Genomic DNA, 87108 nt, shown 5'->3' on the forward strand with positions numbered 1-87108 from the left:
TGCCTGTCACGCAGGGGGTCGCGGGTTCGAGTCCCGTCCGTTCCGCCACTTATTAGAAAATTAAGCCTGCTTCATTGCGGGCTTAATAATAAGCGTAATTTAGGGGCGTAGCTCAGTTGGTAGAGCACCGGTCTCCAAAACCGGGTGTCGCGAGTTCGAGTCTCTCCGCCCCTGCCATATAATAATCCTTTGCTTCGGCAAAGGATTTTTTTTGTCTTTAATTCAGCGGATTTTCATCCGCCATCCTTCATCTAAACGTCCGACATTCTCTACTCAAGCACGGCAATTTTTAGGATCTCGCGTATTTGTGCCTGCTTATCGCTGTTCTGCAACCAAATGGCATACAGCGGACGTGAAAGCGTCGCACTGTCAGTAACGGTATGCAATCCACCCTTCATATTCGCCCAACTCATCGGCAACCAGCTACAACCCTCGAGAGGGGCAAGCTGTTGGCGCGCAAGTTCAGCTGAACTGGTTGTCAGGAGTGGAATGTCATCTGATGCAATGATCCCGGCTTCATGCTGCTGGAAATCTGGACCCCATTCCAGGCGCAGATAGTTCAGATTGGCTTTCACCTGGGAAGGTGCCGCGCAATAAAGTGCTAATGTGAAATGCCCCAAAAGCTGGCTACTGAATTCATCCATTTTTGGTGATTCGGTGGTGATCAATAGATCCAGCTGCCGCTCGTGCAGTTGCTTTACCAGCGATTGTCGCTGAGCAATGCGCGCTTCAAACTGCAGTGTGTTGTGCGCAGGATAGAGACGTCCCAGCCAAGCATTAAGCATGCATTCCCACAGCGAGGCGCTGGCACCAATCGAAAACTCGTTGTGTCGGGAAGTATTCGCCACCTCTTTACGGGCTGATTGCCAGGTACTCATCAGCGTTTCGGCATAGGGTAAGAGCTTCTCACCGGCCGCCGTGAGGCGGATATTATTGCGATGGCGAGTGAATAAATTCACGCCAAGCTGGTTCTCTAGCTGACGAATACGAAAGCTGACGGCCGACTGCGTCAGGTACAGAGCTTCTGCCGCACGCCCGAAGTGACGTGTTCGACTCACTTCAAGGAAAGTTTTTAGCAATTCCGTATCCACAACCTTCTCCACAAAATTATTTGTCGTGTTGATTTAAATGTTTTGTTTGACGCTCTGTCAAGCGTAACTAATACTCCGCGCCATAAATAGCTCAGCCAAAGAATTAGGAGCGTGTAGGATGGCGGAAAGCTTTACGACGACTAATCGTTTTTTCGACAATAAAAATTATCCGCGCGGGTTCTCTCGTCATGGTGATTTCACCATCAAAGAAGCCCAATTGCTGGAGCGCCACGGTTATGCGTTTAATGAGCTTGAACTGGGTAACCGCGAGCCGGTAACGGAAGATGAAAAGCAATTTGTAGCCGTATGCCGCGGTGAGCGTGAGCCGGCGACAGAGATTGAACGCGTATGGATTAAATACATGGCGCGCATCAAACGGCCAAAACGCTTCCACACGCTGTCCGGCGGTAAACCGCAGGCAGAAGGTGCAGAAGACTACACCGAAAGCGACGATTAATAAGAAAGGGGCGAAAGCCCCTTTTTTACGCCATCATTTTTTGTAGATGGATAAGCAATCGTTCGATTGCCCGATATCCCAATGCTTCCTGCAAATGCTCCCGTGCTATCTGTTCTGCTCCGGCAAGATCGGCGATGGTTCGTGACACCTTAATCAGACGCTGCCACGCACGAATCGACAATCCCAAATGGGCGAGCGCCTGTTCCAGCCAGGCCGCGTCTTCAGGCAGTAACTCACACCACCGTTTCATCTCATTGCTATCAAGAAGGGCGTTGAGCTTTCCCTGACGTGAGAGTTGCTGTTGCTGGGCGGCGATCACTCTGCTTTTCACCTTCTCGCTACTTTCACTTTTTTCAGGTGTCTGGCTGAACAGACCCAGCGGTGGGAGCGGGATCTCGAGTGACAAATCGAAGCGATCCAAAAACGGTCCAGACAGTCGCGCCAGATAACGCAGGATTTGCTCAGGCGAGCTGCGGTTATGGTTACCCTGATAGTGTCCGGTAGGGCTTGGATTCATGGCAGCAATGAGTTGAAAGCGAGCCGGGTAGGTGATTTTTGCTCGAGTACGCGAGATGTGAATCTTTCCTGACTCAATCGGCTCGCGAAGCGCATCAAGGACTCGGCGCTCAAACTCGGGTAATTCATCCAGAAATAAAATGCCGTTATGGGCCAGGGAGATCTCGCCCGGTACAGGTATTGTTCCACCGCCAACCATTGCTGTCAGTGATGCACTATGATGAGGCGAGCGGAATGGGCGCTTACGCCATTGTTTATGTACATGCCCTGCACTGACCAGGCTCAGAATTGCCGCACTCTCCAGGGCCTCCTGATTGCTCAGAGAGGGGAGGATGCTGGGTAAACGGCTGGCCAGCATCGTTTTTCCTGTTCCAGGAGGCCCGACTAATAGCAGGTTATGGCCGCCGGCGGCGGTTATCTCCAGTACACGCTTCCCCTGCGGCTGCCCGATGACATCGCTAATATCGGTTGTGGCAGCACTCATGGTATCCGCCTCGGCGACGGGATGTTGTAAGTCGGTACGCCCCTCAAGAAAAGCACATACTTCCTGTAAATGGCTGGCAATAAAACAGTCTGTTCCGCCAATCAGGCCCACCTCTGGGGCATTCTCTGCGGCCAATATTATCTGTCGGCCTGTGCTGATGGCCTCCATCGCACCTGAAATAGCACCGGTAACCCCGCGTAACGCACCGGTAAGCGCAAGTTCACCGATGAACTCATATTGATTTAGCCTTGTACTGTTGAGCTGCTCTGACGCTGCCAGAAGCGCAATCGCGATAGGCAAATCATATCGCCCCCCTTCTTTTGGCAAATCGGCGGGGGCCAGGTTGATTGTTATCTTCTTTGCCGGAAATTCGTAACCGCTATTGATGACCGCACTTCTGACCCGATCGCGCGCTTCTTTTACTGCCGTTTCCGGTAAGCCCACCATGGTTAACCCTGGCAGTCCATTGCTGATATGGACTTCCACCGTGATGAGGGGAGCGTTCACCCCTAATGCGGCGCGTGTGTAAATAATCGACAATGACATAAAGCCTCCGTGTGAAAGCAGTATGTCGCGCTCGGTGATGACCGCAATGAATGAATCGAAATTTTACGTGCATGATTCCCGATATTCCTCGCTATTTCATTACCATTACATGTATTTGGAAGCATGATCGATAAATATGCCATCTTGTTATGCTACCTATGTCGGGTGAAGAATTTTCATCTCAACTATTTCTCATAAAAAACAATACTTTTTGCGAATATCGTTAGCCAGATCTGAAAAGCTTATATAAAAAAATCTTGTCTTCTCTTCAGTGTCTGTGGTAACTCTTTAGGTATTCCTTCGAACAAGAAGCCAAAAGAATACAAAATGACAACCCTTCTACGAGTGATTAGCCTGGTCGTGATTAGCGTGGTGGTGATTATTATCCCACCGTGCGGGGCTGCACTTGGACGAGGAAAGGCTTAAGAATCAAGCCTTAACGAACTAAGACCCCCGCACCGAAAGGTCCGGGGGTTTTTTTATGACTGTAAAAAACCAAACAGGAACAGGGCATGATAATCAGCATAAAATTCTGTTTCTCACAAAATGTGACGGGGAAGTAACTATGAATGGGGCTCAGTGGGTGGTACATGCGTTGCGGGCACAGGGGGTCGAAACCGTTTTCGGCTATCCGGGTGGCGCAATTATGCCGATCTACGATGCGTTGTATGACGGTGGCGTGGAACACCTGCTGTGTCGCCATGAGCAGGGCGCTGCGATGGCCGCCATTGGTTACGCCCGCGCGACCGGTAAAACGGGTGTGTGCATGGCCACTTCAGGCCCGGGTGCAACCAACCTGATCACTGGTCTTGCCGATGCGCTGCTCGATTCAGTGCCGGTGGTGGCTATCACCGGTCAGGTTGCTTTACCGTTCATCGGCACTGATGCGTTTCAGGAAGTGGATGTCATCGGTTTATCACTGGCCTGCACCAAACACAGTTTCCTGGTGCAGTCGCTGGAAGAGCTGCCGCGGGTAATGGCAGAAGCGTTCCAGGTGGCTAACTCAGGTCGTCCAGGCCCAGTTCTGGTTGATATCCCAAAAGATATTCAGCTTGCCAGCGCCGCACTCGAACCCCATTTCTCCACCATTGAAGATGAAAATGCCTTCCCGCTTGAAGAGGTTGAACAGGCCCGCCAGATGATAGCCCAGGCCAGTAAGCCGATGCTGTACGTTGGCGGCGGCGTAGGAATGGCGCAGGCCGTACCCGCTCTTCGCGAATTCATCGCTGTGACGCAGATGCCTGTGAGCTGTACGCTAAAAGGTCTGGGCACGGTCGATGCCGATTATCCGTATTATCTGGCGATGTTGGGTATGCATGGCACGAAAGCCGCAAACCTGGCGGTCCAGCAGTGTGATTTGCTGATTGCCGTCGGCGCACGTTTTGACGACCGCGTGACTGGCAAGCTGAACACTTTCGCCCCGCACGCAAAGGTTATCCACATGGATATCGACCCGGCTGAGCTGAACAAGCTGCGTCAGGTACACATAGGTTTGCAGGGCGATTTAAATGCGCTGCTGCCAGCGTTACAGCAACCATTGGATATCGATGCATGGCGGGCGCATACGGCTGAATTGCGGGCTGAACACGCCTGGCGCTATGATCATCCTGGCGAAGCGATTTATGCCCCACTGTTACTCAAGCAGTTGTCTGACCGCAAACCGGCAGACAGCGTAATCACCACTGACGTCGGCCAACACCAGATGTGGTCGGCGCAGCATATGACGTACACCCGTCCGGAAAACTTCATCACCTCTAGCGGCTTGGGAACCATGGGCTTCGGCCTGCCCGCCGCGGTCGGTGCGCAAGTCGCGCGACCGAATGATACGGTGATCTGCGTCTCCGGCGACGGGTCGTTCATGATGAACGTGCAGGAACTCGGCACCGTGAAGCGCAAGCAGCTGCCGTTGAAGATTGTGCTTCTCGATAACCAGCGTCTGGGTATGGTTCGCCAGTGGCAGCAGCTCTTTTTCCAGGAGCGTTACAGCGAAACCACCCTGACTGATAACCCCGATTTCCTGACGTTGGCCAGCGCTTTTGGTATTCCCGGCCAGCACATTACCCGTAAAGACCAGGTTGAAGCGGCACTCGACGCGATGCTTAACAGCAAAGGGCCGTACCTGCTTCATGTCTCAATCGACGAGCTCGAGAACGTCTGGCCGCTGGTACCCCCGGGTGCCAGTAATGCAGAAATGCTGGAGAAATTATCATGAATCAACATCAGGTTGCCGTTGAGGCTCGCTTCAACCCAGAAACGTTAGAGCGTGTTTTGCGTGTGGTACGTCATCGTGGCTTTCAAATTTGTGCCATGAATATGGAAACCGCCACTGATGCGCAAAACATAAATATTGAATTGACCGTTGCCAGCCTTCGCCCAGTCGAATTACTGTTTAGCCAGTTAAGTAAACTGGTTGACGTCGCCCGCGTCGAGATCCAGCAACGAACAACAACATCACAACAAATCCGCGCCTGAGCGCAAAAGGAAGAACAATGACGACGAAAAAAGCTGATTACATCTGGTTTAATGGTGAGATGACGCCATGGGGTGAGGCGAAGGTGCACGTGATGTCCCACGCCCTGCACTACGGGACCTCCGTTTTCGAAGGCATCCGTTGCTATGACTCACATATTGGCCCGGTGGTGTTCCGTCATCGTGAACACATGCAGCGTCTGCATGATTCAGCCAAAATTTATCGTTTTCCGGTTTCTCAAAGCGTTGATGAACTGATGGAAGCCTGCCGCGAGGTTATCCGTAAGAATAACCTGACCAGTGCCTATATTCGTCCGCTGGTGTTCGTGGGCGATGTGGGCATGGGGGTGAACCCGCCAGCCGGTTACACCACTGACGTTATCATTGCCGCTTTCCCTTGGGGTGCATACTTGGGCGCTGAAGCACTGGATCAGGGGATCGACGCAATGGTTTCTTCCTGGAATCGCGTGGCACCGAACACCATTCCAACCGCGGCTAAAGCGGGCGGAAACTACCTTTCTTCCTTATTGGTTGGCAGTGAAGCGCGTCGTCATGGGTATCAGGAAGGGATTGCGCTGGACGTCAATGGCTATATCTCTGAAGGGGCAGGTGAAAACCTGTTTGAAGTAAAGGACGGCATTCTGTTTACCCCGCCGTTCACTTCTTCCGCGCTGCCAGGCATCACTCGCGATGCCATCATCAAGCTGGCGAAAGATCTGGATATCGAAGTTCGCGAGCAGGTGTTGTCCCGCGAATCGCTGTATCTTGCCGACGAAGTGTTCATGTCCGGCACCGCAGCAGAAATCACGCCGGTACGCAGCGTTGATGGCATTCAGGTTGGCGCAGGTCGTTGCGGTCCGGTGACCAAGCGTATTCAGCAAGCATTTTTTGGCCTCTTTACCGGTGAAACCGAAGATAAATGGGGTTGGTTGGATCAGGTTCATTCAAAATAAAGCAATGGGACGGCACGCACCGTCCCATTTTACAGATAGACGGGAGTAAACAGAGCATGCCTAAGTACCGTTCCGCCACAACCACCCATGGCCGTAACATGGCGGGTGCCCGCGCGCTGTGGCGCGCCACCGGAATGACCGATGCCGATTTCGGCAAACCGATTATTGCCGTCGTGAACTCGTTTACCCAGTTCGTGCCGGGCCACGTACACCTGCGCGACCTCGGTAAATTGGTTGCCGAGCAAATTGAAGCCTCCGGCGGCGTCGCCAAAGAGTTCAACACCATCGCCGTCGATGATGGTATCGCCATGGGGCACGGAGGCATGCTTTATTCGCTGCCGTCGCGCGAGCTTATCGCTGACTCCGTTGAGTACATGGTTAACGCCCACTGCGCCGATGCGATGGTGTGTATCTCCAACTGTGACAAAATCACCCCGGGGATGCTGATGGCGTCCCTGCGTCTCAACATTCCGGTGATTTTCGTTTCTGGTGGCCCAATGGAAGCCGGGAAAACGAAACTGTCTGACCAGATAATCAAACTCGACCTGGTCGATGCGATGATCCAGGGCGCAGACCCGAAAGTCTCCGATGAGCAGAGCGATCAGATTGAACGCTCCGCGTGCCCGACCTGTGGCTCCTGTTCTGGAATGTTCACCGCCAACTCGATGAACTGCCTGACCGAAGCGCTGGGTCTGTCGCAGCCAGGTAATGGTTCGCTGCTGGCGACTCACGCCGATCGTAAAGAGCTGTTCCTCAACGCCGGGAAGCGCATTGTCGAGCTGACCAAACGTTATTACGAACAGGATGACGCCACTGCGCTGCCGCGCAATATCGCCAGCAAAGCGGCGTTCGAAAATGCGATGACCCTCGATATCGCAATGGGCGGTTCCACCAACACCGTACTGCACCTGCTGGCTGCCGCGCAGGAAGCAGAAATCGATTTCACCATGAGTGATATCGACCAGCTGTCCCGCAAAGTGCCGCAGCTGTGTAAGGTCGCGCCGAGTACGCAGAAATACCACATGGAAGACGTGCACCGTGCGGGTGGCGTGCTGGGTATCCTGGGTGAGCTGGACCGCGCTGGCCTGTTAAACCGTGACGTGAAAAACGTGCTCGGGCTGTCATTGCCACAAACGCTTGATCAGTACGATGTCATGCTGACCAAAGATGAGGCGGTGAAAAGCATGTTCCGCGCGGGCCCGGCGGGTATCCGCACCACCCAGGCGTTCTCGCAGAATTGCCGCTGGGATACGCTGGATGACGATCGTGCCGAAGGCTGTATTCGTTCGCTGGAAAATGCCTACAGTCAGGACGGTGGTCTGGCCGTGCTGTACGGTAACTTCGCGGAAAACGGCTGCATTGTGAAAACGGCCGGCGTGGACGACAGCATTCTGAAATTTACCGGCCCGGCAAAAGTGTACGAGAGCCAGGACGATGCGGTGGAAGCGATCCTCGGCGGCAAAGTGGTCGCCGGTGACGTGGTTGTTATCCGCTACGAAGGGCCAAAAGGCGGGCCGGGTATGCAGGAAATGCTGTACCCAACCACCTTCCTGAAATCGATGGGCCTTGGTAAAGCCTGTGCGCTGGTCACCGACGGGCGCTTCTCCGGCGGCACCTCTGGCCTGTCCATCGGCCACGTTTCACCGGAAGCGGCGAGCGGCGGCAACATCGCGCTGATTGAAGATGGCGACCTGATTGCAATCGACATTCCGAATCGCGGTATTCAGCTGCAGGTGAGCGATCAGGCGCTGGCGGCGCGCCGTGAAGCCCAGGAAGCGCGTGGTGCACAGGCCTGGACCCCGCGTAATCGCGAGCGTCAGGTGTCGTTTGCTCTGCGCGCCTATGCAAGCCTGGCGACCAGTGCGGATAAAGGCGCAGTGCGCGATAAATCCAAACTTGGGGGCTAATGATGGCCGAATCCCAGCCACTCTCCACCGCCCCTGAGGGGGCGGAATATCTCAGGGCGGTACTTCGTGCGCCGGTTTATGAAGCCGTGCAGGTCACACCGCTGCAGAAAATGGAAAAACTCTCATCACGTCTCGACAACGTGGTGCTAGTGAAGCGCGAAGATCGCCAGCCGGTTCACAGCTTCAAGCTGCGCGGCGCGTACGCAATGATGGCGAGCCTGACCGAAGAACAGAAAGCTAATGGCGTGATCACTGCCTCGGCAGGTAATCATGCGCAGGGCGTGGCGTTTTCTTCTGCGCGATTAGGCATCAAAGCGCTGATTGTAATGCCGGTCGCGACGGCGGATATCAAAGTTGATGCGGTGCGGGGTTTTGGCGGTGAAGTGCTGCTCCACGGCGCGAATTTTGATGAAGCCAAAGCCAAAGCAATTGAGCTGTCTCAGCAGCAAGGTTTTACCTGGGTGCCACCGTTCGATCACCCGATGGTCATTGCCGGGCAGGGCACGCTGGCGCTGGAGCTGTTACAACAGGACGCGCATCTCGACAGGGTCTTTGTCCCGGTTGGCGGTGGCGGTCTGGCGGCTGGCGTGGCGGTGCTGATCAAGCAGTTGATGCCGCAAATTAAGGTCATTGCGGTCGAAGCCGAAGATTCTGCTTGCCTGAAAGCGGCGCTGGACGCCGGGCATCCGGTCGATTTACCCCGCGTCGGGCTGTTTGCCGAAGGTGTAGCGGTGAAGCGAATTGGCGATGAAACCTTCCGCCTGTGTCAGGAATATCTCGACGATATTGTCACCGTTGACAGTGATGCGATTTGTGCGGCGATGAAAGACTTGTTCGAAGACGTGCGTGCGGTGGCGGAGCCTTCCGGCGCGTTGGCGCTGGCGGGGATGAAAAAATACATCGCCCAGCACAATATTCGCGGCGAACGTCTGGCGCATGTGCTTTCCGGGGCGAACGTGAATTTCCACGGTTTGCGTTATGTTTCAGAACGCTGTGAACTGGGCGAGCAACGCGAAGCGCTGTTGGCGGTGACTATCCCGGAAGAAAAGGGCAGCTTCCTGAAGTTTTGTCAGCTGCTGGGCGGCCGTTCGGTCACCGAGTTTAACTACCGGTTTGCCGATGCCAAAGATGCCTGCATTTTCGTTGGCGTGCGCTTAAGCCGTGGGCTGGAAGAGCGTCATGAGATCCTCAACCTGCTGCATGATGGCGGCTACAGCGTCGTTGACCTGTCTGACGATGAAATGGCGAAGCTGCACGTCCGCTACATGGTTGGCGGACGTCCGTCAAAGCCATTGCAGGAGCGCCTGTACAGCTTTGAGTTCCCGGAATCACCCGGTGCGCTGCTGAAGTTTCTCTACACCCTTGGCACCCACTGGAACATTTCGCTGTTCCATTACCGTAGCCACGGCACCGACTACGGTCGTGTGCTGGCAGCCTTTGAGCTGGGCGAGCATGAGCCGGATTTCGAAACCCGACTCAACGAGCTGGGCTACGAGTGTCACGACGAAACGCAGAACCCGGCGTTCAGGTTCTTTCTGGCTGGTTAATTACCGGGTAGAAGTTTCCAGAACGCTTCAATAAGCGGCTCATGCAGCCGCTTTTTTTGTGCGCAAACACCCAGCTCAAACGGCGTTTTCTCATCGCTACGTTCAAGGATCATCACGCGGTTGCGTACCGGCTCGGGGCTATTTTCCAGCACGATTTCCGGCAGTAGCGCCACGCCGCAGCCCAGTGCAACCATGGAGACCATCGCCTCGTGTCCGCCGACGGTGGCGTAAATCGACGGATTGCTGATTTTATGGCGGCGAAACCACAGCTCAATGCGGCGGCGGACCGGGCCCTGATCGGCCATGATAAAGGGGACCGTTGACCAGTCGGGCTTCTCCTGCGACACCTGGGTACGCACCGGGCACGGCAGCGCCGGGGCAATCAGCACTACCGCCAGATTCTCCAGCATGGAGAAGGCGACGGCGGCAGGCAGCGTTTCCGGTTTACCTGCAATCGCCAGATCGGCTTCGCCGGTGGCCACTTTTTCCATCGCATCGGCGGCATCGCCGGTGGTGAGTTTAATTTCCACCGATGGATGTTCGGCGCGGAAGCGATCGAGGATCGGCGGCAGATGGCTGTAGGCGGCAGTCACCGAGCAGAAAATATGGAGTTCACCGGAAAGTGACGGACCCTGCTGATCGAGCGTGTGGCGCAACTGCTGATACTGCAACAGCGTCTGCTGGGCAAAAACGCGCAGTTCTTCACCCGATTCGGTGAGCGTCACGGTGCGGTTATCGCGCACAAACAGCGGTTGGCCGAGATCTTCTTCCAGACGCTGGATCTGTCGGGAAAGGGTGGACGGACTGACGTGCATCGCCCGCGCGCTGCGGCCAAAATGTCGGCTTTCCGCCAGATGCAAGAAGGTTTTCAGATCGCGTAAATCCACGGGTCACACTCCACGATTTTACATTGCATAAATTGCAACGTGACGTTGTGAATATATCAATTTCCGCAATAAATTTCCTGATGTAATGTGGTTCTATTCTCGCAAGACAGCAAACGCGAACCGAACAATAAGACAGTACAACATCACGAGGAATCACCATGGCTAATTACTTTAATACACTGAATCTGCGCCAGCAGCTGGCACAGCTGGGTAAATGCCGCTTCATGGCGCGTGACGAATTTGCCGATGGCGCGAGCTACCTTCAGGGTAAAAAAGTGGTCATCGTCGGCTGTGGCGCGCAGGGTCTGAACCAGGGCCTGAACATGCGTGATTCCGGTCTGGATATTTCTTACGCCCTGCGTAAAGAAGCGATTGCTGAAAAGCGCGCCTCCTGGCGTAAAGCGACCGAAAACGGTTTTAAAGTGGGGACTTACGAAGAGCTGATCCCACAGGCGGATCTGGTGGTAAACCTGACGCCAGACAAACAGCACTCTGATGTTGTCCGTTCCGTGCAGCCGTTGATGAAAGACGGTGCCGCGCTGGGTTACTCTCACGGTTTCAACATCGTTGAAGTCGGCGAGCAGATCCGGAAAGACATCACCGTTGTGATGGTGGCACCGAAGTGCCCGGGTACCGAAGTGCGTGAAGAATATAAACGTGGTTTTGGTGTGCCGACGCTGATCGCCGTTCACCCGGAAAACGATCCAAAAGGCGAAGGCATGGCGATTGCTAAAGCCTGGGCTGCGGCAACCGGTGGTCACCGTGCGGGCGTGCTGGAATCCTCTTTCGTCGCGGAAGTGAAATCTGACCTGATGGGTGAGCAGACTATCCTGTGCGGTATGTTGCAGGCCGGTTCTCTGCTGTGCTTCGATAAGCTGGTGGCGGAAGGGACTGACCCAACGTATGCAGAAAAACTGATTCAGTTCGGGTGGGAAACCATTACCGAAGCGCTGAAGCAGGGCGGCATCACCCTGATGATGGATCGCCTGTCCAACCCGGCGAAAGTCCGTGCTTATGCGCTCTCAGAGCAGCTGAAAGAGATCATGGCTCCGCTGTTCCAGAAACACATGGACGATATCATCTCCGGTGAATTCTCTTCCGGCATGATGGCTGACTGGGCCAACGACGATAAAAACCTGCTGACCTGGCGTGAAGAGACCGGCAAAACCGCTTTCGAAAACGCGGCGCAGTATGACGGCAAAATCAGCGAGCAGGAGTACTTCGATAAAGGTGTGCTGATGATTGCGATGGTGAAAGCGGGCGTTGAGCTGGCCTTCGAAACCATGGTGGATTCCGGCATCATCGAAGAATCGGCATACTACGAATCACTGCACGAGCTGCCGCTGATCGCGAATACTATCGCGCGTAAGCGTCTGTATGAAATGAACGTGGTTATCTCTGATACCGCTGAATATGGCAACTACCTGTTCTCTTATGCCTGCGTACCGCTGCTGAAAGAGTTCATGACCACCCTGCAAACCGGCGACCTCGGTAAAGCCATTGCGGAAGGTGCAGTCGATAATGCCCAGCTGCGCGATGTGAACGAAGCGATTCGTAACCACGAAATCGAGAAAGTCGGGAAGAAACTGCGTGGGTACATGACGGATATGAAACGTATCGCTGTCGCGGGGTAAAACAGTGTCGGGGGGCGCTTTGCTTACCCGACCTACTTACTCGTAAGCCCGGCCAGCGCTTAGCGCCGCCGGGTTTTTTACTTAGTTACGGTACAGCACTTTAATGATGTGGTAACCGAACTGGGTGTGCAGCGGGCCGGTTGGCTCCAGCACCGGGCAGGAGAATACGACTTTATCGAACGCCGGAACCATTTGACCCTGTTTGAATTCGCCTAAGTGACCGCCTTTTTTACCTGACGGGCAAGTGGAGTGTTTCTTCGCCAGCTTCTCGAAATCGCCGCCGTTTTTGATTTGCTCTAAAAGATCCAGAGCCAGTTTCTCTTCTTTTACAAGAATATGCAGAGCTGCTGCTGTTTTTGCCATGATCGTGCCTTGAGTGGTGTGGTTCAGGCTCGCTATACTACCACGCTCTATTTCTGCCCTCCCGTTTTTCATTGAGTGACCCTATGCGTTTAAACCCCGGACAACAACAAGCCGTCGAATTTGTCACCGGACCCTGCCTGGTGCTGGCGGGGGCGGGATCCGGCAAAACACGCGTGATCACCAACAAAATCGCGCATTTGATTCACCAGTGTGGCTATCAGGCTCGCCATATCGCGGCGGTGACCTTTACCAACAAAGCGGCGCGCGAAATGAAAGAGCGTGTGGCGCAGACAATGGGCCGTAAAGAAGCGCGTGGGCTGATGATTTCGACCTTCCATACGCTCGGGCTGGAAATCATCAAGCGTGAGTTTGCCGCGCTGGGTATGAAATCGAACTTCTCGCTGTTCGACGATACCGATCAGGTTGGGCTATTGAAGGACCTGACGGAAGGATTGATCGACGATGATAAAGTGGTGCTTCAGCAGCTGATCTCGACGATCTCCAACTGGAAAAACGATCTGATGACGCCCTCACAGGCGGCGGCACAGGCTAAAGGCGAGCGCGATCGCATTTTTGCGCATTGCTATGGGCTGTACGATGCGCACATGAAAGCCTGTAACGTGCTGGACTTTGACGATCTGATCCTGCTGCCAACCCTGTTGCTGCAACGCAATGAAGAAGTACGCGAGCGCTGGCAGAACAAGATTCGTTATCTGCTGGTGGATGAATATCAGGATACTAACACCAGCCAGTATGAACTGGTGAAGCTGCTGGTAGGCAACCGCGCGCGCTTTACCGTGGTGGGTGATGATGACCAGTCGATTTACTCGTGGCGTGGAGCGCGTCCGCAAAACCTGGTCCTGTTAAGCCAGGACTTCCCGGCGTTGCAGGTTATCAAGCTCGAACAAAACTACCGTTCATCCGGTCGCATTCTGAAAGCCGCTAACATTCTGATCGCCAACAACCCGCACGTTTTTGAGAAGAAGCTGTTTTCCGAGTTAGGCTACGGCACAGAACTCAAAGTCCTGAGCGCCAATCACGAAGAACACGAGGCCGAACGCGTGGCGGGGGAGTTGATCGCCCATCACTTCATCAATAAAACGGCCTACAAAGACTACGCGATCCTCTATCGCGGCAACCATCAGTCGCGCGTATTTGAAAAGCTGCTGATGCAAAACCGTATTCCGTACCGTATTTCCGGCGGAACATCGTTTTTCTCGCGGCCTGAAATCAAGGACCTGCTCGCCTATCTGCGCGTACTGACCAACCCGGATGACGACAGTGCCTTCCTGCGTATCGTGAATACCCCCAAACGCGAAATTGGCCCTGCGACCCTGCAGAAGCTGGGCGAATGGGCGACCACACGTAATAAAAGCATGTTTGCAGCCAGCTTCGACATGGGCCTGACACAGACCCTGACCGGGCGCGGCTATGAATCGTTGACCCGGTTCACCCACTGGTTAGGGGAAGTTCAGCGCCTGGCCGAACGTGAACCGGTGGCTGCGGTGCGGGACCTTATCCACGGCATCGACTATGAGTCCTGGCTGTTTGAAACCTCGCCGAGTCCGAAAGCCGCTGAAATGCGGATGAAAAACGTCAACACCCTGTTTGGCTGGATGACGGAAATGCTCGAAGGCTCCGACCTTGACGAGCCGATGACCCTCACGCAGGTGGTGACCCGCTTTACGCTGCGCGACATGATGGAGCGCGGCGAAAGCGACGAAGAGCTTGATCAGGTTCAGCTCATGACCCTACACGCGTCAAAAGGTCTGGAGTTCCCGTATGTGTATCTGGTGGGCATGGAAGAGGGGTTACTCCCACATCAGAGCAGTATTGATGAAGATAACGTCGATGAGGAACGCCGTCTGGCCTACGTGGGGATCACCCGCGCGCAGAAGGAGCTGACCTTTACGCTGTGCAAAGAGCGCCGTCAGTATGGCGAACTGGTGCGCCCGGAGCCGAGCCGTTTTCTGTTGGAATTACCGCAGGATGATATCGTCTGGGAGCAGGAGCGTAAGGTGGTATCGCCGGAGGAGCGGATGCATAAAGGGCAGGCTAACGTGGCCAACATCAAAGCGATGCTGGCAAAAGCGAAGGCTAAGTAATTATTCGACCGTCAACGGCCAGTGGACGTAGCTCTGCCACTGGCTTTCCTGCAGAACCAGTTCCGCACCCAGCGCATGTGTCGCCAGCCAGCCTGAGGGCAACTTCAGCGTCAATGCTTCACCTTCTACACTGAGCGATATTTCCGGCAGCAGATCGTCCCGACGGCGGCCTGCAAACAGGATAGCCAGACGCAGCAGACGGCAAAGCCTGTCGGCGACGCGCGGCGGCACAGCATTTTGCTGATGGAGCGAAGGCAGGTCGACCGGGTTGGTTTGGTTTAAAACCAGCGTTGCCAGCAGTTTTTTCTGAGCGGGCGTGAAGCCCGGCAAGTCGAGATTACGCACCAGATAGGCAGCGTGCAGCGGCGCTTGCTTAAAGTCCACGCTCAGACCGATTTCATGCAAATAGCAGGCACTTAACAGCAAATCGCGGCTGAGGGGTTCGATTTCCCAGCTTTTATCACACTGATCGACAAAATGTGACGCTAATTGCGCCACGCGCTCCGCCTGTTCGGTATCGACCATAAAGCGGCGTTGAATATTGCGCAGCGTACGGTTGCGGATATCCTGGTCTACGGCCAGATGCAGCATGCCATAGACGAGGCCTTCACGCAGCGCACCGCCAGCCAACGTCATGCACTTGATGTCCAGCTCGCTGAAAATCGCCAGTAAAATGGCGAGTCCGCTCGGAAACACTAGCGCACGTTCGAGCGTCAGACCTTCAATCTCCAGCTCTTCAAGACGCCCACACTGAATGGCGCGCTGTTTAAGCTGTTGCAGTTTGGCGAGGGTGATGCGCTCGTCCATGCCCTGCGCCATCATGATTTCCTGTAGCGCCTGCACGGTGCCGGACGCCCCGACGCACACCTTCCAGCCGTGTTGACGCAGTTCGTCGGCAACCGGACGCAGAACGTCGCGGGCGGCCTGTTCAGCAGCATCAAAATGGGCTTGTTCGAGATTTCTGTCGGTAAAGAAACGTTCGAGCCAGGTGACACAGCCCATCGACAGGCTGAATAACGAGGTGGTTTGTGCTCCGGTACCGGTGACCAGCTCGGTACTGGCCCCGCCGATATCGACCACCAGACGGCGGTCATCGCCTCCGGTGGTATGCGCCACGCCCTGATATATCAGACGCGCTTCTTCCTCACCGCTAATTACCTGCACCGGGCAACCGAGGATTTCCTGCGCTTTGGCAAGAAATGCATCGGCATTAATAGCCAGACGCAATGTGGCGGTGGCCACGACACGGATTTGCGCGTGAGGAATGTCCTGCAAACGCTCGGCAAACAGACGCAGGCATTGCCAGCCTCGCTCCATCGCCTCCGGCGACAGCGTGTTATCGCTGCTTAATCCGGCGGCCAACCTGACCTTGCGCTTAATGCGCGTCAGGGTCTGAATGCTCCCTGCCACTTCACGTACAACCAGCATATGAAAACTATTGGAACCGAGATCAATTGCCGCATAAAGCGAAGTAGCAGAGCTGAGCATAGGGTGTTTAACCTGAACGTCGACGATTACGCGGGGCACCACCACCGGAACGGCGTGGGCCGTTGCCAGGACGAGGACGCGTCAGGCGCAGAGCCTTCGGCAGATCGTTCATCAGCGCATCCGGATTGTACTTACTCTGCGGAATCGAGTGACCGATATAGGTTTCGATAGCCGGCAGATTCAGGGCGTACTCTTCACAGGCGAGGCTAATAGAGTGGCCGCTGAGGCCAGCACGACCGGTACGACCGATTCGGTGAACGTAATCTTCGCAATCATCCGGCAGATCGTAGTTAAAGACGTGTGTCACGGCCGGAATGTGCAGGCCGCGGGCGGCAACATCGGTTGCAACCAGAATATCGAGATCGCCACGGGTGAACTCTTCGAGAATACGCAGACGTTTTTTCTGCGCGACGTCGCCCGTCAGCAGGCCGACACGATGACCGTCCGCAGCCAGATGGCCCCAGATGTCTTCGCAGCGATGCTTGGTATTAGCGAAAATGATGGCGCGATCTGGCCATTCTTCTTCGATCAGGGTTTGCAGCAGACGCATTTTCTCGTCGTTAGACGGATAGAAAAGTTCTTCTTTAATGCGGTGTCCGGTTTTCTGCTCCGGCTCAACTTCCACGTACTCGGCGTTATTCATTTGCTCGAACGCCAGTTCACGTACGCGATAGGACAGGGTGGCAGAGAACAGCATGTTCAGGCGTTGATTCGTCTGTGGCATGCGGCGGAACAGCCAGCGGATATCTTTAATAAAGCCCAAATCGTACATGCGATCGGCTTCATCCAGCACCACCACCTGAATCGCGCCCAGATTGATATGGTTCTGTTTTGCATAATCAATGAGACGACCGGTGGTGCCGATCAGAATGTCGACGCCGCTTTCCAGCACTTTCAGCTGTTTGTCGTAACCGTCGCCGCCATAAGCGAGACCCAGCTTCAGGCCGGTGGCATTTGCCAGCGGTTCTGCATCAGCATGGATTTGAACAGCCAGTTCGCGCGTAGGGGCCATGATCAGCGCACGCGGTTGGTTAACCTGGCGGTTCTCTGCAGCAGGGTGAGAGAGAAGATAATGGAACGTTGACGTCAGGAACGCCATCGTTTTGCCGGTTCCGGTTTGCGCCTGCCCTGCAACATCACGTCCTGCCAGTGTCAGCGGGAGAGCGAGTGCCTGAATGGGCGTGCAATTGTGAAACCCTTTCTTTTCAAGGGCTTCAATCACCTGAGGGTGCAGGGCGAAGTCGGAAAACTTCTGTTCTGTTAAATGTGTTTTGCTCATAGTGTGGTAGAATATCAGCTTACTATTGCATTAAGAAAGCGTATCCGGTGAAATAACGTCAACCTTTTAGTTGGCTAAAGCAACATCAACATGACGTTGATTGTTGATAAATGCGACACCAACACACCAGGCTTATTCCTGTGGAGTTATATATGAGCGATAAAATTATTCACCTGACTGACGATAGTTTTGACACGGACGTACTCAAAGCTGACGGGATTACCCTCGTTGATTTCTGGGCAGAGTGGTGTGGTCCGTGCAAAATGATTGCCCCGATTCTGGATGAAATCGCTGAAGAGTTCGACGGTAAGCTGACCGTTGCAAAACTGAACATTGACCAGAACCCGGGCACTGCGCCGAAATACGGCATCCGTGGTATCCCAACTCTGCTGCTGTTCAAAAACGGTGAAGTCGCCGCGACCAAAGTGGGCGCGCTGTCTAAAGGTCAGCTGAAAGAATTCATCGAAGCAAACCTCGCCTGATCCTGCTCTGGGTTGATGTGGCGTCCGCTGTTCCGAAAATGTCGGGACCGCTGGACGCCCGCCCCGAGTCGTGCTAAGTTAACGTTGACTTCGTTTTAAACATACCTTATGTAGTTTGAATCTGATTTAGCCAACACTTCCCGTACCACTACATTTACGCGTGAAGTTGAAAGATTCCAGGCTCATCACTTTTTCCGTCTCGTCGTTTCAGTTCTGCGTTCTTTCCTTTGACCAGGCAGCGTACAGACATGAGTTGATGGCCGTAAACAGGCACGGATGACCCTGCCATACCATTCACACATACGTTCGAGATTTACCCCTCACACCACTATGAATCTTACCGAATTAAAGAATACGCCGGTTTCTGAGCTGATCACTCTCGGCGAAAATATGGGGCTGGAAAACCTGGCCCGTATGCGCAAACAGGACATCATTTTTGCCATCCTGAAGCAGCACGCGAAGAGTGGCGAAGATATCTTTGGCGACGGTGTGCTGGAGATTCTGCAGGATGGATTTGGTTTCCTCCGCTCCGCAGACAGCTCCTACCTCGCCGGCCCTGATGACATCTACGTTTCCCCCAGCCAAATCCGCCGTTTCAACCTTCGTACAGGTGACACCATTTCCGGTAAGATTCGTCCTCCAAAAGAGGGTGAGCGTTACTTTGCTCTGTTAAAAGTTAACGAAGTTAACTATGACAAGCCGGAAAATGCGCGCAACAAGATTCTGTTCGAAAACTTGACGCCGCTTCATGCGAACTCTCGTCTGCGTATGGAACGTGGTAATGGCTCAACCGAGGACTTAACCGCTCGCGTACTGGATCTGGCTTCGCCAATTGGTCGTGGTCAGCGTGGTCTGATTGTTGCTCCGCCGAAAGCGGGTAAAACCATGCTGTTGCAGAACATCGCTCAGAGCATCGCTTACAACCATCCGGATTGTGTGCTGATGGTTCTGCTGATCGATGAGCGTCCTGAAGAAGTGACCGAAATGCAGCGTCTGGTGAAGGGTGAAGTTATCGCTTCCACCTTTGACGAGCCAGCTTCTCGCCACGTTCAGGTTGCTGAAATGGTTATCGAGAAAGCCAAGCGTCTGGTTGAGCACAAGAAAGACGTTATCATTCTGCTCGACTCCATCACCCGTCTGGCACGTGCCTACAACACCGTCGTACCGGCTTCCGGTAAAGTTCTGACCGGTGGTGTGGATGCGAACGCCCTGCATCGTCCGAAGCGTTTCTTCGGTGCAGCACGTAACGTGGAAGAGGGCGGTAGCCTGACCATCATTGCAACCGCGTTGGTTGATACCGGTTCTAAAATGGATGAAGTTATCTACGAAGAATTTAAAGGTACCGGCAACATGGAACTGCATCTGGCGCGTAAAATCGCTGAAAAACGTGTGTTCCCGGCTATCGACTACAACCGTTCCGGTACCCGTAAAGAAGAGCTGCTCACTACGCAAGAAGAGCTGCAGAAAATGTGGATCCTGCGCAAAATCATCCATCCAATGGGTGAAATTGACGCGATGGAGTTCCTCATTAATAAGCTGGCAATGACCAAAACTAACGACGATTTCTTCGATATGATGAAGCGTTCGTAAGACTTTTCATGCCTGAAACGCCACGCAGCCGCGTGGCGTTTTTGTTTTTGACGCATACTAGTGTGAAATAACTTAAACAGTAATTTATTGTGATTTCGTGGTTAGCTGTCACTTTCTGGTCAAAATACCAACAAAATCCTTAAAACTCAGTCGTATTCCACTTCAGGACAGCGGCTAACGTGAGTATACTTTCGCTAATAATTTTTCCAGAGAGCACCAATTGTGAATTTACTGACCGCCAGTACTGACCTGATCAGTATTTTTTTATTCACAACCCTGTTCCTCTTTTTCGCACGTAAAGTAGCGAAGCAAGTGGGTCTGGTGGATAAACCTAACTTCCGTAAACGCCATCAGGGATTGATCCCACTGGTTGGTGGTATTTCTGTCTACGCGGGAATTTGTTTTACATTCGCAATTGCTAACGCATATATCCCCCATGCCATGCTTTACTTGGCCTGTGCCGGGGTGTTGGTGTTCGTCGGGGCGCTCGACGACCGATTTGATATCAGTGTCAAATTCCGCGCTACCGTACAAGCACTCATTGGCATCGTGATGATGGTTGTCGGAGGCCTCTATCTGAGAAGCCTTGGCTATATTTTTGGCTCATGGGAACTGGTATTAGGTCCGTTCGGTTACTTCCTGACCCTGTTTGCGGTCTGGGCGGCGATCAACGCCTTTAACATGGTTGATGGCATCGATGGCCTTCTTGGTGGACTTTCCAGCGTTTCGTTCGCCGCGATGGGCATGATTCTATGGTTTGATGGCCAGACAAGCCTGGCCCTGTGGTGCTTTGCGATGATTGCGGCGATTGTGCCCTATATCATGCTTAATTTAGGTATCCTGGGTCGCCGCTATAAAGTGTTTATGGGCGACGCAGGTAGTACGCTCATCGGTTTTACCGTCATCTGGATCCTGCTGGAAACCACGCAAGGGAAAACCCACCCGATTAGTCCCGTCACGGCGCTGTGGATCATTGCCATTCCATTGATGGACATGGTGGCGATTATGTACCGCCGTCTGCGTAAAGGAATGAGTCCTTTCTCGCCCGATCGCCAGCATATTCATCATCTGATTATGCGAGCGGGTTTTACCTCTCGTCAGGCATTTGTCTTGATTACCCTGGCCGCCGCGCTGTTGGCTGGCATTGGTGTGCTGGGCGAATACACACATGTGATTCCTGAGTGGGGTATGTTGCTCCTGTTCCTGGTCGCTTTCTTCTTATATGGCTACTGTATTAAACGCGCGTGGAAAGTGGCTCGTTTTATCAAGCGCGTGAAAAGAAGAATGCGTCGCAAAAGCACCGCAGGTCCAGTCTAACTCAATAATTTGGAAGAAAGATGACACCACAATTACCGGAAGCGCACGCAGTGAACGCTGAAAATGAACTGGATATTCGCGGTCTGTTTTGTACGTTATGGGCGGGAAAACGCTGGATTGTCGGTATCGCCTTTCTGTTTGCACTGATTGTCCTTGTTTACACCTTTTTTGCCCGGCAGGAGTGGAGTGCGACGGCTATTACCGACCGCCCCACCGTCAACATGCTGGGTGGCTACTATTCCCAGCAGCAGTTTTTGCGCAACCTCGATATCAAAGCGAATCTGGCCAGTGCCGACCAGCCTTCCGTCATGGATGAGTCGTATAAAGAATTCATCATGCAGCTGGCATCCTGGGATACGCGCCGGGAATTCTGGCAGCAAACGGACTATTACAAGCAGCGTAAATCCGGTAACGCTCGGGCGGATGCTGCGTTACTGGACGATCTGATTAACGATATCCAGTTCACGCCGGGCGACGCACTGAAGAGCCTCAACGACAGCATCAAGCTGGTCGCTGAGACGGCACCTGATGCCAACAACCTCCTGCGCCAGTACGTGGCTTTCGCCAGCCAACGTGCTGCAGGTCATCTGAATGATGAGCTGAAAGGCGCGTGGGCGGCACGCTCAATTCAGATGAAAGCGCAGGTGAAACGTCAGGAAGAGGTCGCTAAGACAATTTTTGACCGCAACATCCACAGCGTTCAACAAGCATTGAAAGTGGCGCAGCAGCACAATATTTCCCGTAGCGAAACGGACATCCCGGCTGAACAATTGCCTGACTCCGAACTGTTCCTGCTCGGTCGCCCGATGCTGCAGGCACGGTTGGAAAACCTGCAGTCCGTCGGGCCTGATTTCGATCTGGATTACGACCAGAATCGCGCCATGTTAACGACGCTCAACGTCGGCCCTAGCCTTGACACGCATTTTCAGACCTATCGTTATTTGCGTACGCCTGAAGAACCGGTAAAACGCGACAGTCCGCGTCGCGTATTTTTAATGGTGATGTGGGGTATTGTCGGGGCGCTGATTGGCGCGGGTGTGGCGCTGGTACGCCGTCGCCCACGGTAAAAAAGTTTTAGTGGCGAGAGGAACTGAGCTTTCTCCACCCATTTAAAGAGAAACGATGTGAAAGTACTCACTGTATTTGGCACACGACCAGAGGCCATCAAAATGGCCCCGCTGGTTCATGCATTGGCAAAGGACCCTCATTTTGAGGCAAAAGTATGCGTAACGGCACAGCATCGGGAGATGCTGGATCAAGTGCTGAAACTGTTTTCCATCGTGCCTGATTATGATCTTAACGTGATGAGTCCGGGTCAGGGGCTGACCGAAATTACCTGCCGCATTTTGCAGGGTTTAAAGCCCGTGCTGGAATCCTTTAAGCCAGATGTGGTGCTGGTACACGGCGACACCACCACCACGATGGCGGCCAGCCTCGCCGCGTTTTACCAACGTATTCCAGTGGGACACGTTGAAGCGGGCTTACGCACGGGGGATCTCTATTCCCCGTGGCCGGAAGAGGCAAATCGCACCATGACGGGTCATCTGGCGATGTACCATTTCGCCCCGACGGAGAACTCACGCCAGAATCTGCTGCGCGAGAATATCGCCGATAGCGGCATAGTCGTCACCGGAAATACCGTGATTGATGCGCTCTTGTGGGTGCGCGATCGCGTGTTGGCTGATGAAACTCTGCGCGCTGACTTAGCCGGGCGATACTCTTTTTTAGCCGACGATAAAAAACTGATTCTGGTCACCGGTCATCGCCGCGAAAGCTTTGGTCAGGGATTCGAGCAGATTTGTCACGCGCTAGCGGACGTCGCGGCTGCCAATCCGGAGGTGCAGGTGGTTTACCCGGTGCATCTCAACCCGAATGTCAGCGAGCCGGTCAACCGTATCCTCGGTCACATCGACAACATTTTCCTGATTGAGCCGCAGGAGTATCTGCCTTTCGTCTGGCTCATGAACCGTGCCTGGCTGATCCTCACCGACTCCGGCGGCATTCAGGAAGAAGCGCCATCGCTTGGCAAACCAGTACTGGTCATGCGTGAGACTACCGAACGCCCGGAAGCCGTGGATGCGGGAACCGTTCGTCTGGTCGGGACCGATCGTCAGCATATTGTGAATGAAGTCACGCGGTTATTGCGTGATGAGCAGGAATATCAGGCCATGAGCCGCGCACATAATCCATATGGCGACGGTCAGGCTTGCAGCAGAATATTGTCAGCCCTTAAAAATAATCAGGTAACGCTATGAGTTTTTCGACCATCTCTGTGATTGGCCTTGGCTACATCGGACTGCCGACGGCAGCAGCATTTGCCTCCCGTCAGAAACAGGTGGTGGGTGTGGATATCAATCAACATGCGGTAGACACAATCAACCGCGGTGAAATCCACATCGTTGAACCCGATCTCGGTGAGGTGGTTAAAACCGCAGTAACAGGCGGTTACCTTACAGCCAGCACGACCCCCGTCGAAGCGGATGCTTACCTGATAGCCGTCCCGACGCCGTTCAAAGGCGATCATGAGCCCGACATGGTGTTTGTGGAAGCCGCCGCCCAATCCATTGCGCCGGTGCTGAAGAAAGGCGCTTTGGTTATCCTCGAATCCACTTCTCCGGTAGGGGCGACGGAACAGATGGCACAATGGCTGGCCGACCTGCGTCAGGATTTGAGCTTCCCGCAGCAGGCCGGTGAGCACGCCGATGTGAATATCGCTTACTGCCCGGAGCGCGTGCTGCCGGGACAGGTGATGGTCGAGCTTATCAAAAACGATCGGGTGATCGGCGGCATGACGCCGGTGTGCTCCGCGCGCGCCAGTGAGCTTTACAACATTTTCCTCGAAGGCGAATGCGTGATAACCAACGCCCGCACCGCAGAAATGTGCAAACTGACAGAAAACAGCTTCCGGGACGTTAACATCGCCTTCGCTAACGAGCTGTCGCTGATTTGTGCCGATCAGGGGATCAACGTCTGGGAATTGATTCGTCTCGCCAATCGTCATCCGCGGGTAAACATTCTCCAGCCAGGCCCCGGTGTTGGCGGACACTGTATTGCCGTCGACCCGTGGTTTATCGTGGCGCAAAACCCGCAGCAGGCCCGCTTGATTCGTACCGCCCGTGAGGTCAATGACCATAAACCACATTGGGTGATGAATCAGGTGAAAGCGATGGTGGCTGACTGTCTGGCCACTAACGGCAAGCGTGCCAGCGAGATTAAAATTGCCTGTTTCGGTCTGGCATTCAAACCGAACATTGACGATCTGCGTGAAAGCCCGGCAATGGAAATCGCTGAACTGATTGCCGACTGGCACAGCGGAACCACGCTGGTGGTTGAACCGAACGTGCATCAATTACCGCAAAAGCTCGCCGGGAAAGCCACGCTTGCAACGCTGACCGATGCGCTGGTCGAGGCGGATGTACTGGTGATGCTGGTCGATCATAAAGAATTTAAAGCGATCGCCGGCGACAGCATTCAACAGGTGTTCGTGGTCGACACCAAAGGAGTCTGGCGTTGAACAAAATCCTGGTGACCGGCGGGGCAGGTTTTATCGGATCTGCCGTAGTGCGACATATCATCAGCGAAACTGCCGACAGCGTGGTGGTGGTCGATAAGCTGACCTACGCCGGTAATCTGTCCTCCCTGACGGCGGTCGCGCAGAGCGACCGCTTTGCCTTTGAACAGGTGGATATTTGCGACAGGCAAGCGCTGGATGCAGTGTTCGCCCGGCATCAGCCCAATCGGGTGATGCATCTGGCCGCTGAAAGCCATGTCGATCGTTCGATTGACGGGCCAGCCGCCTTTATCGAAACCAATATTGTCGGAACTTACACGCTGCTGGAAGCCGCGCGGAGCTGGTGGAATACGCTGACCCCTGAGAAAAAAGCGGCATTTCGTTTCCACCATATCTCAACGGATGAAGTGTATGGCGACCTGCACGGTAGCGATGATTTCTTTACGGAAACGACGCCGTATGCACCCAGCAGTCCGTATTCAGCCTCGAAAGCGGGCAGTGATCATCTGGTGCGCGCCTGGCTGCGAACCTATGGCTTACCGACGCTGGTGACCAATTGTTCGAATAACTACGGGCCGTATCATTTCCCGGAAAAGTTGATCCCCCTGGCCATCTTAAATGCGCTGGCAGGGAAACCGTTGCCCGTGTATGGCAATGGTTTGCAGGTACGCGACTGGCTGTATGTTGAAGATCACGCCCGCGCGCTGTATCGCGTGCTCACTACCGGCATTGTGGGTGAAACTTACAATATCGGCGGTCATAATGAACGTAAGAACATTGACGTCGTTCGTACCGTCTGTGCGCTGCTGGAAGAGTTGGTGCCGCAAAAACCTGAGGGCGTGGCGCAGTATCAGGATTTAATCACCTTTGTGACTGACAGACCCGGGCACGACGTGCGCTATGCAATTGATGCGGCAAAAATCGAGCGTGAGCTGGGTTGGACACCGGAAGAGACCTTTGAAACCGGTATGCGCAAAACCGTGCAGTGGTATCTCGCCAATCCGTCATGGTGGCAACAGGTTCTGGATGGCAGCTATCAGGGCCAGCGTCTCGGCCTGCAGGGCTAACCCTCCCGGGAGGAAATATGAAAGGCATTATTCTGGCCGGCGGGTCCGGCACGCGATTGCATCCGATCACCCGAGGTGTCTCGAAACAGCTGCTGCCCATCTATGACAAGCCGATGATCTACTATCCGCTGTCGGTGCTCATGCTGGCAGGGATCCGCGAAATTCTAATCATCACGACCCCTGAAGATAAAAGCTACTTTCAGCGCCTGCTGGGCGATGGGTCAGAGTTTGGCATTATGCTGCACTATGCCGAACAGCCGAGCCCGGACGGGCTGGCACAGGCATTTATCATCGGTGAAACCTTCCTCGCCGGAGAGCCCTCTTGTCTGGTGCTGGGCGACAACATCTTCTTTGGCCAAGGCTTCAGCCCGAAACTGCGCAGCGTGGCTTCTCGTACTGAAGGTGCCACCGTATTCGGTTATCAGGTAATGGATCCTGAACGCTTTGGCGTGGTGGAATTTGACGATGATTTCCGCGCCTTATCGCTGGAAGAAAAACCAAAAGAGCCTAAATCCAACTGGGCGGTGACCGGCCTCTATTTCTATGACCATAAAGTGGTGGAATACGCTAAACGCGTTAAGCCATCAGAACGCGGTGAACTGGAAATAACCTCCATCAATCAGATGTACCTGGATGACGGCAACCTGACCGTGGAGTTGCTCGGGCGTGGTTTTGCGTGGCTGGATACCGGCACGCATGACAGCCTGATTGAGGCCAGCACCTTTGTGCAAACGGTCGAAAAGCGTCAGGGATTCAAAATTGCCTGCCTCGAAGAGATTGCCTGGCGTAACGGCTGGCTGGATGACGAAGGCGTCAAACGTGCCGCGAGCCAGTTAGCAAAAACGGGCTATGGCCAATATCTGCTGGAGTTGCTTCGTGCCCGTCCGCGCCAATATTGAACCCCTGAGCTGGGAAACACAGTTCTTTGGTATCAACAGCGCCATCCTGCGTATTAGCGACGATGCGCTGGAACTGGCTGCCGATGATCTGGCGAACTGGGCGCGGCTGCAGGCAAAAATTCCCGCCCAGCGTACGGATTGGCTCGATGCGCTGCAACAGTTAGGTTTTCAATTGGTGGAAGGTGAAGTCGATTTCCGGATACCGGTCTGCGCCTGCGCCAATCCGCAGGTAGACATTGCCGCAGAAGGTGATATTCCCCGTTTGCGCGAACTTGCCGCACAGGCGTTTGCCCAAAGTCGTTTTCGTGCGCCATGGTATGCCGATGACGCCAGCGGACGTTTCTACGCGCAGTGGATTGAAAATGCAGTTCGCGGCACTTTCGATCATCAATGCCTGATTTTCCGTGATGTTAAGGCGGACATCCGCGCATTTGTTTCGCTACGTCAGCTTAACGCCAGTGAGGCTCGCATTGGCTTGCTGGCCGGGCGCGGGGCGGGCGAGCTCCTCATGCAGGCCGCATTACGCTGGGCGCATGACCGCCAACTGACCACGCTGCGGGTCGCGACCCAGATGGGCAACACTGCGGCACTCAAACGTTACATTCAAAGCGGTGCCGTTCCTGAAAGCACCGCCTACTGGCTCTACAGGTGACACGATGATTCCTTTTAATGCTCCGCCGGTTGTCGGTACTGAACTTGATTACATGCAGTCTGCCATGGGCAGCGGCAAGCTGTGCGGCGACGGTGGTTTTACCCGTCGCTGTCAGCAGTGGATGGAACAGCGCTTCGGCAGCGCCAAAGTCCTGTTAACCCCTTCCTGTACCGCGTCGCTGGAAATGGCGGCCTTGCTGCTGGATATCCAGCCCGGTGACGAAGTGATTATGCCGAGCTACACCTTCGTCTCCACCGCCAACGCTTTCGTACTGCGCGGCGCGAAGATCATCTTTGTCGATATCCGCCGCGACACCATGAATATTGATGAAACGCTGATTGAAGCGGCGATCACCGACAAAACCCGCGCCATCGTGCCGGTGCATTACGCAGGCGTAGCCTGTGAAATGGACACCATTATGGCGATTGCGAAAAAGCATGACCTGTTTGTGGTAGAGGATGCCGCGCAGGGTGTGATGTCGACCTACAAGGGCCGCGCGTTGGGCACCATTGGGCACATTGGCTGCTTCAGTTTCCATGAAACTAAAAACTACACCGCGGGTGGCGAAGGCGGCGCGACGCTAATCAATGATCCAACATTGGTCGAGCGTGCAGAAGTCATTCGTGAGAAAGGTACCAACCGCAGCCAGTTCTTCCGTGGTCAGGTGGATAAATACACCTGGCGCGATATTGGCTCGAGCTACCTGATGGCCGATTTACAAGCTGCCTATCTGTGGGCACAGCTGGAAGCGGCCGACCGCATCAACCAGCAGCGGTTGAGTCTGTGGCAAACCTATCATGATGCGCTGAAGCCGCTGGCGGATGCGGGACGAATTGAGCTGCCGACGATCCCGGCTGACTGCGTTCACAATGCGCATATGTTTTATATCAAGCTGCGTGACGAAGCCGATCGCGGCAAGCTGATTGCCTGGCTTAAAGAAGCCGAAATCCTGGCGGTGTTCCATTACATCCCGTTACACTCTTCCCCAGCCGGTGAAGCGTTCGGTGAATTCCGGGGTGAAGACCGCTTTACCACTCAAGAAAGTGAGCGTTTGCTCCGTCTGCCGCTGTTCTACAATCTGGCGGTGGTCAATCAGCGGACGGTAATTAACTCCCTGCTAAGTTATTTCGCCTGATATGTCACTGGCAAAAGCCTCTGTCTGGACAGCAGCCAGCACGCTGGTAAAAATTGGTGCGGGTCTGCTGGTGGTCAAATTGTTGGCGGTAACCTACGGCCCGTCTGGCGTGGGTCAGGCGGGTAACTTTCGCCAGCTCGTCACCGTGCTTGGCGTTCTGGCGGGCGCGGGGATCTTCAACGGCGTCACCAAATTCGTGGCGCAATATCATGATGACCCCGACCCTCTGCGAAAAGTCGTGGGTACCTCATCAGCGATGGTACTCGGCTTCTCCACGCTGCTGGCCGTCGTTTTTGTTCTGGCGGCGGCACCGATAAGCCAGGGGTTGTTCGGGCATACCCACTATCAAGGCTTAGTGCAGCTGGTGGCGCTGGTGCAAATGGGTATCGCCTGGGGCAATCTGCTGCTGGCGCTGTTGAAAGGGTTTCGTGATGCCGCCGGAAACGCACTGGCTCTCATTGCCGGTAGCCTGATTGGCGTCGCGGCGTATTTTCTGAGCTGGCATCTCGGCGGTTATGAAGGCGCACTGCTTGGGCTGGCGCTGGTGCCCGCCCTGGTGGTGATCCCGGCGGGCATCATGCTGGCAAAGCGCAGGGCGATTCCGTTTTCGTACCTTAAACCGCGCTGGGATGCCTTCTACGCCGGGCAGTTAGGCAAGTTCACGCTGATGGCGCTGATTACATCGGTGACGCTTCCGGTAGCCTATGTGATGATGCGAAATCTGCTGGCGGCGCATTACAGTTGGGATGAAGTGGGGATCTGGCAGGGTGTCAGCAGTATTTCGGATGCCTATTTGCAGTTCATCACCGCCTCGTTTAGCGTCTACTTATTGCCAACCTTATCGCGGCTGACGGCGAAATCAGACATTACCCGCGAGATTGGCAAAGCGTTAAAGTTCGTGCTTCCGGCGGTGGCGGTGGCCAGTCTGACCGTCTGGTTGCTACGCGATTTTGCCATCTGGCTGCTGTTTTCTGCGAAGTTTACCGCGATGCGAGACCTCTTCGCCTGGCAACTGGTCGGCGATGTATTAAAAGTGGGCGCTTATGTTTACGGTTATCTGGTGATCGCCAAAGCTTCACTGCGGTTTTATATTCTGACGGAAATCAGCCAGTTCACGCTGCTGACGGCTTTCTCACAGTGGCTGATCCCGGCGCACGGCGCGCTGGGCGCGGCTCAGGCCTATATGGCGACCTACATTGTTTATTTTGCGCTGTGTAGCAGCGTATTTTTAATTTGGCGTAAACGGGCATGACTGTACTGATACACGTACTGGGATCGGACATCCCGCACCATAACCAGACCGTCCTGCGATTCTTCAGCGAAGAACTGGCGGCGGGGAGCGAACACGCTCGCGAATTTATGGTGGTGGGCAATGAAAGCGAGTTGCAGGCCGCAGGCCCCAATCTCTCGCTGCGCTTCTATTCCAGCAAAAAAGCGCTGGCGACGGCCGTTATTGAGACAGCGAAAGCGAATCGCGCGCAGCGTTTCTTCTTTCACGGGCAGTTCAATACCGGCCTCTGGCTGGCGTTGCTCTCCGGCGGCATCAAACCCGCCCAGTTCAACTGGCATATCTGGGGCGCGGATCTGTATGAGGTTTCCCGCGGCCTGAAATTCCGGCTGTTCTATCCACTGCGTCGTATGGCGCAGGGCCGGGTGGGGTGCGTTTTCGCTACCCGGGGCGATTTGAATACCCTGGCGAAAGTGCATCCGCGGGTACAAGGAGAACTGTTGTACTTCCCAACTCGCATGGACCCCTCGCTGAACACCCCGGAAAACCCGTCGCGTGAAACCTCGACGCTGACCCTTCTGGTGGGTAACTCCGGCGATCGCAGTAATGACCATATTGCCGCGCTGAAGGCCGTTCATCAGCAGTTTGGTGATACCGTTAACGTCGTGCTGCCGATGGGCTATCCGGCCAATAACGACGCGTACATTGCTGAAGTCCGTGCGGTAGGCGAAGCGTTATTCAGTGCGGAACATCTGCAAATTCTGAGCGAAAAACTTGAGTTTAACGACTACCTGGCGCTGCTTCGTCGCTGCGACCTGGGCTATTTTCTGTTTCCTCGTCAGCAGGGGATTGGCACGCTATGCCTGCTGATTCAGGCGGGCATTCCGTGCGTACTGAACCGCGAAAATCCGTTCTGGCAGGATATGGCCGAGCAGCATATTCCGGTTCTGTTCACCACTGATACGCTTGACGTTGCAGTGGTGCGTGAAGCGCAGCGCCAACTGGCAAGTGTGGATAAAACACGGATAGCGTTTTTCCGTCCAAACTATATGCAACCGTGGCACCGCGCGCTGCAAATTGCAGCAGGAGAGGCGCAATGAGCCTGATGCAGTTTACCGGCCTGCTTGTGGTGTGGCTGTTTTCTTCGCTGTTTATCGCCACGCTGACGTACTTTGAGTTTCGGCGTGTGCGCTTTAACTTCAATGTCTTCTTCTCGCTGCTGTTTTTGTTGACGTTTTTCTTCGGCTTCCCGCTGTCAATGACGCTGGTATTTCGCTTTGACGTGGGCATCGCCCCGCCTGAAATTCTCTTGCAGGCGCTGCTGTCGGCGGTTTGTTTCTACGCTATCTATTACGTCAGCTATAAAACACGTTTGCGCGCCGCCCGGGCATCGTCGGCACGTCGACCGTTGTTTACCATGAACCGGGTGGAAACCCATCTGATGTGGCTATTGCTGGCGTTAATTGCGCTGTTGAGTGTCGGCACCTTCTTCATGCACAACGGGTTCCTGCTGTTTAAGCTGCATTCGTACAGCCAGATATTCTCTAGTGAAGTCTCCGGCGTGGCGCTCAAGCGTTTCTTCTATTTCTTCATTCCGGCGATGTTGGTGGTCTATTTCCTGCGTCAGGACAGCAAAGCGTGGCTGTTCTTCCTCATCAGCACCGTGGCGTTTGGTCTCCTGACCTATGTCATCGTGGGCGGCACACGTGCCAACATCATCATCGCGTTCGCAATTTTCCTGTTCATCGGCATCATTCGCGGCTGGATTTCGCTGTGGATGCTGGCGGCGGCAGGCGTGCTGGGGATTGTCGGCATGTTCTGGCTGGCACTGAAGCGCTACGGAATGAACGTCAGCGGCGATGAAGCGTTTTATACCTTCCTGTATCTGACGCGCGATACCTTCTCGCCGTGGGAAAACCTCGCGCTGCTGCTGCAAAATTACGACAAAATTGATTTCCAGGGGCTGGCCCCCATCGTGCGCGATTTCTACGTGTTTATCCCAAGCTGGTTGTGGCCAGATCGGCCGGGCATCGTGCTGAACACCGCTAACTATTTCACCTGGGAAGTGCTAAACAATCACTCGGGACTGGCGATTTCGCCAACGCTGATTGGTTCGCTACTGGTGATGGGCGGGGCGTGGTTTATTCCACTCGGTGCGGTGGTGGTCGGGCTGATTATTAAATGGTTTGACTGGCTCTATGAGCTAGGCAACCGTGAAACGAACCGCTATAAAGCGGCTGTCCTGCACAGTTTTTGTTTCGGCGCTATCTTCAACATGATTGTACTGGCCCGCGAGGGGCTCGATTCGTTTGTCTCCCGCGTGGTCTTTTTCCTGGTGATTTTCGGGTTGTGCCTGTTGGTTGCCAAATTGCTTTACTGGCTGTTGGACAGCGCCGGGCTTATCAATAAGCGCGTCAGGTCGCTGCCACAACCTCTGGTTTGAGAAATGAAACAGATGACGGATTCAACAGCAGCCCCGCTTTATAGCGTGCGCGGTCTGCAGCTTATCGGCTGGCGCGACATGCAGCACGCGCTGGATTACCTGTACGCCGATGGGCAGATGCGGCAGGGCACGCTGGTGGCGATTAACGCCGAGAAAGTGCTCACTGCGGAAGATAACGCCGAGGTACGCACGTTGATTGATGCGGCTGAGTTTAAGTATGCCGACGGCATCAGCGTGGTACGATCGATTCGCAAGAAATACCCGACGGCTAACGTTTCGCGCGTGGCGGGGGCGGACCTGTGGGAAGCCTTGATGGCTCGGGCAGGCGCGGAAGGTACGCCGGTGTTTCTGGTCGGCGGTAAGCCTGAGGTGTTAGCGCAAACACAGGCCAGGCTGCACGAACGCTGGAACGTGAATATCGTGGGCAGTCAGGACGGCTATTTCAAGGCTGAGGAACGGCAGGCGCTGTTCGAACGCATCCATGCTAGCGGGGCGAAAATTGTCACCGTGGCGATGGGCTCGCCAAAACAGGAAATCTTCATGCGCGACTGCCGTCAGGTGCATCCTGACGCCCTGTTCATGGGCGTGGGCGGTACCTATGACGTCTTCACCGGTCATGTTAAGCGTGCGCCAAAGCTGTGGCAAAAATTGGGGCTGGAATGGCTCTATCGTCTGCTGTCGCAGCCGAGTCGTCTCACCCGTCAACTGCGCCTGCTGCGCTATCTCGGCTGGCATTACACCGGTAATCTCTGAAACCCGCCTCTGCAAAGAAAGTATTGCCCAGGAATTGTGCAATACTTTCGCATAACTAATACTTTGTTTGCCATTTCACCCAATTTATTTAACCATTCGCCCCTTCAAAATTCCGCTCATAACAATAACCGGCATCGACCGGAACGTTGCAAACACATAGAGGATCTATGGCTGAGAAACAACCGGCGCTTCAGCGAGGGCTAGAAGCACGACACATCGAATTGATCGCCCTCGGCGGCACCATTGGGGTTGGCCTGTTTATGGGCTCGGCGAGTACCCTGAAATGGGCCGGGCCGTCAGTGTTGCTGGCGTACATCATCGCCGGCCTGTTCGTGTTCTTCATCATGCGTTCGATGGGAGAAATGCTGTTCCTCGAACCGGTGACCGGCTCGTTTGCGGTGTATGCCCATCGCTACATGAGCCCATTCTTTGGCTATCTCACCGCCTGGTCTTACTGGTTTATGTGGATAGCGGTGGGGATTTCCGAAATAACCGCCATCGGGGTCTACACGCAGTTCTGGTTCCCGGATATGGCGCAATGGATACCCGCGCTTATCGCCGTTGGGTTGGTCGGGCTGGCGAACCTGGCGGCGGTGCGCCTGTATGGCGAGCTGGAATTCTGGTTCGCGATGATTAAGGTCACTACCATTATCGTGATGATTGTCGTCGGGGTGGGGGTCATCTTCTTTGGCTTCGGCAACGGCGGTCAGGCGATCGGCTTTGGCAACCTGACCGAACATGGCGGGTTCTTTGCCGGGGGCTGGAAGGGCTTCCTGACGGCGCTGTGTATCGTGGTGGCGTCCTATCAGGGCGTGGAGCTTATTGGCATCACCGCCGGTGAGGCGAAAAATCCGCAGGTCACGCTGCGTAGCGCGGTGGGCAAAGTCCTGTGGCGGATCCTGATTTTCTACGTAGGGGCGATTTTTGTCATCGTCACTATCTTCCCGTGGAATGAAATTGGCAGCAACGGCAGCCCGTTCGTGCTCACCTTTGCCAAAATCGGCATCACTGCTGCGGCCGGTATCATCAACTTCGTGGTGCTGACGGCGGCGCTGTCTGGCTGTAACAGCGGGATGTACAGCTGTGGACGGATGCTGTACGCGCTGGCGAAAAATCGTCAGTTGCCGTCGGCGATCGCCAAAGTGTCGCGCAACGGTGTACCGGTGGTGGGCGTGGCGGTGTCGATTGCCGTGCTGTTGGTGGGCTCTTGTCTGAACTACCTTATCCCTAATCCGCAGCGGGTGTTTGTGTATGTTTACAGCGCCAGCGTGTTGCCAGGCATGGTCCCGTGGTTTGTTATCCTGATAAGCCAGCTGCGTTTTCGCGAGGCGCATAAGCAGGCGATGGTTAAGCATCCCTTCCGCTCGGTGCTGTTCCCGTGGACCAACTATTTGACGATGGCGTTCCTGGTTTGTGTATTAATCGGGATGGGCTTCAACGAAGACACGCGGATGTCGCTGTTTGTCGGCATCATCTTCCTGGCGGTAGTGACGTTGTTGTACAAGGTCTTACGTCTCGGAAGAGGGGTTGAAGCGTCTAATTCGCAGGAATAATCGTCAAAACGTGCAAAGCATAACCAAACGGAAAATTAATTTAAAAAGGGACTAGACAGCCCTGCGTGAAGCCCGTATTATCCGACCCCGCAACGGCGCTAAGCGCCCGTAGCTCAGCTGGATAGAGCGCTGCCCTCCGGAGGCAGAGGTCTCAGGTTCGAATCCTGTCGGGCGCACCATTAAACCCGGTGCTGGAGCTGCGGTGGTCTGTGATAACACAGGGCCGCGTGAAAGAATATCAGTGGTGGCTATAGCTCAGTTGGTAGAGCCCTGGATTGTGATTCCAGTTGTCGTGGGTTCGAATCCCATTAGCCACCCCATTAATTTTGAGTTAAGTGGCAATGCGAAGGTGGCGGAATTGGTAGACGCGCTAGCTTCAGGTGTTAGTGTTCGTAAGGACGTGGGGGTTCAAGTCCCCCCCCTCGCACCACAACTTAAAGTTAAAAAGAATTGAACTAAAAATTCAAAAAGCAGTACATCGGCGAGTAGCGCAGCTTGGTAGCGCAACTGGTTTGGGACCAGTGGGTCGGAGGTTCGAATCCTCTCTCGCCGACCAATTTTGAACCCCGCTTCGGCGGGGTTTTTTCTATTCTGAATTCGGCAAAATCTACTGCCAAAATAATTACCCCCACCTCTTTCATTCTCAATGGCAAATATGTCTCCAGATGGCGACATTTAATTTCATGATTTCACGCTAAATCCTGTTTATACATTCCTGCGTCTCCATTCAGCGACATCTCATTAATTCCTAAAACGCCAACTCCCTGATATTCAGGGGTGCAAGTGTAGCCAAACGTGTGTAATAATATGTCTGTAGATGCTCATTCCATCTCTTATGTTCGCCTTTATACCCTAGGGTATGGCCTCATAAACCCAGGAATGACGCAGAGCCGTTTACGGTGCTTATCGTCCACCGACAGATGTCGCTTCGGCCTCATCAAACACCATGGACATAACGTTGAGTGAAGCACCCATTGTTGTCAATCAGACCTGTTTTAACGCCTGCCCTGTTTTTCAGAGCAGGCGTTTTTTTATGGGTTTAATTCCGGTAGCGGAATAAGACAATGCCGACCAGTAATAATGCGAAAAATGAAACGCACCACAATGTGTGAGCCGCACTTAATTGCCCAATGAGCATGACGGTTACAGACGTTGTGAGCGTTGCACTGAGCGTTTGCCACCGCCACGCTTTCGCACTGGCGCTGGAAACATCATCTTCAGTGAACTGATGCAGTACGCTGAACGTCCCTAAAGCAAACACCACGTTTGACGCCAAATGGGCAATGAAAATTGCCGCCAGCACTGCGGTGAAAGCCGTCATGATGGGCATCAGGATGTAGGCCAACAGAAATAACCCCAAACAGCCCAGCAACAGATGATTTCGCTGCACATAATCCGGCATCCTCTGGCTATTGAGCAGCATTGGCCCGCAAAGTTGTCCCAGACTACGGCTAAACAACAGCGGTAACGCCAGCCCGGCAGTATTCTCTGGCTGCATCTGCTGCGCCAGCGCGGGTAACAGTGCCATGGCTGGCGCACCGACTGCCGCCAACGAAGGTAATAAGAGCAGGCTTCGCTTCTGCTGGGTGCTGAGATTTCGCCAGCGCAGCGGCGTTCCGGCAAGGAAGACTTTCTCTTCGGCGCGGATAGCAATGCGCTGTAAGGCCAGCCACAGCAGCCCGCAAGCCGCCATAAAACTCACGGCATCAATCAACAGTAACGCCTCCGGGCTGACGCGTTCAAATAACAGCACGCCAAGCCCGGTACCGAGTAAGACCTGTGAGGCAAAAATCATGTTTTCCATCGCGGTGGCCGCCGGAAGCTCATCTTCGCGTAATCCACGCTTAAACGTCAGTGCCAGCGCGGGCCAGGAAATGCCTCCCAGCAGAGATTCTACGGACTGCACTGTCAGCAACAGTGGCAGGCTATGAAGCCGCAATCCTATTAGGGGCAAGGCCAGCGCCAACAGGCCAAGCAGTTCGCAAAGGATGAGTACGCGCAGGGGAGGGTATATGCGACACAGTTTTTCGCCGAGCAGGCTGCCAATAAAACCGGGCACCGTGGCCAGCAGCCAGGCGAGGGTTAATGTCGTCGGCGTAGCGTGCCAGCGTAACAGCTGACCAAACACTACCACCTGCGTCAGACCATTACCTAGCGACGAGAGAATAAAAGCGAATGCCAACAGGCGAAGCCAGACGTGGCCTCGCAGTGCGCGTAGCAGCGCAAACAGCAGAGAATTCATGTGAGACGATCTCCAGCAATACGTTATCCACGCCAAAAAGCGCGTATGTGAAAAACGGTGAATGCTGAAAAATCGTTACATTGGGAAGCTCGCGAAAGGATTCAGAATCAGAAAGGTAGCATGGGCATGAAGAAAAAAGAAAGGGGCCAAAAGGCCCCTTTGCTCACATATTTCTACTCAGGAAGGTGGGTTGTTCTGAAGCGTCAGTAACAGCCCGTCACGGCGCATGGTGGCCGCTTCTTCCGGCTGATGCAGCCTGTCGAGTGCATCGGCCAGCCAGGCGTAGTCGAACGCGTCAGGACGCTGTTTCAGCGCCGCCCGGAAGGCAATGGTGGCCTCCTGCCATTCGCCGTGCTTCATCAGCGACTGACCCAGCGTACTCCACAACAGCGGACGGTCGCCCACGCTCTTGATCTGCTGGCGCAACACTTTTTCCAACTGTTCCGGATTGGTGGTTTTCAGACGCGGAACCGGGAGCAGCAGACGGTCGTCGTATTGGCGTTTCAGGCCATCGATAATGATCTGCTGGGCCATGTCATGATCGTCACACTCGATGAGGTGATCGGCCATGGCCACCTGCAGCGGCACGCGCTGACGGGTTTTACGACTCTGATTTTTCCACCACTCGCGCAGACCATCGCTGCCCTGATCGGCACGCGCCTGTTCCATCAGACCAATCCATGCCTGCTGTTCCAGAGCATCACGGTGGGCTTCATCGCCGACGTTGGCTTTCGCCATCGACGGAATGATATCGAGCAGTGAACTCCAGGCCCCGGTACGGATATAAGCTTGTTCAGCCAGACGCAGCACTTCAGGATGACGTGGTGCGATTTCCAGCAGTCTGTCTACGCCATGGCGGGCCGCGTGGTCTTCATGACGCGCGAGCTGGATACGTACCCGGGTGATTTCCACCGGGATCAGATCGTTGCCGGCGCTTTCCGCGGCACGTTCCAGATGCTGATTCGCGCGCATTTCGTCCCCGCGCTGCTGCGCTGCTTCCGCCGCGAGCAGATAATTCACCACTGGCTGTTCAGCGTGATCGGCATTTTTCGCCATCAGCTTCTCAACCTGCTGGTAGTCGCCTTCCGCCAGTTTCAGCAGCGCCTGTTCGGTCTGCTTGCGGGCGCGACGGCGTTTGCGGCCAACAAACCAGCCCCGGGTATGGGCCCCGGTGCGGAAGATACGGCGCAGCAGCCATTCGATGGCGAACAACACCACCATCGTCAGGATCATAATGATCACCAGACCGGTGACGCTGGTTTCGATGTTGTAGGTGTCAGTCTGGATCAGGACGTAGCCTTGATGACCCGCGATGATCGGCCCAACCACGATCCCGGCGATCAGCAATGCAAAGAGCAATAATACTTTAAGCATGATTATTCTCCCTGCGGTGCGGCGGTGGCGGGTGCAGCATCAGCCTGCGGCGTCGCGCTCGGCGCAACCGACGGCTGTGCCAGCAGATTCCGCACGCGGGTCTGCATTAGTTTTTCCAGAATAGGCTGGCTTTGCAGCGTTTCCGGCACGTCCATATTGATGTTCTGCTGACTCAGTGAATCCAGTTCATCCAGGAAGGCTTTGGTGGTGGCGTCGTCGGTATCGTAGTAAGCCCGTACCCAAGTGGACACGTTATCCAGTGCCTGTTTATAGGTTTGTTCCTGATGGCGAGGCACGGCCTGCGCAGCAACCAGCAGACGGGAGCGGATATTCTCCCGCAGATAGACGTCCTGATTCGGCGCTAACAGCGGAACCGCCGTTTCGTCACGGCGACGAATGGTAATAAAGCTGTCCATAAAACTCTGCCAGCTCTTTTGCAGATTGACGCGCCATTCGCCGAGGGAGCTTGAAAGCTCGCTACTGTCTTCGTCCATCGGGGAATCGTCGTCGGTATTGTCGGCCAGACGCAGGTTATCAATCTGATTCGACAGCTGATTCACCTTCAAAATAATTCCGTCGTAATCGACCTGGGTTACGGCAGACAGGCTGGCGATATCGTCAGTAATGGCCCGACGTGCGGTGATCAGGCTTGGGTCATTCATGTCTGCCAGGCTTGCATCGGCGCTTTTCAGCAGTGCCGCTGCGCTGGTGGCGTCCTGATCGCTCCACAGCTTACGACCCGCCAGTTTGACGAGGAAATCAGCCTGCGCCAGTTGCCAAGTTTTGGCATCGCTCCCGGAAATGGTGGCCACTTTCTGCTGCAGTTCATCGAGCTGCTTGTGTAGCGCGTCCTGCTGCTGTTTCGCGGCAGTCAGCTGCTCGGCCTGCTGCTTAATCACGCCTTCCAGTTCGGTTTTCTGCGATTCCTGCGCTTTTTGCAGGGCGGTCACTTGATTCACCAGCGCATCGCTGGCGGAGGTCTGATTCGCACCTTGCTGTTTCACCAGGCTGTACAGGCCAATGCCTGCGGCCAGGGCGATGGCAATCGCCACCACGCTGAGCGCCAAAGGGGCTTTGTTGCTGCTCTTTTTCTTCTCAGCGTTTTTCGTTTCAGCATTCTCCGGCTGTGGCGTCACTTCCACGGCCTCCCTGGTCTCTTCAACCACGGCGGAGTTCTCTTTTTGTTCCGTCATTATGGCTTCCAATGTTGAGAGTTATTGTAAAGCACGCAGCAGCGCGTCGTTGTCGGCGCTATCGGCCACCCTGATATTCTGCCAGCCCAGTTCCCGGGCCTGTTCTGCCAGGCGCTCACTCACCACAAGCACCTCGCAGTGTAACAACCAACGTTCGCGATACCATTGCGGGATCAGCGACCAAAGCTGTTTTAACATTTCGCCGCTGGTGATGACCAGTCGAGTCACGCCGCGCGATTCCCAGCGCAGGGCTTCTTCTGCACCGTCATAGTGGCGATTAGTGCGTTGATAACATTCGCAAAAAGTCACGCTGGCACCGCGTTCCTGCAAGGTTGCGCCGAGCAGTTCTCGCCCGCCGTTGCCGCGTAAAATCAGCGCTTTCTTGCCAGCAACGTTTTGTAATTCAGGTAATTGTAGCAACACTTCGCTGATTTCCCGATCGAGCGGATAACGAACGTCAATACTGCTGACTTTATGCAGAGCCAGGCCGGTGGTGCGCCCGATGGCAAAATAGCGCGGCGCGGATGGCCACGGTTGCCCGTGTTGTTGCAGCTGCGCATGGGCAAATTCCACGGCATGTTGCGAAAGCGCGAACAGGAGGCTGCCTTCGGCCAACGCGGCCAGATACGCCGGAAGCTGGGCGAGTTCACGGCCGGGAGTAAATTCGATTAACGGAAAGCTCCAGGCCTCTCGCCCCAGCGCGCGCAGGCGGCTGACAAGTTCTTCCCCTTGGGGAGACGGGCGAGTGACCAGAATGCTCATTCAGGGGCTTCTCCGTGATAAACGTCCGCGAGGATCTCGCGTGCGCCGTTATTGAGTAACTCTTCAGCCAGTGAAATGCCGAGTTTTTCGGCGTCTTCCGCAGGTCCACGACGCTCCCCGCGTACCAACTGGCTGCCGTCAGGCGCGCCAACCAGCGCGCGGAGCCAGATTTCGCCATTGCTCAATTCAGCATAGCTGCCAATCGGCACCTGACAGCCGCCTTCGAGGCGGGTATTCATCGCGCGTTCGGCGCAGACGCGAACGGCGGTGTCCGTATGATTCAGCGGTGCGAGCAGTGCGCGGGTGTGTTGGTCGTCAAGACGACATTCAATGCCCACGGCACCCTGACCCACGGCGGGCAGAGATTGCTCTGGCGACAGGGCCTGACGGATGCGGTTTTCCAGTCCGAGGCGTTTGAGCCCGGCGACCGCCAAAATAATCGCATCATAATCGCCGTTATCGAGCTTACTTAAACGCGTGCCGACGTTGCCGCGCAGCGAGCGAATCACCAGGTCCGGACGCTCGGCGGCCAGCTGACACTGGCGGCGTAAACTTGAGGTGCCAACCACGCTGCCGACGGGCAAGGCATCGAGGGATGCAAACCGATTTGAGACAAACGCATCGCGCGGATCGTCGCGTTCGCAGATGGTCGTCAGGCCAAGCCCTGGCGGAAATTCCACCGGGACATCTTTCATCGAATGCACGGCGATATCCGCCCGCCCTTCAAGCAGTGCCAGTTCCAGTTCTTTGACAAACAGCCCTTTACCGCCCACTTTTGCCAGCGGCGTATCGAGGATCACATCGCCACGTGTGACCATTGGCACCAGTTCAACCTGGAGCCCGGGATGGCTCGCGATCAGCCTGTCTTTCACATAATATGCCTGCCAGAGTGCGAGAGGACTTTGGCGTGTGGCAATTCTTAAAACTTTGTCTAACATGCTTGTTACCGTCGTTATCGTCCGCCAGCCATCCTAACATTGTTGCTATAAGGATGTTAGTTTTCGAGTTTTTCTGAAAATGCGCAAAAGAGACCAACAGGGCGTGTTGAAGAATTTACAGCGGTTAATTGGTGCTAAACTTATCTGTAGCGCATCTTTCTTTACGGTCAAACGGCAAGGTGTTAAATTGATCACGTTTTAAACCGTTTGTTAGCCCGCACCACACACCATCCTGGCGACAGACGGTAGCGGTTCTTGTTGAATTCTAAAAACCTTCGTATCCCGTGCAGTTCACCGCTTTAGCGATACGCCAGGTTTTAACATCAGGCGATATGTCTTGTACCTCTATATTGAGACACTGAAACAGAGACTGGATGCCATAAATCAATTGCGCGTGGATCGCGCGCTTGCTGCCATGGGGCCCGCTTTCCAGCAGGTCTACAGTCTTCTGCCGACATTGCTGCATTATCATCATCCGCTGATGCCTGGTTACCTCGAGGGTAACGTCCCCAAAGGCATTTGCCTCTACACGCCTGATGAAACCCAACGTCACTACCTTGATGAGCTTGAACTGCATCGCGGCATGCCGCCGCAGGACACCGCCAAAGGCGAACTGCCGATCACCGGCGTGTACTCAATGGGTAGCACCTCTTCTGTCGGTCAAAGTTGTTCTTCGGATCTCGATATCTGGGTCTGTCATCAGGCCTGGCTTGATAACGGCGAACGACAGCTGCTGCAACGAAAATGTAGCCTGCTGGAAAGCTGGGCCGCCTCACTCGGGGTGGAAGTCAGCTTCTTCCTGATCGACGAAAACCGCTTCCGCCATAACGAAAGCGGCAGCCTGGGCGGCGAAGACTGCGGTTCGACGCAGCATATTTTGCTGCTCGACGAATTTTATCGCACCGCCGTGCGCCTCGCGGGGAAACGTATTCTGTGGAATATGGTGCCGTGCGAAGAAGAAGAGCATTACGACGATTACGTCATGAAGCTCTACGCGCAGGGCGTGCTGACCCCGAACGAATGGATGGATCTCGGCGGATTGAGCACGCTCTCCGCAGAAGAATACTTCGGTGCCAGCCTGTGGCAGCTGTATAAAAGCATTGATTCGCCGTACAAAGCGGTGCTGAAAACGCTGCTGCTTGAAGCCTATTCCTGGGAATATCCGAACAGCCGCCTGCTGGCGAAAGACATTAAACAGCGCCTGCATGATGGCGAGATTGTGTCGTTCGGGCTTGACCCTTACTGCATGATGCTCGAACGCGTCACCACCTATCTGCTGGCCATTGATGACACCACCCGTCTGGATCTGGTGCGTCGATGTTTCTACCTCAAAGTCTGCGAAAAACTGAGCCGCGAACGTGCGTGCGTCGGCTGGCGTCGTGAAGTGATCGGCCAGTTAGTGAAAGAGTGGGGCTGGAGCGAAGAGCGTCTGGCGATGCTGGATAACCGCGCCAACTGGAAGATTGACGAAGTACGCGATGCGCACAATGAACTGCTCGACGCGATGATGCAGAGCTACCGCAATCTGATTCGTTTCGCGCGCCGGAACAACCTCAGCGTTTCCGCCAGCCCGCAGGACATTGGTGTCCTGACCCGAAAACTGTATGCCGCGTTTGAAGCCCTGCCGGGCAAAGTCACGCTGGTTAACCCGCAAATTTCGCCGGACCTTTCTGAGCCAAATCTGACCTTTATTCATGTGCCGCCGGGCCGTGCCAACCGTACAGGCTGGTATCTCTACAACCGCGCCCCGAACATGGAATCGATCGTCAGTCATCAACCGCTCGAATATAACCGTTATCTTAATAAGCTGGTGGCCTGGGCCTGGTTTAACGGCCTGCTAACCTCACGCACCCGCCTGTTTATTAAGGGCAACGGCATTGCCGACCTGGCAAAACTGCAGGAAATGGTCGCTGACGTCTCGCACCACTTCCCCCTGCGCCTGCCCGCACCGACGCCAAAAGCGTTGTACAGCCCCTGCGAAATTCGCCATCTGGCGATTATCGTCAACCTCGAATACGACCCGACGACGGCGTTCCGTAATCAGGTGGTGCATTTTGATTTCCGTAAGCTCGACGTTTTCAGCTTTGGCGAAGAGCAGAACTGCCTGGTAGGCAGCGTTGACCTGCTGTATCGCAACTCGTGGAATGAGGTACGAACTCTGCACTTTAACGGCGAGCAGGCGATGATCGAAGCGCTGAAAACCATTCTCGGTAAAATGCACCAGGATGCGGCTCCGCCAGACAGCGTCGACGTATTCTGCTACAGCCAGCATTTGCGTGGTCTTATCCGCACCCGCGTGCAGCAGCTGGTTTCAGAGTGTATTGAACTGCGTCTTTCCAGTACGCGTCAGGAAACGGGGCGTTTCAAAGCGCTGCGTGTGGCGGGGCAAACCTGGGGACTGTTCTTCGAGCGGCTGAACGTTTCCGTACAGAAGCTGGAAAACGCCATCGAGTTCTATGGCGCGATTTCGCATAACAAACTGCATGGTTTGTCGGTGAAAGTGGAAACCAACCATGTGCAGCTTCCGCCGGTGGTTGATGGTTTCGCCAGCGAAGGGATTATTCAGTTCTTCTTTGAAGACAGCAGCGAAGACAACGGCTTTAACATCTACATTCTGGATGAAAGCAACCGGGCAGAGGTGTATCACCACTGCGAAGGCAGCAAAGAAGAACTGGTGCGCGATGTCAGCCGGTTCTACTCGTCATCGCACGATCGCTTCACCTATGGCTCAAGCTTCATCAACTTCAACCTGCCGCAGTTCTACCAGATTGTGAAAGTCGACAATCGCGCTCAGGTTATCCCGTTCCGCACGCAGGCCATTGCGGCCGTCGCATCCGCTAATCAGGATGAAACGACCCCGCTACTGCAGCAGTACTTTTCTTAACGGAAGCTAACCGCTTCGCCCGCCTGCTGTGTGGCGGCCTGTTCCAGTAAATCCCAGAACGTTTCGCCGCTGCGATCGCAGACCCATTCCGTGCCTTTCAGGTCGAAATGATAGCCGCCTTGTTTGGTCGCCAGCCACACCTGGTGTAAAGGCTCCTGGCGGTTAATGATGATTTTGCTGCCGTTCTCGAAACTCAGCGTCAGTACGCCGCCGTTTATCTCGCAATCAATATCGCCGTCGCCATCCCAGTCATCAATGCTCTCTTCGATGGTCATCCACAACTGGTCTGCAAGGCGATGAAATTCACTGTCGTTCATTGTTCTTTTCCATTATCAGGTGATGGGCGCAGTATAACGCGAAACAATTCCGGTTGCAGTCAGGCGCTAAACGCTTGCTTTTACGTCTTCTCCTGCGATGATAGAAAGCAGAAAGCATCAACCACAGGCACTATAAGAATGAAGAACCTCTTTCGACCACTGGTCCTTTTGGCTGCGTTAATGACCCTGGCAGGTTGTGGCCTGAAGGGGCCGCTCTATTTCCCACCTGCAGATAAAACCGCTGCACCCCCGACGAAACCGGTCAATCCAGGTACTCAGAGTACCGAACCGACTCGTAACGATCGTGGCGATAACGGTGGCCCGACCCAGGTTAACTACTAATACGACGTCGTTGTTTCTGCGTGGATGGAGTAAATGATGCAGTTCTCTAAAATGCACGGCCTTGGCAACGATTTCATGGTCGTCGATGCGGTAACGCAGAATGTGTTCTTTTCTCCCGAGCTGATCCGCCGCCTGGCCGACAGGCATCTTGGCGTAGGATTCGATCAGCTGCTGGTGGTTGAACCGCCGTACGATCCCGATCTCGATTTTCACTACCGCATCTTTAACGCTGACGGCAGCGAAGTGTCGCAGTGTGGTAACGGCGCACGCTGCTTTGCGCGGTTTGTGCGCCTGAAAGGCCTGACCAATAAACGTGACATCCACGTCAGCACCGCCAACGGTCGTATGGTATTAACCGTAACGGACGACGACCTGGTGCGGGTGAACATGGGCGAGCCGAATTTCGATCCGTCGCAGGTGCCGTTTCGCGCTAACAAAGCGGAAAAGACCTATATTATGCGTGCGGCCGAGCAGACAGTATTGTGTGGCGTCGTCTCGATGGGCAACCCGCACTGCGTGGTACAAGTCGACAGTGTGGATACCGCCCCGGTGGAAACATTAGGCCCTGTTCTGGAAAACCATGAACGTTTTCCGGAGCGTGCCAATATCGGTTTTATGCAGGTGGTAAAGCACGACCACATCCGTTTACGCGTCTATGAACGCGGTGCGGGTGAAACCCAGGCCTGCGGCAGCGGCGCGTGTGCGGCGGTCGCCGTCGGCATTCAGCAAGGGTTGCTGGGCGAAGAGGTACGCGTGGAATTACCAGGCGGGCGTCTTGATATCGCCTGGAAAGGACCGGGTCAACCGTTGTTTATGACTGGCCCGGCGGCACATGTCTACGACGGATTTATTCATCTATGAAATCAATCGGGGAAGAACAGCAGGCAGAACTGAGCGCGCTCGACGATCGCGCGGTGGTGGATTACCTGCTGCAACATCCTGAATTCTTTATTCGCAATGCCTCTGCGGTGGAAGGGATGCGTGTCCCGCATCCGGTTCGCGGCACGGTGTCGCTGGTCGAATGGCATATGGCGCGCGCCAGAAATCACATCAACGCGCTGGAAGAGAATATGACGCTGCTGGTGGAGCAAGCCTCGGCCAACGAAAGCCTGTTCTATCGTCTGCTGCATCTGCAAACGCGGCTGGCGGCGGCGGAAAGCCTCGATGATATGCTCAACCGTTTCCATCGCTGGGCGCGCGATCTGGGGCTGGCAGGCGCTACTGTGCGTCTGTTTGCCGATCGCTGGCGCATTGGTGCGCCGTCTAAATTCACCCAATTGGCGCTGTCGCGGCAGGCGTTTGAATCGATCCGCATTCAGCGTCTGGGTCATGAACGGCATTTTCTGGGCTCGCTCAATGGGCCGGAACTGCTGGTGATGATGCCGGATGCCAAAGCGATTGGCTCGGTGGCGATGTCGATGCTGGGCAGCGATGGCGATCTCGGCGTAGTGCTGTTCAGTAGCCGCGATCCGCAGCACTATCAGGCCGGTCAGGGAACGCACCTTTTGCAGGAAATTTCCCTGCTGCTGCCGGGCTTGCTGGAGCGTTGGGTCGAGCGCGTATGACTCCGTCGCCGCTATCCGCCTCTACCGAACGCTTCTTGCGCTATCTCGGCGTTGAACGCCAGCTCAGCCCGATTACCGTGCTCAACTATCAGCGTCAGCTGGAAGCCATCATGGTGTTAGCCGACGAAAGCGGCGTCAAAAGCTGGCAACAATGTGACGCTGCGGTGGTGCGTAATTTCGCGGTGCGTAGCCGCCGGAAAGGGCTCGGTCCGGCCAGCCTCGCGCTGAGACTGTCGGCGTTACGCAGCTTTTTCGACTGGATGGTGAGTCAGGGTGAACTTCTCGCCAATCCGGCGAAAGCCGTTTCGGCCCCGAAAGCCCCGCGTCATTTACCGAAAAACATCGACGTCGATGACGTCAACCGACTGCTGGATATCGACCTGAACGATCCGCTGGCGGTGCGCGACCGGGCGATGCTGGAAGTGATGTACGGCGCAGGCCTGCGTCTGTCAGAACTGGTCGGCCTCAATATCAAACATCTGGATTTAGAGTCCGGCGAAGTGTGGGTGATGGGTAAGGGCAGCAAAGAACGCCGTCTGCCGATCGGTCGCAACGCCGTGCAGTGGATTGAACACTGGCTGGATTTACGTGGGCTATTTGGCAGCGAGGAAGAAGCGCTGTTTCTGTCGAAGCTCGGCAAGCGTATCTCGGCCCGCAACGTGCAAAAGCGGTTCGCCGAATGGGGCATCAAGCAGGGGCTGAACAGCCATGTGAATCCGCACAAGCTGCGCCACTCGTTCGCCACTCACATGCTCGAATCGAGCGGTGATTTGCGCGGGGTGCAGGAACTGTTGGGCCACGCTAATCTCACCACCACTCAGATCTATACCCATCTTGATTTTCAACACCTTGCCTCGGTGTACGACAAGGCGCACCCACGCGCCAAACGGGGGAAATAATGCGTTTTTACCGTCCACTGGGCCAGATAGCGGCCCTGACCTTCGACCTGGATGACACCCTTTACGACAACCGGCAGGTGATTCGCCGCACGGAAAAAGAGTCGCTGGCGTTTGTCCGCAATTACCATCCGGCGTTACAGGCGCTGGAAAGCCGTGATTTTCAGCAGTTGCGCCAGTCGCTGCGCCAGGCCGATCCGGAAATTTATCACGATGTGACCGAATGGCGTCGGCGGGCGGTCGAGCAGGCGATGCTCAACGCCGGGCTATCGGCAAGAGAGGCCACCGTCGGTGCCAATGCGGCGATGGTGAATTTCGCCCAATGGCGCAGTGCGATTGAGGTGCCGCAGGAAACCCACGACACCCTCGCGCGTCTGGCAGAAAAATGGCCGCTGGTGGCGATAACCAACGGCAATGCCCAGCCGGAACTGTTTGGTCTGAACGACTATTTTAAGTTCGTGCTGCGCGCGGGCCCCGATGGGCGTTCAAAGCCGTTTAGCGACATGTACCATCTGGCAGCGGAACGCCTCGACGTGCCGCTGGAGCAGATCCTGCACGTCGGCGACGACCTGACGACCGACGTCGCAGGCGCTATCCGCTGCGGGATGCAGGCCTGCTGGATAAACCTGCTCGAGGGCGATTTAATGCAAATTGCCGACAGCCGCCTGTTACCTCACATCGAAATTTCGCGGTTGGCATCGCTCACTACGCTGATATAATCACCGTAACTCTGTATAAAATTCCAGGGTTTTGGCGGGTGCGCGATGCTTATCCGCCCTACGATCGTGTAGGCCCGGCAAGCGAAGCGCCACCGGGCGTTTCGACGTTTTCTCAATTTCTATCCGGCGGTGCCAATGGACGTTTCTTACCTGCTCGACAGCCTCAATGACAAACAGCGTGAAGCCGTGGCGGCATCGCGTACCAACATGCTGGTGCTGGCGGGAGCGGGAAGCGGTAAGACGCGTGTGCTGGTGCACCGTATCGCGTGGCTGATTAGCGTGGAACACTGCTCGCCCTATTCCATCATGGCGGTGACATTTACCAACAAAGCGGCGGCGGAAATGCGCCACCGTATCGGCCAACTGATGGGCACCACCCAGGGCGGAATGTGGGTCGGTACTTTCCACGGGCTGGCACACCGTTTGCTGCGTGCCCACCATCTGGACGCCAATCTGCCGCAGGATTTCCAAATCCTCGACAGCGAAGATCAGCTGCGTCTGCTCAAGCGCTTGATCAAGGCGATGAACCTCGACGACAAGCAATGGCCGGCGCGGCAGGCAATGTGGTACATCAACGGCCAGAAAGATGAAGGGATACGCCCGCATCATATTCAAAGCTACGGCAACCCGGTGGAGCAGACCTGGCAGAAGGTGTATCAGGCCTATCAGGAAGCCTGCGACCGCGCGGGGCTGGTGGATTTCGCCGAGCTGCTGCTGCGTGCCCACGAGCTATGGCTCAACAAGCCGCACATTCTCCAGCACTATCGCGAGCGTTTTACCAATATCCTGGTCGACGAATTCCAGGATACCAACAACATTCAGTACGCGTGGATCCGTCTGCTGGCGGGCGACAGCGGCAAGGTGATGATCGTTGGCGATGATGACCAGTCGATTTACGGCTGGCGCGGGGCGCAGGTGGAAAACATCCAGCGCTTCCTGAACGATTTCCCCGGAGCCGAAACCATCCGTCTGGAGCAGAACTACCGCTCGACGAACAATATCCTGAGCGCCGCCAACGCCCTGATTGAAAACAACAACGGGCGACTGGGTAAAAAGCTGTGGACCGACGGGGTCGACGGCGAACCGATCTCCCTGTACTGCGCTTTCAACGAGCTGGACGAAGCGCGCTTTGTGGTTAACCGGATCAAAACCTGGCAGGACAACGGCGGGCAGCTTGAGCAGTGCGCCATTCTCTATCGCAGCAACGCCCAGTCGCGTGTGCTGGAAGAGGCGTTGTTGCAGGTCAGTATGCCGTACCGTATTTATGGCGGGATGCGCTTCTTCGAACGTCAGGAAATTAAAGACGCGCTCTCCTATCTGCGCCTGATTGCCAACCGCAACGACGATGCGGCGTTTGAACGCGTGGTGAACACCCCGACGCGTGGCATTGGTGACCGTACCCTCGACGTGGTGCGCCAGGCTTCCCGCGACCGTCAACTGACGCTGTGGCAAGCCTGCCGTGAACTGCTGAAAGACAAAGCGCTGGCCGGGCGCGCTGCCAGCGCCTTACAACGCTTTATGGAACTCATCGACGCCCTGGCGCAGGAAACGGCGGACATGCCGCTGCACGTCCAGACCGACCGGGTCATTAAAGATTCCGGTCTGTTCATGATGTATGAGCAGGAGAAAGGCGAGAAGGGCCAGACGCGTATCGAAAACTTAGAGGAACTGGTGACGGCGACGCGCCAGTTCAGCTACAACGACGAAGAAGAAGATTTAATGCCGCTGCAGGCATTCCTCTCCCATGCTGCGCTGGAAGCAGGTGAAGGGCAGGCGGATACCTGGCAGGATGCAGTCCAGCTGATGACCCTGCACTCGGCGAAAGGCCTGGAGTTTCCGCAGGTGTTTATCGTCGGCATGGAAGAGGGCATGTTCCCGAGCCAGATGTCGCTCGATGAGGGCGGTCGACTGGAAGAAGAACGTCGACTGGCCTACGTCGGCGTCACCCGCGCGATGCAAAAGCTGACCCTGACCTACGCCGAAACGCGCCGTTTGTACGGCAAAGAAGTCTATCATCGTCCGTCCCGCTTCGTCGGTGAGCTGCCGGAAGCCTGCGTGGAAGAAGTGCGTCTGCGCGCCACCGTGAGCCGCCCGGTCAGCCATCAACGGATGGGCACGCCAATGGCGGAGAACGACACCGGCTATAAGCTCGGCCAGCGCGTGCGTCACCCGAAATTTGGTGAAGGGACCATCGTTAATCTGGAAGGCAGCGGTGAACACAGCCGGTTGCAGGTGGCATTCCAGGGGCAAGGGATCAAATGGCTGGTGGCCGCCTATGCACGCCTCGAAAACGTGTAACATTAAGAAATACATCATATTTTCTTAACGTTCTGCTAGTCTTATAGGCCAGAGAGGGTGAAAAGCTCTCTGGCGCTTCGCTGTTTGTTGACGCTTCATTTAGGCTGGCGTAACATGCGCGCACGAATACGCTAAGAGGACTGATACCTTGGACACACCCAGTAGATGCTGGCTCAACTTCCTGCAATCCAGGAACAACTCCTAAGGCTATCACCCGACGCTGATGGCCTTAGAGGTTGTCAGCGACATGCGCTATTCCCGTCGCTCTGAGTCAGGCTTAATGGTCTGAAACCCCCGATGTTTCTGTGTGCCCACCGTACTGTCCGATAATTTTTTGCATTGGGAGTCCCGGTCATGCTGAGCGCATTTCAACTAGAAAACAATCGCTTAACGCGACTCGAGTCTGATGATATCAAGCATCTGGCCAGTTCAGTCTGGGTAGATTTGGTTGAGCCAGACGATGAAGAACGTCACCGCGTACAGACAGAACTGGGCCAGAACCTGGCCACACGACCAGAACTGGAAGACATCGAGGCGTCAGCCCGTTTCTTCGAAGACGAAGACGGCCTGCACATCCACTCCTTCTTCTTCTTCGAAGATGCCGACGATCACGCGGGGAACTCCACCGTAGCGTTCACCATCCGCGAAGGGCGTTTGTTCACCCTGCGCGAGCGCGAACTGCCTGCGTTCCGCCTGTATCGTATGCGTGCCCGTAACCAGGAGCTGGTCGACGGCAACGCGTTTGAGCTGTTGCTCGATCTGTTCGAAACCAAAATCGAACAGCTGGCGGATGAAATTGAAAACATCTACAGCGATCTGGAAAAGCTGAGCCGCGTGATCATGGAAGGTCATCAGGGCGACGAATATGACGAAGCGCTGTCAACCCTGGCGGAACTGGAAGATATCGGCTGGAAGGTCCGTTTGTGTCTGATGGATACCCAGCGCGCGCTGAACTTCCTGGTGCGCAAGGCACGGTTGCCCGCAGTTCAGCTTGAGCAAGCGCGGGAGATCCTCCGAGATATCGAATCCCTGCTGCCGCACAACGAATCCCTGTTCCAGAAGGTAAACTTCCTGATGCAGGCGGCGATGGGCTTTATCAACATCGAGCAGAACCGCATTATCAAGATCTTCTCGGTGGTATCGGTGGTGTTCCTGCCGCCGACGTTGGTGGCCTCGAGCTATGGGATGAACTTTGAGTTCATGCCTGAGCTGCACTGGAGCTTCGGTTATCCGGGGGCGATTATCTTCATGATCCTCGCCGGGCTCGCGCCGTACCTCTACTTCAAGCGTAAGAACTGGCTTTAAGTATCACGTCATAATCACGGCGGCTGGCCGGACTGAAGCCGCCGATCAGCAACGGCTCTGCAATCTCTGCCTCATGGGCAATCTCCGTTAATGCTTCGCGCAATGCGTTCAGCGTCTGCGCCGAGATGTGGCGCGAGGCGATCAGCGGCAGGCCCGGCGTTAACGCCGTTTCACCTATCACGGTGAGGCCCGTTAGCGCCTGCGGTTCATAACGCGCCAACAGCGCCAGGCTTACGCAGTCGATGGCGGCAATATCCGCCGCGCCGCGTTGCAACGCCCTCAGCGACTGGCGATGGCTGCCGGTCCACACAATCGAACGGAAAAAGGCATCGTCGTGTCTGACGCTATTGCGCAGGGCGTGATAGCCCGACTGCGAATCTTTCGAATTGCAGGCCGCGACCTGCCCACGAAAATCGCGCACTGTTTTGCCCGCCTCGACCTGACGGACGACCAGCTGGCTGCGATAGTTGATGCCTTCGCAGCCTGGCGCGGTGTAGTGGAAACAGCCCACCACCTGCACCTCGGGCAGTAGCGTCACCAGCGGGTAGCCGCAGGTCTGGCTCAGCAGCAAATCGTCACGTTGCCAGTGCGCGAGCAGATCCGTTGGGCGCTGAAACCGGGCGTCAGGAAAACGACGCTGTATCGCCGCCGCCAGCGCATCAGTGCCCGCCGGATGAACGTCATACATCGGAAACGCGAAATTAACGGCCATGCTGTGAGTCCTCTGAACGTCCTGGATGCACGGTCACATCCACCGGACGAAAACGGTAGTTGCGCCACCATTCCCGATAACCTTTCACCACAAACCCTTGATTGCGCTGGGCGTATCGCTCTTTATCCCGCAGCCAGACTTTGCGCAGGCCGTACCACGGCACGCCCGGCAGGTCGTGATGTACCGAATGATAGTTCAGATTGAGGAACAGCAGCCGCCACGGCAGTGAGGTTTCGGTGATGGCGGAGCGAGCCAGCGGATCGTCGGCGGCCCGATGTTCAAGGAATGAACGGATTTTGGTGATCGCCAGCGCCGGATAACTCACCGCCAGCAGATACCACACTGGGGAAAAGGCATTGTGCTGTAGCCAGGCGAACACCAGCCCTAGCAGGATGAAATGCACCAGCCACATCGCCATCGCTCGAGGTTCTCTGCGGCGAAACGACGTCACCATCCCCTCAAGCACGCCAGCAATATCCAGCGCCGGGGCTAACAGCAGGCGACCCATAAACGTATTTCGCAGATGAATGGCCCGCTGCTGCCAGGCGCTAAACCGCTGCCAGCGCTCGGCGGAAAAGTAGTAGGTTTCAGGATCTTCTCCGGGCATGGTCAGGAGCTGATTGCGGTGATGCGCCAGATGCGAATCACGGTACAGGCCGTAGGGATACCACACCGCCAGCGGCAGCAGGCCGAATAGCTGATTAACCCGTGGCCAGCGCGTCGGGTGTCCATGAATAAGCTCGTGCTGGAGCGATAAATACCAGGTGGTGAACAGGATCAGCAGCGCCGTTGAGGCGAAAAGCCCCAGCTCAGCGTTGAACGCCAGGGTGGCAAACCAGCCGCCGTAGAGAGTGAACATCAACAGCCAGGTGGGGAGTTCACTGCGCCATAGCCAGCTTCTGGCGAGCAGGCGCACCGCGCTGCGCTGCTCATCGTGCAGCCAGGCAGAACGTCGGGCGGGATCAGGTATCAACATCCGGCTTTCACATCTCAAGGGGTTATCCGCTGAAGATGTGAGAAGCCGGTTGAAATAACAAAGAATTTAACTGGATGAGCTTTGCCGCTTTCCGGCAAAGCTTGAGGTGTCAGCGTTTTGGCGTACGACGCAGGGTGTACAGCGCATCGAAAACAAATACTGCCAGCGCCACCCAAATAAAGGCGAAGGTGACCATTTTGTCCGCGCCCGGTGTTTCACCATAAAACGCGACGGCGAGGATAAACATCAGTGTCGGGCCAATGTACTGGAAGAAGCCCAGGGTCGACAGACGCAGTTTGGTCGCTGCCCCGGTGAAGCACAGCAGCGGAATAGTGGTGACTACGCCAGCGGCCATCAGCAGCAGGTTCAGCGACCACGGGTTTTGCCCCATATGGCTGGTGGCGCTGTCGGCAATGCCGAACAGATAAATCGCCGCCACGGGCAGCAGCCACAGGGTTTCAACCAACATCCCGGTCTGCGCATCGACGGCAATTTTCTTGCGCACCAGGCCATAGAACGCAAAGCTGAACGCCAGTCCAAGGGCGATAATCGGCAGTGATCCAAAGGTCCAGAGTTGCACCAGCACGCCACAGGCTGCGAGGAATACCGCTACCCACTGCATTCTGCGGAATCGCTCGCCGAGGAAGAGCATCCCCAGCACGATATTCACCAGTGGGTTAATAAAGTAGCCGAGGCTCGCTTCCAGCATGTGCTGGTTATTCACCGCCCAGATAAACAGCAGCCAGTTGCCGCCAATCAGCACCGCCGACAACGCCAGCAGGAAAATCTTCTTCGGCGTCTGACACAGTCGCTTGATACCGTCCCACTGACGGCTGACGGTAATCAGCGCCACCATAAAGAAGAACGACCAGATGATGCGGTGAGTCAGAATTTCATCGGCGGGAACGTAGTGGATAACCTTGAAGTACGCCGGTGCCACACCCCAAATAAAATAAGCGGCAAGAGCGAGAAACACGCCTTGCCGCGTTTGTTTAGCATCCATGGGAAAATCCGTTACTGATAAGTAAAGGGATGTTACCCGATTTTACCGTTTCAACCCACCATATAAGTGGCGGTTGCACTGGCGATATATACCTGCTCTTCGTTGTGCAATTCCACACGCGCCACTGCGACTTTATTGCCTGCGCGTAGCAGGCTGCTGGTGGCGGTGAAGCGGTTACCACGTCCCGGCCGCAGGTAGTCTACGCGCAAATCAATGGTGCCCATCCGCGATAAACGCTGGCGTAATTCATCTTCGTTAATGGTGTCGTGCCGGGTAAGGGTGCTGCCGACGCACACCAGGCCTGCGGCAACGTCCAGCGCCGAGGCGATCACCCCGCCGTGAAGAATACTTTGCGCCCAGTTGCCGACCATCATCGGCTGGTTGTTAAAACTCAGTTGGGCAAAGGATTTTTCGTAACGTTCCAGTTCCAGACCCAGCGCGCGGTTAAACGGCATGTGATACACAAAGATATCGCCAACCAGCTTTAGCGCGGCTTCGGCGGTCAATTCTGCTGACATAGCACCTGTTCCATTGGTTAATGAATTGTTGATTTTATGCCTATGATTTGTTGATTTCTACTTTCGGAAACGATAACCGCGCAAGAAGTGGATAAGTATGTAAAATGACCTCCGATTCAGAATTTAAAAATAAATTTCTTCAGGAGAATTTCGCAATGCGAACCAGGCTGGGTTGGTTACTGGCAGTAGCAGGGCTGCCGCTTTCCGTATTCGCGCAGGAAGCGACGATTAAAGATGTCCATGATACGCCTGCCGTGCGTGGCAGCATCATTGCTAACATGCTGCAGGAACACGACAATCCGTTCACGCTTTACCCGTATGAGAGCAATTACGTTATTTACACCGCCACCAGTGACATGAACAAAGAAGCCATTAAGAGCTATAACTGGTCGGATAATGCGCGTAAGGATGAGGTGAAATTCCAGCTGAGTTTAGCCTTCCCGCTGTGGCGTGGCATTTTGGGCAATAACTCGGTGCTGGGTGCGTCGTATACCCAGAAATCCTGGTGGCAGCTATCAAACACCGAAGAGTCGGCCCCGTTCCGCGAAACCAACTACGAGCCACAGGTATTCCTCGGCTTTGCCACCGATTATGAGTTTGCGGGCTGGACGCTGCGCGACGTCGAGCTTGGCTATAACCATGACTCCAACGGTCGTTCCGACCCGACATCCCGCAGCTGGAACCGTCTTTACACCCGCCTGATGGCGCAAAACGGCAACTGGCTGGTGGAAGTGAAGCCGTGGTATGTGATTGGTTCCACGGACGATAACCCGGACATCACCAAATATATGGGTTACTACCAGCTCAAAATTGGCTACCAGCTGGGTGAGGCGATTCTGAGCGCCAAAGGCCAGTATAACTGGAATACCGGTTATGGCGGCGCGGAACTCGGCCTGAGCTATCCGGTCACCAGACACGTGCGCCTCTACACCCAGGTGTACAGCGGTTACGGCGAGTCGCTGATCGATTACAACTTCAACCAGACGCGTGTCGGTGTCGGCGTAATGCTCAACGATCTGTTTTAAACGTTGCACTCTTGCTCTCAGGCGCTGAAAATAGCGCCTGTTTTTATTTCAGAATCGGGGTGAGTGTGGCGCAGGCGGAAGTGATAAATCAGGTGTCGCTGGCAAGGCAGGTTTTACAGGAAACCTTTGGCTACCAGCAGTTCCGCCCGGGTCAGGAAACCATTATCGACACCGTGCTCGAAGGGCGCGACTGTTTGGTAGTGATGCCGACCGGCGGCGGAAAATCCCTGTGTTATCAGGTTCCCGCGCTGGTACTCGAGGGCCTGACGGTCGTGGTCTCACCGCTGATTTCACTGATGAAAGACCAGGTTGATCAGCTGCTCGCCAACGGCGTGGCGGCGGGTTGTCTGAACTCTGCCCAGAGCCGGGAACAGCAGCAGGAAGTATTAGCGGGCTGCCGGAGCGGCACCCTCCGCCTGCTGTATATCGCGCCCGAACGGTTGATGATGGATAACTTCATCGATCAAATCAGCCAGTGGCCGCTGTCGATGGTGGCGGTGGATGAAGCACACTGTATTTCCCAGTGGGGACACGACTTCCGCCCGGAATATGCCGCGCTTGGACAACTGCGCCAGCGGCTGCCTACCGTCCCGTTTATTGCCCTGACGGCCACCGCCGATGACACCACCCGCAGCGACATTGTGCGTCTGCTGGGCCTCAACGATCCGTTTATCCAGATAAGCAGCTTTGACCGGCCTAACATCCGCTACATGCTGATGGAAAAGTTCAAGCCGCTCGATCAACTGATGCGCTATGTGCAGGATCAGCGCGGCAAGTCCGGCATTATTTACTGCAACAGCCGCGCCAAAGTGGAAGACACCGCCGCGCGTCTGCAAAGCAAAGGGATCAGCGCCGGGGCCTATCACGCCGGGCTGGAAAATAGCGTCCGGGCCGACGTGCAAGAGCGCTTCCAGCGCGACGACCTGCAAATTGTGGTCGCTACTGTGGCCTTCGGGATGGGTATCAACAAGCCGAACGTGCGCTTCGTGGTGCATTTCGACATTCCGCGCAATATCGAATCCTACTATCAGGAAACCGGCCGCGCCGGGCGCGATGGCCTGCCTGCGGAAGCGATGCTGTTTTACGATCCGGCCGACATGGCGTGGCTGCGCAAATGCCTGGAAGAGAAGCCCGCCGGGCAGTTGCAGGACATCGAGCGTCATAAACTCAACGCGATGAACGCCTTTGCCGAAGCGCAAACCTGCCGCCGTCTGGTGCTGCTGAATTACTTTGGCGAAGGACGTCAGGAGCCGTGCGGTAACTGCGACGTGTGCCTTGACCCGCCGAAACAGTACGACGGCCTACAGGATGCGCAGATTGCGCTGTCGGCCATTGGCCGGGTGAATCAGCGTTTCGGGATGGGCTATGTGGTGGAGGTGATCCGCGGGGCTAACAACCAGCGGATCCGCGAGCTGGGCCACGATAAGCTCAAGGTATACGGCATGGGCCGCGATAAAACCCACGAACACTGGGTGAGCGTGATCCGTCAGCTGATTCACCTCGGGCTGGTGACGCAGAATATCGCCCAACATTCGGCGTTGCAGATGACCGATCCGGCGCGTCCGGTGCTGCGTGGCGAAGTGCCGTTGCAGCTCGCGGTGCCGCGCGTACTGGCGCTTAAACCGCGCGTGGCGCAGAAATCCTACGGCGGTAACTACGACCGCAAGCTGTTTGCCAAACTGCGCAAGCTGCGTAAAGTCATCGCCGATGAAGAAAATATCCCGCCTTACGTGGTGTTTAACGATGCCACGTTGATTGAAATGGCCGAACAGATGCCGCTCACCCCAGGTGACATGTTGGGCGTAAACGGCGTCGGCACTCGCAAGCTGGAGCGGTTTGGCCGTGAGTTCATGGCACTGATCCGCAGCCATGTTGACGGCGAAGATGAGTAGTAGCCAGTCCTGCCCGAACGTGGCAGGATAGTGGTTCCCCGACTGATAATCCCGCGAGTGACTTTCTTATGTTGATGCTCTTTCTGACCGTCGCGCTCCTGCATATCGTTGCCCTGGTGACGCCCGGCCCCGACTTCTTTTTCGTATCGCAAACTGCCGTTAGCCGTTCCCGCAAAGAAGCCATGATGGGCGTGTTGGGGATCACCGGTGGCGTCATGGTGTGGTCTGGGGTGGCGTTACTCGGTCTGAATCTGATCCTCGAAAAAATGGCATGGCTGCACAGCGTCATTATGGTCGGCGGCGGGTTGTATCTGTGCTGGATGGGCTATCAAATGCTGCGTGGCGCGTTGAAAAAGGATGCACCAACGGAGGAGCTTCCGGCCGTTGAGCTGGCACACGGTGGCCGTAGTTTCCTGAAAGGTCTGCTCACCAACCTGTCGAACCCGAAAGCCATTATATACTTCGGCAGCGTGTTTTCGCTGTTCGTCGGGGATAGCGTCGGCAGCGCCGAGCGCTGGGGATTATTTGTGATGATCGCCGTGGAAACCTTCGCCTGGTTTACCGTAGTGGCGAGCCTGTTTGCTCTCCCGACCATGCGCCGGGGCTACCAGCGCATGGCGAAATGGATCGATGGCGTGGCGGGCACCCTGTTTGCCGGATTCGGCATCCACCTGATCATCTCCCGTTAATCATGCATGACGCGCTGACGCAAGCAGCGCGCCAACCAGCATAAACAGCGAGCCAAAAATCTTATTCAGGGCCTTCATCTGTCGAGGCCCTTTGATCCAGCCCGCAATCCTCGTCGCCAGCGTCGCATAGCCAATCATCACAATGATATCCACCACGATGGTGGTCACGCCGAGCACCGCATACTGCATCACCTGCGGCTGATGCGGCACGATAAACTGCGGAAACAGTGCCGCGAGGAAAACGATGCTCTTCGGATTGGTCAGGTTGACGAACACCGCGCGTTTGAACAGATGTCCGCGCGTCTGGGTTTTCGCTACCGCGTTCAGGTCGATAGCCCCTGCGGCGCGCCATTGCTGAATGCCAAGCCAGATAAGATACGCTGCACCTGCCCATTTCAGGACTTCAAACGCCAGCAACGAGCGGGAAAACAGCGTTCCTAACCCCACACCCACCAGCACGATATGGATCCCCAGCCCGGTTTGCAGCCCGGCAATCGACGCCGCCGCCCCGCGATAGCCGTGGTTAATGGCGGTGGTCATGGTGTTGATGGCCCCGGAACCGGGGGAGAGGCTGAGAATAATGGACGTCAGCAGATACGCGAACCACCACTCAAAGGTCATGAGAAACTCCCTGCTAGCTTATTTTTATGCCACAATATCCTATTGCGCGGGCATTGTAAGGCGTGCATTTCAAAATACTGTCTTCCGCGGATAGCAGGAGTGAAAAGCCGATGTTTCGGCAGAAAATGGACTGGGAAACAAGAGAAAACGCGTTTGCCGCATTCACGTTAGGGCCGTTAAGTAATTTCTGGCGACAGCGCGAAGAAGCAGAATTCAGAGGCGTGGATAATGTTCCGGTACGCTTTGTCCGCTTTCGCGCCAAAAAACACGATCGGGTGATTGTGGTCTGTCCGGGTCGCATTGAAAGCTACGTGAAGTACGCGGAGCTGGCGTATGACCTGTTCTACAGCGGTTTCGACGTGTTAATTATCGATCACCGTGGCCAGGGCTTCTCCGGGCGGATGCTCGACGATAGCCATCGTGGGCACGTGGACAACTTCAGTGATTACGTCGATGACCTGACCGCCTTCTGGCAGCAGGAAGTCGCCCCGGGCCCGTGGCGCAAACGCTACATTCTCGGCCACTCGATGGGCGGGGCTATCGCCACGCTGTTTTTACAGCATCATCCGAATCAATGCGATGCGATGGCGCTTTGTGCGCCAATGTTCGGTATCATCATGCGGCTGCCCGACTGGATGGTGCGGCACATTCTCGATTTCGCTGAGGGCCATCAGCGGATCAGAGAAAGTTACGCCATGGGCACCGGGCGCTGGCACGCGCTGCCGTTCAGTCTCAATATCCTGACCCACAGCCGGGAACGCTATCGGCGAAACCTGGGCTTTTATGCCGACAATCCCTATATTCGCGTCGGGGGGCCAACCTATCATTGGGTGCGGGAAGGGGTGTTGGCCGGGGAACAGATTCTGGCAGGCGTGGCGAATGATGACACCCCGACGCTGCTGATTCAGGCCGAAGAAGAACGGGTCGTGGATAACCGTATGCACGACCGGTATTGTGAACGCCGCGCTGCGGCGGGCAAGCCTTGTGAAGGCGGCCGTCCGCTGGTTATTCAGGGCGCTTTCCATGAGATCCTTTTCGAAAAGGACGATATGCGCTCAGTCGCGCTCCATAACATCGTCGCGTTTTTTAACCGACATGATTAATCCGGCACCATGCCGAACTTACCAGAGGTTTAATCCGTTTATGTACCAGGTTGTTGCGTCTGATTTAGATGGTACGCTGCTCAATCCCGACCATCGTCTCTCCCCCTACACCAAAGAAACGCTGACCCTGCTGACCGGGAAAGGGGTGAACTTCGTGTTTGCCACGGGTCGCCACCATATCGACGTGGGGCAAATCCGCGATGGTCTGGGCATCAAGGCCTTCATGATCACCTCCAACGGCGCGCGGGTGCACGACACCGACGGCAACCTGGTGTTTGCGCATAACCTCGATACCGATATTGCATCTGACCTGTTCGGCGTGATGCATAACAACGCCGATATCGTCACCAACGTTTATCGCAACGACGAGTGGTTCATGAACCGCCATCGCCCGGAAGAGATGCGTTTCTTCAAGGAAGCGATTTTCAACTATGCGCTGTATGAGCCGGGTCTGCTTGAGCCGGAAGGCGTCAGCAAAGTGTTCTTCACCTCTCCAGACCACGAAGCACTGCTGCCGTTAGAACAGGCGATCAACGCGCGTTGGGGCGACAGGGTAAACGTGAGTTTCTCGACCCTGACCTGTCTGGAAGTGATGGCGGGCGGCGTGTCGAAAGGCCATGCCCTGGAAGCGGTCGCGAAGATGATGGGTTACGGCCTGGCAGACTGCATCGCCTTTGGCGACGGCATGAACGACGCCGAAATGCTCTCTATGGCGGGCAAAGGCTGCATTATGGAAAACGCGCATCAGCGCCTGAAAGATTTGCATCCTGAACTGGAAGTGATCGGCAGCAACACTGACGACGCCGTTCCGCACTATCTGCGCCGACTTTACCTCAATCAGCCATAACGCAGCGCGCATCACACCAGTCAATAAAAGCCCTGCTTGGCAGGGCTTTACTGTATAACCACCCCTGTGCGTATTTCACCCCATGTGAGGCCAGCCACGCGGCCTGCGCCTGCGTTTCCACCCCTTCCGCCAGCGGCTCCAGCGACAGTGATTGTGCCAGGGTGATAATCTGCGGCAGCAGACTTTTGCCCGGCAGCGGGTCGATCAGCGTTTTATCAATTTTGAGCATATCGAAGGTCAGCGCCTGAAGATAATTCAGGTTGGCGTAGCCGGTGCCAAAATCGTCCAGATAAATGGCGTGTCCTGCCTGGCGATAGCGTTCAACCATCGGGGCGATGGCCTGAGGATCGATCCGGCTGCTCTCGGTCATTTCGAGGCTGATTTGCTGCGGGCGAACACCAGCATGGCGGCACAGCTGCGCCAGATGAGTCAGTAAAACCTCGGACTGAAAATCGTCAGGTTCGACGTTAATCGACACGTACTGTCCGGGGTGTTGGCACAGCCAGGCACCGAGATCGTGAAAAACCTGCTCGACCACCCACATCGTCATGCTGCTCAATAGCTGGGTTTCGCGGGCGAAGGGGATAAAACTGTCTGGCGAGAGCAGCTTGCCATCCGGCTGAGGCCAGCGGATCAGCGCTTCGGCTCCGGCCACCGTCCCGTTTGCCAGCCACACGATCGGCTGATACCACATTTCCAGCTGCCGGGTGTGAATCGCGTGCTTCAGCCGCGCCCGGGAGGCGTTCAACTGGTGAAGAAAAGCGGGAATAAACGTATCGTCGGTCACAGGATCCATCCTGAAAAAATACCTGATGGGGATGCGAATCAGTATTCCCGTATTCAGATTATTTAACTATCAGTAATGGCCTAAATAGCGGTCGGAAAACGCTGGCGCACAATGCGACTGTTCTTTATTTGTCCAGTTGTCAACCCAATACTCCGCTACAATGCCCGCAACCTTTCCTGAGAGAGTTTCATCGTGGCGTTATTGATTATCACCACCGTTCTGTGGGCGTTTTCCTTTAGCCTGATCGGCGAATACCTGGCCGGAAGCGTCGACAGCTATTTTTCCGTGCTAATGCGCGTGGGCCTCGCGGCGTTGGTTTTCCTGCCGTTCCTGCGGGCGCGGGCGCAGTCTGTGAAAGTTCCGCTGATGTACATGCTGGTGGGCGCGATGCAGCTGGGCATCATGTATCTGCTGGCGTTTCGGGCGTATCTGTACCTGACGGTCTCCGAATTCCTGCTGTTCACGGTGCTGACGCCGCTGTATATCACCCTGATTTATGACCTGATGAGTCAGCGTCGGCTGCGCTGGGGATATCTACTGAGCGCAATGCTGGCGGTGGTGGGCGCGGCGATCATTCGTTACGACCACGTCAGCCCGCACTTCTGGACTGGGCTGCTGCTGGTGCAGCTGTCCAATATCAGCTTTGCGCTCGGTATGGTGGGGTATAAGCGCTTAATGGAAATCCACCCGATGCCGCAGCATAACGCCTTCGCATGGTTTTATATGGGGGCGTTTGTGGTCGCGGTGGTGGCGTGGTTCCTGCTCGGTAATCCGAATAAGCTGCCGACAACGACGTTGCAGTGGGGCATTTTGGTGTGGCTGGGCGTGGTGGCCTCGGGCCTGGGCTACTTCATGTGGAACTACGGTGCCACCCAGGTGGATGCCGGTACGCTGGGGATCATGAATAACATGCATGTGCCCGCCGGGCTGCTGGTGAACCTGGCTATCTGGCAACAGCAGCCGCACTGGCCGAGCTTTATTATAGGTGCGTTGGTGATTGTGGCTTCGCTATGGGTCCATCGCCATTGGGTCGCTCCGCGCTCCGCACAAACGGTAGATGATCGCAGGCGTGATTCCGCGCTGAACGAATAAACGCTTCCGTCACCGGCTGACGTTGCTCGCCATCGCGCACCGCGGCGTACAGTCGGCTCCACAGGCCATCCCCCAGGGTTTTGGTGACCACCAGACCCTGGCGTTCAAAACTCTCCACCACCCAATGCGGAAGGGCGGCAATGCCCATCTTCGCCGCCACCATCTGAATCAACAGCAGGGTATTATCCACGCTTTTCAGCGACGGGCTGACGCCTGCCGGTTGCAGGAAATGCCGCCAGATATCCAGCCGTTGGCGCTGCACCGGGTAAATCAGCAACGATTCGCTGGCGATATCTTCCGGCGTAATGCGCGCTTTCGCCGCCAGCGGATGCTCCGGGGCCATCACCAGACGCACTTCATAATCGAACATCGGCGAATAGTGCAGACCGCTGCGCGGCAGAATGTCGGAGGTCAGGACGATGTCCAGCTCGTCCTGCTGTAACGCGGGCTGGGGGTCAAAAGTCACGCCGGATTTAAAGTCCATCTCCACCTGCGGCCAGCCCGCGCGGAAATTCTCCAGCGCCGGGGTCAGCCACTGAATACAGCTATGGCATTCGATAGCGATGCGAAGCCGGGTTTGCTGCGGCTCGTTGCAGGCCTGCAATGCGCGGCTAATCTGCGGCAGCACCTGGCTTGCCAGCTGTAAGAGGATTTCGCCCTGCGGGGTAAAGCGCAGCGGCTGGCTCTTGCGCACAAACAGACGGAAGCCAAGACGCTGCTCCAGATCGCTGAACTGGTGAGAAAGCGCAGACTGCGTCTGGTGCAGCATTGCCGCTGCCGCTGCGAGCGACCCGCTGTTCCGCAACGCCTGCAGCGTTTTCAGGTGTTTAATCTCGATCATGAAAGTCCTTCACTTCGGCATGAATATTTTGCGCTTGAGGATTATACAGTACCCGTCAATTATGGATGTGTAAACATCCAGACGTCCAAATTCGTCGTCTTTCAGGCCATAGCGGCGTTGGCTGCCCTCGCACAACCCAGTCACTTACTTGAGTAAGCTCCTGGGGATGAGCTCACTTGCCGCCTTGCTCTGACCTGAAATCCATAGAATTAATAAAAGAGGATCGGCCATGACAATCAAGAACCACACCCTTGGATTCCCTCGCGTTGGTCTACGCCGCGAACTGAAAAAAGCACAAGAGAGTTACTGGGCGGGCAACAGCAGCCGTGAAGACCTGCTGGCGACCGGTCGTGAACTGCGCGCTCGCCACTGGCAGCAGCAGCAGGACGCTGGCGTGGATCTCCTGCCGGTGGGCGATTTCGCCTGGTACGACCATGTTCTGACCACCAGCCTGCTGCTGGGCAACGTGCCGGCTCGTCATCAGAACAAAGACGGCTCAGTCGATATCGACACGCTGTTCCGCATTGGTCGTGGCCGTGCGCCAACCGGCGAACCGGCGGCAGCGGCAGAAATGACCAAATGGTTTAACACCAACTATCACTATATGGTGCCGGAATTCACCCAAGGTCAGGAATTCAAACTGACCTGGACCCAGTTGTTGGATGAGGTCGATGAAGCGCTGGCCCTGGGCCACAACGTGAAACCTGTCCTGCTCGGGCCGGTAACTTATCTGTGGCTGGGTAAAGTGAAAGGTGAGCAGTTTGACCGCCTCAGCTTGCTGAACGACATTCTGCCGGTGTACCAGCAGGTGCTGGCAGAGCTGGCAAAACGTGGCGTCGAGTGGGTACAAATCGACGAACCCATTCTGGTCCTCGAGCTGCCGCGCCCGTGGCGCGACGCTTTCCAGCCTGCCTATGAGGCGCTGCAAGGCCAGGTTAAGCTGCTGCTGACCACCTATTTCGAAGGCGTTACCCCGAACCTCGACATCATCACCGCGCTGCCGGTACAGGGTCTGCACGTCGATCTGGTACACGGTAAAGATGAGGTGGCGGAACTGCACCAGCGTCTGCCTGCCGACTGGCTGCTGTCTGCGGGTCTGATCAATGGTCGTAACGTCTGGCGTGCCGATCTGACCGAGAAATATGCGCAGATCAAAGAGATCGTCGGCAAACGTGCGCTGTGGGTGGCCTCTTCCTGCTCCCTGCTGCACAGTCCGATCGACCTGAGCGTGGAAACACGCCTCGATGCGGAAGTGAAAAGCTGGTTCGCCTTTGCCCTGCAAAAATGCCAGGAGCTGGCGCTACTGCGTGATGCTCTGAACAGCGGTGACACCGCGGCCATCACCGAATGGAGTGCGCCAATTCAGGCCCGTCGTCACTCTTCCCGCGTCCATAATGCGGCCGTCGAAAAACGTCTGGCGGCGATTACCGCCCAGGACAGCCAGCGTAACCGCCCGTATGCCGAACGTGCTGAAGCCCAGCGCGCACGCTTCAACCTGCCTGCCTGGCCGACCACCACCATCGGTTCCTTCCCGCAGACCACCGAGATCCGCGGCCTGCGCCTCGACTTCAAAAAAGGCGCGCTGGATGCGACCCACTACCGCACCGGCATCGCGGAACATATCAAACAGGCGATCGTTGAGCAGGAACGCCTGGGCCTGGACGTGCTGGTCCACGGTGAAGCTGAGCGTAACGACATGGTGGAATATTTCGGTGAGCATCTGGATGGGTTCGTCTTCACCCAGAACGGCTGGGTGCAGAGCTACGGTTCCCGCTGCGTGAAGCCGCCAGTGGTGATTGGTGACATTAGCCGCCCGGAAGCGATCACCGTGGAGTGGGCGAAGTATGCCCAGTCGCTGACCGACAAACCGGTGAAAGGGATGCTGACTGGCCCGGTGACCATTCTTTGCTGGTCATTCCCGCGTGAAGACGTGACCCGTGAAACCATCGCCAAGCAGATTGCGCTGGCGCTGCGTGACGAAGTGGCGGACCTGGAAGCGGCGGGCATTGGCATCATCCAGATTGATGAACCGGCGCTGCGTGAAGGTCTGCCGTTGCGTAGACGCGACTGGGAAGCCTATCTGGCGTGGGGCGTGGAAGCCTTCCGCATTAACGCCGCAGTGGCGAAAGACGAAACGCAGATCCACACCCACATGTGTTACTGCGAGTTCAACGACATCATGGATTCTATTGCCGCGCTGGATGCAGACGTGATCACCATCGAGACCTCACGTTCCGACATGGAGCTGCTGGAGTCGTTTGAGGAGTTCGAATACCCGAACGAAATCGGCCCGGGCGTGTATGACATTCACTCCCCGAACGTGCCAAGCGTGGAATGGATTGAAGCCCTGCTGCAAAAAGCCGCCCAGCGTATTCCGGCTGAGCGTCTGTGGGTCAACCCGGACTGCGGCCTGAAAACCCGCGGCTGGCCGGAAACCCGTGCTGCACTCGCGAATATGGTGAAAGCGGCGCAGAACCTGCGTCAGGCGTAAGGTAACAATGCCGGGCAAAGGCCCGGCATTCGCTAAATCTGCTGTAGTTTGAAACTGACGCCACAGGCATGGGCGTAACGGAGCAGGGTCTCGTAGGTCATCCGGGTGGCATTATTTTCCATTTGCGACACGGTAGGCGGTTTGATGCCCATTCTTTCTGCCACTTGTGCCGAAGTTAAACCCGCCTCAATTCGCCAGCTCTTTAATGTCTGCTGCAACCGCTCAAGCTCTTCTTCGGCATCCCAAGCTTCACGATAGGCGGGGTCCTTCATCGCCTCTTCGTGTACCTGAGACAGGGTTTTATATTTCATTCAGCATTTCCTCCAGTCTGCGGATCGCCAATTCAGTCTCGCCCGGTGGTGTTTTAGGCGTTTTTTTAATGAAGATCCGCAATACAAAAATTCGTTTTTGTGACTGATAAACCCATAGTCCGCGCGCAATATCACAGCCCTCGGTTCGAAATTCAAAGAGGCCGCCGCCTAAAGGTTTCGTATCAGGCTCCCTCAGCAGTAACGGATTTGCTTCGAGTTTCGCAAGGAGCTTAATGACTTTGGCTTTCATCTATACGGGTAAAGCGATCAGTTCCGTTTCGGCTTTATCATGAAAATAGAGAGTGAACATGGTTGCCTTCCCTAGGCGAATATTAGCCTATAGCCTAATTTTTGCAATGCTAATTTTGTGACTTCAAAAGCAGAACCGCAATGATAAGCATGGGGTTAGAGTCGGTTTATTTTGAAAGCTGAAACGTGCTCGCAAAACGGAAAGCAACTCGGCTGCAACGCGATAAACCGCTCTCTTTATAACCCGGGTATTCGTAAGGTGATGGTGTTGCGGTCAATCCCGCAACCGGGCGTAGGAACCTGTATAAATCATAAGTGGGCACAGATTTTTCTGTGTTATGTCAGCGTACATCTCAGTAAACTCTCTGGTGGCGTTGGCGGGGCAACCGAAAGGTTGGCCGGTTTCACTTGTGTCCGGTATTCCTACCCCCGTCAGCGTCACCACCTGTGAGCGTAGGAACTCCAGCGGTGACTCCTTAAAAAACACAAGGAATTGCCAAATGACTACAGCATCAAGCCAAACCCTCTCTGAAGACGATCTACAAGAAATCCAGGAAGCACTTGATATTCCCCTGTCGGGGTCTGCTGACCTTTTTACCGCTGCGGACTTTTGCGGCACCCTGGTCAGCGTAATGGTGGAGTGTGGGGACAAATACTACCGACTGGCGCTATGCGGGCGCTTATCACACGCGCTGACAGTACTGCGTCAGCGTTGCGTGGACGCCATGCCAGACTGGGTGGTCAGCCAACTGACGGTGGAAACGGTCCCGTTATCCACCTTGCCGGAGAGCTGGCAGGACACCGATCTGCTGCTGGATTATGCCCAGGCATTAACCCTGACATTAAGTGGCGGCACGCTTCTGGCGAAAAACGGTCAGGATCTGGCGGGTTTACTGCACGATGTGGTGTATTTTCTGGTGGATGAACTCAAATCCCCGCGGTTCGAAAAAGCCTAAATAGTGAGTTTTTGCCCGGCAGTTGCCGGGCAATCAAGGCTCTGTTTAGCCTTTCTTCCCGCCGTACTGCGCAAACCACGCCAGCATTCTTTGCCAGCCGTCTTTGGCCGACTCTTCGTGGTAGCTCGGACGATAGTCGGCGTTAAACGCGTGTCCGGCTTCCGGGTAAACAACAATATCTGCTTTGGCGTTTGCCGCCCGCAGCGCCTGACGCATGGTCTCCACGCTCTCCAGCGTAATGCCCGTATCCTGGCCGCCGTACAGGCCGAGCACTGGCGCGGTCAAATCGATCGCGATATCAACCGGATGCTTCGGTGAATTCAGCGATTTTTCACCCACCAGTTTGCCGTACCACGCCACCGCCGCTTTCAGCTGTGGATTATGCGCCGCGTACAGCCACGCTATGCGGCCGCCCCAGCAAAAACCGGTGATCAGCAGGCGATTGGCGTCGCCGCCGTTGCGCGAGGCCCAACTGGCAACGTGGTCGAGATCTGCCAGCACCTGAGCATCAGGCACTTTCGACACCAGGCCGCTGAACAGCGTCGGGATGTCAGCATAGTCATTCGGATCGCCCTGACGGAAATAGAGCTCCGGCGCAATTGCCAGATAGCCTTCACCCGCCAGACGACGGCAGACGTCGCAGATGTGCTCGTGCACGCCGAAAATTTCCTGCACCACAATCACCACCGGCAACGGGCCGTCGGTATTTTTTGGCCGGGCATGAAACGCAGGCATGTTTTCACCCTGCGACGGGATTGACGTTTCCCCAGAAACGATCGCGTCTTCCGGGGTCACGATAAGGGTTGAGGCGTGAGGTGCTGCAGCCGGTGCAAAGCCGGGTTGTTTATCTGTCATGGTCTTCTCCGTACCCATCGATTTAGCGCAGTGATAAATATAGTCCGCAGGTTAACAATTCACAGTGCCAGAAAACGGCTATCTTATGTGCAGTGGTTATCATTACCGCTTGTTAATGTGATGTGAATCACTTTTTATAAGAAAACTAATGCAAACATTTTCACTCATAGTGATGATTGTCACGAAAATGTGTCCAAAGCTTCGGTAGAGTACGTTTTTGCTTCTGCTGACAACTCGACCCAGAGAGGAGTTTTTATATGTCTAAGTCTGATGTTTTTCATCTCGGCCTCACCAAGAACGATTTACAAGGGGCAACGCTCGCTATCGTCCCGGGCGATCCGGAGCGTGTGGAAAAGATCGCCGCGCTGATGGACAAGCCGGTTAAGCTGGCATCGCATCGTGAATTCACCTCCTGGCGTGCAGAGCTGGACGGTAAAGCGGTTATCGTGTGTTCCACCGGTATCGGCGGTCCGTCCACCTCGATTGCAGTAGAAGAGCTGGCCCAGCTGGGCATCCGTACTTTCCTGCGCGTGGGCACCACCGGTGCTATCCAGCCGAACATTAACGTCGGCGACGTGCTGGTCACCACCGCCTCCGTACGTCTGGACGGTGCCAGCCTGCATTTCGCCCCGATGGAATACCCGGCGGTCGCTGATTTCGCCTGTACCACCGCGTTGGTTGAAGCGGCAAAATCCGTCGGCGCGACCACTCACATCGGTGTGACCGCGTCTTCCGACACCTTCTACCCAGGCCAGGAACGTTACGACACCTTCTCCGGTCGCGTGGTGAACCGCTACAAAGGCTCGATGGAAGAGTGGCAGTCGATGGGCGTGATGAACTATGAAATGGAATCCGCCACCCTGCTGACCATGTGTTCCAGCCAGGGCCTGCGCGCGGGCATGGTTGCGGGCGTTATCGTTAACCGCACTCAGCAAGAAATTCCGAACGCGGAAACCATGAAGAAAACCGAAAGCCACGCGGTGAAAATCGTGGTCGAAGCGGCACGTCGCCTGCTGTAATTCCTCTGCTTTATGAAAAGGCCGACGTGTTCGGCCTTTTCTTTTTTGCGTGCATCCTCGCAGGAAAACCCTTTTAAACTGGACATTTATACAGCACAATTCACAATTCTACGTTGTGTCGGTATTGTGCCGATAAGTTGTTGAGCAGGGGGAGCCGTGGATATTTCAATCATCATCAGCGCAGTGGCTGCACTGATTGTCGGGGCCGCATTTGGCTGGCTGGCAAGCAAATCACATGCCGACCGGCTTCGGGCTGATTTCATCGAAGAGCGGCACGATCTCGATATTGAACTGGCGGCGGCGAAACAACAGCTGGCGCAAAATGCCCACTGGCGCGATGAATGCGAACTGCTGAATAACGAACTGCGTAACCTGCGGGAGATTAACACCTCGCTGGAAGCCGATCTGCGTGAAGTAACTACCCGCCTCGAATCGACCCAATTGCACGCCGAAGACAAAATTCGCCAGATGGTGAACAGCGAACAACGCCTGAGCGAGCAGTTTGAAAACCTCGCCAATCGTATTTTTGAGCACAGTAATCGCCGGGTTGATGAACAGAATCGCCAGAGCCTACACGGATTGCTCTCGCCGCTGCGCGAACAGCTCGACGGCTTCCGTCGCCAGGTGCAGGACAGCTTCGGCAAAGAGGCGCAGGAACGTCACACCCTGGCTCATGAAATTCGTAATCTTCAGCAGCTTAATGCGCAAATGGCCCAGGAAGCGGTCAACCTGACCAAAGCGCTGAAGGGCGATAACAAAACCCAGGGCAACTGGGGGGAAGTGGTCCTGACGCGCGTTCTGGAGGCATCTGGCCTGCGGGAAGGCCACGAATACCAGACTCAGGTCAGTATCGAAACCGATACCCGTGCCCGAATGCAGCCTGATGTGATCGTGCGTTTGCCGCAGGGCAAAGACGTGGTGATCGACGCCAAAATGACGCTTATCGCCTACGAGCGATTCTTTAATGCAGAAGAAGATTACGTGCGTGAAGCCGCGCTGCAGGAACATATCGCCTCGGTACGCAACCATATTCGTCTGCTGGGCCGTAAAGATTATCAGCAGCTACCGGGCCTGCGCTCGCTGGACTATGTGCTGATGTTTATCCCGGTGGAGCCTGCGTTCCTGTTGGCGATTGATCGACAGCCAGACCTGATTACCGAAGCGCTCCGAAACAACATCATGCTGGTCAGCCCAACCACGCTGCTGGTGGCGCTGCGCACCATTGCGAACCTTTGGCGCTATGAGCATCAGAGCCGTAATGCCCAGCAGATTGCCGATCGCGCCAGCCGCCTGTACGACAAAATGCGGCTGTTTGTCGATGATATGTCGGCGATCGGGCAGGGGTTGGATAAAGCTCAGGATAACTATCGTCAGGCCATGAAAAAACTCGCCTCCGGGCGCGGAAACCTGCTGGCGCAGGCAGAATCCTTCCGGGGGTTAGGCGTTGAAGTGAAACGTGAAATTAATCCTGACTTGGCCGAACAGGCGACGGCGCAGGAAGAGGCGTTTGACCCCGACAACAGCGCATTCAATGACGATGCGGCACGCTTGTCGGCCTCTGATGAACCGTCTGAAACTGAGGCGCATCGCGTTTCCCGGCACGGTTGAAACGTAGGGGAAATGCGCCCAATCTGTTACACTCCAGGTACATTTTCTTGATAGGCAGACATTGAGATGGTTGAGGATTCACAAGAAACGACGCACTTTGGCTTCCAGACAGTAGCCAAATCGCAGAAAGAGGACATGGTGGCGCATGTATTCCATTCTGTTGCCGCTAAGTATGATGTTATGAACGACCTGATGTCGTTCGGGATCCATCGCTTGTGGAAGCGCTTTACCATTGACTGCAGCGGCGTCCGCCGTGGGCAAAAAGTGCTGGATTTAGCAGGCGGTACTGGCGACCTGACGGCGAAATTCTCTCGTCTGGTGGGCGAAACCGGTAGCGTCGTGCTGGCTGATATCAACGAATCGATGCTCAAAATGGGCCGCGAAAAGCTGCGCAATATCGGCGTGATTGGCAATGTGGAATACGTGCAGGCCAACGCGGAAGCGCTGCCGTTCCCGGACAACACGTTTGACTGCATCACCATTTCCTTTGGCCTGCGTAACGTTACCGACAAAGAAAAAGCGCTGCGTTCTATGTATCGCGTGCTGAAACCGGGCGGACGTTTGCTGGTGCTGGAGTTCTCCAAACCCATCCTCGATCCATTAAGCAAAGCCTATGACGCCTACTCATTCCATGTGCTGCCGCGTGTGGGGGAATTAGTGGCGAAAGACGGCGAAAGCTATCGCTATCTGGCGGAATCCATCCGTATGCATCCCGATCAGGACACCCTGAAAGCGATGATGCAGGATGCCGGTTTCGACAATGTGGATTACTACAACCTGACGGCCGGTATCGTCGCGTTGCACCGCGGGTATAAGTTCTGACAGGAGTTTGCCATGCCTTTTCAACCTATGGTCACTGCGGGCATTGAAGGTGTGCTTAACACCTTTTTGTGGCGCGAACGTGCGCTCAAACCTGCCCGTCAGCGTCTGCTGGGCAAGGTGCTGCGCGTTGAGCTAAAAGAGTTCACGGCCCCGTTGGTGCTGGTTTTCAGCGAGCAGCAGATTGATGTCCTGAGCGCGTGGGAAGGCGAGGCGGATTGCACCGTCAGTACCCGCATCGGCGTGTTGCCGCAGCTTCGTAACCGCCAGCAGTTGACGTCCCTGATCCGTTCGGGTGACCTCGAAGTGCAGGGCTGCCTTCAGGTGGTGCAAAATTTTGTCGCGCTGGCGGATCTGGCGGAGTTCGATCCTGCCGAACTGCTGGCCCCCTATACCGGCGATATCGTTGCTGAAGGCGTGAGTAAAGTGCTGCGCGGCGGGGCGAACTTCCTGCAGCGCGGTGTGCAACGTCAGCAGCGCTATGTGGCAGAAGTCATTACCGAAGAGTGGCGCATGGCACCGGGTTCGCTGGAAGTGGCCTGGTTTGCCGAAGAGAGCGCTGCCGTTGTGCGCGCCGTTGAAGCCTTAACCAAACGGCTGGAAAAACTGGAGGGGAAATGACGCCAGGAGAAATTCGGCGCCTGTATTTTATCATCCGCACCTTTTTGAGTTACGGGCTTGATGAGCTCATTCCCAAAATGCGTATCACGCTGCCGCTTCGACTCTGGCGGCGGATGTTGTTCTGGATGCCCAACCGCCACAAAGATTTACCGTTAGGCGATCGCCTGCGCCTTGCCTTGCAGGAACTCGGCCCGGTCTGGATCAAATTTGGCCAGATGCTATCAACCCGCCGTGACCTTTTCCCCCCTCAAATCGCCGATCAGCTGGCCATGCTGCAAGACCGCGTTGCCCCTTTTGACGGTAAGCTCGCGAAGCGTCAAATCGAAAAATCGATGGGTGATATTCCCGTTGAGAGCTGGTTCGATGAGTTTGACATTCAGCCGCTGGCCTCGGCGTCTATTGCTCAGGTGCACACCGCCCGTCTGAAAGAGAATGGCAAAGAGGTGGTCATCAAGGTGATTCGCCCGGATATCCTGCCGGTCATTAAAGCAGACATGAAGCTGATTTACCGTCTTGCGCGCTGGGTGCCCCGGTTGCTGCCCGACGGTCGCCGTCTGCGTCCGCAGGAAGTGGTAAAAGAGTATGAGAAAACGCTGCTTGATGAGCTGAATTTGCTGCGTGAAGCGGCCAACGCCATTCAGCTGCGCCGCAACTTTGAAGACAGCCCGATGCTCTATGTGCCGGAAGTCTATTCTGACTATTGTCGCGAAGACATGCTGGTAATGGAGCGTATTTACGGCATTCCGGTGTCGGATGTGGAGACCCTGGAAAAACAGAATACCAACATGAAACTGCTGGCCGAGCGCGGCGTGCAGGTGTTCTTCACGCAGGTGTTCCGCGACAGCTTCTTCCATGCAGATATGCATCCGGGCAATATCTTCGTCAGCTACGAGCATCCGGAGGATCCGCAGTATATCGGCATCGACTGTGGCATTGTGGGCTCGCTGAACAAGGAAGATAAGCGCTATTTGGCGGAAAACTTTATCGCTTTCTTTAACCGCGATTACCGCAAAGTGGCTGAACTGCATGTGGATTCCGGCTGGGTGCCGCCCGATACCAACGTGGAAGAGTTTGAATTTGCTATCCGCACAGTCTGCGAGCCCATCTTCGAGAAGCCGCTGGCAGAAATCTCGTTTGGTCACGTGCTGTTGAATCTGTTTAACACCGCGCGCCGCTTTAATATGGAAGTGCAGCCGCAACTGGTTTTACTTCAGAAAACATTACTTTACGTTGAGGGGGTAGGCCGCCAGCTCTATCCTCAGTTAGACTTATGGAAGACAGCGAAACCTTTCCTCGAGTCATGGCTCAAAGATCAGGTAGGCATTCCGGCGCTGATTCGGGCGTTTAAAGAAAAAGCGCCGTTCTGGATCGAAAAAATGCCGGAAATGCCGGAACTCATTTATGACAGTTTGCGCCAGGGCAAAAGTCTTCAGCGAAGCATTGATAAAATCGCTCGCGAGATGGGAACCAACCATGTCCGACAAGGGCAATCCCGCTACCTGTTTGGCGTGGGTGCCGTGTTGATGTTGAGTGGAACCTTGCTATTGATAACCCGCCCAGATTTGGGGCTGCACCCGGTAGGTTTGATGGGGGCAGGGGTTGTTGCCTGGTTGATTGGCTGGTTTAAAGGCCGCTGATTTTTGCATCATTCAGACGAAGGCGTGTAATCTACACGTCAGTGGATCCATTATCATCTGACACAGAGGAACATGTATGGGTGGTATCAGTATTTGGCAGTTGTTGATTATCGTCGTTATCGTGGTTCTGCTTTTTGGGACGAAAAAGCTGAGCTCACTGGGATCTGACCTGGGCGCGTCTATCAAGGGCTTTAAAAAAGCCATGGGTGATGAAGACGACAAACAGGAAAAGAAAGAGCCTTCCGCTGATGACGCTGATTTCCCTGCGAAATCGCTGTCTGAAAAGCCGGGTGATTCCAGCAAAGACGATGCAAAACGCCACGATAAAGAGCAGGTGTAATTCGTGTTCGACATTGGTTTCAGTGAACTGATCCTGGTTTTCGTTATTGGCCTGATTGTCCTCGGGCCAAAACGGCTGCCGGTGGCAGTGAAAACGGTGGCTGGCTGGGTGCGGGCGATCCGCTCGCTGGCGACCACCGTACAAAACGAACTGGCACAGGAGCTGAAACTCCAGGAGTTTCAGGACAGCCTGAAGAAGGTGGAAAAGGCGAGTCTCGGCAACCTTTCGCCGGAGCTGAAGGAGTCGATGGACGAGCTGCGTGAAGCGGCGGAATCCATGAAACGCTCCTATACCCAGGCCGATCCTGAGCGCGCCAGCGATGAAGCCAACACCATCCATAACCCGGTGGTGAAGGGCAGTGAAGCGCAGCGCGAGGGCGTGACGCCGGTGACGCCTGAGCATCACGCCAGTGCGGAAGCCCAGGCACCCGACGTGACGGAAGAACCCGTTGAGCACGTCCCGGAAACCGACGTTTCTACAGCGAAAGTTACCGCGCCAGCTGCCGCACCGGCTTCCTCCCCTTCCCCTGCAAACAGCGATAAACCGTAATCATGGGCGTAGAAGAGACTCAACCGCTGATCTCGCATTTGATTGAGCTGCGTAAGCGCCTTATCAACTGCATTATCGCGGTATTCGCAATTTTTCTGGCGTTGGTGTATTTCGCCAATGACATCTATCAGCTGGTGTCCGCGCCACTGATCAACCAGATGCCCGTCGGGGCAACGATGATCGCCACCGATGTGGCATCGCCGTTCTTCACGCCGATCAAGCTGACCTTTATGGTCTCGGTGATCCTCTCGGCACCGGTAATTCTCTACCAGGTCTGGGCGTTCATTGCCCCGGCGCTGTATAAACATGAGCGTCGGCTGGTGGTGCCACTGCTGGTATCCAGTACGTTGCTGTTCTATATCGGCATGGCTTTTGCGTACTTCGTGGTGTTCCCGTTAGCGTTTGGCTTCCTGACCCATACCGCGCCGATTGGCGTGCAGGTGTCGACGGATATCCGCAGTTATCTCGATTTCGTGATGGCGCTGTTTATGGCCTTCGGCGTGTCGTTTGAAGTACCGGTCGCCATCGTGCTGTTGTGCTGGGTAGGTGTGACAACGCCAGATGACCTGCGTAAGAAACGCCCGTACGTTCTGGTGGGGGCGTTCGTTGTCGGGATGCTATTAACCCCGCCGGATGTGTTCTCGCAAACGCTGCTCGCCATTCCAATGTATTGCCTGTTTGAAGTCGGGGTGTTCTTCGCCCGATTCTATACCGGCAAACGGTTGTCGCGAGATGAAGACGCCGCAGCGGAAGAAGAAGCCGCCGGGAAAGAAGAATAATTAGCCGTTGAAAAGAATAAACAGCCGCCCGAAAGGGCGGTTGTCGTATGGGAGGCAGCATGTTTGATATTGGCGTTAATCTGACCAGTTCTCAGTTTTCCCGCGATCGTGATGAGGTCGTGGAACGCGCGTTTGCTACTGGCCTGAAAGGAATGCTGATAACCGGCACCAATCCGGAAGAGAGCGACGCGGCGCAGCAGCTGACGCAGCGCTATAAAAACTGTTGGTCCACGGCGGGGGTCCATCCTCATGACAGCAGCCGGTGGACACCGGAAGTGGCTGACACACTCCGTCGTCTGGCGCAGATGCCTGGCGTGGTCGCGGTGGGTGAATGTGGGCTCGACTTTAACCGCAATTTCTCGACCCCGCAGGAACAGGAAATCGCCTTTAGCGCACAACTGGCATTGGCCGCTGAATTGAAGATGCCCGTTTTCCTGCACTGTCGCGAGGCGCATGATCGCTTTATCACGCTGTTAACGCCGTGGCTCGATAAGCTGCCGGGTGCCGTATTGCATTGTTTCACCGGCACGCGGGAAGAACTTCAGGCGTGCCTGGCGCATGGGCTGTATATCGGCATTACCGGTTGGGTGTGCGATGAGCGTCGCGGGCTGGAATTGCGCGACTTGCTGCCGTTTATTCCGGCGGAGCGCCTGCTGATCGAGACCGATGCGCCGTGGCTGCTGCCGCGCGATTTGTCACCCAAACCGTCTTCGCGGCGCAATGAACCGGCCCATCTGTCTCACATTCTGCAACGCATTGCGCACTGGCGTGGCGATGACGCACAGGCGCTGTCAGACATGACCGACAGGAATGTGAAAAAGGTGTTTGGGATAGATTTTTGACGTCAGACTTTGCGGAAATCGGTGTTTTTCACGCTCTGTAAAACCTGCTTGTTCAACAAATTCAGCAGCAGCATGGAACGTGCTTCGCCATCGGGTTCGGTGAATATGGCCTGTAACCCTTCGAACGCTCCTTCGGTGATCACCACGTCATCGCCGGCATAGGGCGTGTCCGGATCGGTTATGCCTTCCGGGGTGTGGATAGAGAGCTGGTGAATCACGTCGGACGGCACCATCGCGGGCTGCATGCCAAAGCGGACGAAATGGCTGACGCCGCGAGTGGCGTTGATGGTCGTGGTGTGAATGACCTCCGGGTCAAACTCCACGAACAGATAGTTGGGGAACAGCGGTTCATCCACGGTCGTGCGCTTGCCGCGGATGATTTTTTCCAGCGCAATAGTGGGCATCAGGCAATTCACTGCCTGGCGTTCAAGATGTTCCTGGGCACGCTGAAGTTGCCCACGTTTGCAGTACAGTAAATACCAGGCTTGCATAATGACTCTTTCTCTTAATTCTGATGAAAGCATAACAAAAGCCAGGCGTGATAGCGAAAGGCTTTGTGCCCGGGCAGGGCATCTCTCCTTCACCCTAATTTAACAAAATTACAGCATCCCGCGTCTGAAGGCCGTATAATGAGGCGCTTACGAAGAGGCCATGACTGACCCCATGAAATACCATGATTTGCGCGACTTTCTGACACAACTGGAACAACAGGGCGAGCTGAAACGCATCTCTCTGCCAGTCGACCCCCATCTGGAAATCACCGAGATTGCCGATCGTACCCTGCGTGCGGGTGGCCCTGCGCTGCTGTTTGAAAATCCTAAAGGATTCGACATGCCGGTGTTGTGCAACCTGTTCGGCACGCCGAAGCGCGTGGCTATGGGGATGGGACAGGAAGACGTCAGCGCACTGCGTGACGTGGGGAAACTACTGGCGTTCCTGAAAGAGCCAGAGCCGCCAAAAGGGTTCCGCGATCTGTTCGATAAGCTGCCACAGTTCAAACAAGTGCTGAACATGCCGACCAAACGTCTGCGTGGTGCGCCGTGTCAGCAAAAAGTCACCCAGGGTGATGACGTTGATTTGCACCGTATTCCGATCATGACCTGCTGGCCGGAAGATGCCGCCCCGCTGATCACCTGGGGTTTGACGGTGACGCGCGGGCCACATAAAGAACGGCAGAATCTTGGTATTTATCGTCAGCAGCTGATCGGCAAAAACAAGCTGATTATGCGTTGGCTGTCGCATCGCGGCGGTGCGCTGGATTTCCAGGAGTGGTGTGCGGCGCATCCAGGCGAACGTTTCCCGGTCTCCGTGGCGCTGGGCGCTGATCCGGCCACCATTCTTGCGGCGGTGACACCGGTGCCCGACACCCTTTCGGAATATGCGTTTGCCGGGCTGTTGCGCGGCACCAAAACCGAAGTGGTTAAATGCCTGTCGAACGACCTCGAAGTGCCCGCCAGCGCGGAAATCGTGCTTGAGGGGTATATCGAAGCAGGTGAGATGGCACCGGAAGGGCCGTACGGCGATCACACCGGTTACTACAATGAAGTGGACAGCTTCCCGGTCTTTACCGTCACCCATGTGACCCAGCGTGAAGACGCGATTTACCATTCCACTTATACTGGCCGTCCGCCTGATGAACCGGCGGTGCTGGGCGTGGCGCTGAACGAAGTGTTTGTGCCTATTTTGCAAAAGCAGTTCCCGGAAATTGTCGATTTTTATCTGCCGCCGGAAGGGTGTTCCTATCGCCTCGCCGTGGTGACGATGAAAAAGCAGTACGCCGGTCATGCCAAGCGGGTAATGATGGGCGTATGGTCTTTTCTGCGCCAGTTTATGTACACCAAATTTGTGATTGTCTGTGATGACGACGTGAACGCTCGTGACTGGAACGACGTTATCTGGGCGATTACCACGCGTATGGATCCCGCCCGTGATACGGTGCTGGTCGAAAATACGCCGATAGATTATCTGGACTTCGCCTCGCCGGTTTCCGGTTTAGGTTCGAAAATGGGGCTGGATGCCACGAATAAATGGCCTGGCGAAACCCAACGTGAGTGGGGACGTCCAATCAAGAAAGATCCCGACGTGACGGCGCGAATTGACGCCATTTGGGATGAGCTGGCTATCTTTAATGACGAGAATAGACCCGACAGAGGGAGCGCATGACAACCTTAAGCTGTAAAGTCACTTCGGTAGATGCCATTACCGACACGGTATACCGCGTTCGTTTAGAACCGGAAGCGGCCTTTTCCTTCCGCGCGGGCCAGTATCTGATGGTGGTAATGGACGAACGTGATAAGCGTCCGTTCTCTATGGCGTCCACGCCTGCCGAGCAGAACATTATTGAGCTGCATATCGGCGCGTCAGAGCTGAATCTGTACGCGATGGCGGTGATGGACCGGATTCTCAAAGAGCGTGAGGTTGTGGTTGATATCCCCCACGGCGAGGCATGGCTGCGCGACGATAACGAGCGCCCGCTGGTGCTGATTGCCGGTGGTACAGGCTTCTCGTATGTGCGTTCTATTCTGCTCACCGCGCTGGCGCAGAACCCAAATCGTGATATCGCGATTTACTGGGGCGGGCGTGAAGAGAAGCATCTGTACGATTTATCAGAGCTGGAAGCGCTGTCGGTGAACCATCCGAATCTGCGCGTTGAGCCTGTAGTTGAGCAGCCGGAAGAGGGCTGGCGTGGCCGCTCTGGCACCGTGTTAACGGCAGTATTGCAGGATTACGGCACGCTGGCGGAGCACGACATCTATATTGCTGGACGTTTTGAAATGGCGAAAATTGCCCGGGACCTGTTCTGCAACGAGCGGAATGCCCGTGAAGACCGCCTGTTCGGCGATGCGTTTTCGTTCATTTAAGCAGAAGATTTGCTCGGCGGCACTGCGTTTGCACGGGCCGGCAGGCCGCGCAGCGCTATACCAATAAAAAACCCGCCCCTGACAGGCGGGAAAAACGGCAACTAAATTCTCCCCGTCATCATTCACGTTGCCTCTTTGTTGGCTGCCTTCGGTCACCCCGGTCACATAGTGATCTATGCTCCCGGGGATTCGCTCAGTTGCCGCCGCGATGCAGCGCGAATTATTTAGGGGTTTAATTCTTCGATTAGACGCGTTCAATCACCGTCGCAATACCCTGACCCAGACCGATACACATTGTCGCCAGACCGAACTGGGCGTCTTTGCGTTCCATCAGGTTGATAAGCGTGGTGGTGATACGTGCCCCGGAACAGCCGAGCGGGTGACCGAGGGCGATCGCCCCGCCGTTGAGGTTGATCTTCTCGTCTATCTGCTCCATCAAACCCAGATCTTTAATGCACGGTAGGATCTGCGCGGCAAACGCTTCATTCATCTCAAACAGATCGATATCGCTGGCGGACAGCCCGGCTTTTTTCAACGCCAGTTTTGACGCCGGAACCGGTCCATATCCCATGATTGACGGGTCGCAGCCCACCACCGCCATTGAACGCACGCGAGCACGGATCTTCAGGCCCAGTTCACGGGCCCGGCTTTCGCTCATCACCAGCAGGGCGGCGGCACCGTCGGACAGTGCGGATGACGTTCCCGCCGTAACGGTACCGGTCACGGGATCAAACGCCGGACGCAGGGTAGAAAGCGCTTCGACGGTGGTTTCAGGACGGATCACTTCGTCATAGGTGAACTGCTTCAGCACGCCGTCAGCGTCGTGACCGCCGGTCGGGATGATTTCATTTTTAAACGCACCGGACTGCGTTGCAGCCCAGGCCCGTGCGTGAGAGCGGGCTGCAAAGGCATCCTGCATTTCACGACTGATGCCGTGCAGGCGCGACAGCATTTCGGCGGTCAGGCCCATCATTCCGGCCGCTTTCGCCACATTACGGCTCATGCCCGGATGGAAATCTACGCCGTGGCTCATCGGCACGTGGCCCATGTGCTCCACGCCGCCAACCAGACATGCCTGTGCGTCGCCGGTCATGATCATGCGAGCCGCGTCGTGCAGCGCCTGCATGGAAGAACCACACAGACGGTTGACGGTGACCGCCGGAACGGAGTGCGGGATTTCAGCCAGCAGTGACGCGTTTCGCGCGATGTTGAAGCCTTGCTCAAGAGTCTGCTGCACGCAGCCCCAGTAAATATCGTCCAGCGCCGCAGGATCCAGGGCCGGGTTGCGGGCCAGCAGGCTACGCATCAGATGGGCGGAGAGGTCTTCTGCCCGTACGTTACGGAATGCGCCGCCTTTTGAACGGCCCATCGGGGTACGAATTGCATCGACAATGACAACCTGTTCCATTGTGACTCCTTAAGCCGTTTTCAGCTCACCCACCGGACGGGCAGGTTCAACCGGTGGATAATATGCTTCGTTGTGGCGCGCTTTGTTGCGCAGGCCTTCCGGCACGTCGTACAGCGGGCCGAGATGCTGATACTGCTGCGCCATGTCGAGGTACTTCGCGCTGCCGAGCGTATCCAGCCAACGGAATGCGCCGCCGTGGAACGGAGGGAAACCGAGACCATACACCAGCGCCATGTCCGCTTCCGCTGGGCTTGCGATAATGCCTTCTTCGAGGCAACGCACTACTTCGTTGACCATCGGGATCATCATGCGGGCGATAATGTCTTCGTCGCTGAATTCACGTTTGGCCTGACTGACGTCCGCCAGCAGCGCTTCAACCGCAGGATCTTCCTCTTTCTTCGGCTTGCCCTTGCTGTCTTCTTTATAACGCCAGAAACCGAGGCCATTTTTCTGGCCGTAACGGCTGGCTTCGAACAGAGCATCAATCGCATCGCGGTAATCTTTCTGCATTCGCTGTGGGAAGCCAGCAGCCATGACGGCCTGCGCGTGATGTGCGGTATCAATGCCCACCACGTCCAGCAGGTAGGCCGGGCCCATTGGCCAGCCGAACACTTTCTCCATCACTTTGTCGACTCTGTGGAAGTCGGCCCCGTCGCGTAGCAACTGGCTGAATCCGGCGAAGTAAGGGAACAGTACGCGGTTGACAAAGAAACCTGGGCAGTCATTCACCACGATCGGCGTTTTGCCCATTTTGCTGGCCCATGCGACCACTTTGGCGATGGTGTCTTCTGAGGTTTTCTCCCCGCGAATAACCTCAACCAGCGGCATACGGTGCACCGGGTTAAAGAAGTGCATCCCGCAGAAGTTTTCCGGGCGCTTGAGGACGCTGGCCAGTTCGCCAATCGGTATGGTCGAGGTGTTTGACGCCAGCACCGTGTCCGGGCGCACTTTGTCTTCGGTCTCAGCGAGAACGGCTTTCTTCACTTTCGGGTTTTCTACGACCGCTTCGACGACGACATCGACGCGGTCAAATCCGGCGTAATCAAGTGTGGGATGAATGGTTGAGATGACGCTCGCCAGTTTCATACCGTTGATTTTTCCGCGTTCCAGCTGTTTATTCAGCAGCTTGGCGGCTTCGTTCATGCCGAGAGTCAACGATTTGTCGTTGATATCCTTCATGATAACCGGCACGCCTTTCCAGGCTGACTGGTAAGCAATGCCGCCACCCATGATCCCCGCCCCGAGTACGGCGGCCTGTTTTGGGGTCTCGACATTTTTGGTCAGCTTCTTGGCCTGGCCTTTGACGAACTGGTCATTGAGGAAAATGCCGACCAGCGCGCGGGCTTCATTCGAGTGTGCCAGCGGAACAAAACTTTGATTCTCAAGTACCAGGGCCTGGTCACGGCCTAAGCGGGCCGCGGCTTCAATGGTTTTCACCGCGGTGATCGGGGCCGGATAGTGTTTGCCCGCCGTCTGCATCACCATGCCTTTGGCGATAGTGAAGCTCATGGTGGCTTCAATTTTACTGAGTTTCAGTGGCTCAAGCTTCGGCTGACGTTTGGCTTTCCAGTCCAGATCACCGTTAATTGCCTGACGCAGAACCGCAATCGCACCTTCCCGCAGTTTTTCCGCTTTTACGACGCCATCGACCAGACCGATTTTGAGCGCTTCGTCCGCGCCCACATCTTTGCCTGCGGCGATGATTTCCAGGGCGCTATCAGCGCCGAGCAGGCGCGGCAAACGTACCGAGCCGCCAAAGCCCGGCATGATCCCGAGTTTGGTTTCCGGCAGGCCGATGCGCAGATCCGGCGTCGCCAGACGGTAATCGGTCGCCAGCACGCATTCACAACCGCCGCCCAGCGCGTAGCCATTGACGGCAGAAATCGTCGGCACCGGCAGGTCTTCCAGACGACAGAACACGCTGTTCGCAAAGTGTAGCCATTGGCTTAGCTGCTCCGGTGGCACCTGGAACAGGGAGAGGAATTCGGTGATGTCCGCGCCGACGATAAATGCCGCTTTTTCGGAGCGCAGCAGTAAGCCTTTGAGGTCTGGCTGTTTTTCAAGAACGTCCAGCGCCTGGCCGAGGCTGGCTACGGTTGCGGTATCGAGCTTGTTGACCGAGCCGGGGGCATCGAACACCAGTTCGGCAATGCCATCTTCCAGCCAGTCGAGGTACAGGGTGTCGCCTTTGTAGAGCATGTCAGTCTCCTGAATCCAGTACTATTACTGGTCTTACCAGATGAGACGGAGTGTGGATTTTATGTTAATAAATTGCAAATTACTCTTTAAGAAAATGACGTATGGATCACGCTCGGCAGAAATCACGCAGTGCTAAACCGATGTGCTAAGATGCGGGGAATTAGGGCAAAAACAGAGAAGGGTAAAACATGGATTCACTGGCCACACTCTATAAAAATCATATCGCTACGTTGCAGGAACGCACGCGTGACGTACTGGATCGCTTTAAGCTCGACGCGCTGTTAATTCACTCCGGCGAGCTGGTTAACGTCTTCCTCGACGATCATCCTTATCCGTTCAAAGTGAACCCGCAGTTTAAGGCCTGGGTGCCAGTGACGCAGGTGCCAAACTGTTGGCTGCTGGTGGATGGGGTCAATAAACCGAAGCTGTGGTTCTATCTGCCGGTGGATTACTGGCACAACGTTGAGCCGCTGCCATCCTCCTTCTGGACCGAAGACGTCGACGTTATTGCGCTGCCAAAAGCCGACGGTATCGGCAGTCAGCTGCCTGCGGCTCGCGGCAACATCGCCTACATTGGCCCAGTGGCTGAACGCGCGCTGGGGCTGGATATCGCTGCCGCCAACATCAACCCGAAAGGGGTGATTGATTATCTGCATTACTATCGCTCTTATAAAACCGATTACGAACTTTCCTGTATGCGCGAAGCGCAGAAAATGGCGGTGAATGGCCACCAGGCGGCGCATGAAGCATTCCTCTCCGGGATGAGCGAGTTCGACATTAACCTCGCGTATCTGACCGCCACCGGCCATCGTGATACCGACGTGCCTTATAGCAACATCGTGGCGCTCAACGAGCATGCGTCCGTGTTGCACTACACCAAACTGGATCACCGCGCGCCGTCTGAAATGCGCAGCTTCCTGTTGGATGCGGGCGCTGAGTATAACGGTTATGCCGCTGACCTGACCCGTACCTGGGCAGGGAACGCCGATACCGAGTTTGCGCAGCTGATTAAAGACGTCAACACCGAGCAGTTGGCGCTTATCGACACGTTGAAAACAGGCGTGAGCTACGTTGACTATCACATCCAGTTCCATCAACGCATCGCCAAACTGCTGCGTAAGCATCAGCTGATTACCGATATGAGCGAAGAGGCGATGGTGGATAACGACATTACCGGGCCGTTTATGCCGCATGGGATTGGGCATCCGCTGGGTCTGCAGGTTCACGACGTGGCGGGCTTCATGCAGGACGATAAAGGCACGCACCTTGCCGCACCGTCGAAATACCCTTACCTGCGTTGTACCCGTATTCTGCAACCGCGGATGGTGCTGACCATCGAGCCGGGGATCTACTTTATCGAATCCCTGCTGGCACCGTGGCGTGAAGGACAATTCAGCAAACACTTCAACTGGCAGAAGATTGACGCCATGAAGCCGTTTGGGGGGATCCGCATCGAAGACAACGTGGTGCTTCACGAAAACAGCATCGAAAACATGACCCGGGATCTGAAGCTGGCCTGATGGACAGTTGGCTGATTCCGGCCGCGCCGGTGACCGTGGTCGACGAAATCAAAAAGAGCCGCTTCATTACCCTACTCGCCCATACTGAGGGCGTGGAAGCGGCGAAAGCGTTTGTCGAATCGGTCAGGGCGGAACATCCGGATGCGCGTCACCATTGCGTGGCGTGGGTTGCCGGGCCGCCAAACGATTCGCAACAGTTGGGTTTCTCCGATGACGGTGAACCGGCGGGTACGGCAGGTAAACCGATGCTTGCCCAGCTAATGGGCAGCGGCGTCGGGGAAATAACCGCCGTGGTGGTGCGCTACTACGGCGGTATTTTGCTGGGCACGGGTGGCCTGGTGAAAGCCTACGGTGGCGGAGTGCATCAGGCCTTGGCGGAACTCACGACGCTGCGCAAGACGCCGTTGACCGAATATACTTTGCAGTGCGAGTACGGACTGCTGGCCGGTGTCGAATCCCTGCTGGCGCAATTTTCCGGCAAAGTTGTCAGCAGTGATTATCAGGCCGATGTGCATCTTCGGGTGGCGCTTCCGCAGGCCGAACTGGCGGCTTTTTCGACAAGACTGGCGGATTTTAGCCGCGGCGCGTTGCAATTGCGCCGGATTGGCGAATAATCCCCGGTCTACTTTTTGCTTATCAAAGGAAGCGGCAGAGATGCATTTTCGCGCCATTACCCGAATCGTTGGACTGCTGGTTATTCTTTTTTCGGGGACGATGATCGTTCCTGGGCTGGTGGCATTGATCTACCGGGACGGGGCCGGGCGGGCATTTACTCAGACCTTTTTTGTGGCGCTGGCGATTGGCTCCCTGCTGTGGTGGCCGAACCGTAAACAAAAGGGCGAGCTGAAATCCCGCGAGGGGTTTCTGATTGTCGTGCTGTTCTGGACCGTGCTGGGGAGCGTGGGTGCGCTGCCGTTCATTTTCTCGGAACAGCCGAATCTGACCATTACTGACGCCTTCTTTGAATCTTTCTCAGGGTTGACCACCACTGGCGCAACCACGCTGGTGGGTCTCGACTCTTTACCGCACGCCATCCTCTTCTATCGTCAGATGCTGCAATGGTTCGGCGGGATGGGGATAATCGTACTGGCGGTCGCTATCTTGCCAATCCTTGGTGTGGGCGGGATGCAGCTGTATCGTGCGGAAATGCCGGGGCCGCTGAAGGATAACAAGATGCGCCCACGAATTGCCGAGACGGCCAAAACGCTGTGGCTTATTTATGTCTTGCTGACCGTCGCCTGCGCACTGGCGCTGTGGTTTGCCGGAATGCCTGCTTTTGATGCCATTGGGCATAGCTTCTCGACCATTGCTATCGGCGGTTTTTCTACCCATGATGCTAGCGTGGGGTATTTTGACAGCCCGACCATCAACACCATTATTGCTATTTTCCTGCTTATCTCAGGCTGTAACTACGGTCTGCACTTCTCTTTATTAAGCGGTCGCAATCTGAAGGTGTACTGGCGTGACCCGGAATTCCGCATGTTTATCGGCGTGCAGCTGACGTTGGTGATTATCTGTACGCTGGTGTTGTTGCTGCACAATGTTTACGCCTCGGCGGTCACGACCCTTAACCAGGCCTTCTTCCAGGTGGTATCAATGGCGACCACTGCAGGCTTTACTACCGACAGCATTGCGCGCTGGCCACTGTTCCTGCCGGTGCTGTTACTGTGCTCTGCTTTTATCGGTGGCTGTGCGGGGTCAACGGGGGGGGGCCTGAAGGTGATTCGTATCCTGTTGTTGTTCAAACAAGGGAACCGCGAACTCAAACGTCTGGTGCATCCGAATGCGGTATATAGCATCAAGCTGGGCAACCGTGCGCTGCCGGAACGTATTCTTGAAGCGGTGTGGGGATTCTTCTCCGCTTATGCGCTGGTGTTCATCGTCAGTATGCTGGCGATTATTGCCACCGGCGTGGATGATTTCTCGGCCTTTGCGTCCGTCGTCGCCACGCTGAACAATCTCGGCCCGGGCCTGGGGGTCGTGGCGGATAACTTCGCCAGTATGAACCCGGTGGCTAAATGGATCCTGATCGCCAACATGCTGTTTGGTCGTCTGGAAGTCTTCACTCTGTTGGTGCTCTTTACACCGACTTTCTGGCGCGAATAACAGGAGCGTTTGTGAAAATATTGATTCTCTTCTCCACCCGGGATGGGCAAACGCGTGAGATTGCCGCGTCACTGGCGACGGAGCTGAAAGAGCTGGCCTTCGATGCGGACATCGTTAACCTGCATCGGGCCGACAATATCGACTGGTCCGCGTATGACGGCGTGGTGATCGGTGCCTCTATTCGTTACGGCCATTTCCATGCGGCACTGGATAGCTTTGTGAAAAAGCATCAGCACTCTCTGGCGCAGCGACCAGGTGCATTCTATTCCGTGAACCTCGTGGCGCGTAAACCTGAGAAGCGTACCCCGCAGACCAACAGCTATACCCGTAAGTTCTTGCTCGGTTCTACGTGGGCTCCCGATCTCTGCGCGGTGTTTGCCGGGGCGCTGCGTTACCCACGTTATAGCTGGTACGACCGAATGATGATCCGCCTGATTATGAAGATGACGGGGGGCGAAACCGATACGCGTAAAGAAGTGGTGTATACCGACTGGCAGCAAGTCGCTCATTTTGCGCGTGAAATCGCTCAACTTGTACGCAAACAGGCGTAAAAAACGGCGTGACGCCTGGAAAGTGAGCAGTCGGAAAGTTTTTTTGAATTTAGACTTGCCGTCTCAGAATAACTCCCTATAATGCGCCTC

The 87108-nt window shown here is 55.5% G+C and carries 81 protein-coding genes, 5 tRNA genes and 1 pseudogene; 62 read left to right on the top strand and 25 right to left on the bottom strand.

Going from position 1 to position 87108, the window contains the following annotated elements:
- Positions 1 to 101 precede the first annotated feature (101 nt).
- Positions 102 to 177: transfer RNA gene (locus SIK69_RS14365), tRNA-Trp, on the top strand.
- Positions 178 to 269: 92 nt separating this feature from the next.
- On the opposite strand, the gene hdfR is transcribed toward SIK69_RS14365, so the two are convergent.
- Positions 270 to 1091, bottom strand: coding sequence for an HTH-type transcriptional regulator HdfR (gene hdfR, locus SIK69_RS14370; RefSeq protein WP_319629714.1), 822 nt, complete (start codon positions 1089 to 1091; stop codon positions 270 to 272).
- Positions 1092 to 1209: 118 nt separating this feature from the next.
- On the opposite strand from hdfR, the gene SIK69_RS14375 reads away from it, so the two are divergent.
- Positions 1210 to 1548, top strand: a complete 339-nt coding sequence (locus SIK69_RS14375; RefSeq protein ID WP_097164579.1) for a MaoP family protein — start codon at positions 1210 to 1212, stop codon at positions 1546 to 1548.
- 25 nt (positions 1549 to 1573) lie between these two features.
- Here SIK69_RS14375 and SIK69_RS14380 read toward each other — a convergent pair whose 3' ends face one another.
- Positions 1574 to 3094 carry a YifB family Mg chelatase-like AAA ATPase gene (locus tag SIK69_RS14380; RefSeq protein ID WP_319629713.1) on the bottom strand — a complete coding sequence of 507 codons (1521 nt, stop codon included), beginning with the start codon at positions 3092 to 3094 and terminating at the stop codon, positions 1574 to 1576.
- A gap of 327 nt (positions 3095 to 3421) precedes the next feature.
- Between SIK69_RS14380 and ilvL the strand changes: the two genes are divergently transcribed.
- The 6 genes from ilvL (at position 3422) to ilvA (ending at position 9970) form a co-directional block, all read left to right on the top strand.
- Entirely contained in the window at positions 3422 to 3520 is a 99-nt protein-coding gene (gene ilvL, locus SIK69_RS14385; RefSeq protein WP_040090233.1) for an ilv operon leader peptide, read from the top strand.
- A 139-nt stretch (positions 3521 to 3659) separates the two neighbouring features.
- Positions 3660 to 5306, top strand: a complete 1647-nt coding sequence (gene ilvG, locus SIK69_RS14390) for an acetolactate synthase 2 catalytic subunit (RefSeq protein ID WP_319629712.1) — start codon at positions 3660 to 3662, stop codon at positions 5304 to 5306.
- Entirely contained in the window at positions 5303 to 5566 is a 264-nt protein-coding gene (gene ilvM / locus SIK69_RS14395; protein WP_319786413.1) for an acetolactate synthase 2 small subunit, read from the top strand. The genes ilvG and ilvM overlap by 4 nt, the downstream gene beginning before the upstream one ends.
- 17 nt (positions 5567 to 5583) lie before the next feature.
- Positions 5584 to 6516, top strand: a complete 933-nt coding sequence (locus SIK69_RS14400) for a branched-chain amino acid transaminase (protein ID WP_319629710.1) — start codon at positions 5584 to 5586, stop codon at positions 6514 to 6516.
- Positions 6517 to 6572: 56 nt separating this feature from the next.
- Positions 6573 to 8423: a dihydroxy-acid dehydratase gene (ilvD, locus tag SIK69_RS14405; protein WP_319629709.1), complete on the top strand. Its 1851-nt coding sequence runs from the start codon at positions 6573 to 6575 to the stop codon at positions 8421 to 8423.
- Between the two features lie 2 nt (positions 8424 to 8425).
- Positions 8426 to 9970, top strand: a complete 1545-nt coding sequence (gene ilvA / locus SIK69_RS14410) for a threonine ammonia-lyase, biosynthetic (protein ID WP_319629718.1) — start codon at positions 8426 to 8428, stop codon at positions 9968 to 9970.
- On the opposite strand, the gene ilvY is transcribed toward ilvA, so the two are convergent.
- On the bottom strand, positions 9967 to 10857 hold the full coding sequence (gene ilvY / locus SIK69_RS14415) for an HTH-type transcriptional activator IlvY (protein WP_319629708.1): 891 nt from the start codon (positions 10855 to 10857) through the stop codon (positions 9967 to 9969). The two genes, ilvA and ilvY, sit on opposite strands and share 4 nt — an antisense overlap.
- A 158-nt stretch (positions 10858 to 11015) precedes the next feature.
- Here ilvY and ilvC point away from each other — a divergent pair, with 158 nt between their 5' ends.
- Complete coding sequence (gene ilvC, locus SIK69_RS14420; protein ID WP_319629707.1) at positions 11016 to 12491, top strand: ketol-acid reductoisomerase; 1476 nt, start codon at positions 11016 to 11018, stop codon at positions 12489 to 12491.
- Between the two features lie 81 nt (positions 12492 to 12572).
- Here ilvC and ppiC read toward each other — a convergent pair whose 3' ends face one another.
- Positions 12573 to 12854 carry a peptidylprolyl isomerase PpiC gene (gene ppiC, locus SIK69_RS14425; protein WP_319629706.1) on the bottom strand — a complete coding sequence of 94 codons (282 nt, stop codon included), beginning with the start codon at positions 12852 to 12854 and terminating at the stop codon, positions 12573 to 12575.
- Between the two features lie 83 nt (positions 12855 to 12937).
- On the opposite strand from ppiC, the gene rep reads away from it, so the two are divergent.
- The gene (rep, locus tag SIK69_RS14430; RefSeq protein WP_319786414.1) at positions 12938 to 14959 is read left to right on the top strand and encodes a DNA helicase Rep; all 2022 of its coding nucleotides are present in this window, start codon (positions 12938 to 12940) and stop codon (positions 14957 to 14959) included.
- On the opposite strand, the gene gppA is transcribed toward rep, so the two are convergent.
- Positions 14960 to 16447 (bottom strand): guanosine-5'-triphosphate,3'-diphosphate diphosphatase, encoded by a 1488-nt coding sequence (gppA, locus tag SIK69_RS14435; protein ID WP_319629704.1) that lies wholly within the window; start codon positions 16445 to 16447, stop codon positions 14960 to 14962.
- Between the two features lie 7 nt (positions 16448 to 16454).
- The gene (gene rhlB / locus SIK69_RS14440; protein ID WP_319629703.1) at positions 16455 to 17726 is read right to left on the bottom strand and encodes an ATP-dependent RNA helicase RhlB; all 1272 of its coding nucleotides are present in this window, start codon (positions 17724 to 17726) and stop codon (positions 16455 to 16457) included.
- 152 nt (positions 17727 to 17878) lie between these two features.
- Between rhlB and trxA the strand changes: the two genes are divergently transcribed.
- From trxA to SIK69_RS14535, 19 genes are all read left to right on the top strand, one after another.
- Positions 17879 to 18208, top strand: coding sequence for a thioredoxin TrxA (gene trxA / locus SIK69_RS14445; RefSeq protein ID WP_319629702.1), 330 nt, complete (start codon positions 17879 to 17881; stop codon positions 18206 to 18208).
- 330 nt (positions 18209 to 18538) lie between these two features.
- Positions 18539 to 19798, top strand: coding sequence for a transcription termination factor Rho (rho, locus tag SIK69_RS14450; RefSeq protein WP_319629701.1), 1260 nt, complete (start codon positions 18539 to 18541; stop codon positions 19796 to 19798).
- 222 nt (positions 19799 to 20020) lie between these two features.
- A complete protein-coding gene (wecA, locus tag SIK69_RS14455; protein ID WP_319629700.1) occupies positions 20021 to 21115 on the top strand; it encodes a UDP-N-acetylglucosamine--undecaprenyl-phosphate N-acetylglucosaminephosphotransferase in 1095 nt (364 codons plus the stop codon).
- A 20-nt stretch (positions 21116 to 21135) separates the two neighbouring features.
- Complete coding sequence (wzzE, locus tag SIK69_RS14460) at positions 21136 to 22182, top strand: ECA polysaccharide chain length modulation protein (protein ID WP_319629699.1); 1047 nt, start codon at positions 21136 to 21138, stop codon at positions 22180 to 22182.
- A gap of 57 nt (positions 22183 to 22239) precedes the next feature.
- Positions 22240 to 23370 (top strand): non-hydrolyzing UDP-N-acetylglucosamine 2-epimerase, encoded by a 1131-nt coding sequence (wecB, locus tag SIK69_RS14465; RefSeq protein ID WP_319629698.1) that lies wholly within the window; start codon positions 22240 to 22242, stop codon positions 23368 to 23370.
- Positions 23367 to 24629: a UDP-N-acetyl-D-mannosamine dehydrogenase gene (gene wecC / locus SIK69_RS14470; protein WP_319629697.1), complete on the top strand. Its 1263-nt coding sequence runs from the start codon at positions 23367 to 23369 to the stop codon at positions 24627 to 24629. The genes wecB and wecC overlap by 4 nt, the downstream gene beginning before the upstream one ends.
- The gene (rffG, locus tag SIK69_RS14475; protein WP_319629696.1) at positions 24626 to 25693 is read left to right on the top strand and encodes a dTDP-glucose 4,6-dehydratase; all 1068 of its coding nucleotides are present in this window, start codon (positions 24626 to 24628) and stop codon (positions 25691 to 25693) included. Before wecC ends, rffG begins: the two co-directional genes overlap by 4 nt.
- Positions 25694 to 25710: 17 nt before the next feature.
- Positions 25711 to 26592 (top strand): glucose-1-phosphate thymidylyltransferase RfbA, encoded by an 882-nt coding sequence (gene rfbA, locus SIK69_RS14480; RefSeq protein ID WP_319629695.1) that lies wholly within the window; start codon positions 25711 to 25713, stop codon positions 26590 to 26592.
- The gene (gene rffC, locus SIK69_RS14485) at positions 26570 to 27244 is read left to right on the top strand and encodes a dTDP-4-amino-4,6-dideoxy-D-galactose acyltransferase (protein WP_319786416.1); all 675 of its coding nucleotides are present in this window, start codon (positions 26570 to 26572) and stop codon (positions 27242 to 27244) included. Before rfbA ends, rffC begins: the two co-directional genes overlap by 23 nt.
- Before the next feature lie 4 nt (positions 27245 to 27248).
- On the top strand, positions 27249 to 28379 hold the full coding sequence (gene rffA / locus SIK69_RS14490) for a dTDP-4-amino-4,6-dideoxygalactose transaminase (protein WP_319629693.1): 1131 nt from the start codon (positions 27249 to 27251) through the stop codon (positions 28377 to 28379).
- Between the two features lies 1 nt (position 28380).
- Positions 28381 to 29631: a lipid III flippase WzxE gene (gene wzxE / locus SIK69_RS14495; protein WP_319629692.1), complete on the top strand. Its 1251-nt coding sequence runs from the start codon at positions 28381 to 28383 to the stop codon at positions 29629 to 29631.
- Complete coding sequence (locus SIK69_RS14500; protein ID WP_319629691.1) at positions 29628 to 30707, top strand: TDP-N-acetylfucosamine:lipid II N-acetylfucosaminyltransferase; 1080 nt, start codon at positions 29628 to 29630, stop codon at positions 30705 to 30707. The genes wzxE and SIK69_RS14500 overlap by 4 nt, the downstream gene beginning before the upstream one ends.
- Positions 30704 to 32050 (top strand): ECA oligosaccharide polymerase, encoded by a 1347-nt coding sequence (wzyE, locus tag SIK69_RS14505; protein WP_319629690.1) that lies wholly within the window; start codon positions 30704 to 30706, stop codon positions 32048 to 32050. The genes SIK69_RS14500 and wzyE overlap by 4 nt, the downstream gene beginning before the upstream one ends.
- Positions 32051 to 32062: 12 nt before the next feature.
- The gene (gene wecG / locus SIK69_RS14510; RefSeq protein WP_319629717.1) at positions 32063 to 32803 is read left to right on the top strand and encodes a lipopolysaccharide N-acetylmannosaminouronosyltransferase; all 741 of its coding nucleotides are present in this window, start codon (positions 32063 to 32065) and stop codon (positions 32801 to 32803) included.
- Positions 32804 to 32970: 167 nt separating this feature from the next.
- Positions 32971 to 34356 carry a bifunctional threonine/serine APC transporter ThrP gene (thrP, locus tag SIK69_RS14515; protein WP_319629689.1) on the top strand — a complete coding sequence of 462 codons (1386 nt, stop codon included), beginning with the start codon at positions 32971 to 32973 and terminating at the stop codon, positions 34354 to 34356.
- Between the two features lie 102 nt (positions 34357 to 34458).
- Positions 34459 to 34535: transfer RNA gene (locus tag SIK69_RS14520), tRNA-Arg, on the top strand.
- Between the two features lie 65 nt (positions 34536 to 34600).
- Positions 34601 to 34676 (top strand) — tRNA-His (locus SIK69_RS14525).
- Positions 34677 to 34699: 23 nt separating this feature from the next.
- Positions 34700 to 34786, top strand: a tRNA-Leu gene (locus tag SIK69_RS14530).
- A gap of 49 nt (positions 34787 to 34835) precedes the next feature.
- Positions 34836 to 34912: transfer RNA gene (locus SIK69_RS14535), tRNA-Pro, on the top strand.
- 483 nt (positions 34913 to 35395) lie between these two features.
- Here the strand turns inward: SIK69_RS14535 and SIK69_RS14540 are convergent.
- The 5 genes from SIK69_RS14540 to hemC all read right to left on the bottom strand — a co-directional run bounded on the left by SIK69_RS14540 (position 35396) and on the right by hemC (position 40865).
- A complete protein-coding gene (locus tag SIK69_RS14540) occupies positions 35396 to 36598 on the bottom strand; it encodes an MFS transporter (RefSeq protein ID WP_319786417.1) in 1203 nt (400 codons plus the stop codon).
- A 177-nt stretch (positions 36599 to 36775) separates the two neighbouring features.
- A complete protein-coding gene (gene hemY, locus SIK69_RS14545) occupies positions 36776 to 37972 on the bottom strand; it encodes a protoheme IX biogenesis protein HemY (RefSeq protein WP_319629687.1) in 1197 nt (398 codons plus the stop codon).
- Positions 37973 to 37974: 2 nt separating this feature from the next.
- Positions 37975 to 39165, bottom strand: a complete 1191-nt coding sequence (gene hemX, locus SIK69_RS14550; protein WP_319629686.1) for a uroporphyrinogen-III C-methyltransferase — start codon at positions 39163 to 39165, stop codon at positions 37975 to 37977.
- 21 nt (positions 39166 to 39186) lie between these two features.
- Positions 39187 to 39927 (bottom strand): uroporphyrinogen-III synthase, encoded by a 741-nt coding sequence (hemD, locus tag SIK69_RS14555; RefSeq protein ID WP_319629685.1) that lies wholly within the window; start codon positions 39925 to 39927, stop codon positions 39187 to 39189.
- Positions 39924 to 40865: a hydroxymethylbilane synthase gene (gene hemC, locus SIK69_RS14560; RefSeq protein ID WP_319629684.1), complete on the bottom strand. Its 942-nt coding sequence runs from the start codon at positions 40863 to 40865 to the stop codon at positions 39924 to 39926. The genes hemD and hemC overlap by 4 nt, the downstream gene beginning before the upstream one ends.
- 337 nt (positions 40866 to 41202) lie before the next feature.
- Here hemC and cyaA point away from each other — a divergent pair, with 337 nt between their 5' ends.
- A complete protein-coding gene (gene cyaA / locus SIK69_RS14565) occupies positions 41203 to 43749 on the top strand; it encodes a class I adenylate cyclase (protein WP_319629683.1) in 2547 nt (848 codons plus the stop codon).
- On the opposite strand, the gene cyaY is transcribed toward cyaA, so the two are convergent.
- The gene (cyaY, locus tag SIK69_RS14570) at positions 43746 to 44066 is read right to left on the bottom strand and encodes an iron donor protein CyaY (RefSeq protein WP_319629682.1); all 321 of its coding nucleotides are present in this window, start codon (positions 44064 to 44066) and stop codon (positions 43746 to 43748) included. The genes cyaA and cyaY overlap by 4 nt on opposite strands.
- A 138-nt stretch (positions 44067 to 44204) precedes the next feature.
- Between cyaY and lptM the strand changes: the two genes are divergently transcribed.
- The 8 genes from lptM to corA all read left to right on the top strand — a co-directional run bounded on the left by lptM (position 44205) and on the right by corA (position 51191).
- A complete protein-coding gene (gene lptM / locus SIK69_RS14575) occupies positions 44205 to 44408 on the top strand; it encodes an LPS translocon maturation chaperone LptM (RefSeq protein ID WP_319629681.1) in 204 nt (67 codons plus the stop codon).
- 36 nt (positions 44409 to 44444) lie between these two features.
- Positions 44445 to 45269: a diaminopimelate epimerase gene (dapF, locus tag SIK69_RS14580; RefSeq protein WP_319629716.1), complete on the top strand. Its 825-nt coding sequence runs from the start codon at positions 44445 to 44447 to the stop codon at positions 45267 to 45269.
- Positions 45266 to 45973, top strand: a complete 708-nt coding sequence (locus tag SIK69_RS14585; protein ID WP_319629680.1) for a DUF484 domain-containing protein — start codon at positions 45266 to 45268, stop codon at positions 45971 to 45973. The genes dapF and SIK69_RS14585 overlap by 4 nt, the downstream gene beginning before the upstream one ends.
- Positions 45970 to 46872 carry a tyrosine recombinase XerC gene (xerC, locus tag SIK69_RS14590; protein WP_319629679.1) on the top strand — a complete coding sequence of 301 codons (903 nt, stop codon included), beginning with the start codon at positions 45970 to 45972 and terminating at the stop codon, positions 46870 to 46872. Before SIK69_RS14585 ends, xerC begins: the two co-directional genes overlap by 4 nt.
- A complete protein-coding gene (yigB, locus tag SIK69_RS14595) occupies positions 46872 to 47588 on the top strand; it encodes a 5-amino-6-(5-phospho-D-ribitylamino)uracil phosphatase YigB (protein WP_319629678.1) in 717 nt (238 codons plus the stop codon). Before xerC ends, yigB begins: the two co-directional genes overlap by 1 nt.
- Before the next feature lie 135 nt (positions 47589 to 47723).
- Positions 47724 to 49886, top strand: coding sequence for a DNA helicase II (uvrD, locus tag SIK69_RS14600; protein WP_319629677.1), 2163 nt, complete (start codon positions 47724 to 47726; stop codon positions 49884 to 49886).
- A gap of 148 nt (positions 49887 to 50034) precedes the next feature.
- Complete coding sequence (ysgD, locus tag SIK69_RS22950; protein WP_366509402.1) at positions 50035 to 50091, top strand: YsgD/CorL family protein; 57 nt, start codon at positions 50035 to 50037, stop codon at positions 50089 to 50091.
- Positions 50092 to 50240: 149 nt separating this feature from the next.
- A complete protein-coding gene (gene corA / locus SIK69_RS14605) occupies positions 50241 to 51191 on the top strand; it encodes a magnesium/cobalt transporter CorA (RefSeq protein WP_319629676.1) in 951 nt (316 codons plus the stop codon).
- Here the strand turns inward: corA and SIK69_RS14610 are convergent.
- From SIK69_RS14610 to yigI, 4 genes are all read right to left on the bottom strand, one after another.
- The gene (locus SIK69_RS14610) at positions 51169 to 51903 is read right to left on the bottom strand and encodes a phosphate/phosphite/phosphonate ABC transporter substrate-binding protein (protein ID WP_319786418.1); all 735 of its coding nucleotides are present in this window, start codon (positions 51901 to 51903) and stop codon (positions 51169 to 51171) included. The two genes, corA and SIK69_RS14610, sit on opposite strands and share 23 nt — an antisense overlap.
- Entirely contained in the window at positions 51893 to 52879 is a 987-nt protein-coding gene (locus tag SIK69_RS14615; protein WP_319786419.1) for a fatty acid desaturase, read from the bottom strand. Before SIK69_RS14615 ends, SIK69_RS14610 begins: the two co-directional genes overlap by 11 nt.
- A gap of 109 nt (positions 52880 to 52988) precedes the next feature.
- Positions 52989 to 53882, bottom strand: a complete 894-nt coding sequence (rarD, locus tag SIK69_RS14620; RefSeq protein WP_319629673.1) for an EamA family transporter RarD — start codon at positions 53880 to 53882, stop codon at positions 52989 to 52991.
- 50 nt (positions 53883 to 53932) lie between these two features.
- Positions 53933 to 54400: an acyl-CoA thioesterase YigI gene (yigI, locus tag SIK69_RS14625; RefSeq protein WP_125353410.1), complete on the bottom strand. Its 468-nt coding sequence runs from the start codon at positions 54398 to 54400 to the stop codon at positions 53933 to 53935.
- Positions 54401 to 54555: 155 nt separating this feature from the next.
- On the opposite strand from yigI, the gene pldA reads away from it, so the two are divergent.
- The 3 genes from pldA (at position 54556) to rhtC (ending at position 58006) form a co-directional block, all read left to right on the top strand.
- Complete coding sequence (gene pldA / locus SIK69_RS14630) at positions 54556 to 55425, top strand: phospholipase A (protein ID WP_319629672.1); 870 nt, start codon at positions 54556 to 54558, stop codon at positions 55423 to 55425.
- 59 nt (positions 55426 to 55484) lie between these two features.
- Positions 55485 to 57317 (top strand): ATP-dependent DNA helicase RecQ, encoded by a 1833-nt coding sequence (gene recQ / locus SIK69_RS14635; RefSeq protein ID WP_319629671.1) that lies wholly within the window; start codon positions 55485 to 55487, stop codon positions 57315 to 57317.
- 68 nt (positions 57318 to 57385) lie between these two features.
- On the top strand, positions 57386 to 58006 hold the full coding sequence (rhtC, locus tag SIK69_RS14640) for a threonine export protein RhtC (protein ID WP_319629670.1): 621 nt from the start codon (positions 57386 to 57388) through the stop codon (positions 58004 to 58006).
- Here rhtC and rhtB read toward each other — a convergent pair whose 3' ends face one another.
- The gene (gene rhtB / locus SIK69_RS14645) at positions 58007 to 58627 is read right to left on the bottom strand and encodes a homoserine/homoserine lactone efflux protein (RefSeq protein WP_319629669.1); all 621 of its coding nucleotides are present in this window, start codon (positions 58625 to 58627) and stop codon (positions 58007 to 58009) included.
- Between the two features lie 110 nt (positions 58628 to 58737).
- Between rhtB and pldB the strand changes: the two genes are divergently transcribed.
- Both pldB and yigL read left to right on the top strand, forming a co-directional pair.
- Entirely contained in the window at positions 58738 to 59730 is a 993-nt protein-coding gene (pldB, locus tag SIK69_RS14650) for a lysophospholipase L2 (RefSeq protein ID WP_319629668.1), read from the top strand.
- Between the two features lie 40 nt (positions 59731 to 59770).
- On the top strand, positions 59771 to 60577 hold the full coding sequence (yigL, locus tag SIK69_RS14655) for a sugar/pyridoxal phosphate phosphatase YigL (RefSeq protein ID WP_319629667.1): 807 nt from the start codon (positions 59771 to 59773) through the stop codon (positions 60575 to 60577).
- On the opposite strand, the gene SIK69_RS14660 is transcribed toward yigL, so the two are convergent.
- A complete protein-coding gene (locus SIK69_RS14660; protein ID WP_319786420.1) occupies positions 60564 to 61364 on the bottom strand; it encodes an EAL domain-containing protein in 801 nt (266 codons plus the stop codon). The genes yigL and SIK69_RS14660 overlap by 14 nt on opposite strands.
- Before the next feature lie 192 nt (positions 61365 to 61556).
- Here SIK69_RS14660 and SIK69_RS14665 point away from each other — a divergent pair, with 192 nt between their 5' ends.
- Positions 61557 to 62456, top strand: a complete 900-nt coding sequence (locus SIK69_RS14665; RefSeq protein ID WP_319786421.1) for a carboxylate/amino acid/amine transporter — start codon at positions 61557 to 61559, stop codon at positions 62454 to 62456.
- Here SIK69_RS14665 and metR read toward each other — a convergent pair.
- On the bottom strand, positions 62344 to 63297 hold the full coding sequence (metR, locus tag SIK69_RS14670) for an HTH-type transcriptional regulator MetR (protein WP_319629664.1): 954 nt from the start codon (positions 63295 to 63297) through the stop codon (positions 62344 to 62346). The two genes, SIK69_RS14665 and metR, sit on opposite strands and share 113 nt — an antisense overlap.
- A gap of 229 nt (positions 63298 to 63526) precedes the next feature.
- On the opposite strand from metR, the gene metE reads away from it, so the two are divergent.
- Positions 63527 to 65788 carry a 5-methyltetrahydropteroyltriglutamate--homocysteine S-methyltransferase gene (metE, locus tag SIK69_RS14675; RefSeq protein WP_319786422.1) on the top strand — a complete coding sequence of 754 codons (2262 nt, stop codon included), beginning with the start codon at positions 63527 to 63529 and terminating at the stop codon, positions 65786 to 65788.
- 32 nt (positions 65789 to 65820) lie between these two features.
- On the opposite strand, the gene SIK69_RS14680 is transcribed toward metE, so the two are convergent.
- Both SIK69_RS14680 and SIK69_RS14685 read right to left on the bottom strand, forming a co-directional pair.
- On the bottom strand, positions 65821 to 66099 hold the full coding sequence (locus SIK69_RS14680) for a helix-turn-helix domain-containing protein (protein WP_319629662.1): 279 nt from the start codon (positions 66097 to 66099) through the stop codon (positions 65821 to 65823).
- The gene (locus tag SIK69_RS14685; protein ID WP_319786423.1) at positions 66089 to 66349 is read right to left on the bottom strand and encodes a type II toxin-antitoxin system RelE/ParE family toxin; all 261 of its coding nucleotides are present in this window, start codon (positions 66347 to 66349) and stop codon (positions 66089 to 66091) included. The genes SIK69_RS14680 and SIK69_RS14685 overlap by 11 nt, the downstream gene beginning before the upstream one ends.
- Before the next feature lie 337 nt (positions 66350 to 66686).
- Here SIK69_RS14685 and SIK69_RS14690 point away from each other — a divergent pair.
- Positions 66687 to 66845 (top strand): annotated as a pseudogene (locus tag SIK69_RS14690) (ash family protein); the annotation flags it as partial.
- 3 nt (positions 66846 to 66848) lie between these two features.
- Complete coding sequence (locus SIK69_RS14695) at positions 66849 to 67304, top strand: hypothetical protein (RefSeq protein WP_319786429.1); 456 nt, start codon at positions 66849 to 66851, stop codon at positions 67302 to 67304.
- 45 nt (positions 67305 to 67349) lie between these two features.
- Here SIK69_RS14695 and SIK69_RS14700 read toward each other — a convergent pair whose 3' ends face one another.
- Positions 67350 to 68159, bottom strand: a complete 810-nt coding sequence (locus tag SIK69_RS14700) for a dienelactone hydrolase family protein (RefSeq protein ID WP_319786424.1) — start codon at positions 68157 to 68159, stop codon at positions 67350 to 67352.
- Positions 68160 to 68416: 257 nt separating this feature from the next.
- On the opposite strand from SIK69_RS14700, the gene udp reads away from it, so the two are divergent.
- The 9 genes from udp (at position 68417) to tatD (ending at position 76373) form a co-directional block, all read left to right on the top strand.
- Complete coding sequence (udp, locus tag SIK69_RS14705; protein WP_319629658.1) at positions 68417 to 69178, top strand: uridine phosphorylase; 762 nt, start codon at positions 68417 to 68419, stop codon at positions 69176 to 69178.
- A gap of 156 nt (positions 69179 to 69334) precedes the next feature.
- Complete coding sequence (gene rmuC, locus SIK69_RS14710; protein WP_319786425.1) at positions 69335 to 70786, top strand: DNA recombination protein RmuC; 1452 nt, start codon at positions 69335 to 69337, stop codon at positions 70784 to 70786.
- Between the two features lie 66 nt (positions 70787 to 70852).
- Positions 70853 to 71608, top strand: coding sequence for a bifunctional demethylmenaquinone methyltransferase/2-methoxy-6-polyprenyl-1,4-benzoquinol methylase UbiE (ubiE, locus tag SIK69_RS14715; RefSeq protein ID WP_319629656.1), 756 nt, complete (start codon positions 70853 to 70855; stop codon positions 71606 to 71608).
- Between the two features lie 12 nt (positions 71609 to 71620).
- Entirely contained in the window at positions 71621 to 72226 is a 606-nt protein-coding gene (ubiJ, locus tag SIK69_RS14720) for a ubiquinone biosynthesis protein UbiJ (protein ID WP_319629655.1), read from the top strand.
- Complete coding sequence (gene ubiB, locus SIK69_RS14725; RefSeq protein WP_319629654.1) at positions 72223 to 73863, top strand: ubiquinone biosynthesis regulatory protein kinase UbiB; 1641 nt, start codon at positions 72223 to 72225, stop codon at positions 73861 to 73863. The genes ubiJ and ubiB overlap by 4 nt, the downstream gene beginning before the upstream one ends.
- Before the next feature lie 76 nt (positions 73864 to 73939).
- Positions 73940 to 74203, top strand: coding sequence for a Sec-independent protein translocase subunit TatA (gene tatA, locus SIK69_RS14730; RefSeq protein WP_319629653.1), 264 nt, complete (start codon positions 73940 to 73942; stop codon positions 74201 to 74203).
- 3 nt (positions 74204 to 74206) lie between these two features.
- Positions 74207 to 74752: a Sec-independent protein translocase protein TatB gene (tatB, locus tag SIK69_RS14735; RefSeq protein ID WP_319629652.1), complete on the top strand. Its 546-nt coding sequence runs from the start codon at positions 74207 to 74209 to the stop codon at positions 74750 to 74752.
- A gap of 2 nt (positions 74753 to 74754) precedes the next feature.
- Positions 74755 to 75531, top strand: coding sequence for a Sec-independent protein translocase subunit TatC (gene tatC, locus SIK69_RS14740; protein WP_319629651.1), 777 nt, complete (start codon positions 74755 to 74757; stop codon positions 75529 to 75531).
- 59 nt (positions 75532 to 75590) lie between these two features.
- Complete coding sequence (tatD, locus tag SIK69_RS14745) at positions 75591 to 76373, top strand: 3'-5' ssDNA/RNA exonuclease TatD (RefSeq protein ID WP_319629650.1); 783 nt, start codon at positions 75591 to 75593, stop codon at positions 76371 to 76373.
- A gap of 2 nt (positions 76374 to 76375) precedes the next feature.
- Here the strand turns inward: tatD and rfaH are convergent, their stop codons facing one another.
- Entirely contained in the window at positions 76376 to 76864 is a 489-nt protein-coding gene (rfaH, locus tag SIK69_RS14750; protein ID WP_319629649.1) for a transcription/translation regulatory transformer protein RfaH, read from the bottom strand.
- A 160-nt stretch (positions 76865 to 77024) separates the two neighbouring features.
- On the opposite strand from rfaH, the gene ubiD reads away from it, so the two are divergent.
- Together ubiD and fre are read left to right on the top strand one after the other, a co-directional pair.
- A complete protein-coding gene (gene ubiD, locus SIK69_RS14755; RefSeq protein WP_374941357.1) occupies positions 77025 to 78536 on the top strand; it encodes a 4-hydroxy-3-polyprenylbenzoate decarboxylase in 1512 nt (503 codons plus the stop codon).
- Positions 78533 to 79234 (top strand): NAD(P)H-flavin reductase, encoded by a 702-nt coding sequence (gene fre, locus SIK69_RS14760; RefSeq protein ID WP_319629648.1) that lies wholly within the window; start codon positions 78533 to 78535, stop codon positions 79232 to 79234. Before ubiD ends, fre begins: the two co-directional genes overlap by 4 nt.
- 244 nt (positions 79235 to 79478) lie before the next feature.
- On the opposite strand, the gene fadA is transcribed toward fre, so the two are convergent.
- Together fadA and fadB are read right to left on the bottom strand one after the other, a co-directional pair.
- The gene (fadA, locus tag SIK69_RS14765) at positions 79479 to 80642 is read right to left on the bottom strand and encodes an acetyl-CoA C-acyltransferase FadA (RefSeq protein ID WP_319629647.1); all 1164 of its coding nucleotides are present in this window, start codon (positions 80640 to 80642) and stop codon (positions 79479 to 79481) included.
- Positions 80643 to 80651: 9 nt separating this feature from the next.
- Positions 80652 to 82841 carry a fatty acid oxidation complex subunit alpha FadB gene (fadB, locus tag SIK69_RS14770; protein ID WP_319629646.1) on the bottom strand — a complete coding sequence of 730 codons (2190 nt, stop codon included), beginning with the start codon at positions 82839 to 82841 and terminating at the stop codon, positions 80652 to 80654.
- A 188-nt stretch (positions 82842 to 83029) separates the two neighbouring features.
- On the opposite strand from fadB, the gene pepQ reads away from it, so the two are divergent.
- From pepQ to hemG, 4 genes are read left to right on the top strand one after another with little or no spacing between them, the layout of a single operon-like run.
- Positions 83030 to 84361 carry a Xaa-Pro dipeptidase gene (pepQ, locus tag SIK69_RS14775; protein WP_319629645.1) on the top strand — a complete coding sequence of 444 codons (1332 nt, stop codon included), beginning with the start codon at positions 83030 to 83032 and terminating at the stop codon, positions 84359 to 84361.
- Positions 84361 to 84975 carry an IMPACT family protein gene (locus tag SIK69_RS14780; RefSeq protein ID WP_319786426.1) on the top strand — a complete coding sequence of 205 codons (615 nt, stop codon included), beginning with the start codon at positions 84361 to 84363 and terminating at the stop codon, positions 84973 to 84975. The genes pepQ and SIK69_RS14780 overlap by 1 nt, the downstream gene beginning before the upstream one ends.
- Before the next feature lie 40 nt (positions 84976 to 85015).
- Complete coding sequence (trkH, locus tag SIK69_RS14785; protein ID WP_319629643.1) at positions 85016 to 86467, top strand: Trk system potassium transporter TrkH; 1452 nt, start codon at positions 85016 to 85018, stop codon at positions 86465 to 86467.
- An 11-nt stretch (positions 86468 to 86478) separates the two neighbouring features.
- On the top strand, positions 86479 to 87018 hold the full coding sequence (gene hemG, locus SIK69_RS14790; RefSeq protein ID WP_319786427.1) for a menaquinone-dependent protoporphyrinogen IX dehydrogenase: 540 nt from the start codon (positions 86479 to 86481) through the stop codon (positions 87016 to 87018).
- Positions 87019 to 87108: the final 90 nt, after the last annotated feature.

Source organism: Scandinavium lactucae (assembly GCF_033843265.1).
GTDB classification, from domain to species: Bacteria; Pseudomonadota; Gammaproteobacteria; order Enterobacterales; family Enterobacteriaceae; genus Scandinavium; species Scandinavium lactucae.

Excerpts from the sequence above, each read along its gene's own strand:
- SIK69_RS14400 (WP_319629710.1), top strand. The coding sequence starts at position 5,584 with ATGACGACGAAAAAAGCTGATTACATCTGGTTTAATGGTGAGATGACG.
- wzzE (WP_319629699.1), top strand. The coding sequence starts at position 21,136 with ATGACACCACAATTACCGGAAGCGCACGCAGTGAACGCTGAAAATGAA.
- tatA (WP_319629653.1), top strand. The coding sequence starts at position 73,940 with ATGGGTGGTATCAGTATTTGGCAGTTGTTGATTATCGTCGTTATCGTG.
- ilvM (WP_319786413.1), top strand. The coding sequence starts at position 5,303 with ATGAATCAACATCAGGTTGCCGTTGAGGCTCGCTTCAACCCAGAAACG.
- yigL (WP_319629667.1), top strand. The coding sequence starts at position 59,771 with ATGTACCAGGTTGTTGCGTCTGATTTAGATGGTACGCTGCTCAATCCC.
- hemC (WP_319629684.1), bottom strand. The coding sequence starts at position 40,865 with ATGTTAGACAAAGTTTTAAGAATTGCCACACGCCAAAGTCCTCTCGCA.
- SIK69_RS14780 (WP_319786426.1), top strand. The coding sequence starts at position 84,361 with ATGGACAGTTGGCTGATTCCGGCCGCGCCGGTGACCGTGGTCGACGAA.
- rhtB (WP_319629669.1), bottom strand. The coding sequence starts at position 58,627 with ATGACCTTTGAGTGGTGGTTCGCGTATCTGCTGACGTCCATTATTCTC.
- cyaY (WP_319629682.1), bottom strand. The coding sequence starts at position 44,066 with ATGAACGACAGTGAATTTCATCGCCTTGCAGACCAGTTGTGGATGACC.
- wecG (WP_319629717.1), top strand. The coding sequence starts at position 32,063 with ATGACGGATTCAACAGCAGCCCCGCTTTATAGCGTGCGCGGTCTGCAG.
- metR (WP_319629664.1), bottom strand. The coding sequence starts at position 63,297 with ATGATCGAGATTAAACACCTGAAAACGCTGCAGGCGTTGCGGAACAGC.
- wzyE (WP_319629690.1), top strand. The coding sequence starts at position 30,704 with ATGAGCCTGATGCAGTTTACCGGCCTGCTTGTGGTGTGGCTGTTTTCT.
- hemX (WP_319629686.1), bottom strand. The coding sequence starts at position 39,165 with ATGACGGAACAAAAAGAGAACTCCGCCGTGGTTGAAGAGACCAGGGAG.
- rhtC (WP_319629670.1), top strand. The coding sequence starts at position 57,386 with ATGTTGATGCTCTTTCTGACCGTCGCGCTCCTGCATATCGTTGCCCTG.
- rho (WP_319629701.1), top strand. The coding sequence starts at position 18,539 with ATGAATCTTACCGAATTAAAGAATACGCCGGTTTCTGAGCTGATCACT.
- pldB (WP_319629668.1), top strand. The coding sequence starts at position 58,738 with ATGTTTCGGCAGAAAATGGACTGGGAAACAAGAGAAAACGCGTTTGCC.
- wzxE (WP_319629692.1), top strand. The coding sequence starts at position 28,381 with ATGTCACTGGCAAAAGCCTCTGTCTGGACAGCAGCCAGCACGCTGGTA.
- ubiJ (WP_319629655.1), top strand. The coding sequence starts at position 71,621 with ATGCCTTTTCAACCTATGGTCACTGCGGGCATTGAAGGTGTGCTTAAC.
- dapF (WP_319629716.1), top strand. The coding sequence starts at position 44,445 with ATGCAGTTCTCTAAAATGCACGGCCTTGGCAACGATTTCATGGTCGTC.
- uvrD (WP_319629677.1), top strand. The coding sequence starts at position 47,724 with ATGGACGTTTCTTACCTGCTCGACAGCCTCAATGACAAACAGCGTGAA.
- SIK69_RS14680 (WP_319629662.1), bottom strand. The coding sequence starts at position 66,099 with ATGAAATATAAAACCCTGTCTCAGGTACACGAAGAGGCGATGAAGGAC.
- metE (WP_319786422.1), top strand. The coding sequence starts at position 63,527 with ATGACAATCAAGAACCACACCCTTGGATTCCCTCGCGTTGGTCTACGC.
- fre (WP_319629648.1), top strand. The coding sequence starts at position 78,533 with ATGACAACCTTAAGCTGTAAAGTCACTTCGGTAGATGCCATTACCGAC.
- xerC (WP_319629679.1), top strand. The coding sequence starts at position 45,970 with ATGACTCCGTCGCCGCTATCCGCCTCTACCGAACGCTTCTTGCGCTAT.
- trxA (WP_319629702.1), top strand. The coding sequence starts at position 17,879 with ATGAGCGATAAAATTATTCACCTGACTGACGATAGTTTTGACACGGAC.
- pepQ (WP_319629645.1), top strand. The coding sequence starts at position 83,030 with ATGGATTCACTGGCCACACTCTATAAAAATCATATCGCTACGTTGCAG.
- gppA (WP_319629704.1), bottom strand. The coding sequence starts at position 16,447 with ATGCTCAGCTCTGCTACTTCGCTTTATGCGGCAATTGATCTCGGTTCC.
- ubiB (WP_319629654.1), top strand. The coding sequence starts at position 72,223 with ATGACGCCAGGAGAAATTCGGCGCCTGTATTTTATCATCCGCACCTTT.
- hemD (WP_319629685.1), bottom strand. The coding sequence starts at position 39,927 with ATGAGCATTCTGGTCACTCGCCCGTCTCCCCAAGGGGAAGAACTTGTC.
- SIK69_RS14685 (WP_319786423.1), bottom strand. The coding sequence starts at position 66,349 with ATGAAAGCCAAAGTCATTAAGCTCCTTGCGAAACTCGAAGCAAATCCG.
- SIK69_RS14695 (WP_319786429.1), top strand. The coding sequence starts at position 66,849 with ATGACTACAGCATCAAGCCAAACCCTCTCTGAAGACGATCTACAAGAA.
- SIK69_RS14375 (WP_097164579.1), top strand. The coding sequence starts at position 1,210 with ATGGCGGAAAGCTTTACGACGACTAATCGTTTTTTCGACAATAAAAAT.
- yigB (WP_319629678.1), top strand. The coding sequence starts at position 46,872 with ATGCGTTTTTACCGTCCACTGGGCCAGATAGCGGCCCTGACCTTCGAC.
- corA (WP_319629676.1), top strand. The coding sequence starts at position 50,241 with ATGCTGAGCGCATTTCAACTAGAAAACAATCGCTTAACGCGACTCGAG.
- ubiE (WP_319629656.1), top strand. The coding sequence starts at position 70,853 with ATGGTTGAGGATTCACAAGAAACGACGCACTTTGGCTTCCAGACAGTA.
- udp (WP_319629658.1), top strand. The coding sequence starts at position 68,417 with ATGTCTAAGTCTGATGTTTTTCATCTCGGCCTCACCAAGAACGATTTA.
- rhlB (WP_319629703.1), bottom strand. The coding sequence starts at position 17,726 with ATGAGCAAAACACATTTAACAGAACAGAAGTTTTCCGACTTCGCCCTG.
- fadB (WP_319629646.1), bottom strand. The coding sequence starts at position 82,841 with ATGCTCTACAAAGGCGACACCCTGTACCTCGACTGGCTGGAAGATGGC.
- ppiC (WP_319629706.1), bottom strand. The coding sequence starts at position 12,854 with ATGGCAAAAACAGCAGCAGCTCTGCATATTCTTGTAAAAGAAGAGAAA.
- tatD (WP_319629650.1), top strand. The coding sequence starts at position 75,591 with ATGTTTGATATTGGCGTTAATCTGACCAGTTCTCAGTTTTCCCGCGAT.
- SIK69_RS14610 (WP_319786418.1), bottom strand. The coding sequence starts at position 51,903 with ATGGCCGTTAATTTCGCGTTTCCGATGTATGACGTTCATCCGGCGGGC.
- ilvG (WP_319629712.1), top strand. The coding sequence starts at position 3,660 with ATGAATGGGGCTCAGTGGGTGGTACATGCGTTGCGGGCACAGGGGGTC.
- trkH (WP_319629643.1), top strand. The coding sequence starts at position 85,016 with ATGCATTTTCGCGCCATTACCCGAATCGTTGGACTGCTGGTTATTCTT.
- thrP (WP_319629689.1), top strand. The coding sequence starts at position 32,971 with ATGGCTGAGAAACAACCGGCGCTTCAGCGAGGGCTAGAAGCACGACAC.
- rfaH (WP_319629649.1), bottom strand. The coding sequence starts at position 76,864 with ATGCAAGCCTGGTATTTACTGTACTGCAAACGTGGGCAACTTCAGCGT.
- ilvD (WP_319629709.1), top strand. The coding sequence starts at position 6,573 with ATGCCTAAGTACCGTTCCGCCACAACCACCCATGGCCGTAACATGGCG.
- wecC (WP_319629697.1), top strand. The coding sequence starts at position 23,367 with ATGAGTTTTTCGACCATCTCTGTGATTGGCCTTGGCTACATCGGACTG.
- SIK69_RS14700 (WP_319786424.1), bottom strand. The coding sequence starts at position 68,159 with ATGACAGATAAACAACCCGGCTTTGCACCGGCTGCAGCACCTCACGCC.
- ilvC (WP_319629707.1), top strand. The coding sequence starts at position 11,016 with ATGGCTAATTACTTTAATACACTGAATCTGCGCCAGCAGCTGGCACAG.
- ilvA (WP_319629718.1), top strand. The coding sequence starts at position 8,426 with ATGGCCGAATCCCAGCCACTCTCCACCGCCCCTGAGGGGGCGGAATAT.
- hemY (WP_319629687.1), bottom strand. The coding sequence starts at position 37,972 with ATGCTTAAAGTATTATTGCTCTTTGCATTGCTGATCGCCGGGATCGTG.
- rfbA (WP_319629695.1), top strand. The coding sequence starts at position 25,711 with ATGAAAGGCATTATTCTGGCCGGCGGGTCCGGCACGCGATTGCATCCG.
- ilvL (WP_040090233.1), top strand. The coding sequence starts at position 3,422 with ATGACAACCCTTCTACGAGTGATTAGCCTGGTCGTGATTAGCGTGGTG.
- SIK69_RS14540 (WP_319786417.1), bottom strand. The coding sequence starts at position 36,598 with ATGAATTCTCTGCTGTTTGCGCTGCTACGCGCACTGCGAGGCCACGTC.
- SIK69_RS14615 (WP_319786419.1), bottom strand. The coding sequence starts at position 52,879 with ATGTTGATACCTGATCCCGCCCGACGTTCTGCCTGGCTGCACGATGAG.
- ubiD (WP_374941357.1), top strand. The coding sequence starts at position 77,025 with ATGACTGACCCCATGAAATACCATGATTTGCGCGACTTTCTGACACAA.
- lptM (WP_319629681.1), top strand. The coding sequence starts at position 44,205 with ATGAAGAACCTCTTTCGACCACTGGTCCTTTTGGCTGCGTTAATGACC.
- SIK69_RS14500 (WP_319629691.1), top strand. The coding sequence starts at position 29,628 with ATGACTGTACTGATACACGTACTGGGATCGGACATCCCGCACCATAAC.
- pldA (WP_319629672.1), top strand. The coding sequence starts at position 54,556 with ATGCGAACCAGGCTGGGTTGGTTACTGGCAGTAGCAGGGCTGCCGCTT.
- SIK69_RS14380 (WP_319629713.1), bottom strand. The coding sequence starts at position 3,094 with ATGTCATTGTCGATTATTTACACACGCGCCGCATTAGGGGTGAACGCT.
- tatC (WP_319629651.1), top strand. The coding sequence starts at position 74,755 with ATGGGCGTAGAAGAGACTCAACCGCTGATCTCGCATTTGATTGAGCTG.
- SIK69_RS14585 (WP_319629680.1), top strand. The coding sequence starts at position 45,266 with ATGAAATCAATCGGGGAAGAACAGCAGGCAGAACTGAGCGCGCTCGAC.
- rffA (WP_319629693.1), top strand. The coding sequence starts at position 27,249 with ATGATTCCTTTTAATGCTCCGCCGGTTGTCGGTACTGAACTTGATTAC.
- rarD (WP_319629673.1), bottom strand. The coding sequence starts at position 53,882 with ATGGATGCTAAACAAACGCGGCAAGGCGTGTTTCTCGCTCTTGCCGCT.
- fadA (WP_319629647.1), bottom strand. The coding sequence starts at position 80,642 with ATGGAACAGGTTGTCATTGTCGATGCAATTCGTACCCCGATGGGCCGT.
- yigI (WP_125353410.1), bottom strand. The coding sequence starts at position 54,400 with ATGTCAGCAGAATTGACCGCCGAAGCCGCGCTAAAGCTGGTTGGCGAT.
- rep (WP_319786414.1), top strand. The coding sequence starts at position 12,938 with ATGCGTTTAAACCCCGGACAACAACAAGCCGTCGAATTTGTCACCGGA.